72 protein-coding genes (2 of these 72 only partly in view) are annotated in these 115,343 nt (G+C 34.8%); 54 read left to right on the top strand and 18 right to left on the bottom strand.

The window, feature by feature from the left end; genetic code table 11:
* Both RBH94_RS14360 and RBH94_RS14355 read left to right on the top strand, forming a co-directional pair.
* Nucleotides 1-1,585: the 3' portion of a glycoside hydrolase family 127 protein gene (locus RBH94_RS14360; RefSeq protein WP_307881532.1), read on the top strand. 809 nt of this gene lie to the left of the window's left edge; the window shows 1,585 of its 2,394 coding nt (coding positions 810-2,394); its start codon lies beyond the left edge, outside the window; the stop codon is at nt 1,583-1,585.
* Between the two features lie 73 nt (nt 1,586-1,658).
* Entirely contained in the window at nt 1,659-3,224 is a 1,566-nt protein-coding gene (locus RBH94_RS14355) for a M61 family metallopeptidase (RefSeq protein ID WP_307881531.1), read from the top strand.
* A gap of 64 nt (nt 3,225-3,288) precedes the next feature.
* Here RBH94_RS14355 and RBH94_RS14350 read toward each other — a convergent pair whose 3' ends face one another.
* Together RBH94_RS14350 and RBH94_RS14345 are read right to left on the bottom strand one after the other, a co-directional pair.
* Nucleotides 3,289-4,257 (bottom strand): dihydrodipicolinate synthase family protein, encoded by a 969-nt coding sequence (locus RBH94_RS14350; protein ID WP_307881530.1) that lies wholly within the window; start codon nt 4,255-4,257, stop codon nt 3,289-3,291.
* A 590-nt stretch (nt 4,258-4,847) separates the two neighbouring features.
* On the bottom strand, nt 4,848-5,693 hold the full coding sequence (locus tag RBH94_RS14345) for an AraC family transcriptional regulator (RefSeq protein ID WP_307881529.1): 846 nt from the start codon (nt 5,691-5,693) through the stop codon (nt 4,848-4,850).
* 330 nt (nt 5,694-6,023) lie between these two features.
* Between RBH94_RS14345 and RBH94_RS14340 the strand changes: the two genes are divergently transcribed.
* The 22 genes from RBH94_RS14340 to RBH94_RS14235 all read left to right on the top strand — a co-directional run bounded on the left by RBH94_RS14340 (nt 6,024) and on the right by RBH94_RS14235 (nt 52,500).
* Entirely contained in the window at nt 6,024-7,550 is a 1,527-nt protein-coding gene (locus RBH94_RS14340; protein ID WP_307881528.1) for an aldehyde dehydrogenase (NADP(+)), read from the top strand.
* Nucleotides 7,551-7,584: 34 nt separating this feature from the next.
* Nucleotides 7,585-8,592 (top strand): 4-hydroxyproline epimerase, encoded by a 1,008-nt coding sequence (locus RBH94_RS14335; protein WP_307881527.1) that lies wholly within the window; start codon nt 7,585-7,587, stop codon nt 8,590-8,592.
* 89 nt (nt 8,593-8,681) lie between these two features.
* Nucleotides 8,682-9,923: an FAD-binding oxidoreductase gene (locus tag RBH94_RS14330; RefSeq protein WP_307881526.1), complete on the top strand. Its 1,242-nt coding sequence runs from the start codon at nt 8,682-8,684 to the stop codon at nt 9,921-9,923.
* Nucleotides 9,924-9,946: 23 nt separating this feature from the next.
* On the top strand, nt 9,947-11,164 hold the full coding sequence (locus RBH94_RS14325; protein WP_307881525.1) for a Xaa-Pro peptidase family protein: 1,218 nt from the start codon (nt 9,947-9,949) through the stop codon (nt 11,162-11,164).
* Between the two features lie 234 nt (nt 11,165-11,398).
* A complete protein-coding gene (locus RBH94_RS14320) occupies nt 11,399-13,639 on the top strand; it encodes a S9 family peptidase (RefSeq protein ID WP_307881524.1) in 2,241 nt (746 codons plus the stop codon).
* A gap of 32 nt (nt 13,640-13,671) precedes the next feature.
* A complete protein-coding gene (locus RBH94_RS14315; protein WP_307881523.1) occupies nt 13,672-16,707 on the top strand; it encodes a beta-L-arabinofuranosidase domain-containing protein in 3,036 nt (1,011 codons plus the stop codon).
* Between the two features lie 31 nt (nt 16,708-16,738).
* The gene (locus RBH94_RS14310; protein ID WP_307881522.1) at nt 16,739-18,433 is read left to right on the top strand and encodes a DUF885 family protein; all 1,695 of its coding nucleotides are present in this window, start codon (nt 16,739-16,741) and stop codon (nt 18,431-18,433) included.
* A gap of 19 nt (nt 18,434-18,452) precedes the next feature.
* Nucleotides 18,453-21,143 carry a DUF5695 domain-containing protein gene (locus RBH94_RS14305; protein ID WP_307881521.1) on the top strand — a complete coding sequence of 897 codons (2,691 nt, stop codon included), beginning with the start codon at nt 18,453-18,455 and terminating at the stop codon, nt 21,141-21,143.
* Between the two features lie 88 nt (nt 21,144-21,231).
* The gene (locus RBH94_RS14300) at nt 21,232-22,197 is read left to right on the top strand and encodes an ornithine cyclodeaminase family protein (protein WP_307881520.1); all 966 of its coding nucleotides are present in this window, start codon (nt 21,232-21,234) and stop codon (nt 22,195-22,197) included.
* Nucleotides 22,198-22,395: 198 nt separating this feature from the next.
* Nucleotides 22,396-24,516 (top strand): family 43 glycosylhydrolase, encoded by a 2,121-nt coding sequence (locus RBH94_RS14295; protein WP_307881519.1) that lies wholly within the window; start codon nt 22,396-22,398, stop codon nt 24,514-24,516.
* Nucleotides 24,517-24,653: 137 nt separating this feature from the next.
* Nucleotides 24,654-27,263, top strand: a complete 2,610-nt coding sequence (locus RBH94_RS14290) for a T9SS type A sorting domain-containing protein (protein WP_307881518.1) — start codon at nt 24,654-24,656, stop codon at nt 27,261-27,263.
* A gap of 196 nt (nt 27,264-27,459) precedes the next feature.
* On the top strand, nt 27,460-30,183 hold the full coding sequence (locus RBH94_RS14285; RefSeq protein WP_307881517.1) for a DUF5695 domain-containing protein: 2,724 nt from the start codon (nt 27,460-27,462) through the stop codon (nt 30,181-30,183).
* 10 nt (nt 30,184-30,193) lie between these two features.
* Nucleotides 30,194-30,946, top strand: a complete 753-nt coding sequence (locus RBH94_RS14280) for a hypothetical protein (RefSeq protein ID WP_307881516.1) — start codon at nt 30,194-30,196, stop codon at nt 30,944-30,946.
* Nucleotides 30,947-31,036: 90 nt separating this feature from the next.
* A complete protein-coding gene (locus tag RBH94_RS14275) occupies nt 31,037-32,995 on the top strand; it encodes a glycoside hydrolase family 97 protein (RefSeq protein WP_307881515.1) in 1,959 nt (652 codons plus the stop codon).
* A 12-nt stretch (nt 32,996-33,007) separates the two neighbouring features.
* Nucleotides 33,008-34,972, top strand: coding sequence for a glycoside hydrolase family 97 protein (locus tag RBH94_RS14270; protein WP_307881514.1), 1,965 nt, complete (start codon nt 33,008-33,010; stop codon nt 34,970-34,972).
* A 4-nt stretch (nt 34,973-34,976) separates the two neighbouring features.
* The gene (locus RBH94_RS14265; RefSeq protein ID WP_307881513.1) at nt 34,977-36,293 is read left to right on the top strand and encodes a DUF6055 domain-containing protein; all 1,317 of its coding nucleotides are present in this window, start codon (nt 34,977-34,979) and stop codon (nt 36,291-36,293) included.
* Nucleotides 36,294-37,092: 799 nt separating this feature from the next.
* Complete coding sequence (locus RBH94_RS14260) at nt 37,093-40,293, top strand: TonB-dependent receptor (RefSeq protein ID WP_307881512.1); 3,201 nt, start codon at nt 37,093-37,095, stop codon at nt 40,291-40,293.
* 15 nt (nt 40,294-40,308) lie between these two features.
* Nucleotides 40,309-42,090 carry a RagB/SusD family nutrient uptake outer membrane protein gene (locus RBH94_RS14255; protein WP_307881511.1) on the top strand — a complete coding sequence of 594 codons (1,782 nt, stop codon included), beginning with the start codon at nt 40,309-40,311 and terminating at the stop codon, nt 42,088-42,090.
* A gap of 30 nt (nt 42,091-42,120) precedes the next feature.
* On the top strand, nt 42,121-45,144 hold the full coding sequence (locus RBH94_RS14250; RefSeq protein ID WP_307881510.1) for a SusC/RagA family TonB-linked outer membrane protein: 3,024 nt from the start codon (nt 42,121-42,123) through the stop codon (nt 45,142-45,144).
* A gap of 17 nt (nt 45,145-45,161) precedes the next feature.
* Complete coding sequence (locus tag RBH94_RS14245; RefSeq protein ID WP_307881509.1) at nt 45,162-46,844, top strand: RagB/SusD family nutrient uptake outer membrane protein; 1,683 nt, start codon at nt 45,162-45,164, stop codon at nt 46,842-46,844.
* Nucleotides 46,845-46,878: 34 nt separating this feature from the next.
* Nucleotides 46,879-48,333, top strand: a complete 1,455-nt coding sequence (locus RBH94_RS14240) for a DUF1735 domain-containing protein (RefSeq protein ID WP_307881508.1) — start codon at nt 46,879-46,881, stop codon at nt 48,331-48,333.
* Nucleotides 48,334-48,450: 117 nt separating this feature from the next.
* Entirely contained in the window at nt 48,451-52,500 is a 4,050-nt protein-coding gene (locus tag RBH94_RS14235; protein ID WP_307881507.1) for an FG-GAP-like repeat-containing protein, read from the top strand.
* A gap of 52 nt (nt 52,501-52,552) precedes the next feature.
* Here the strand turns inward: RBH94_RS14235 and RBH94_RS14230 are convergent, their stop codons facing one another.
* The 8 genes from RBH94_RS14230 to RBH94_RS14195 all read right to left on the bottom strand — a co-directional run bounded on the left by RBH94_RS14230 (nt 52,553) and on the right by RBH94_RS14195 (nt 64,233).
* Nucleotides 52,553-55,750: a glycoside hydrolase family 2 TIM barrel-domain containing protein gene (locus tag RBH94_RS14230; protein ID WP_307881506.1), complete on the bottom strand. Its 3,198-nt coding sequence runs from the start codon at nt 55,748-55,750 to the stop codon at nt 52,553-52,555.
* A 3-nt stretch (nt 55,751-55,753) separates the two neighbouring features.
* Nucleotides 55,754-57,436, bottom strand: coding sequence for a M1 family metallopeptidase (locus tag RBH94_RS14225; protein WP_307881505.1), 1,683 nt, complete (start codon nt 57,434-57,436; stop codon nt 55,754-55,756).
* A gap of 379 nt (nt 57,437-57,815) precedes the next feature.
* Nucleotides 57,816-58,658 (bottom strand): universal stress protein, encoded by an 843-nt coding sequence (locus RBH94_RS14220; RefSeq protein WP_307881504.1) that lies wholly within the window; start codon nt 58,656-58,658, stop codon nt 57,816-57,818.
* A gap of 92 nt (nt 58,659-58,750) precedes the next feature.
* Entirely contained in the window at nt 58,751-59,599 is an 849-nt protein-coding gene (locus RBH94_RS14215) for a universal stress protein (RefSeq protein ID WP_307881503.1), read from the bottom strand.
* 371 nt (nt 59,600-59,970) lie between these two features.
* Nucleotides 59,971-60,357, bottom strand: coding sequence for a hypothetical protein (locus RBH94_RS14210; RefSeq protein ID WP_307881502.1), 387 nt, complete (start codon nt 60,355-60,357; stop codon nt 59,971-59,973).
* Nucleotides 60,358-60,361: 4 nt separating this feature from the next.
* Nucleotides 60,362-61,210 (bottom strand): universal stress protein, encoded by an 849-nt coding sequence (locus tag RBH94_RS14205; protein ID WP_307881501.1) that lies wholly within the window; start codon nt 61,208-61,210, stop codon nt 60,362-60,364.
* A gap of 87 nt (nt 61,211-61,297) precedes the next feature.
* A complete protein-coding gene (locus RBH94_RS14200) occupies nt 61,298-62,356 on the bottom strand; it encodes a response regulator (protein WP_307881500.1) in 1,059 nt (352 codons plus the stop codon).
* Nucleotides 62,353-64,233 carry a PAS domain S-box protein gene (locus RBH94_RS14195; protein WP_307881499.1) on the bottom strand — a complete coding sequence of 627 codons (1,881 nt, stop codon included), beginning with the start codon at nt 64,231-64,233 and terminating at the stop codon, nt 62,353-62,355. Before RBH94_RS14195 ends, RBH94_RS14200 begins: the two co-directional genes overlap by 4 nt.
* A gap of 131 nt (nt 64,234-64,364) precedes the next feature.
* On the opposite strand from RBH94_RS14195, the gene RBH94_RS14190 reads away from it, so the two are divergent.
* The 8 genes from RBH94_RS14190 (at nt 64,365) to RBH94_RS14155 (ending at nt 70,155) form a co-directional block, all read left to right on the top strand.
* The gene (locus RBH94_RS14190; protein ID WP_307881498.1) at nt 64,365-64,772 is read left to right on the top strand and encodes a hypothetical protein; all 408 of its coding nucleotides are present in this window, start codon (nt 64,365-64,367) and stop codon (nt 64,770-64,772) included.
* 106 nt (nt 64,773-64,878) lie between these two features.
* Nucleotides 64,879-65,766: a J domain-containing protein gene (locus tag RBH94_RS14185; protein WP_307881497.1), complete on the top strand. Its 888-nt coding sequence runs from the start codon at nt 64,879-64,881 to the stop codon at nt 65,764-65,766.
* Complete coding sequence (locus RBH94_RS14180) at nt 65,766-66,062, top strand: chaperone modulator CbpM (RefSeq protein ID WP_307881496.1); 297 nt, start codon at nt 65,766-65,768, stop codon at nt 66,060-66,062. Before RBH94_RS14185 ends, RBH94_RS14180 begins: the two co-directional genes overlap by 1 nt.
* 9 nt (nt 66,063-66,071) lie before the next feature.
* Complete coding sequence (locus RBH94_RS14175; RefSeq protein WP_307881495.1) at nt 66,072-66,992, top strand: mechanosensitive ion channel family protein; 921 nt, start codon at nt 66,072-66,074, stop codon at nt 66,990-66,992.
* Nucleotides 66,979-67,566, top strand: a complete 588-nt coding sequence (locus RBH94_RS14170; protein WP_307881494.1) for a CDP-alcohol phosphatidyltransferase family protein — start codon at nt 66,979-66,981, stop codon at nt 67,564-67,566. Before RBH94_RS14175 ends, RBH94_RS14170 begins: the two co-directional genes overlap by 14 nt.
* Before the next feature lie 15 nt (nt 67,567-67,581).
* Nucleotides 67,582-68,802, top strand: coding sequence for a metallophosphoesterase (locus tag RBH94_RS14165; RefSeq protein ID WP_307881493.1), 1,221 nt, complete (start codon nt 67,582-67,584; stop codon nt 68,800-68,802).
* Between the two features lie 126 nt (nt 68,803-68,928).
* Nucleotides 68,929-69,426, top strand: a complete 498-nt coding sequence (locus RBH94_RS14160; RefSeq protein WP_307881492.1) for a nicotinate-nucleotide adenylyltransferase — start codon at nt 68,929-68,931, stop codon at nt 69,424-69,426.
* 60 nt (nt 69,427-69,486) lie between these two features.
* A complete protein-coding gene (locus RBH94_RS14155) occupies nt 69,487-70,155 on the top strand; it encodes a BON domain-containing protein (protein WP_307881491.1) in 669 nt (222 codons plus the stop codon).
* A gap of 46 nt (nt 70,156-70,201) precedes the next feature.
* Here RBH94_RS14155 and RBH94_RS14150 read toward each other — a convergent pair whose 3' ends face one another.
* Genes RBH94_RS14150 through RBH94_RS14140 form a run of 3 tightly spaced genes read right to left on the bottom strand, consistent with a single transcriptional unit; the run spans nt 70,202 to nt 72,753 of the window.
* Nucleotides 70,202-71,188, bottom strand: a complete 987-nt coding sequence (locus tag RBH94_RS14150) for an MlaD family protein (RefSeq protein WP_307881490.1) — start codon at nt 71,186-71,188, stop codon at nt 70,202-70,204.
* A gap of 12 nt (nt 71,189-71,200) precedes the next feature.
* On the bottom strand, nt 71,201-71,980 hold the full coding sequence (locus RBH94_RS14145; RefSeq protein ID WP_307881489.1) for an ABC transporter ATP-binding protein: 780 nt from the start codon (nt 71,978-71,980) through the stop codon (nt 71,201-71,203).
* 2 nt (nt 71,981-71,982) lie between these two features.
* Nucleotides 71,983-72,753, bottom strand: a complete 771-nt coding sequence (locus tag RBH94_RS14140; RefSeq protein ID WP_188222134.1) for an ABC transporter permease — start codon at nt 72,751-72,753, stop codon at nt 71,983-71,985.
* 220 nt (nt 72,754-72,973) lie between these two features.
* Between RBH94_RS14140 and RBH94_RS14135 the strand changes: the two genes are divergently transcribed.
* Complete coding sequence (locus RBH94_RS14135; RefSeq protein ID WP_307881488.1) at nt 72,974-73,576, top strand: hypothetical protein; 603 nt, start codon at nt 72,974-72,976, stop codon at nt 73,574-73,576.
* Nucleotides 73,577-73,654: 78 nt separating this feature from the next.
* On the opposite strand, the gene RBH94_RS14130 is transcribed toward RBH94_RS14135, so the two are convergent.
* A complete protein-coding gene (locus tag RBH94_RS14130; RefSeq protein WP_307881487.1) occupies nt 73,655-75,358 on the bottom strand; it encodes an AarF/ABC1/UbiB kinase family protein in 1,704 nt (567 codons plus the stop codon).
* Nucleotides 75,359-75,362: 4 nt separating this feature from the next.
* Complete coding sequence (locus RBH94_RS14125) at nt 75,363-75,731, bottom strand: hypothetical protein (protein ID WP_307881486.1); 369 nt, start codon at nt 75,729-75,731, stop codon at nt 75,363-75,365.
* Nucleotides 75,732-75,944: 213 nt separating this feature from the next.
* Between RBH94_RS14125 and RBH94_RS14120 the strand changes: the two genes are divergently transcribed.
* Both RBH94_RS14120 and RBH94_RS14115 read left to right on the top strand, forming a co-directional pair.
* On the top strand, nt 75,945-76,352 hold the full coding sequence (locus tag RBH94_RS14120) for an HPP family protein (RefSeq protein WP_188222130.1): 408 nt from the start codon (nt 75,945-75,947) through the stop codon (nt 76,350-76,352).
* 23 nt (nt 76,353-76,375) lie between these two features.
* Nucleotides 76,376-77,287 (top strand): L,D-transpeptidase, encoded by a 912-nt coding sequence (locus RBH94_RS14115; RefSeq protein WP_307881485.1) that lies wholly within the window; start codon nt 76,376-76,378, stop codon nt 77,285-77,287.
* 39 nt (nt 77,288-77,326) lie between these two features.
* Here RBH94_RS14115 and fucP read toward each other — a convergent pair whose 3' ends face one another.
* Nucleotides 77,327-78,631 carry an L-fucose:H+ symporter permease gene (gene fucP, locus RBH94_RS14110; protein WP_307881484.1) on the bottom strand — a complete coding sequence of 435 codons (1,305 nt, stop codon included), beginning with the start codon at nt 78,629-78,631 and terminating at the stop codon, nt 77,327-77,329.
* A 212-nt stretch (nt 78,632-78,843) separates the two neighbouring features.
* On the opposite strand from fucP, the gene RBH94_RS14105 reads away from it, so the two are divergent.
* From RBH94_RS14105 to nagB, 3 genes are all read left to right on the top strand, one after another.
* On the top strand, nt 78,844-80,742 hold the full coding sequence (locus tag RBH94_RS14105) for a six-hairpin glycosidase (RefSeq protein ID WP_307881483.1): 1,899 nt from the start codon (nt 78,844-78,846) through the stop codon (nt 80,740-80,742).
* Nucleotides 80,743-80,770: 28 nt separating this feature from the next.
* Nucleotides 80,771-82,876: an alpha-L-fucosidase gene (locus RBH94_RS14100; RefSeq protein WP_374047742.1), complete on the top strand. Its 2,106-nt coding sequence runs from the start codon at nt 80,771-80,773 to the stop codon at nt 82,874-82,876.
* A 131-nt stretch (nt 82,877-83,007) separates the two neighbouring features.
* Nucleotides 83,008-84,939, top strand: a complete 1,932-nt coding sequence (gene nagB / locus RBH94_RS14095) for a glucosamine-6-phosphate deaminase (RefSeq protein WP_307881481.1) — start codon at nt 83,008-83,010, stop codon at nt 84,937-84,939.
* 118 nt (nt 84,940-85,057) lie between these two features.
* On the opposite strand, the gene RBH94_RS14090 is transcribed toward nagB, so the two are convergent.
* Both RBH94_RS14090 and RBH94_RS14085 read right to left on the bottom strand, forming a co-directional pair.
* Nucleotides 85,058-85,771 (bottom strand): LytTR family DNA-binding domain-containing protein, encoded by a 714-nt coding sequence (locus RBH94_RS14090; protein ID WP_307881480.1) that lies wholly within the window; start codon nt 85,769-85,771, stop codon nt 85,058-85,060.
* A 38-nt stretch (nt 85,772-85,809) separates the two neighbouring features.
* Entirely contained in the window at nt 85,810-86,868 is a 1,059-nt protein-coding gene (locus tag RBH94_RS14085) for a sensor histidine kinase (protein WP_188222125.1), read from the bottom strand.
* A 115-nt stretch (nt 86,869-86,983) separates the two neighbouring features.
* On the opposite strand from RBH94_RS14085, the gene RBH94_RS14080 reads away from it, so the two are divergent.
* The 16 genes from RBH94_RS14080 to RBH94_RS14005 form a co-directional block, all read left to right on the top strand.
* Nucleotides 86,984-89,227, top strand: coding sequence for a GH92 family glycosyl hydrolase (locus RBH94_RS14080; protein ID WP_307881479.1), 2,244 nt, complete (start codon nt 86,984-86,986; stop codon nt 89,225-89,227).
* Between the two features lie 4 nt (nt 89,228-89,231).
* Nucleotides 89,232-91,106, top strand: coding sequence for a sodium:solute symporter family protein (locus RBH94_RS14075; RefSeq protein ID WP_307881478.1), 1,875 nt, complete (start codon nt 89,232-89,234; stop codon nt 91,104-91,106).
* A gap of 11 nt (nt 91,107-91,117) precedes the next feature.
* A complete protein-coding gene (locus RBH94_RS14070; RefSeq protein WP_307881477.1) occupies nt 91,118-92,083 on the top strand; it encodes a glycoside hydrolase family 130 protein in 966 nt (321 codons plus the stop codon).
* 1 nt (nt 92,084) lies between these two features.
* Nucleotides 92,085-93,164: a carbohydrate-binding family 9-like protein gene (locus tag RBH94_RS14065; RefSeq protein ID WP_307881476.1), complete on the top strand. Its 1,080-nt coding sequence runs from the start codon at nt 92,085-92,087 to the stop codon at nt 93,162-93,164.
* A gap of 92 nt (nt 93,165-93,256) precedes the next feature.
* Nucleotides 93,257-94,417 (top strand): glycoside hydrolase family 18 protein, encoded by a 1,161-nt coding sequence (locus tag RBH94_RS14060; RefSeq protein ID WP_307881475.1) that lies wholly within the window; start codon nt 93,257-93,259, stop codon nt 94,415-94,417.
* Nucleotides 94,418-94,475: 58 nt separating this feature from the next.
* A complete protein-coding gene (locus RBH94_RS14055) occupies nt 94,476-95,591 on the top strand; it encodes a putative glycoside hydrolase (protein ID WP_307881474.1) in 1,116 nt (371 codons plus the stop codon).
* 9 nt (nt 95,592-95,600) lie between these two features.
* Complete coding sequence (locus RBH94_RS14050; protein WP_307881473.1) at nt 95,601-97,841, top strand: GH92 family glycosyl hydrolase; 2,241 nt, start codon at nt 95,601-95,603, stop codon at nt 97,839-97,841.
* 10 nt (nt 97,842-97,851) lie between these two features.
* The gene (locus tag RBH94_RS14045) at nt 97,852-98,868 is read left to right on the top strand and encodes an isoaspartyl peptidase/L-asparaginase family protein (protein WP_307881472.1); all 1,017 of its coding nucleotides are present in this window, start codon (nt 97,852-97,854) and stop codon (nt 98,866-98,868) included.
* A gap of 23 nt (nt 98,869-98,891) precedes the next feature.
* Nucleotides 98,892-101,219: a beta-N-acetylhexosaminidase gene (locus tag RBH94_RS14040; protein ID WP_307881471.1), complete on the top strand. Its 2,328-nt coding sequence runs from the start codon at nt 98,892-98,894 to the stop codon at nt 101,217-101,219.
* Between the two features lie 26 nt (nt 101,220-101,245).
* Nucleotides 101,246-102,574, top strand: coding sequence for an alpha-L-fucosidase (locus RBH94_RS14035; RefSeq protein WP_307881470.1), 1,329 nt, complete (start codon nt 101,246-101,248; stop codon nt 102,572-102,574).
* Between the two features lie 13 nt (nt 102,575-102,587).
* On the top strand, nt 102,588-104,915 hold the full coding sequence (locus tag RBH94_RS14030; protein WP_307881469.1) for a GH92 family glycosyl hydrolase: 2,328 nt from the start codon (nt 102,588-102,590) through the stop codon (nt 104,913-104,915).
* Nucleotides 104,916-104,922: 7 nt separating this feature from the next.
* Complete coding sequence (locus RBH94_RS14025; RefSeq protein WP_307881468.1) at nt 104,923-106,401, top strand: alpha-L-fucosidase; 1,479 nt, start codon at nt 104,923-104,925, stop codon at nt 106,399-106,401.
* Between the two features lie 145 nt (nt 106,402-106,546).
* Nucleotides 106,547-108,970, top strand: coding sequence for a glycoside hydrolase family 3 N-terminal domain-containing protein (locus RBH94_RS14020; protein ID WP_307881467.1), 2,424 nt, complete (start codon nt 106,547-106,549; stop codon nt 108,968-108,970).
* An 11-nt stretch (nt 108,971-108,981) separates the two neighbouring features.
* Nucleotides 108,982-111,243, top strand: a complete 2,262-nt coding sequence (locus RBH94_RS14015) for a GH92 family glycosyl hydrolase (RefSeq protein ID WP_307881466.1) — start codon at nt 108,982-108,984, stop codon at nt 111,241-111,243.
* 216 nt (nt 111,244-111,459) lie between these two features.
* A complete protein-coding gene (locus RBH94_RS14010) occupies nt 111,460-114,774 on the top strand; it encodes a SusC/RagA family TonB-linked outer membrane protein (protein ID WP_307881465.1) in 3,315 nt (1,104 codons plus the stop codon).
* A gap of 37 nt (nt 114,775-114,811) precedes the next feature.
* Nucleotides 114,812-115,343: the start of a SusD/RagB family nutrient-binding outer membrane lipoprotein gene (locus RBH94_RS14005; protein WP_307881464.1), read on the top strand. 1,040 nt of this gene lie beyond the right edge of the window; the window shows 532 of its 1,572 coding nt (coding positions 1-532); the start codon lies at nt 114,812-114,814; the stop codon falls past the right edge of the window.

Here is a 115,343-nt window from a genome sequence, read left to right as displayed (position 1 = left end):
AGCTTATATGTATTCAGGAATGGCCGACGTAGCCGCACTTACAGGTGATGAAGGTTATATTCATGCTGTAGATAAAATTTGGGATAATATTGTTTCTAAAAAATTATATATCACAGGAGGTATTGGAGCGACAGGTCATGGTGAAGCTTTTGGTAAAAACTACGAACTACCAAACATGTCTGCTTATTGTGAAACTTGCGCCGCTATCGGTAATGTGTATTTAAACTATCGTTTGTTCTTATTACATGGTGATGCTAAGTATTACGATGTTCTAGAGCGTACTTTATATAATGGGTTAATCTCAGGGGTTTCATTAGATGGCGGAAGTTTTTTCTACCCGAATCCATTAGAGTCTATTGGTCAGCATCAACGTCAGGAGTGGTTTGGTTGTGCTTGTTGTCCTTCAAATGTTAGTCGATTTATTCCATCGGTACCAGGTTATGTTTACGCTGTAGATGAAAGCGATGTGTACGTAAACTTATTTATGGCAAACGAATCAGACCTTAAAGTAAAAGGAAAATCTTTAAAAGTAACGCAAACTACTAATTACCCATGGGACGGCAATATCACAGTTGATCTTGCTCCAAAAGGTAAACAGAATTTTAATCTTAAAATACGCGTACCAGGATGGTTACAAAATGAAGTTGTTCCATCTAATCTTTACACTTACACCGATAAAAAGGACTTAAAATTTTCAGTAAAAGTTAACGGTAAAGAAGTAACGTCAGAAATCAACAAAGGGTATTTTGATATTAACAGAACATGGAAAAAAGGAGATAAAGTAGAAATCAATTTTGAAATGGAGCCACGCACCGTAAAAGCACATCCTGCTGTAGAAAACGACCGAGGCAAAGTATCTATTGAGCGTGGACCTATAGTGTATTGTGCTGAATGGCCAGATAACGACTTCGATATTTTCAGTTTGATATTAAATAAGAAACCTGAATTTGAAGTTGAATCAAAGAAAGATTTACTTTACGGAGTTAATATGATTCATACAGGAGCTCAAACCTTAAGTTACAGCGAAGATGGTAAAATTGTAGTCAAAGATGTAACTTTAAACATGATTCCTTACTATTCTTGGGCACACCGTGGAAGTGGAGATATGGCGGTTTGGTTACCAATAGAATTAACCGCTACAAAGCCAGCAATGGCACCTACTTTAGCTTCAGAAAGTAAAGTAGAGGCATCACATAATGTAAAACCTATTGTAGCTATTAACGATGGCTTAGTGCCTGCCAATGCCGAAGATCGCTCTATACCTTATTATCATTGGTGGCCAAAAGAAGGTACAACTGAATGGATTTCATATAATTTCGATTCCAAAAAAACAGTAAGCCGCTCAACAGTATACTGGTACGACGACAAACCTTGGGGAGGTTGTCAGGTTCCTGATTACTGGAAAATTTATTATAAAGATTCAAATAACCAATGGCAACCAGTAGAAAACACTACAGCCTATGGCACTGAGAAAGGCCTCCCGAATGAAGTTGTTTTTAAACCTGTTGAAACTACCGCTATTAAAATGGAAATTAAGCTAGCGGAAAAAACTGCAGCCGGTATATTTGAATGGGAAATAGAATAAATAGTTAAGTATAGTTAAAATGAGCAACTTAGTTGCTCATTTTTCTTTTTTAATATTTTAGAATTGATTTTTAATGAAAACTCACTTTTTACACAAATCAGCTTTTAGTCTTTTATTTTTTGTTATGCTTTTTAATCAAGGGGTTTCTCAACCTATCTTGAATTATGAAGCTTTCTTTGAAGATCCAGAACATCACTATGTCGAAGTGAGATTGAATATTGAAAATGTAACATCGAAAAAAACATCTCTTATTTTACCCGTTTGGTCTCCTGGGTATTATGAAATATTAGACTTTCCAAAAAACATTGTAGATTTTAAGGTGGTTAATAACAATCATCAGGAATTAAATTGGTATAAAATAGCTAAAAACAAATGGGTAGTAGACAACCAAGATAGTAAAACCTTTTCTGTAAGTTACAGGTATTTCGCTAATCAAAAGTCGGTAGCGGAATCCAATATTGATAACGAACGCGCTTTTATCATGCCTAATAATATCTTTATGCATGTTGAAAACGAGCTAAACGTTCCTGTAAATTTAAAAATAACACCTTATAAGATTTGGAAAACCATTTCAACAGGACTTCAAAAAACAGGAAACAACACTTTCTTCGCTAAAACTATTGATATTTTATACGACAGTCCAATTTACATAGGTAACCCACATGTTTTTAATTTTGAATACAACAACATTCCGTTTTCGGTAGCAATAGCCAAACCTGAAGGACTTGATGAATCTAAATTTAGAAATGATTTAAAGAAAATTGTAGATGCCACAACAGATTTAATGCATGATATTCCTTTTGAAAATTACAGCTTTATATTGATGGAAGAAGGTGGTGGCGGATTAGAGCATTGGAATTCTCAGGCGGTTTTCACTTCTGGATCTTTTTATTTCGAGCACGAAAGTCATTACACTGATTTTTTAAATTTTATAACCCATGAGTATTTTCATCTTTACAATGTAAAAGCCATAAGACCAGTTGAATTGGGTCCGTTTAATTACAGTAAAGAGAATTATACCAATATGCTTTGGGTGTCTGAAGGTTTAACGGTTTATTATGAATACATCATTATGATGCGCGCAGGTTTATTAGATAAAAAATCGGCTTTTAATTACTTCACTAATTCTATTAAAAGATATGAAAATATTGAAGGTAAAAACCATATGTCGTTAGCAAGATCGAGTTTTGATATTTGGCTGAATTTTTTCAATCATAATGTTAATGCTGAGGAAACAACAATTTCATATTACAACAAGGGGCCTATTATTGGTTTGCTTATGGATTTAGAAATTCGAAATAATACAAACAACAAAAAGTCTTTAGATGATGTGATGCGCTTTCTTTACAACGAATATTATTTAAAACAAAACAGAGGATTTAAAGAAGAGGAATTTTGGGACGTTTGTAAGTCTATTTCAGGAAGTGGTTTTGATGATATAAAAGAATATGTCTACACTGTTAAAGACATAGATTATCAAAAATATTTTGACTACGCCGGTTTAAATATAGATTTAACGCCATTATCTGACGCTTCAGTTAAAGAAGAGTTGGTTAAAAGAGTTTTCACTATAACTGAAAAAGAAAAGATAACACTGCTTCAAAGAGCTATAAGAGATTCTGTGTTTATTAAAGATTAAGGAATTAAAACAAAAAAGCTTCGTTTTAACGAAGCTTTTTTGTTTTAATATTTGAAGTATTGTATTATAATAAATCTAAAGCTTCAAGTCTTTCTTTAGCTAGAATATATCTTGCCTGAACATCATCAATTTGCTGTTGAGTTAGTTTTACGCCATAGGTACGAAGCCCTCCATATATATCATTATGATGAATACCCATAGCCAGCTTAAGATACTCCATAAGCAGTGGCTGAGCATCCAGATACGATAGGGAATTTAAAGCCTGAGAGATTTTATTTGCCTCAGCCCATTCTCCATTTAAAACATGCTCCTGCATAGTAACGCTTGCTTTTGGGAAGATAGCACCCACACCTGTTATGCCTCCACTTGCTCCAGCAAGACCTGCGTGTACAGTAACTGAGTCAACTCCTGCCAAAATTTTTAAATCCTTGTTCTCTAACATCAAAGTTTCAATAATTGAAACATCTATAGTTGATATTTTAAGAGCAGTTACATTAGGTAAAACAGAAATTCTTCGAAGAAGATCAGTTGATATAGCATGATATCCAGCGGCATCAGGATTGTTATAAGGCATAATTGTTACGCCTACATTTCTTGCAGTTGCTTCTGCAAGTTCATAGTAATCATACATTTCATCATCAGATGGAAACGCCTTAGTTTTTGGCGGCATAATCATAACTGTATCCACTCCAACAGCTGCAAGACCTTCAACGATTTTGGCAAGTTCTTCCTTAGTTTCTGCTGCTGCACCACTAATCAAAGGTACTTTATATTCTTTAGCAACGTCAGAAAGTGCTTTAAGTAAAGTAAGGCGCTGTTCAGTGCTTAAGTAGCTATTCTCACCCAGAGTACCAGAACCGACAAGTCCACCCATTCTGCTTCCTCCCTTTCCTTCAATTTTTAAAGCATCTGCGGCGTATTTTATTGTTGTATCTAGGTCAATTTCAAGGTCACCTGATTTCGACTTTTTCAACCATGTAAACACAGCCGGCATAACGCTATGCCTCCAATCTGAACTATTTGTTTCTGTCATATTTCTTATTATCTAAAATTAACCTAAATAAACATTTTTCAATTGATGTCTTAGGCAAAAGTATAAAGTAAAACCTCATCCAATGAAGTCATTGTTAACATAAAGAGATATTATATTATCCTATTTTAAGTATTTTAAAAAAGAACAAGGTAGTTTTAACTCCTTATGAGTAGAATATAGATTTTAAAGTCTAAGACCAGTTTAAATAACTGAACTCAAAATTAGACGGAACATAAACATTAGAGAGTATGTTAGTTAGCTTTCGTTTTAGTAATTATGAAAGGAAAATCTAAAAACACTTTAGAATTTAAACAAAGAGCAGTTGAGTTGAGTTAGACCTAAGGCAAAGTAAAACAAGAATGTTAAAACTTGAATATATTTCTGTCGGAACATTATCTTTAATGTAGGGAGTTAATTGTACTGTTTTATTTATTTGGAAGACGGCGATATAGCGTCGTTTTTTCGTTTTTACAGGTTACATATAGTGGTATTAAAGAACAATTTTAAGTAAAATATAATTATCTAAAAACTGTTAATTGTTGTTGTTTACCTAACTTATTATTTTCATAATAAGTTAGGTGTCCAATGTATTAAAACCTTTGCAGTCTAAAATGTGAAGGTGTTACACCTTTAATTTCTTTAAATTTCCTGTTAAAATTAGCTGTATTCTGAAAACCACAAAGTTCCGAGATGGAAGAAATGGAATGATCGGGGTTGTTGTAAATAAGTTTACAGGCATTCTCAATTCTAATTTCAATTAAAAACTGAAAAAATGTTTTATTGGTTCGCTTTTTAAAATACCTGCAAAATGCGTTTTTACTCATATTGGCCACTTCCGATATTTCTTCCAATGTAATAGGTTCCATATAATTTTCCATGGCATAATTAAATACATCATTCATACGCTTACCTTCGTCGTCTGTATACTTCTTTTTATATACAAATGATGATATTGCAGTTTTTTCGGCCTTGGTTATATGGTCTATAATTCTTAAAAGTGTGCCAATACGCTGAACTTTATTTTGATTTTTTAATTTTAAAAATAGCTTTGTGAGTTTATTTTTTCTGGTTAATATTTTCATTCCGTATTCAGAATCTGTGAAAAAATCATGTATACTTTCTAAATCAGGTAAATCAAAAAAATGTTTTCCAAAACAGTTTCTGTCGAAAAACAACGTGTAAACCACTGTCTCTTCAGAAAAGTTTACATCTGTTCGAAATACATGTGGAACATCACTACCTAATACCAGAATGTCATTTGGCGAAAAATCATTAATTGTATCTCCTACTATAAGGGTGCCAGCTCCCTTTTCTACATAGCTAATTTGTATCTCACTATGTTGGTGTAATTGATCGTATAAAACCCTTAATCGTTCCTCCTGGTATACTAACGCCTCGTTTTCTGGTTTCGGAATTTTAAAAGGAAGTACTTTCATATGGTTATTAATTTTGCTAATATTACTAAAAAATAAAATACAATCCTATTTATAGGGTAATATAGTATTACAATAAGTTAATAATCACTACTGTTGATATATGGACAAAGTCTATTTTTGTTCATATAATATCATATGTTTTGATTAAATGGGAAGGCATTATGCTAGCAATTTGAACTAAATTTGCAAGTGAATATACACTTATTAGAGCTTGATGTTAACCCACAATTGGTGCAAAATATTAAATAAGCAGAAGTTGCTACTGGTATTAGAACAGAACATGTAAGAGCACCAAGATTACATTTTTTAAAAATATTTACGCATAAATACATGATTACAGGGAAAAATTACATCGGAAACAAACTGAGTGCTAAAGGAACAATCAGTCATAAAACGATTAATCCTAAATTAAACCTTCAAAACGAAACAGCTTTTATAGAAGCGACTTCAGAGGAAATTGAAGAAGCTGTACAACTAGCTGCTGCAGCTTTCAAAGCGTTTAGAAAAGTTTCAGGAAAAGACAAAGCTAATTTTTTAAATGCTATAGCAGAAGAAATTTTAGCTTTAGACCAAGAGTTAATCGACGCCTACACCACAGAATCTGGATTACCTGAAGGCCGAGCTATTGGTGAACGAGGCAGAACCATAATGCAACTAAAATCGTTTGCCGATTTAGTAGAAAATGAAGATTGGAAAGGGAATAGGTTCGATGCGGCTATTCCGGATAGACAACCGCTTCCTAAAGATGATTTAAGAAAAACAGTAATTCCTATCGGTCCTGTTGTTGTTTTTGGAGCAAGCAATTTTCCATTTGCCTTTTCAACAGCAGGAGGCGATACTGCCAGTGCTCTAGCAGCAGGTTGCCCTGTTATTGTTAAAGCTCACGAAATGCATTCTGGTACTTCGGAGCTTGTTGCTTCGGCAATTATTAAAGCTGCTGAAAAAACTGGAATGCCTAACGGTGTGTTTTCTCACCTATCAGGTAGAGGTCCTGTTGTTGGAGCTACTTTAGTAAAAAATGCTAAAATAAAAGGCGTTGGTTTTACGGGTAGCATAGGTGCTGGTCGGGCTATTTTCGATATGGCTTCTAAGCGCGAAGAACCCATTCCTGTTTATGCTGAAATGGGTAGTATTAATCCTGTAATCATTACACCAAAAGCTATTGCAACAAGAAGTGAATCTATTGCAAGTACTTATGCTGGATCGATTACTTTAGGTACCGGTCAATTTTGTACAAACCCCGGATTAATATTGACCATAGAAGATGAAAACACCGAAGCTTTTATTAATGATTTAGCGAAGAAAACAGTAGCTATAGAAGCACAGTGTATGTTACACCCTAATATTAAGGCTGGATTCGATAAAAATGGAACTAGTGTAACGTCTCAAGAGGGGGTTGTTTCTGTAAGTAAGATTGAAACCGCTGTTGCAGATAACTATGCTGCTTCACAAGTAGCAACAGTATCGGGAGCAGACTTTTTAGCGAATCCTAAAATTCACCAGGAAGTTTTTGGTCCGTTCTCTTTAGTTGTTAAAAGCAAGAATGAAGAAGAACTTGTTGAAATTATTGAAGCTTTAGAAGGTCAATTAACTGGAACTATTATAGCTGAAGATGATGAAACATCAAATTTAGTAGACATAGTTGACGCATTGGTAAACCGTGTTGGTCGCATTATATTTAATGGTGTTCCTACTGGAGTTGAAGTTTGTCCTTCCATGCAACATGGAGGACCTTATCCTGCTTCATCAGACGCTAAATTTACTTCTGTAGGAACAGATGCCATAAAACGATGGGTTAGACCTATTAGTTATCAATCTTTTCCAATGGAATTGCTTCCGGAAAGCTTGCAAAAATAATTAAAAGTCGATTTTTAGAATATTGAAATAATACATGGCTAGAAAAACCTTTTTTTGTGTAGATGCACATACCTGTGGAAACCCAGTTCGTGTGGTTGCTGGAGGAGGACCAAATCTTATAGGTAATTCTATGAGTGATAAACGACAACATTTCCTAAAAGAATATGATTGGATTCGAAAAGGCTTGATGTTTGAGCCTCGAGGTCACGATATGATGAGTGGCAGTATTCTTTATCCCCCTACAAATCCTGAAAATGATTTTGGCATCCTTTTTATTGAAACCTCTGGTTGTTTACCTATGTGTGGTCATGGTACTATTGGAACCATCACCATTGCCATTGAAGAAGGTTTAATAAGCCCTAAAACACCTGGGGAAATCAAAATGGAAGCCCCGGCAGGTTTAGTGGAAATTGAGTATAAACAAACAGGAAAAAAGGTAGATTGGGTTAAATTAGTTAATGTAAAATCTTATTTAGCAGCTGAAGGTTTAACCGTAGAATGTCCTGAATTAGGAGAATTAACGTTTGATGTGTCTTACGGAGGTAACTTTTACGCTATTGTAGATCCGCAAAAAAACTTTAGTGGTGTTCACGATTTTACAGCTAGTCAAATTGTACAATATTCTCAAGTAGTTCGCAAACGCATCAATGAAAAGTATCCAGATATGTTTATACACCCTGAAAATGATACGATTCGAGATGTAAGTCACATGCTATGGACAGGCAATCCTATAGATCCAAACTCCTCAGGTAGAAACGCAGTTTTTTATGGAGATAAAGCTATAGATCGTTCACCTTGTGGCACAGGAACATCGGCACGTATAGCTCAACTTTATACAAAAGGTAAACTAAAGCTAGGTGAAGCATTTATTCACGAAAGCTTTATTGGTAGTAAATTTATTGGTAAAGTAGAACAGGAAACTACCCTTAATGGAAACGTAGCGATCATCCCTAGCATACAAGGTTGGGCACAAGTAACCGGCTATAACAATATCATTATTGATGATGATGACCCTTATGCTCATGGGTTTCAAGTAATTTAAAAATCTAAATAATATTGATAATAAAATGCGCTCGATAAAATTAAATTCAATTTTTCTGGCGCATTTTATGTATACCTAACAAACTAACAATGAAAAAAGTAATTATAATAGGTGCCGGAATATCAGGATTATCCTGTGCTTACTATTTAACCCAGGCAGGTTATCAGGTAACTGTATTAGATAAAGGAGAAGGCACAACAGGAGCGTCTTTCATCAATGCCGGCTATTTAACCCCTAGTCATTTTATCCCTTTGGCAGCTCCGGGAATTATCACTCAAGGTTTAAAATGGATGTTAGACAGTTCGAGCCCGTTTTATATTAAACCGAGAATAGACTTTGACTTTTTTAAATGGGGGTTGCATTTTAAAAAATCTGCTACAAAAAAAAATGTCGAACACTCCATACCTGTTTTAAAAGATTTAAACTTAAAGAGTCAGGTGCTTTTTGAAGATATGATTGATGCTCTAGATTTCAAATTTCATTATGAGAAAAAGGGAGTTCTTATGGCTTATACAAACCCTAAAAGTGAAGAAGAAGAACATGAAGTTGCTCATCGTGCCATTCAGGAAGGTTTAGATGTAACCTGTTTAAACAAAGAAGACGTACATCAGTTAGAGCCTGTTTTATCTGATAATGTTATTGGGGGTGTCCATTTTAAATGTGATTCGCACATGACACCAAATCATTTTATGGTCGATTTAAAAAAATGGTTGGAAAAAAACGGAGTTACTTTTAAAGTAAATCAGGAAGTTATAGATTTTACAACCCAAGGCAATACAATTACTTCAGTAATAACAAACAAAGCGACTTATGAAGCAAATGACTTTGTATTAGCTAGTGGTAGCTGGACAACCCCATTAGCAAAGAAACTAAATTTAAATATTCCAATACAAGGAGGTAAAGGTTATAGTATGGATGTTTACAGACATACCGGGATTACCATTCCAACCATATTAGTTGAAGCACGGTCTGCAATAACTCCGATGGATGGGTTTACACGGTTTGCGGGAACCATGGAATTTTCTGGAAATAATACTTTGGTAAGAAAAGAACGCGTTGAAGCTTTAGCTAACGCCGTAAAAACATATTACCAAGATATTGAAATTAACGAAGAAGAACGAAATAAGGCAACATCAGGCTTAAGACCAGTATCACCAGACGGGTTGCCATTTATAGGTAAAACAAGTACATTTAAAAACTTAACTATTGCAGCAGGTCATGCCATGATGGGATGGAGTTTAGGACCTATTACGGGAAAACTTGTAACGCAATTGGTTGAAGATAAGAAAACGTCGGTTAATGTTAATCCGTTATCACCTGAACGTTTTTAAGTAAATTTGAAAGATACATTACAATGACGAAATTCGGAATAGGAGGCTCTTCAATTGAAAAGGAATTAAATGCTATAACGCCAATAGCACATACAATAAAGCCCATATCAAATAGAGAATATGAAGAAAGAATAAACAAAGCTTGTTCATTAATGAAAAACCAAAATGTAGAGGCTTTATATTTAAATGCAGGAACTAATTTGCAATACTTCACAGGAACACACTGGCATGCTAGTGAACGTATGGTGGGTGCTGTTTTGTTGAAAAATGGGGACCTGCATTACATTGCTCCAAACTTTGAACGAGGCACAATAAATGATTTCATGGTTATACCTGGTGAAATTCACGGTTGGGAAGAGCATGAAAATCCTTATGAATTATTAATAAAAACACTTCTACACAACAACATAAGTAGCGGAACCATTGCAATAGATGAAAGTACACCTTTTTTTGTTTTTGAAGGTATTAATCAAGCTTCAGCTAATAATTATAATATAAAGAATGCGAAATCCATTATTGCAACATGTAGAATGGTTAAATCGCAAGCAGAAATAGATATTATACAGGCTTTGATGAATATTACATTAGAGGTGCAAAAAGCTGCAGCAAGAATTCTAAGAGTTGGTATCACAGCTCAAGAAGTTACGGATTTTATTCATGAAGCTCATAAACGTTATGGGGTAAGTTCGGGGTCTTATTTTTGTATCGTATTGTTTGGTAAAGATACCTCGTTTCCTCATGGTGTTAAGAACCCGAAGCCATTAGAAGAAAATGATATTGTTTTGGTTGATACGGGATGTTCTGTTCATGACTATATTTCAGACATTACAAGAACATACATTTTTGGAAAACCTACCGATTACCAAAGTAAAATATGGAATATAGAAAAAGGTGCTCAAATCGCGGCCTTTAGAGCTTCTACTATTGGAAATTCATGCAGTTCAGTAGACACTTCAGTAAGAAATAAAATAGAATCCAGCGGTCTTGGTCCCGATTACAATCTACCAGGTCTACCACACAGAACTGGTCACGGAATTGGTCTAGATATTCATGAGTATCCCTATATCCTTAAAGGAAATGAAACCAAGTTACAAGAAGGTTTCTGTTATAGTATTGAACCTATGATTTGTGTACCTAACGAATTTGGTATTCGTTTAGAAGACCATGTTTATATTACAAAAGAAGGACCTAAATGGTTTACTCAACCAGCTATTAGTATAGAAACCCCTTTTGGATTATAATACAGTTTTTTATTTAATAAGAAGCCTACTTTAATTTTAAGTTAAGTAGGCTTTTTTGTTTAGGTACCATTTTATCGTTGTATTGTAATAATAATCTCCTTTTAATATTAAAATCACAAATTTTTAACACATTGTATAATGTTAAGGATAATATAGTATGTATTTCAGGTAACATTACGCAGGAGTGCTTTTTTAATAATATCTAATTTTATACAAAATCAAACAAACTACTAAATGTCTAATAAATTCATAAAAATTATAGCTGTTCTATGTTGTTTTTCATCATATGGGCAAGGAACATTAAAAGAATATAAAAAAGCATTAGCCGTAGATTCTCTTTTTAGAGGTAAAGTTTACAATACACCATCAGAATTCAATTGGATGTCTAACAACAAGATGTGGTATGTTAATAATGCTAAGTTAGGTAAACAATACTATATGGTTAATCCAGACAATAGGGAACAGTATTTGTTTTTCAATCATTCAAAAATGGCTTCTGCTATTAACGAAAAGGCTAATAAACATGTAAGTGAAGATAATTTACAATTAAGAGATTTAGATTTTAATGAAGAAGATAATAGTCTTAAATTTAGTATTGAGAACTTATTGTTACGTTGTAACCTTAAAGATTATTCGGTAACTATTTTAGATACTATAAATAATAGAAACGGAAGAAATCGAGGATATTGGGGTAATCGGTTTGATGAAAATAGTAATAGACCAGTTACTTCGCCCGATAGCAGTAAATCTGCATTTATAAAAAATTTCAATCTTTATATTAAGGATAATAAAAGTGGAGAAGAAACTCAGTTAAGTTACGATGGTACAGGTGGTAACTATTATTCATCGTACATTAAATGGTCTCCCGATGGAAAGAAAATAATGGCTTACAAGGTAAAACCAGGAGAAGATCATAAAATTTATTTTGTAGAATCAAGCCCAGAAGACCAGTTACAGCCTAAATTACAATCTCGGGATTATTTAAAACCGGGTGACGAATTGTCTTTTAAAAGCCCTCAGTTATTTTTAGTTGAGACAAAAAAACATATTGAAATTCCAACTAAAACATTTAACAGTCAATACAGCCTTTCTAACATAAATTGGAGAGAAGACAGCCGTGCCTTTACTTTTGAGTATAACCAAAGAGGCCATCAGGCTTACAAAGTTATCGAAGTAAACGGACAAACAGGAGATGTGAATGTTTTAATTAACGAAACAAGTAAAACATTTATAGACTATAGTAGTAAAAAATATCGTTACGATATTGCCGATGGAAATTCTATTGTTTGGACTTCAGAGCGTGATGGTTGGAATCATATCTATCTGTATAATGGCGATGGAACTTTAAAAAGACAACTGACAAAAGGCGATTGGGTTGTAAGGAAAGTGATTCGTGTTGATGAAGAAAACAAAGAAATATATTTCACAGCAAGTGGGTTGGACAAAGACCAAGATCCTTATTTTATTCATTATTGCAAAGTAGATTTTGAAGGCAAAAACTTTACTCGGTTTACTTCAGAAAATGGAAATCATAAAGTTACATTTTCCAAAGATTATAAATACTATGTTGATCAATATTCACGTGTAGACATGCCTGCTGTATCCTTGTTAAAATCTGCCGAAAAGCAAAAAGCAATAAAGGAACTTCAAAAAGGAGATTTTACCGAACTATTAGCGCAAGGTTGGCAAGTGCCAGAAGTGTTTACCGCCAAAGGAAGAGATAGTAAGACAGATATCTGGGGTGTAATTATTAGGCCAACAACATTCGATCCAAACAAAAGTTACCCGATTATTGAATACATTTATGCAGGTCCTCACGATTCATTTGTGCCAAAAGATTTTCATGCGTATTACTGGTCAATGTCTGCTTTAGCCGAGCTAGGTTTTATTGTTGTCCAAATAGATGGTATGGGTACGTCTAATCGTTCCAAAGCATTTCACGATATCTGTTGGCAAAATTTAAAAGACGGTGGGTTTCCTGATAGAAAATTATGGATGAAGGCAGCAGCTAAAAAATATCCGTATATGAATGTCGATAAGGTTGGAATACATGGAACCTCTGCCGGTGGTCAAAATGCTGGAGCAGCTTTGGTGTTTAATTCTGATTTTTATGATGTTGCTGTAGCTTCCTGTGGATGTCATGATAATAGAATGGATAAAATGTGGTGGAATGAACAGTTCATGGGATACCCCATTGGTCCGCATTACGAAGCTTGCTCTAATGTTACAAATGCGCATCAATTAGAAGGAAACCTTATGCTAATTTTAGGAGAAGTAGACGATAACGTAGACCCTGCATCTACAATGCAATTTGTAAATGCTTTAATTAAAGCTAATAAAGATTTTGAGTTGGTCACGGTTCCCGGAATGGCACATTCCTCAGGGGGTGCCTTTGGGGAACGTAAACGCAAAGACTTTTTTGTAAAGCATTTGTTAGGTGTTAATCCTCCGTCTTGGAAAGAAATTTATAATTAAAAACTGTAGAAGTAAAAAAGAAATATTAAAGTATGAAATTGAAAAAATTATCCATTTATTTAGTTTTAGGTTTAAGCTATTTTGTACAGGCTCAGAGTGGAGACCAGATTTTGGATGGAATTGGAGAAACCGCACTTGTGTCTCGGTATGTTTTTGATGGAAATCTTAAAGATTGGTCAAGGAATAATTTACATGCAAGTGTAGAAGGGTCTGAAGCTGTATTCGTAGATGATAAAAAGTTTAAAAAAGTATTGTCTTTACAAGCCAAGAACAAATTGTATGTGTCAATTCCTGGAGAGACATTAAATAGTTTAGAATCTTTAAGTGTTTCAGGTTGGGTGAATTTGGGTTCCGAGGCTTCTAATCAATATATCTTTGATTTTGGTAAAGCTAATGGTGGTCATTTTTATTTGGTTTCAGAAGTTAAGGACGGAAAAACAAATTATCACGCAGAAATTGTTACCAAGAAAGGAAAGCAGTATGAAGTAGGTTTGTCGGCCTTGCCAACTAACACTTGGGCACACATTACAGTGGTATTTGATATATCTTCAAAAACCTTAATAACGTATACTAACGGAAAGCTATCCGGTGAAGCTAAAAACTTGGATGTAGAGTTAGAAACTCTTTTTGATAGTTCTGAAACTCCAAATAAACTTTACTTAGGAAAATCTTTAAATTCGGAAAGCACATTTTTAAATGGGAATTTGCATGATTTTAGAGTATACCGAGTGGCTTTAAGTAGGAGGCAGGTTGCTCGCATATACTACAGTGCCCTTGGCGGACAAGTTAATGAACGTCATGAAACAGATAATGATCTACCGGAATTTACAGCCGATACACCTCAATTATACATGAAGTACTTAACAGGGGTTTCGGATATTAAAGTAGAAACTACCAAAGGTGTTTTACCAAGACTACCTAGATATATTAATGGGATATACAAAGATGGTGTGATAGGACCTAAAGTACGTGTTATATGGCCGGCTCCGGTAGACAATAGTTCGGTGTTAAATATTGGTCAATATACAGTAACAGGGCATGTGTCAGGATCTGATTTACAGCCTAAAGCATTAGTAACTGTATTGAAGGAGGAAAAAGTAGAAACTCCGGATATAAAGTTAGATGTTTTTCCTTTAAATCAAGTATCATTAGATATTGATGAGCATGGTTCACAAACCAAATTTATTGAAAACCGAGATAAATTTATAAATACTTTAGCAGAAACCAATCCAGATAATTTTTTATACATGTTTAGAAATGCTTTTGGAGAGCCTCAGCCAGAAGGAGCTGAAGCATTGGGGGTTTGGGATACCCAAGAGACTAAATTACGGGGGCACGCTACAGGGCATTACTTAACAGCTATTGCTCAAGCTTATGCGAGTACGCCTTACAATAAGAATTTACAAGATAATTTTAAACAAAAGATGGATTATATGGTAAATGTTCTATATAATTTATCTCAAAAATCAGGGAAACCTGCTAAAGCCGATGGGAAGCATGTATCAAATGCAACGGCTGTACCTTTCGGGCCAGGAAAAAAAGCTTTCGATTCCGATTTAAGTACAGAAGGGATTCGTAACGATTACTGGAATTGGGGTGAAGGATTTATTAGCGCTTATCCACCAGACCAATTTATCATGTTAGAGGAGGGAGCATCTTATGGAGGACAAACAACCCAAATTTGGGCACCTTATTATACTTTACATAAAATCTTAGCTGGTTTAATAGATATTTATGATGTAAGTGGAAATAAAAAAGCTTTAGCTATAGCTGAAGGTATGGGAAGCTGGGTATATAATCGTTTATCTAAATTACCTACCGAAACTTTAATAAGTATGTGGAATAGATATATTGCAGGTGAGTTTGGTGGTATGAATGAATCTATGGCTCGTCTATATAGAATTACTGGAAACAAGGAATTTTTAGAAACGGCAAAATTATTCGACAACATTAAAGTCTTTTTTGGAGATGCTAACCATAGTCACGGATTGGCTAAGAATGTAGACACTTATAGAGGGTTACACGCTAATCAGCATATTCCTCAAATTATGGGAGCATTGGAGATGTATCGCGATTCAGAGATAGCTGACTATTTTCATATTGCCGATAATTTCTGGTATAAGACAACCAATGATTATATGTATAGTATAGGAGGGGTAGCAGGAGCGCGACATCCGGCGAATGCAGAATGTTTTACAAGTCAGCCGGCAACAATTTATGAAAATGGATTGTCTGCGGGTGGACAAAACGAAACTTGCGCAACCTATAACATGCTAAAGCTAAGTAGAAATTTATTTTTGTTTGAGCAACGTGCGGAATTAATGGATTACTATGAACGTGGGTTGTATAATCACATTTTAGCATCGGTCGCCGAAAATAGTCCCGCAAATACATATCATGTGCCACTTCGTGCAGGTTCCATTAAACAGTTTGGGAATCCTCATATGAAAGGTTTTACATGTTGTAACGGAACTGCTATTGAGAGTAGTACTAAATTACAGAACACCATTTATTTTAAAAGTTCAGATAATAAATCATTGTACGTTAACCTTTATATACCGTCAACGTTAAATTGGACCGAACGAGGAGTGACAGTGGTTCAAACTACGGCATTTCCGAAAGAGGAAAATACCCGATTAACAATTAACGGCAAAGGAAAGTTTGATGTTAAGGTACGTGTGCCGCAATGGGCAAAAAAAGGTTTTTCCGTAAAAATAAATGGTAAGACAGAAAAAGTTAATGCTATACCAGGTACCTATTTAACGTTAAATCGCAAATGGAAAAATGGAGATACTATAGATTTGGAAATGCCATTCCAGTTTCATTTAGAATCAGTAATGGATCAGCAAAATATAGCCAGTTTATTCTATGGGCCTGTGTTATTAGCTGCACAGGAGAATGAACCAAGAAAAGAGTGGCGTAAAGTAACGTTTGATGCAAAAGATATAAGTAAAACTATAGAAGGAAATCCAGAAACTTTAGAATTTACTATCGACGGTATAAGCTATAAACCATTTTATGATACTTACGGAAGACATTCCGTGTATTTGGATGTCACTCTAGAATAATGGATTTTAAATTTTAGAAAAACCCTAAACAATGAAAACAAAAATAAGTACCATCCTTTTAATATTATTTTCAATATCTATGATTAATGCAAGCGAACTTATCGATGTTATCAATTCGTATACTGCCGATAAAAGGGCGTTAGAAAAGGCTTATTTGGTGAAAGAATCAGATACCTATTATAACCGTTTATTTGAATTTTATGAAGCCTGGGATAAACAATTAAAGGCGATAAATTTTAGTGAGTTAAGCGAAGAAGGTAAAGTAGATTATATTTTATTAGATAATCTTCTAGAAAAAGAAACGTATAAGCTTACACATAAATATAAAGCTTTTAAAAAAGTGGTTCATGTGTCCGACTTTGCAGAACCATTGTATACCTTTATCAATGAAAGAAAAAGGGGTAAAGAGCCAGAATCTAAAAAATTAGCTGGAGATTTTAATACTGTAAAGCAAAAATTAACGACTAAAACAGAAGCCTTAAAAGACTCTCCTTTTGAAAATTGGATGGAAGCAGAAAAAGCTGCTGGAATAATTTCTTCACTTCAATATGGACTTCATGAGGCTTATGAATTCTATTTTAATTACGATCCAGAATTCACTTGGTGGGTGAAGGATGCTTACGCCGAATTAAACGATGCTCTAAAAACATACCGTGAGTTTTTAATGGAAAACTATAAGAAAGACAGCATTAAAGATGACGGTTCTGGAATTATTGGGCAACCCGTTGGTCGCGAAGCTTTAATTAAAGATTTAGAGTTTGAGTTCATTCCGTATTCACCAGAAGAGCTTATTAGCATGGCAGAAAAGCAATTTAACTGGTGTAAAGACGAAATGATAAAAGCTTCAAAAGAAATGGGCTTTGGAAACGATTGGAAAGCGGCCTTAGAGCACGTAAAAAACACCTACGTAGAACCGGGTAAGCAACCGCAGGCCATTAAAGATTTATACGACTATAGTGTTAATTTTATTGAAGAGCGCGATTTAATTACCATCCCGGAACTGGCTAAAGAAACCTGGGCTATGATTATGATGACGCCAGAACGTCAAAAGGTAAATCCGTTTTTTACCGGAGGATGGGAGATTAGTATTTCTTACCCAACTGTAGATATGTGTTATGAAGATAAAATGATGAGTATGCGTGGTAACAACCCTAACTTTTCATTTCCAACAGTTCAGCATGAATTACACCCAGGCCATAATCTTCAATTTTACATGAATGCGCGCCATAAAAGTTACCGTAGAGCTTTCGATACGCCATTTTGGATGGAAGGTTGGGCACTATATTGGGAAATAGCTTTGTGGAATAAGGGATTTCCTCAAACACCAGAACAAAAAATGGGTATGTTATTCTGGAGAATTCACCGTTGTGCCAGAATTGTATTTTCATTAAAGTACCAATTAGGCGAATGGACACCACAACAATGTATAGATATGTTGGTTAACGAGGTAGGTCATGAATATGCTAACGCAGAAGCCGAAGTGCGTCGTTCTTTCGCAACGAGTTACACACCGCCTTTATATCAAATGGCATATATGACTGGAGGATTACAGTTTTATGCCCTAAAAAAAGAAATGCTAGATAAAGGTTGGACAGAGAAACAATTCCATGATCGAGTGTTAAAAGAAAACTTTGTACCTGTAGAGATCTTAAGAAGTTTACTGCAAGAGAAACCATTAAAAAAAGACTTTAAATCGACTTGGAAATTTTCAACCGAGTTTAATTAAACGAATTAAGAATAAAATTATGAGAACTATAAAATATAAAATTGTCCTCGTGGCCGCCTTGTTTTACGGGGTTTATACTCAGGCTCAAGGATATTGGGATCGCTTAGAGGATAAAGAGCCTACCTTAGGTGTGGCCGATGTATATCAAAAATTTAAAACACCTAATTTTCAATTAAAATTAGTAAAAGCGTCTCAAACCATAGCAGGGCTGAGACCTTTAAAAAATTTAAATTTTGATTTTACGCCAAGTGATAGATTAGAAATTCGTGATAAAGATGGTCTGTATCATTTAGGTGATATTAATTTAAGAATAAAACAAGGAGATAACGATTGGAAAAGTTACTCCACAGCCGCTAAACGAGGAACGGTTGAGCCACTTAAAGTATCAGGAAATGTTTTAGCAGCGGCTGATTTAGCTAATACATTACCATCAGATATACCTGTAACCATAAAACGTTATTACGAGGTAATTGATGATCATCTGGTAATGCGATTCGAAATTTCAAATAAAACTTCCAGTTCTATAGAAATAGGGGCTTTAGGTATTCCTATGATTTTTAATAATATTTTGGAAGGAAAATCATTAAATGAAACACATGCACAAAATGTGTTTTTCGACCCGTACATTGGTTTAGATGCAGGATATTTAGAAGTAAAGCGTTTAAGTGGTCAAGGTCCTGCTCTTTTAGTTTTACCACAGGAGAATTTACCATTTGAAGCCTATCGTCCGTTAAACGACGATCCAACACCAAGAAGTATTGTTTTTGAAGGGTTTCATGAGTGGATGGTTTATAGTAAAGCCTATGCCGAGCAAGAATGGAAAGGTGTAAATCAATGGAATACTCCAACCTCATTAGTATTAGAGCCAGGGAAAAGCAAAAATTTTTCATTAAAATTAGTGCTTTCCGAAGGGATAGAAAGCATTCAAGCAACACTTAAAAAAGAGCAACAACCTGTTGCTACAGGAATTCCAGGCTATGTTATTCCACAAGATATAAAAGCACATTTGTTTCTTGATTATAGCAGTGATATCTCTTCAATTCATGTTGAACCTAAAGGAGCTATAAAATTAAAAGCCGACGGAATTACGGATAAGGGCGTTAAGAAATATACCGTTGAAGGAAAAACATGGGGGCGTTCAATCGTGACAATTACTTATGCAGATGGTAAAAAACAAACCATAAATTACAAGGTTATTAAACCGGAAAGTGAAGTGATTAGGGATTTTGGACATTTTTTAACAACAGAGCAATGGTTTGATGAACCAGATCCTATATTTAAAAGAAATCCTTCGGTTATTAGTTATGATTACGAAACAAAAAAACAATTAACACAAGATAGTAGAGCCTGGGTTGCCGGATTAAGTGACGAAGGTGGTGCCGGAGGTTGGTTGGCGGCTATCATGAAACAGCTTGTTCAACCCGATAAAGAGGAAATAAACAAGCTTCAAATGTTTGTAGATAGTACGCTTTGGGGAAATATTCAGTACAATGATGGAAAGAATAAATATGGCGTAAAAAAGAGTGTTTTTTACTATGAGCCAGATTCATTACCTAAAGGAACTTATAGCGATACTATTAACTATAAAACATGGGCAGCTTGGGATCATAAGCATGCTAACGATCCAGGAAGATCTTATAACTATCCGCATGTGGCAGCAGCATATTGGGTGATGTATAGATTAGCCAGATACAACGAAGGTTTAGTAGATAATCACACGTGGGACTGGTATTTAGAGCAGGCTTACCATACGGTTATTGCTATGGTAGAGCAGGCACCGTATTATGCACAGTTCGGGCAAATGGAAGGCTCTGTGTTTTTATATATTCTTAAAGATTTACAATTAGAGAATTATACAGAAATGGCTTCCGATTTAGAGGCAAGAATGAAAAATAGAGCAGATCATTGGGAAGCTTTAGAATATCCTTTCGGAAGTGAAATGCCATGGGATTCTACAGGTCAGGAAGAAGTCTATATGTGGTCTGATTATTTTGGATACCGTCATAAAGCATGGGTCACTCTTAGAGCTATTTTAGCATATATGCCAACAATGCCACACTGGGCTTATAATGGTAACGCTCGTCGTTATTGGGATTTTTTATACGGAGGAAAACTCTCTAGAGTGGAGCGTCAGATTCATCATTACGGATCATCATTAAATGCAATTCCAGTTTTAGAACAGTACAGAAAACGACCAGAAGATTTATATCTTTTAAAAGTAGGTTATGGAGGGCTTTTAGGAGGTATATCTAATATTACTCAAGACGGATTTGGGCCGGCGGCTTTTCATTCTTACCCGTCAACACTTCGAATAGATTATTTATCTGGAGATTACGGATCAGGGTTCTATGGGTATGCGGTTAATACATCATCTTACCTAACTAAAGATGAAAATCTTGGTTGGTTAGCCTTTGGAGGTAATGTGGAGCAAAAGGGAGATTTAGTAAGTGTTGAGCTCACAACCGCCGCAAAATCTAAAATATACATAGCCCCAAAGAAACTGTGGTTAACCTTAGATGCAGGAACTTTTAATAAGGTAATTTATAACTCAAAAACAGATGAAGTTACGTTGGTTTTAAATCCTAAAACCGAATTTACACCGTACGCTTATTTAAGAGTAAATAACGAAGATATTAAATTGTCTTACAGTAAAGTGAGAGGAGCTTATCAAATTCCTTTGGAAAAGAGGAGCTTAGAAGTTAAATTATAAAAGATCTATTGCTTTGTTTCAATAGAATAGTCCTTTGGTCCCCAAGCCAACCTTGTTGTGTCTTGGGGATTTTATTTAAATACCAATTATGAATAAAACCATACCATACATTTCAGATGAATTTATTGAGGAAAATTGTGATTTTAAAGCGTTAATAGAAGCTTTAAAGCAAGGGTTTTTAAGTGCCGATATTATTGTGCCTATGCGTCATCATCATGATTTTCCGAATCCTAAAGAAAATATTGATTCCACATTGTTATTAATGCCGGCTTTTAATCCGGGAAATGAGTTAGGAGTAAAAATAGCTACGGTAAGTCCTAATAATGGTAAATATAATATGCCTGCTATTCAGGGAATGTATTTATTCTTAGATGGACAAAAAGGTTCTATGAAAGCTATTTTAGAGGCAAAATCCCTCACAGCAAAACGAACAGCTACGGCCTCTGCATTAGCTAGTAGTTTTTTATCAAAAAAAGAAGCATCATCCTTGTTAATGATAGGAACAGGTGCTTTGTCTGTTAACTTAATTAAAGCTCATAGTTCGGTAAGGCCAATTAATGAGGTTTACGTTTGGGGGCGTGATTTTGAAAAGGCACAAGCAATTTGTCAGGCTTTAAATAATGAATCCTTTACCTGTACCCCGATAAAAAATATTGAAGATAAAATATCGGAGGTTGATATTATTTCCTCTGCAACTTTATCGCCAGATCCTTTAGTGTTTGGTAAGTATCTAAAACCTGGACAACATATAGACTTAGTTGGGGCGTATAAAAAAGATACACGAGAGGCAGATGATGAAGCTATTTTAAAATCGAACGTATTTGTAGATACTTATCAAGGAGGTTTGAAGGAAAGTGGAGATATCTTAATTCCTTTAACATCTGGAATATTATCAAGGGAAGATATAAAAGCAGATTTATTTGAATTATGTGGTGGTACCAAATTAGGTAGAGCTAATGATAATGATATTACACTTTTTAAATCTGTAGGTCATGCATTAGAAGATTTAATAGCGGCATCATATTTTTATGAGGTTTATAAAGGTGGTGAGTAAGTTGAATTTTGTTTTAATTTTTATAATATCAGTTGTTATTGGTTAATATTTACAAGGTATTAGCTAATAATAGCTTTAATAAAAGGTATTGGCAATTCTATATTTGTTATGTGCGGTTAGGCACTTCTTCGTTTAATTGAAGATAAATTTTTAAGCTCAGAAATAATTATGGTCAAATCAAAATTAATATATCTACACTTGTTACTAGTTTTATTTGTTGTTTCATGTAATAAAAAGAACTCAGGAAAAAATATTGTGTTAGGGTCTACTACGATTAGCAATCCTGTTTTGCCGGGTTATTATGCAGATCCTACGATTAAGAAGTTTGGTGATATTTATTATATCTATGCTACTACTGATAATGAAATGTTAGCTTCTGGAGCTCCTACTGTTTGGTATAGTAACGACTTACAAAACTGGTATAATTATACCATGGAGATTCCTTCATTAGAATCTGTTAACTTACGCAATTTCTGGGCGCCTGATATTGTTGAAGGTAAAGATGGTAAATATTATTTGTATTTCGGAAATTGTCAAGCAGGTTGTAATATTTACGGTTACGTGTCTGAAACGCCAGTAGGTCCCTGGACAAAACTTAATGAAGATGACACTCCGGTAATAGCTCACAATTATCCAAGACCAGGTTTTCCTTCGTTAGATGCCCAATTTTTCACAGATACCGATGGGAAAGTTTATGCATATTGGGGAACATGGGTGCATTATAATGGTGGATATGCCGTAGGAGAGCTAGATACCAATACAATGAAAGATATTATTAACCCGGAAAACATTCCTTTAGAGCAAACACCAAATCCTTTTGAGGCAGTGTATATGATGAAAAAGGGCGATAAATATATTTTAATGTATTCTGGAGAATCTTGTCATGACGAGACTTATAAAGTCCTTTATTCATACTCTAATTCACCTTATGGGCCATTTACTCCGGGAGAAAATAATCCTATATTAAGTTCGAATGAAGATTTAACAGTGCATGGTCCGGGACATCATTCGGTTTTAGAGGACGGTGAGGATACTTATATCGTTTACCATAAGCATGATTATCCGATGACACGTGGAGGTTTATCAAGACAGGTGTGCATTGATAGGATGATTTTCGAAAACGATTCTACAATAAAAACTGTGGTGCCGTCACTTAAAGGAATTCTACCAATTCTTCAATCTAAAGTGCCAGAGAATATCGCACATAATGCCAAAACTATGGCTTCATCTAGTTATCATTTGCAATCTTTGGATTATGATTATGTTTATGAATCGGATTTTGCTACAGATGATAACAATGCAACGATGTGGAAGGCTGAAAATAATACATCTCCACAGAGCTTAACAATAGATTTGGGAGAAACAAAAGATGTTAAGAGGGTTGCTACTCAATTTGAATTTGCCAGTTATTATTATCAGTATATTATAGAATACTCTAAAGATGGAATGGCTTGGGAAATGTATGCCGATAAGGCTAAAAATTACACCTCAGGAAGCCCAATGATTGATGATAATGATGTGGAAGCACGTTATATAAAGTTAACGATACTAGCAACAGAGAAAGCAGGACTTCTTCCTGCTGTATGGAATATTAAAGTTTATAGTGAGTTATTTGAAATTCCATTACAACTTAAGAATAAGCCTTCAACAACATTACCTGCTTCTAAAAGTGCTTATGAAAAAATTATTGATATTACAGCAGAGTCTGTGGTACAAGAAACGTTAACAAGCGTTAAGAATATGGGAACACTTTCTGGTGTTTTTTCAAAACAAGGCAATGTAGGCGTTATTATAGATAAGGAAACAGGGAAAAAGGCATTCGAATTTACCAAAGGGGCATTGATATTAGATAAAGAAGTTCCGGAAAATTTATCATGGAACGGATCTTTTACTGTAGCAACTTGGGTTAAAAACCCTGAAATTTCTAATCAAGGAGAAATTCTTGCTTCATGGTGTAATCGTTTTAAATATGGTTTGGCTAATAGTTATAACGCTTTAGCATATAATAGTGGTCCTTATGGTGCGGCAGCACATTTAGACGGTCATTTCGATATGGCTTATAAAAATTTACCAACAGAGAATCAATGGCACTATATAGTTCTAACATTTGATGGTGTTGTTGAAAAGATATATGTAGATGGTGTGCTCGATAATTCCCAAAATATGCTATTATCTTCCGCTATTGAAAATGCGAAGTTTATTGTTGGTTCCTCTGATATTGGAGAGCATTTTTCTGGACTGATGACATCGTTTGAAATGTATGACTATGCGATAGATGAAGAAGAAATTTTGAAGCAATTTAAAAGCAGACAATACTAATTGATTTATTATTAGGGTTTTAAATTGGTAATATTTACAAATTAATTGCTAATTAATGTAAATATTACATTTATAAGGATGTTTAACTTGTGGTTATCAAATAACTAACAAATAATCAAACTAAAACATCCTTAATTATGGAACAAAAAGATTTACATGTCATTTTGTTGTTAAAATGGACATTACTAACGACAATTTTAGCTCTTAGTATTAATGCGTTTTCACAAACTAATTTAGCATTATTAAACACAACAAACACCTCAACATCATTCGTTTCGGGATGGGAAAGTCTCGATGCTGTAAATGATAATAATCCAATATTAAGCTCGGAAGACCGCACCTATGCTGTCTATGGTAATTGGAATGGAGAAGGGGACTATGGCAAGTATAATTGGGTTGAATACTCTTGGAATTTTGCTCATACCATTTCTTCGGTATCCGTATATTGGTTTACAGATATGGGAGGTTTATTAATACCAAATGATGCTTATATAGAGTATTGGAATGGATTACAATGGGTAAGTGCAGGGGATTTACCAACTGTAGCAGACACTTTTAATACTTTAGAAAATTTAGATATTAATGCTAGTAAGATTAGGGTTAGTATGAAAAGCGACACCTCTACGGCCATTTTAGAATTTCAGGTTTTTGGAACAGAAACAACAAGTTGTGATCCAATAATGATTACACCTAAAATTAGTGTTAATTCAGAAACAGAAGAGGAAATAAATTATACTGTTATTGAGGGAACAGATACAGTAGAGTTAATCCCTGAATTACCTTTAGGAACCTCTGGAGGAAATATGTTATGGTCAGGACCTGATAATTTTTCGGCAGCATCGCAAACGATAACGTTATCTAGCCTATCAAGGGAAAGTTCAGGAACCTATACTTATACATATGTAAATGGTTGTGGTTCAGTGACAACACAAGATTTTATTATAACAGTTCAAGAAACTACCTCAGCCTTTAATGAGTGGCCAGCTTACGATCATGAGACGCTTTATTATGATTGGAGTGCAGAATATCCCAGTTTTCCGGAACCAACAAAAAATTTGATGATTGATTATCCTGGTTATAGTGGCTGTAATGAAGATTGGAGAGAAAATTATGGAAGTTGGACTTTTGTTGCTGGACCTACTCCTAATCCGGAAATTACACCTTTAGCGGTAACAAATATGTTGGAACGGGTAGATGCTGATTTTAGATTTTTAAGAGATAATATGGGATGGCCTCCTGATAAGTTACACCAGAATGGTTATCGCAGTATGATTTATTTATTGGGCTCAGGTTTATGCAATGATAATATGGGGCAGTATGATCCGGGAGGATGGATGGGAACCATTGGTACTCAAGATGGTGAAGTATGGCATAACGTCATATTGTCTTATGTACCTGTTAAGGCTTTTGATCCTGCTACACCCGATCCATATCAAACAGGTGCTGTAGTTCATGAGGGAATTCATGCCCTTTATGCGGCCCTACCAGGATGTAGAGATGCAGCTTGGTTTCATGAGGGATCCAATGTATGGCTGCAAATGGTTTTAGAAATTGAAAAGGCGGGAGGTCAATTAAGTTCTTATGAAGCTTCGGACTTAGGGTGGCTAAGTTCTCCCAGTGTATTTTCACCGTTTACGCCAATTGAAACCTATGGAGGCTGGCTAACAGACGGTACTTTTGCAGGACCAGCAGCACAAGGTTTGGTTAGATCTGATGGAACTTTAAGAACTAGAAATTTGTTTGGGGGTATGCAATACAGCACAATTTTTCCAACATTTTTAGGAGAAATTGTTAATATTAAAAGTTTACCATGGGTATGGAAATATGCCATAGGTCACGTTTTAGAGGGAATTGCCGAAGGTAGTGATGGAGCTCCAGGGTTAGGAGATTTCAAAACACGTCAACTAATTCAGGAATATAGAGCGCGATTGGCATTGTCCGATTTTAAACGATTTACGAAGCCGCTTAAGAACATGTATAACGATTGGTTTCAAACAAGAATATATGCGGAGCATACAGATACTTCAGTGCCAGAACCAGTTGATGATTGGTACGCAACACCATATGCTGAAATGACCTTAGATAATGAAGGGTATCTAATTCCTAATCCTTTAACACTTCCAGGATGGTCTGGTGCAAACTTTATTCCAATCCATGTAACAGGAAATTCGGCTACAGTCACCTTCGAGCCATTAGGTAGAAATATGTCAATACAACTATGCTACCGTACAAAAGAAGGTGCTACATTTTATAGTCAGCCAGTTTACGCTGGAGATTGCACTATTTCTTTTGATCAAGGTGCACCGGCAAACGGTGTCATTTTTGCTGTAGTTTGTAATACAGATTATGTTTATAGTGAAGAAGCAAGAACTAACAAATTTAATTATAAATTAAAATTAGGCACAGGAGCAATTCAAGCGGCTAGCACTGACTTAAGATGGTTTAACTGGGAGGAAACTATAGTTGATAATTCTTTGTCTACAAACAAAGGTGTGTCAATCCTTTCAAGGTTTGATCTGTATCCAAATCCAACTGAAAAATCAGGTTTTTTCAATATTAAATTTAAAACTGAAACGTCTTCAAATTTTGATGTGCAAATATCAAATATAAATGGACAATCAATTTATGTAAAAGAGAATTGTAACATATCAGAGCAAATATCTACCTCTAATTTATCCAAGGGAATTTACTTTGTAACCATTAAAACGAATGATTATCAGGAAACTAAAAAGTTAATTGTAAAATAGTCTATTTTTTATTTGAATTAATGTTAAGTGCTTGACAATTGTTATTGGTCAAGCACTTTTTTATGAAAGACTGTTAATTTTTACAAATTATAAGATAATTAATAGCATCTGTGTAATTAAAAGGATTGATAAATTAGATGTTTAACAAATTAACCATTTATGTTCGAGTCTGGTTTTATTCTAAATACAATACATTATGATAAAATTTAGGTTATTTCTGTTTTTAATAATTATACTACATATTAGTACAGATATTTTAAATAGCCAAAATAGTGAGTCTCAAATAAGAGTTGAATTTAATGGCTTTGGTATCGTGGAAATTTCTTCTAAAAACGATGTTCATAAAGCGAATGTGGTAAAGCGAGGCTCTGTATTTGGAATGGCTGCAGTTGAATATAAAATCGGGGAAGAAGGTGATTGGTTAGGTATTTATACAGGAGAAACAAAATTTAAAAAAGATCAGAAAAAATATGTTTATACCGATTATATTGAAGGTATGCCCATAAAAATGGCACGAACGTTTACGGTTGATGAAACGGGAATAGACTGGGATATTACGGTTGAGAATAAAAGTAAATATTCAATTGAAATTGGGAATTTTGCTATTCCATTACCTTGGAATAAACCGGTAGGCGAAAATCCTGAGTATGTTTTTGAACAAGGTTTTGTTGAGCATCAACATATCGCAGAAAATGGATCATTTATATATTTTACAAAACCTTCAGGAGAACCACCTTTTCTGGTTTTAATGACTAAGCCTCAAACTAAATTCGAATACTTTAAAACAAGTAATAATACTTATAAAGCCTATGTGCATTCTAAATTAGAAGCTACTCGGGATCAAGAAGGTACCTGGAGGTTAGAAAATACCGGTGCGACATTAAATCCAGAAGGTGAATCTAATGATCAAGTAACGTATAGTTTTAGAATGGAATGGGCAAACAGTTATGATCATTTAAGAGATATTCTTTATAATAATAACATATTAGATACGCGCATTGTTCCGGGGATGACTTTGCCTCAGGGATTGAAAGCTAAAATAGCTTTAAGAAGCAAAAACAGAATAGATTCTATTGTAGCTGAATTCCCTTTAGAAACAGAAATTATTCAGTTAAAATCGGATAAAAAAGACACTAATATTTTTGAGGTTTCTTTCAGTAAATTAGGAGAAAATATGATTTCGGTGTATTATAATAAAACCGAGAAAACCGTACTGGAATTCTTTTCAACTTTACCTATTAAAGATTTAATTAACGAAAGAAGTCGGTTTTTAGTAGACAAACAACAACATAAGGATACAACAAAATGGTATAACGGACTCTATTCGGTTTGGGATATGAAAAACGAAGTGCTTCGTGGTCCTGATAATACAGATGGATTCGACCATTGGTGGGGTTATGTTTTAGCTTCGGATGATCCGGCTTTATGCAAAGCTCCTTTTTTGGCTGCTAAAAATGTATTTTTTCCAAATGATAAGGAAATAGAATCGATAGAGTATTATCTTAAAAATTTTGTTTGGGGTGGTTTACAACGAACCGATAAAGAATTTCCCAACCCTTATGGTATTTACGGAACACCAAATTGGTATGTATGTAGAGATGACAAACTGAGAGCCGGAGTAGGAAGTAGAAATCTTGATAAAATGCATATCTGGAGATCTTACGATTACCCGCATATTTTTATGCTCTATTATCATATGTATCAGATTGCAAAGTTTTACCCTGAAAGGGTGTCTTACCTCGATGCCGATGGCTATTTAGAACGAGCTTTCCAAACGGCCAAAGGGTATTTTAATTATACATATGATATTCTACCTTGGTATGAAACTTATAAGTGGGGGTGTTATAATGAATTAGTGTTAATTCCTCTTATAGATACTTTAGAAGAACATGGCCGTCAAAATGATGCCGATTATTTAAGGAGTGAGTGGGAAAAAAAGGTAAAGTATTTTGTTTATGATGACAAGTATCCTTTTCGTTCGGAATACAGTTTTGATAGAACAGCATTCGAATCCAGTTACGCCTTTGCCAAGTACGGGGCAACAACTAAAATGAAATCGGATACTAATCTTTGGTATGATAAAAAACTAGAAAAATGGTATTCACATCCAAAAGTGAGTACAACCGATAGTCGTGAGTTTATGGAACGTCAATTAATGGCAGGATTGGCAGTTCGAGGTTGGATAAATAATTCTTATTATTTCTTGGGCTCGGATGATACCTTAAGTTATATGGCTCGCATGGGAGGCTGGGGTATTTTAGATTACGCTTTGGAGTTCTCTGAGTCACCATGGGATTGGTTACAATTAGGGTATGCTTCATATCTTAGTTCGTTTGCGTTGTTTAATGTGGGAACCGAAGATTCAAACTTTGGTTATTGGTTTGCAGGAAAGGAAAATAATGGTGCTATGGGATGGGCTTTTAACCCTCAAAAAATCGGTAAAATTTGGCTTCAAGGTAGAGAGAGTCCTAGAGGACCATGGAATTATGATGGCGAGGCTGATTTAGGAAATGGTGCTATTTTTAGAACAGCTGCAACTATTTTGGCTGAGGATCCAACCTTTGGATGGATTACTTATGGTGGAACACATGAGCAAAAAGGGAATACCTTTTCAATAACTCCAAAGGATGGTGTTTTAAATAAGTTTTGGGTTGTTTCAAATGATATTAGAGTAGGTATGGTTTTAAATAGAGATGGCTTTGATTCGTCTGTCCCTATTACGTTTTCAAAATCAAAAAATGAAATTCAGTTAGAGGTTAATAATAAGGTAAAAACAGCTCATAGCACGGTATTTAAGTTGCTCGGTAATATGAATTGCTCGGTTTATTTTAACAATGAAATTGTTAAGCCCATAAAAGGGCAATATGTTTTACCTATTGAAAAATCTAATAATACTCTTAAGATTAAAATTGAGAATTAAAATAATTATTATGATTAAAAGAGGCTTGATTTTGATTTTTTTACTTGGAGGAATATTTGTTTGGTCACAACCTTACTCAGGAACTATTTTTATAGATCCTGATATTATAACTTCAAAGGATTCTTCTGCTTTTAAAAGTATTATTTATAAAGGAAAAGAATTTGTAAAAATGTATGATAGACGGATTGAAAATGTTACAAGTAACAATGCTTTTCAATTTGATATTATTTGGAAGGATGGTTTTAAATCTCTGGCACTGGTTAATTCGGAGTTTAATACGCCAGAAGCGGCTTTAAAGGAAGCTAAAAAATATAGTTATATAGTTGGACAGCTACCTCATTGTTTAAGGTTGTTTATTGATAAAATATTAATTCACAAAGGGGTTAAATTGTTTGGGGGTGGCAATAGATCTATATTAATACATACAGGGCAGGGTGCTTTGTATGAAAGGGATGGTATTTTAGAGGAGACACTTGTGCATGAGGCTTGCCATACGTCTTTAGATGAGGAGGTTTATAATTTGCCAGAATGGGAAACAAAGGCATCATCAGACAGAGAGTTTATCTCGACCTATGCAAAGGACAATCCATTAAGAGAAGATGTAGCCGAGAGTTTTCTGCCTTGGTTGATGGTAAGGTTTCGTTCCGATAGAATAACTAATAAAGATTTTTATAAAATATCAAACACGATTCCTAATAGATTGAAGTTTTTCGATGGGAAAGATTATAATTTATATCCTTTTCAAATTAATTCAGATAATTAAAAAATCACTTTAATTCCAGGGATAACTACTTAAACCTTTGAAATAAAATAACAATACGCTAAGATTACATTTAGAAAATAAACGCAACTAATGAAAAAAAACTTAATTAAATTATTCATCATACTTATTTGTTTGAATAAATCTTTTGCTCAGAAATTCAATTTAAATTCACCAGATAATAACCTTCAAATAAATGTTGAGGTATCTGATGGTATCACTTATAAAATATCATTAAATAATAAAGTAGTTATTGAAGAGGGGATTGCTTCAATGCACTTTTCTAAAGGAACAGATTTTGGTGTTAATCCCAAGGTCAAAAATCATTCAGTATTATTAAAATCTGAAGAGATATACCCAACAGTTCCTCATAAAAATGCAAAAATAAAGGATGAATACTCAGAGTTGAGTCTAAATTTTAAAGGAAACTACACTTTAAAATTTAGAGCCTATAACGACGGTGCAGCTTATCAATTTATCGACCAAAATAATACCGAGAGGCAAGTGATGTCAGAACAAATCGATATTACTTTTCCCGACAAAACAACTTCATTGTTTCCTCAGGAAGAATCCATGTATTCGCATAATGAACGCTTATATTTAGATAAAAGTTTAAATGAAATTTCATCTAATGAATTTTGTAGCTTGCCTGTTCTTTTTACTACAGGAGAAACCCGAGTATTATTTACAGAAACGGCCCTGCACGATTATCCAGGATTATTTTTAAAAGGGTCTAATAGTACTGTTTTAAAAGCGAAATTTCCAAACTTTGTTCTAGAAGCAATTGATAAAGATGGAAGGTCAGATCGTGTTCAGACTATAACAAAAGAAGCTAATTATATTGCGGAAACCACTGGAGGTAGAGACTTTCCCTGGCGTGTATTTATAATAACAAATGATGATAAAAAACTTGTAGAAAGTAATTTAACATATCAATTGTCTAAACCTGCAGCTATTAATAAAACCGATTGGATTAAACCCGGAAAAGTAGCTTGGGACTGGTACAACAACAATAATATTTATGGCGTAGATTTCGAATCTGGACTTAACACAGATACCTACAAGTATTATATAGATTTTGCTTCAAAAAATGGTATTGAATATGTTATACTTGATGAAGGCTGGACAAAATCAACTACAGATATCCTTCATTTCAATCCCGATATGGATATCAAGGAACTTATTCGTTATGGTGATGAAAAAGGAGTTGGTATTATTCTATGGGTACTCTGGAAACCTTTAGATGCGAATCTTAACGAGATTTTAGAAACCTATAAGGGGTGGGGAGCCAAAGGAATAAAGGTTGATTTTATGCAACGAAACGACCAGTATATGGTACATTCTTACGAGGAAATAGCTAAAGTTTGTGCTAAATTGGAGCTTTTAGTAGATTTTCATGGGGCTTTTAAGCCTGCTGGTTTAAGAAGGATGTATCCTAATGTACTAAATTATGAGGGCGTAAAAGGAAGTGAAAATAACAAGTGGAGTGATGAAATTACTCCAGAGCATAATGTAACATTACCTTTTATTAGAATGGTTGCTGGCCCAATGGATTATACGCCAGGAGCCATGATTAATAAACAAGAAATAAATTATTCTATAAGTTTTGATAGACCAATGAGTTTGGGAACTCGAGCTCATCAAGTTGCGATGTATGTGGTTTATGAAGCACCTCTTCAAATGATGTGCGAATCACCATCAAGATATTATGAAGAACAAGAAACAGTAGATTTTATTAAGCAAATTCCAACAATATGGGATGAAACCAAAGTGTTACAAGCTTCTGTTGGAAATTATATTACTGTGGCTAGAAAGAAAGATGAAAAGTGGTTCATTGGATCCATGACCGATTGGGATGAAAGAACTTTGAAAATTGATTTAGGATTTTTGGACACCGGTGAATATACTATTGAAATTTTTAAGGATGGTATGAATGCCAACAAATTTGCGGAAGACTACAAGAAGGAGTCTAAAACTGTAGATAACACCACTAAAATTAACGCTAAATTGGCAAAAGGAGGTGGATGGTCTGCCATAATTACTAAAAAATAAAAGAAATTATAAATGATGAAGTTTATAAAAACTACCAAAGCATTTACTACGTTTTTTTTCCTGACTATAACACAACTAAGTTTGGCGCAAATGCCAATACAAGTTGCAAGTCCAGATGGAGAGACTAAAACAATTATTAGCTTAGATGAAGGAAATTTATTTTATCAGGTTAGCTTAAAAGAAGAAACTTTTTTAGAGCCTTCAGCTTTAGGGGTAAAAACATCTTTAGGTGATTTTTATAAAGAACTTAGCTATGTTTCACATTCTACTAATCAAATTAAAACATCTTATAAGTTTAATAAAGGAAAAGCAAGCCATATAAATTATATCGCTAACGAAGTATCATGTCAATTTACAAACACCAATCAAGATACTCTTTATGTAATATTTAGGGTAAGTGATAATAATGTAGCGTTCTCCTACAGGATTAGGACAAAAGAAAGAAGTACAAATATAAAAGTCTTTGAAGAAATTACAGCTTTCAATATTCCTAATAATGCGACAACTTATATAACACCGCAAGCCCCACCAATGACTGGGTGGGAATTAACAAAGCCATCATATGAAGAGGTTTATACTTTTGGAGAAAGTATAAATAAACCTTCTCTTTATGGGCTAGGTTATACTTTTCCTGCGCTTTTTAAAGTAAACAAAACTGATGGATGGATATTGATTTCAGAAACGGGTGTTGATAGTAATTATCTTGGGGCGCGACTAGGAGAACCTACAAAGGATGGTGTATACAAAATAGAATTCCCACAGGAAGGTGAGAATAACGGTATTGGAGGGACTTTTGCAGTGCAAGCTATGCCTCTGCAAACACCTTGGAGGACTATTACCATGGGCAATACATTAAAACCCATTGTAGAATCAACGATAACATTTGATTTAGTTGAACCACTTTATCCTCCGTCAAAGGAGTATAAGATGGGACGAGCTTCATGGAGCTGGATTGTGTGGCAAGACCAAAGTATAAACTATGAAGACCAGGTAAAATATATTGATTTAGCCTCGGCATTAAAACTGGAATATGTGCTTATCGATAATTGGTGGGATAGAGGCATCGGAAAAGAAAGGATGCCCCAATTAATTGAGTATGCTAACTCTAAAGGTGTTGATGTTTTACTTTGGTATAATTCTAATGGATACTGGAATAATGCACCTCAAACACCTCAAGATAAAATGGATAGTGCTCCCGCCAGGCAAAGAGAAATGGCTTGGTTGGAATCTATAGGAGTTAAAGGTTTAAAAGTTGACTTTTTTGGGGGGGATAAACAAAACACTATAAAGCTATATGAAGATATATTAACCGACGCGAATAAATATGGTTTAGCCATTACATTTCACGGTTGTACATTACCAAGAGGCTGGGAGAAAATGTATCCTAACTACGTTACCTCTGAAGCTGTAAAAGCATCAGAAATGCTTTATTTCGATCAGCTATATGCAGATGATTATGCTAAAAATGCAACGATATTCCCTTTTACAAGAAATGTTGTAGGAGCTATGGATTTTGCTCCGGTGTTTTTTAATAAAAGGCTTGGTAGAGATGAAACCTATGGGACAACCAGAAGAACAACCGATGCTTTTGAAGTTGCTACTTCTGTATTATTTCTATCGCCAATTCAACACTTTGGTATTACCCCTAATAATTTAGAAGAACAGCCCAAGTATGTTTTAGATTTTATTAGTCAAGTTCCAACGGTATGGGACGAAACAATCTATATTGGAGGAGAGCCTGGTGATTATTGTGCTTTAGCCAGAAGAAAGGGGAGTAAATGGTATGTAGCTGTTGTAAATGGTAAAAAAGAAGCTCGCAAAATAGAATTAGATTTACCAATGCTAAATAATAGCAAAGCATCTATGATTTACGATAATGAAGATAGAACTGCTGGGTATAAAAATGTTGAAATCTCAAAAACAGGTAAAATGACTATTCAAGTTTTATCAGAGGGCGGAGTCGTTATATTTAATTAAAAAAATGAAACTAAGAACTATTATTTTAATTGTGTTTTGTTGGTTTAGCAAAGTAATTTATTCACAAAACAATCAACAGAAAAAGGAACTTTATTTACCCGAAAAAATATGGAAAATTCCAGAAAGAAATAATTTTCAAGAAGCAAGTAGTGAATATAGCTTTAATCGAATGATAGAATCCGAAAATATAGCTATGTTTTGGCATAAAGAATATGGGGCTAACCCAATGGATAATACGGATGAAACTAGAAGATTCAATCCTAAAAAAGCCATTTTGGAATGTGAACGTTTTTATAATTTCTATGTAGATAGTTTAAAACTTGTTCTTAAAGGTAAGTCTCTAACAGATAAGTATAAATTGCTAATTTTTGTTATTGGAGGAGAGGAAGGTACTGCATTTGGTGGAGGATCAGAGGATGTGGGAGTGTTGTGGACCCCGGCTGTAAGAATAAACAAAAGTCCTTATGGAGCATTGGCTCATGAAATAGGTCATTCTTTTCAATACCTTAGTAGAAGAGACAGCAAATCTGGTCCGAATGGCCCAGTTATGGAAATGTCTGCCCAATATATGTTATGGCAAGTATATCCTGATTGGCTTACTTTCGAAAATTATCATTTAAAAGGATTTTTAGAAGGTACTCATTACGCGTTTTTGCATCCAAAAAATATGTATCATTCGCCTTTTGTTTTGGAGTATTGGTCATATAAACGTGGAATTGATTTTTGGGGAGAATTGAGTAGAAATACCCAAGAAGGAGAAGATGTTGTAGAGACCTATAAAAAATTGTATAAGCTTAATCAGGACGAATTTAATGATGAAATGTTTGATGCTTCTAGAAGGTTTATAACATGGGATTTACCTAGAATAGATAGTTTGGCAGGACCTTATAGAAATATGCATAAAACTAAACTAACTGAAACAGGGGATGGATGGTATAAGGTAGACTCTACCAACTGTCCACAAAATTATGGCTATAATGCTATTAAATTAAAGGTTCCGAAGTACGGACAAACAATTAGGTTAGATTTTAAGGGCATAGTTAGGTCTAAGGAGTATAAAAATAGGAATGCTGAATTTGCAGGTTGGCGTTATGGTTTTGTCGCATATTTAAACAATGGGAATAGGGTTTATAGTAAAATATATAAAGACCCGCAAGGTAGGGTTAAATTCAAAATCCCTGAAAATACAGAATACTTATGGTTCACCGTTACAGGTGCACCTAGAAAACATATTTCTTTAGTTTTAAAAAGAGGAATTGAACCTTTAGTGGAGCAGTGGCCCTATAAGTTTCGTTTAAGTGGGACTTTTGTAGGTAATTAGATGGTTTCGAATTTCTTAGGAATTAAAATCTCTTATCAATTCTGATAGGAGATTTTTTTTAAGGTTTATACATGTTTTAGCTTTTAAGTCTTAGAATTGTATGTTATTTCTTTAAAATCAAACCTATTTTGTTCTACTTTTTAATATTATTAAAAAAAGGGGTTAAGATAGTATTAGTTTCTGCTAATTATAATACAGGTATAAATAAATAAGATTCTAATTTTACAAAAGAACATAAAGTTTATTTGATGGGCTTAATTTCATGTCAATTTTATGTTATTAAAAAAACAACAAACAACAAACAACAAACAACAAACAACAAACAACAAACAACAAACAACAAACTATAATCAATTAATAACTATTAAATCAAAATTATGAAAGACCTCTACGTAAATAATTTGGCATTGCTCTTTTTAAGTTGTAATGTTTTGAATCTGTATCAGGCTAATTTTAGGTAATTTATTCTTAAGTAGCTAATCCTTCTTAATCTTCATCGGAGTTAAGATCTGTTCCTAATGGATATATTCTTTTATCTAACGGGCTTGTCCCGGTATACTTTCTTTTGTTTTGCTTTAGTGTAATAGTATTACCTATTTGTAAATATATTATGATTATATGTATTATTATCTTTTTTTGAGATAATATAAAATTAGTATGATGTAAATTTCATAATTAACAAAAAATTCAAAAAAATATGAAATTTTATAAAAAATGTTAAAAAAAATATGACAAAACGAACTCTACATAACAATTGTTTCAAATTTAAATTGGAAGTAAACCTAGAAAATCAAAATTTATGAAAAATATGAACTATTTCCTCTTAAGAGGAGTTCCAAAACAAGAGAATTTATTCTTTAAGAGAATAATGTTTCTTTTTGTCCTTGTTTTTGGATTGGTTGTTCATGCGCAATCAAAAATAATAACAGGAAAGGTGGTTGATTCAGAAGGCATTCCTTCTCCTGGGGCGACAATAATGGTAAAAGGTACCGATCGTGGTGTTTCAACGGATTTTGATGGTAATTATTCTATTGAAGCATCGGCCAATGAAACTTTAGTAATTTCTTTTATGGGGTTTAAAACTCAGGAAATTCAAATAAAATCAAAAACAGAGATAAATATTACCCTTGAACCTAATCAGGAAACTTTAGAAGATGTTGTTATTGTTGCTTTCGGAAAGGCTCAAAAGCAAGAGTCTGTGGTAGGTGCTGTCTCCAAGATTGGAGGGGATAAATTAATGTCTGTTAGGATGGGGAGTAGTATAGAGAATAGTTTGCAGGGACGATTACCTGGTTTAACGGTTATTCAAACGGATCCAACTCCAGGGGAAGAGGCTATTGGAGGCTACTATGCGGCTTCACCAATTCAAATGTCTATTCGTGGTAATTCCTCAATGGGAAATAATACCCCGTTATTTATTGTTGATGGAGTTGAAAGAACATTTTCTAATTTAGACCCAAATGATATTGAATCCATCTCGATTCTTAAAGATGCATCAGCAACAGCTGTTTATGGTGTTAAAGGTGCTAATGGTGTAATTATTGTTACTACTAAACGCGGTAGAAAGGGATCTATTGAACTTGATTTTTCGAGTAGTTTCTCTATGAAGGAGGCTGCTATTCTTCCTGAGTATATGAATGCTTATGAAACCATGTCTTTAAGAAATGAAGCTTATGCAAATGATGGAATGTGGAATTTAATGATTCCGGATGATATTCTAGAGCATTATAGAACTCAAGATTTACCGTATTTGTATTCAGATTTTGATTGGATGGATTATTATTTTAAGCCAGCTTTCGATCAAACATATAATTTAAATGCCAGAGGCGGTAATAGCTTTGTACAGTACTATGCATCAATCGGGTTTTTAAAGGAGGGTGATATTTGGAGTGTAGGAGATAAATTTCCATATGATTACGATAGTCAAAACGCACACTATGGTAGTACCCGTTATAACTTTAAAAATAACTTAGATTTTAATATTTCGAAAACGTCGAAGTTTACGGTTAATCTCGGAGGAAATGTTAAAGCATGGGGTAAACCGGAAGATACTTTTACTCAGCCTATTTGGTATGAACCAGTTACTTCAATGCCTTTTTATCCAGAAGAAGCTTTGGAATTATACCCCGATAATACAATTCCTTATAATCAAACAGGAAGCAGACCATACATAAATCCAACACAAGGAGAGGTTGAGATGAACTGGTTGGGAGCTCAAGGGTTTAATAGATTTAAAGCAAATGAGTTAAATGTTGACTTAAAGTTTGATCAAAAACTAGATTTTATTACTGAAGGCTTGTCAACTAATTTGTTATACTCTTATAATTCTAATGTAATTTATCGAAAAAATTATTGGTTACCTCAATATTTTGGATACTATTTAGATCCTAATACGCAGGAATGGTCGAGATATGATAATGGAGGAGGAGAAGATTTAGATACACCGCAACCGGTACTTCAGGTAAATGCTGCAGAAAATATTTTTCAAGGAACAAAAAGTCATTATTTACAATACACCCTAGGTTACAATAGAACCTTTGGTAAACATAGTGTTTCTGGTTTAGGACTTTTTAGTCGAAGACAAGCAAAATATTTCTTAGCAGAATTTCCACATTACGAAGAAAACTGGGTAGGAAGTGGTAGTTATAGTTATGACGACCGTTATTTTTTCGAGGCGAGCGTAGCTCATACGGGATCGGAAAAATTTGCACCAGGGTTAAGATTTGGTACTTTCCCTGCAGGAGGTGTTGGCTGGGTTTTATCTAACGAAAAATTCTTTGGCAATCTTAAGGAATCTATCAACATGTTAAAAGTTAAATACTCTTACGGGGTTGTTGGTAGTGATGCAGGAATTGATAGATGGTTATACTTATCTGAATATAACCAAGAAGGTGGAACGGCTTTTGGTTACCCTTTACAAGGTTACGGATATATCAATGAAGGTGCGTTACCAATTACCGATGCTACATGGGAGAAAGCTTATAAGCAAAATTTAGGTTTTGAATTAGGGTTCTTTAATAGTTTAATTACGCTTAACGTTGATCTGTTTGATGAAAGACGTGAAGATATGCTACAATCCAGACAACGTGTACCTTCTTGGGCAGGTGTTCCAGCAATTCAGGCTAATATTGGATCATCTAAAAGTCATGGGGTTGAAATAGAATTAGGATTGAACAAATTTTTTGATGATGGCTCTTACATTACATTTAAAGGTAATTTATCAGCTTCAGAAAACAGAATGGTTTATTACGATGAGTCTGATAATATTCCTTTTAATTTAAAAGCAGAAGGCAAACCAGTTGATATTGCTAGACGTATGGGATCTTATACACCAGCAACAGGGATTGTAACTCAAGGGTTTTATCAGAATTTTGATGAATTATTCTTGTATCCAACAGTTGGAGGAGGAAACCCAATAGTAGGAGATTTTAAATTCTTGGATTTTAATGGAGATGGTATTGTCGATTCTCAGGATAGAGTTGTAGCGGAAAGCCCTTCTATACCTAATGTAACCTGGAATGGTGTTATAGGTGGAGCCTATAGAAATTTATCTTTAGAATTAAATTTTTATGGAATTAGTAGTGTGCAGACGCCTATGAGACAAGGTGGAATGTTCTTCTTGTATCCTTTCACAGAAAATAAAGATAATGCTTATACAGCTCACGCCAATCACTGGACACCTACCAATACTAATCCAGAATTTCCAGCAGTACATGCGCAGGCAACAAGCCAGTACAACTACCAAATTAGTGACTTCTCAATGGTTGAAGGCCAATATATTCGTTTGCGTAGTGCAAACCTTAGATATGCAATTCAATCAGAAGCGCTTAAAAAGTCACTTGGGATTAAAAACCTTGAGGTAGGTCTAATAGGAACTAACCTTTGGACGTGGAGAAAACGTAAGTGGGGAGGAGATCCAGAAGGAGGAAATTATGGAGTAGATTTTGGAGCTTACCCTCAAATGAAACGATACACTTTAGAACTACGCGCAAGATTCTAACAAAAAATGAGAAACATGAAAAAAGCTTTAAATTTTTTATCAATAATATTAGGTCTGTCTACTGCGATTAGTTTTACTAGTTGTGAAGATTACTTAGATAAAGTTCAAGATTCTTCTGGTCTAACCGAGCAAGATATATTAGAAGATTATTTTAAGTTCAGACAATATGAAGATGGAGTATACCAACATTTGCAGAATTATATAGGAGCAGGGGATTATAGTTATATAGCTGCTTTAGGAGATGAAGGTTATGTAAATTCTATAAACTGGGAAACGATGCCAATAGCTCAAAGTGGAGATTGGCTTAGAGCCTATGATACAGGGCAGGCACTACAGTTTTATGGAGTGTGGAATGCATGGTCTAGTATTCGTCGAGCAAATCGAGTAATTGAATTGTTACCCCAGTTGCAAAATGCAACTCAGGAGGAGATGGATGAATTAAAAGGGCAGGCTCATTTTATGAGAGCTTGGTATTATTATGAGTTTTTAAAACGTCAAGGAGGAATGCCATATATAACAGAGTCTTTTGACGCCTCAGATAATTTTGCAATACCAAGGTTAACCTATGAAGAAACGGCACTTAAGATTGCTGCAGATTGTGATTCAGCAGCGGTATTGTTGCCAACTAGATGGGATATTCAAAATTTAGGACGTCCAGAGAAAGGTGCTGCAATGGCACTTAAGGCTTCTGCTTTATTGTTTAATGCGAGTCCATCAAATAATTCAAATAACGATACATCTAAATGGGAATTGGCAGCACAGGCATCATGGGATTTGTTATCAGAATTAGGGCCGTTTGGAAATGGCAGATATAGATTAATGCAATCAAATGGAACAGATCAGGTGACTTATAAAATACCAACTGCAGATTCAGAGCGATATGAGACTATAGAGTATGCTAGTGGCTTTGATAGTATTTTTATGTATCGTCCATATCATGATGAAATTATCTGGGAAAATTATGCGTCCGTTGGAGATGGCGGAGGTGCTTACCGCGTTTTAACAACACGAAGTATAGAAGGGAATAATGTTACTCAAGGGTTTACACCTTCTGCAACCTTTGTAGATAGATTCGAAACTTTAAATGGTTTAGATATATCTGATGATCCAGATTTTGATGAGCAAAATCCATTTGTTAATAGAGATCCAAGGTTTTACCATTCCATTCTTTTTAATGGAGAACGATGGACAAGTCAATCTGGAAAATATCTAGAACTTTTTGAAGGAGGAGCGGAAAGAAATAGTCAACCAGGGGATGCTCATTTGGGATACATGGCTAGAAAGTTTTGGGGGAAAAACGTAGATCAATGGTCAGGGACAGCTGCGCCTCAAACACATGTTATATATTTCAGGTTAGCTGACATTCTTTTACAATATGCTGAAGCAGCAAATGAAATAGGAGGACCAAATCATTCTATAGCAGGTGCTAATTTAACTTCGGTAGAAGCAGTAAATATGGTTAGAGCCCGAGTTAATATGCCGCCTGTTAATGCGACATATTTAACAAATAGAGAAACTTTTAGAGAACGAATTAAAAATGAACGAGCAGTAGAACTGTTTTTAGAAGGTAAACGTTTATTTGACCTTTCAAGATGGGGAGATGCTCATAAGGCTGAATTTAGAGAGTTTATAGCAGATGATTTTACTTTAGACCCATCGTACCCTACTGGTTATAGAATCAATAGAAGTGCAGAGCCTTATTTTACGCGTTCGTTTACACAAAGACATTATAAGTGGCCAGTACCATTAACAGATGCCTTAATGTTTGATGAGTTTGAACAAAATCCAGGATGGTAATTTATTAATAACACGAAAAGAAGAACAATTATGTATAGAAAAATAACCGACATATTGATGTTTTTTACAGCCATTGGGATATTCTGTTCAACAACATTTTTATATGCCCAAGAGACAGAATCTTCTACAGCTGTTATATCAGGTACTGTAGTAAATAGTAACGGAGAACCTGTTTCAAATGTTTTTGTAAAATCGTTTGAGGCTAAAGGTAAAAGTATAACCAACAAAGAAGGAGGGTTTTCTCTAGAAGTTACATCTTTAGATATAGATAAAATAGTAATTGAAGAAGATGGATACCTTTTAAGTATTACAGAAACCAATTTTGGGGTTTTAGAAAATCCGACAATAGTTTTAACTAGTAGTAATTTTATGGAAAACGGAGTGGTGAGTTTACCTTACCAAAAGTTTTCAAATAATAGAAGTGTTTCGGCAACTTATACCATAACTGGAGATGAGCTGGCAACTTACCCTTCAGGTACTTTTCTGGAAACTCTTTCAGGCAGAATACCAGGTATGCAAGTTAATACTTTTAGTAATAATCCTGTAAATGAGTCGGTATTCGCAACCATTAGAGGTGAGGGAGTATCGTTTTACATTGATGGTATTTTAAGAGATCCTTCAGATTTAACTATATATGAAGTTGAGAGTGTTCAAGTCATTAAAGATTATGCGGGAAGATCGGCATTAGGGTTATCAGGTTTAGGACCGGTTGTGTGGATTACTACTAAAACAGGAACCAAGTATAAAAGAGATATTTCGATATCAACCGAGAGTGGTTTTAGTTCTCCAACAGCTAAACCAGAGTATTTAAATTCCTATAATTACGCAACATTATATAATGAAGCATTGGTTAACGACGGGTTAACTCCTCTTTATTCTTCTACAGCTCTTGCAGCCTACAGGGACAATACCGATCCATTGTATTATCCAAATGTAGATTACATGAATGATTATATTAGAAAATCGGGTGTTTACAGGAGAGCTAATATCAATTTTAGTGGAGGTGATGATAAAGTAAACTATTTTTCATTACTCGATTATGTAAGAACAACAGGTTTAGAAAAAATAGGAGAAGACACTTCTTCAGATCGTTACAAGGTTAGAGGTGGTGTTAATATTAAGTTAACCGATAAAATACAATTTAATGTAAATTTATCAGGAACGTATCAGGAGTTAGCATTTCCTAATCAAAATGGAGGAGCATCTCAGTTCAATATTTTTAACTATATCTCAAGTACCCCTCCAAATGCTCACGCTATAGCTTATGAAGGAAATTATATAGTAAGTAATGATTTCCCAACAAATATTGAAAATATTCTTTTCAGCGGATATGCAGAAGGATATAATCTTAACTCCCAGAACAATGCAACCTTAATGTTGGACTTAGGTGGAATTACTAAAGGTTTAACCTTTACAGGTACAGCAGCTTTCGATATTTACAGTAATGTAATAAACAATAAAGGGGGCACGGCAGCATTATATACTTTACTTCCTAATAATGTTTTACAATTGTATACAGATGAAGTTGTAGACCCTAATTTAACTACAGGTAACGATAGCTTTACAAGAAGTACTACAGCTTTACTTTCTTTAAACTATGACAGAATGTTTGGAAATCATGCGCTGACTTTAAACACATCATTTTATAATGGTTTAGTAGAGACTCGTAGGTTTGCAAATTATCAACCAGCAAAGAGAAAAGATTTAAGTTTTAGAGCTAATTATGCTTATAACGATAAATATGTTCTGCAAGTTGATCTTGCTTACTCGGGAAGTATGAAATTACCAGATGGTGACCGCTATAATGTATATCCAACTGCTGGCGCTGCATGGGTGTTAAGTAATGAGTCTTTTTTAAGTTCTAGTAAAACGGTCAATTATTTGAAACTTTTCACTTCTTATGGAGTTATGGGGAATGATAATTTTAGAACTGGGTTTAATACGTCTTACAACCCATATTACTTAGGAACAACACTTTGGCAAAACGTTGGTTCTTGGGCATCTGGAATTGAAGGAAATCAAGGAGCTTTTGTTAATGTTTATAATATTCAGCAAGAAGGAAGTACAGATTACGAATTGCCAAAAATAAGTAATTTAAATATTGGTTTACAAGGAGAATTATTTGATAAAGCATTGTCTTTCGAAGCTAATTATTATGCAAGAAGAAACTACAATCAAATATCTCAAAGAAGTTCATTAACACCTTCATTATTTGGAACAGGAGGTTTTTTACCATTAACCAATTATGGAGAAACCAAATACTGGGGTATAGATGGTTATTTACAATACCAAAATAGTGTTGGTGACTTTAACTATAGTCTAGGAGGAAATATTATGTACAACAGATCCAAATATATTGATGTTGATGAACCTGCCGCTTTAGAAGATTATCGAAAATTAGCAGGAACCGATACCGATATGTTTAGAGGATATGCCTCGGAAGGTTTGTATCAATCCGAAGACGAAATAACATCAAGAAATGTAACGCAAAGCTGGGGAGCTGTTCAACCTGGAGATATTCGTTATCAGGATTACAATAACGATGGGATTGTAGATGAAAAGGATATTCACGTTACAGGAGCACATGCACCAAGAATATACTATGGTTTAAATTTAAACTTAAAATATAAAGGTTTTGGTCTTTTTGTAGTAGGACAAGGTTTGGCTAATGGAGTTGCTAATTTAGGAGGTAATTATTTTATGGGAAGTAACCCCAGAGCTAATTATTCAGAAGTTATGTTAGACCGATACCCAGAAACCAATAGCATACCAAGATTAACAACACAATCTCAAAATAATTATCAAAATTCAACTTTTTGGTTGAGAGATGGGGCTTACTTTAGTATAAAGAATATTGAATTAAGTTATACGATGCCGAAAGCAATAGCCACTAATTTTATGTTACCAAATTTAAAGTTTTTTGCAAGGGCTAAAAATGTTGCTTCATTCTCTAAGTTTTCAAAATATGATATAGATCCGGAGAATACAAGTGCAGGGGTTAGTACATTCCCTATTTACAGAACATTTACACTAGGGGTATCATGCAAATTTTAATTAATAACATCAAGATTATGAAACATAAAATATTTTATTATTTAATATTCGGTATCTTCTTAACAGCCTGTGATATTGATCCATTACCAATACAGGATCAAACGACTGAAGATTTGTGGAGTCATTCAACATATGGAGAGGGAATTTTAGCCAATGCGTATGCAAATTTAAATGGAAGTTATCCTGTTAATATGGATTATTATACAGATAATGCGGTGCCTAATCAACCAGGAACAAATGCCTTAGCACTTGGTACTTGGGGGGTAGAGAACAGTCCTATAGGGAACTGGGAAACTAACTATAACATGATTAAGTACCTTAATCTCTATATAGAAAATGGAGAAGATTTAATTTATAGTGTATCCGATAAAGAGAGAGATTCCATTCTTAAATCAAATAGAATGGGAGAAGCATATTTCCTTAGAGCTTGGTACCAGGCCGATTTACTTAAAACTTATGGAGGTCAGGCAGAAGGTGAAAATGAATTTTTAGGTTTTCCAATCGTTACCACTGTTTTAAAGCAAGGAGATGATTTAGATTTACCTAGAGATACCTACGAAGCTTGTGCTCTGCAAATTGCTGCAGATTGCGATGTAGCTATTTCGCTTTTGCCTATGACATATAGTAATGGAACAGACCCTTACACGGGCTTAAATAATAGAGGAAGGGCTTCTGCTTTAGCTGCACATGCTTTAAAAGCTCGCGTATTTTTAAATGCGGCAAGTCCAGCTTATAGTAATTCTACTCAAGCGCAATGGGAAAGAGCTGCTACTGCAGCTTTTGAAGCTATTGAGGCGGCAGGCGGTTTAGCAGATTTAGAACCTTTCAACAATTTTAATGATGCTAATAGTTTCGATAATATTTGGATACAACCAACATTTAATGGTAATGGATTAGAGTCTTTATATTATCCGCCAACCTTATATGGATCAGGAACATGTAATCCATCTCAAAATTTGGTTGATATTTTCCCTACAGCAGATGGTTATCCATTGGAAGCAAGTAGTATTTATGATGAAGCAAACCCTTATAATAATAGAGACGAAAGGTTTTATAGATTTATATTTTACAATGGAGATAACTATAACGGAAGTATAATAAAAAGTTATGTTGGAGGAGATGATGCCCCTGGAGGGTTAACCCAACAGGGAACTAGAACAGGGTATTATATGAAAAAATTATTAAGTAGAAATGTTAGACTTAACCCTAATGATGCCACATCAGATATTAAGTTTTATGTTTACTTAGGTAAAACCGAGCTTTATCTTAATTTTGCTGAGGCAGCTAATGAAGCCTATGGTCCAACAGGGTCAGATTTAGGGTATTCAGCTTCAGATGTTATGGCAAGAATACGTTTAAGAGCTGGTATAGATTCAGATTTAGCAACGGCAGGAATTCAAGATCAATATTTGTTAGATCAGGCAAATGCAGGTACAGATGCATTTAGAGAGCTTATAAAGAACGACAGAAGAATAGAACTTTGTTTTGAAGGGTTTAGATTTTGGGATATTCGTAGATGGGAAGAGTCTTTAAATCATGTAGTTGAAGGAGTAAGAATAAATCGCGATTTAGTTAATGGAGATACGTATGACTATGTAACAGTGGAATCTCATACTTATCAAGATTATATGAAATATGCGCCGTTACCATTTTCACAAACATTGATAATGACTAATTTGAAACAAAATGCAGGCTGGTAACTTTTATTATAAAAGGATTTTAAAAATGAAACATATGAAAAAACTATTAATATTTTTAGTGCTAATTTCAGTATTAACAAGTTGTTATGATGATTTTAGGCTTGATAATGAGTTTTCTTCTGTAGCTTTCGCAAGCGCAGACGGAGGATCTGATGAACCAGGAGTATTATGGAGAACGGTTGTAAAAGGTGAAGGACTAAAACTGAATGCAGGTATTTATTTAGCAGGTATTTTGGACAATGGAAAGGAACGTTGGGCTGATTTTGAATTAGATCCTACACTTTTAGATGGTACAGGTTATACACTTCTTCCAAGTGATTATTACTCATTAAGTAATGCTAGTCGTTTCGTAATCCCAAAGGGAGAAATGGTTGGAACTGTAGAGGTAACCTTAGATTCAATAAACTTTTTAGAAGATCCATTAACATCACAAAGAACTTATGCTCTTCCTTTCAGACTGATGGAAACTTCTGAGGATAGTATTTTAAGTACACAAAGCACACAAATTTTGGTTGTTAAATACATGAATCAATATGAAGGGTTTTATAATCAAACCGGATCATTTCAAACATTATCTGCTGATGAGTCAGAGCTATTAAATTCAGGAGATATAGAAAATGTAATAACAGCTAGTACTATTGTTTTAGACTCTGTAGAGATGAATGGTTCAATGAATTTAGTCGGACCGGATTATAAAATTAAGATGCGCGTAAATGCTGATAATACAGTGTCTTTACAATACAGTCCAAATTTAAACGCCGATAATTCACCAAAGAATATTGCTTTAGATGCTACTGTAACTGCTCCTAATGCCTCTCCATGGGAAAACAAAGACGGTATAAAAGAAGGAGTAGATCCTACAGCATCAAATGATCGTGGTTCAAGTGGTTTGGCATTTGGTAACTGGCCTTTGTTTGATACTTGGGACTATGTTGAATATGATTTTGGAGGTGATTATTTAATAACAGAATCTAATATTTATTGGTTTGCAGATAGTGATCCAGGAGTTGGAGGGGTATCAAAACCGTATAATACGTATTTGCAGTATTGGGATTCGGAAAGTGAATCTTGGAATGTTTTATACAATAACAATGTTGTTAACGGTACTGAAGTTTCAGAAGCAAATTATTTTTTAGACGATGGAACATATACTTCAGAAAATCCAGCACCGGGGACTTTATTAAATCAATACAATACCACAACTTTTGATCCTGTTACAACAAGTAAAGTTAGAGTTTATTTTAAATCTGTTGACGCTTCGGGTATTTTAGAATGGAAAGTATGGGGTATTCAAGCTCCAAGTGGTTATGAATCTTCTCCAATTGGTTCTATTGTTGAAAATGGAGAAAACACGTATAATCCCGAAACCGGTGTTTTTACATTGAATTATTCGGTATATTATGCCTTAGAAGACTATCATACCAATGTAACAACTATTTTAGAATGGCGTAATAGAATTAGAGATGGTGTAAACGAATGGAGACGTTAGTGAATTTTGTAAATATGTATTCAACATATTAATTTGTAGAATAAAAATCCCAATGCAGGTCAATTTTGATAATGTATTGGGATTTTTTAGTAGTAAGACTTTTGAAAACTTTTGTTTATGAAGAATGATATGATTAGGGTAACCTTTACTGGTTTTATGCTTTGCTGTTTTATAATTTTTAATAATTATTTAAGTGCTCAAAACTTCAATAGAATAGAAACGGTTGCTGGTCTGCAAGGTTTAGAAGAAAATAATGCTGTTGCTATAGCTGATTATAATAAAGATGGGTTTTTAGATGTCTTTGTTGTTGCTGCTGGAAAGGATGAAGATGGAGTTGAAAAAAGTCGAAGTAGATTATACAAAAATAATAACGATGGTACTTTTACAGATGTTACCGTTGTTTCTGGTTTATTAAAGGAATTTTATCCAATTACTCAAGCTGGAGAAGCTCCTGAAGAAGCTTTAAAAGGCGTTAAATTCGGTGCGTTTTGGGGTGATTACGATAATGATGGATATCCAGATTTATTTTTAACCACAATGTTTAAGGTGTTTCTATTTCATAATAGAGGAAACGGCTCTTTCGATGATGTAACATTGCAAGCAGGTTTTCCTGAAAGTTCTACATGCGTTTATACAGATGCCACCTGGTTTGATTATAATAAAGACGGTTTACTTGATTTATATATATCCGATTGGGCGGGGTGTAATGGTAATAGTTTTTATGTTAATAATGGGGATGGTACCTTTGTAAATAAAATGGAACTATTTCCAGATACAGATAATAAGTACTCCTTTATGAGTATACCTTTCGATGTAAATAATGATGGATGGCAGGATTTATATGTAGCTAACGATGTTCCTGGTCAAGTAAATGATTTATTTATTAACCAAAAAGGACAAGGTTTTACAGAAGAAACAGAAGCTTATGGTCTTCATTTTAATCAGAATGCCATGGGGATTGCTTTAGGAGATTATAATCTTGATGGTTTTTTCGATTTGTATGTGACAAATATTGAGAAAAATGTTTTGTTTGAAAATAATGGCCAGAATACTTATTACAATGAAACTTCAATAGAACAAGGTGTAAAGTATACAGAATGGGCGTGGGATGCTGTTTTTGCAGATTTCGATTTAGATAGTGATGAGGATTTATTTGTAGTTAATGGGTTTGATTATCTTAAAACAAATGCGCAGAAAAATATTTATTTTCAAAATCTTCATGCCAATGGGCAGTCTAAATTCATTAATAAATCTGAAGATTCCCAATTGGGTGATTTAACAATAAGCGTGAGTGCGGGCGTTTTTGATTTCGATAACGATGGCGATTTAGATATTCTGGTAACCAATAGCGACAGGCCATCTTATTTTTACGAAAACAACACAACAAATTTTACATACAACACACCAAATTTACATTGGTTAAAAATAGGTTTACAAGGAACAAATTCTAACCGAGATGCGATTGGAACTAAAATTCAGGTTAAAACAGATAAAGGAATATTGGTAAGATATTTTACAGGTAAAGGATTTTTGTCACAAAATAAAGTACCTGTACATTTGGGGTTAGCAAATGCAACAAAAATCGAGGAACTAAAAATTACCTGGCCTAAAGGTTTAGTTGAAATTTATAATAATTTACCGCTCGATAAGACTATCAATTTTAAGGAAGGTGATTTTTATCAAGTTTCCGATTTAGAGCCGAGTAAGAAGATATATGGCTGCACCGACCCTAATTCATGTAATTATAATCCGGAAGCAACTATTAGTTCGGGGACATGTGTTTATTTAAAAACGTCGTCCTTAATTTACGGAAACAGTAATGTGTTAGTTTCAAGTATAGAACAATATTCGTATCCTCAACAAGAAGGTAATACCGTTGCTTGGAGTATTTCAGGAGGAACTATTTTAGAAGGTGAAAATGCCAATACCGTTAAAGTGGAATGGGGCACAGGGGGAGAAGGAGTTATAAGTGTGATTGAAACCAATGCCTATTGCTCCAGTCAGCCTGTTAGTTTAAAAGTAGTACTTAGAAATGAATCAGATCCGTTGCCGGAAGAAGAACAATCCATCGCACGTTTATGGAATGAAACGTTGCTATCACTAATACGAAAAGACTATGCACGTCCTACGGTTCATGCGCGAAATCTGTTTCATACCAGTGTGGTGCTGTATGATGCCTGGGCAGTATATGATGATAAAGCGTCGCCCTATTTACTAGGAAATACGCTTCATGGGTTTAATAGTGATTTTGAAGGCTTTACAACGACAGACAATGTAATCGAAGCCAGAAAGAAAACCATTAGTTATGCGGCGTATAGGTTGCTGAGTGAACGTTTTGCACATGCGCCAAATCCAACCTTGTCACAAAGCATTTTAGATGAAGTGATGGCTGGACTGGGTTACGATATATCCATTACCGATGAAGATTACACCACAGGTAACCCGATTGCTTTAGGAAATTACATAGCCAGCCAGATGATAGTCTATGGGTTACAGGATGGCTCTAATGAAATCAACCAGTATGCCAACCAGTATTACCAGCCGGTTAATGCACCGTTAAGCTTAACCTATCCTGAAGGTGTGGCAGATATTAATCCAGATCGCTGGCAACCACTAAGCTTTAATAATTTTATCGATCAGAGTGGCAATGTTATTGGTGGTGTAACCCCAGGTTTTTTAAGTCCGGAGTGGGGAAGTGTACAGCCGTTTTCCATGGAAGAAGAAGATAAAACCACGTATACCAGAGATGGACATGACTATCAGGTGTATTACGATCCGGGAGCCCCACCAATGAGTACGTCAGAAGATTACAAATGGTGTTTTTCACTAGTCTCTAAATGGAGTTCACACTTAGACCCTCACGATGGAGTACTGTGGGATGTCTCCCCAAAATCTATAGGTAATATAACGGAGGATCACTTTCCACTCGAGTATGCCGATTACAAGAACTTTTATAAAGAATTGGAAGGAGGCGATATAGGCGTTGGTCGCTCGAGAAACCCGGTAACGCAATTACCTTATCAGGAACAAATCGTTCCGAGAGGAGACTACACGCGTGTACTGGCCGAATTCTGGGCTGACGGACCAGACTCAGAAACACCACCGGGACATTGGTTTACGATTTTAAATTACGTAAACGACCATGAGATGTTTACCAAACAATTTGAAGGTGAAGGCAATATATTAAGCGATTTAGAGTGGGATGTAAAAGCGTATTTTTTAATGGGAGGCGCTATGCACGATGCTGCCATTGCTGCCTGGGGCGTTAAAGGCTGGTACGATTATATCCGCCCTATTTCGGCCATTCGTTATATGTGTGAGATCGGACAATGCACAGATACCAGTCAATCCAATTACAATCCAGATGGGATTCATTTACAGGACGGACTCATTGAAATCGTAAAAGAAGGGGATCCGCTGGCAGGAACCAATAACGAACACGTTGGCAAAATAAAACTCTACGCCTGGAAGGGGCATGACTTTATAGAAGACCCAAAGGTAGATGAAGCCGGCGTGGGATGGATTTTGGCTGAAACGTGGTGGCCTTACCAACGCCCAACATTTGTAACCCCACCATTTGCAGGCTTTGTTTCGGGACATTCAACGTATTCCAGAGCGGCAGCCGAGGTGATGACCCTACTCACCGGTGATGAATACTTCCCAGGAGGTATGGGTGAGTTTTTAGCCAGGAAGAATGAATTTTTAGTCTTTGAAGAAGGCCCTTCGGTAGATGTAACACTGCAATGGGCCACCTACAGAGATGCATCCGATCAATGTAGTTTATCACGTATCTGGGGTGGTATTCACCCACCAGCCGATGATATTCCGGGGCGATTTATGGGAATTAAAATCGGTCAGAAAGCCTTTAGTTATGGTAAGCAGTATTTTGAAGGATCAGAACCATCAATAGATGAGCTAACCACCGAACTAAAAGTTTATCCCAACCCTATAAGCACATCATCAAACAGCATAAAGGTATCTAATACACAAGCCTCTGATGTATTTCAATTGTTTGATATTAACGGTCGATTTTTACAAAATTTGAGTAACACCTTTAATGAAGCTACCAAAGTATCAGAACTTCACTTTACAAACACCCTGTCAACAGGAGTGTATGTGTTGAAAATAAATAACTTATCGCGGAAAATTGTGGTGTTGAGCAGGTAAAACGGTTTTATATAAAAAATGCATCCAAAATTTGGATGCATTTTTTTATGGTTTACTCTGTGTATTTTAAAATGTTGGTTCTTTCTAAGTCTTTACTTTTCTCAATGGGTTCAATCAGAAAACTATAGTTATAGTGTTTTGCAGGTAGCCTAAATTGTTTATGAGGCAAAGCTTTTCTTGACCAGCTATCGTCGCCACCAACTCCCATTTGCTTATGGTCTATGTTAACAGTAATAAAATCCCGAGGTTTTAAATCGTAAGGATGCAAAGCCTCATCAATATCTTCGGTGGTATATGGCCATGTACTTATATTTAGATTACCTGAAATGGCGGTCACTTTTAAACCTACGCTATTCTTATTGGTTAAAGAAAACCATCTCACATCGCTTTTATTCCCGCTTTCCTGAGGTCTGATATAAGCGTAATAATCATTTAAAACAGACTCATGGTATACATTTATATCAGCAGCTAGTTTTCTATCCCAATACGTTTCGTAAGGGCCTTTTCCTAACCAGGTTAAATCATCAAATTCTGAATTTATTTGTAATTGTAATCCAATTTTAGGTAACATAGTTAGGTTTTCATCTGCATTAAAATCAACTTTAACAAGTATTCGTCTGTCATCAAAAATGGCATAATTAATAGTCATGTTTGCTTTAGACTGAATAAATTCGAATTGACTTGAAACTAAAACTGTATTGTTTTCTTTGTTAATAGTGAAAGATTTTAGAGTTCTGTTGTTTGAAGCTTCTTTCCATTCAGCTAAGGTTTTAGGAGTATTACCACCAAGTCGATCGTTGTCTGTTATTGGACGCCAGAAATTAGGTGTTAACCCCGATATAATCAGGTTTTTACCATTTACATTATGACTATTTATTAACCCTGTGTTTGCATCAAAACCAATTTCAAAATCTTCACCTTTTATGGTGTTATTTTCAACTGTAATGGATTTAATTTTATATTTTTCCGATTGAAATGGCTTATAATTATCCAGTTTTATTTGTTCCCAGGCCACTTCATGACCCTTTTCTGCCCAGTTCTTGTTTTCCTTTAAAACAAAGGCTATTCTTAGAAAATATTCAGCACCTGCTTTCGGTTTAAACGATTTAAGCGGTATTTGAAGTCGAGTAGTTGTTTCCGGGTTTAACGAAATCGGTTTTATAGCACCATTTTGAATGGTTTTTCCATCTTCCTGTAGTTGCCAGATGATATCATATTCCGACAGATTGGTAACACTGTGGCGATTCAGAATTTGAATCGATTTATCTTCTTTATTATAATCTGAAATTTCTATTGGTTGAAACACTTTTTTGCATTCCCAAAGTGCTGGTTTCGGGTTTATGTTAGGGTCTACAATACCGTTAATGCAAAAGTTTGAAGAGTTTGGGAGGTTGGCATCTCCCATATCGCCGCCGTAGGCAAAATAAGGTACACCATCTTTGTTTTTTTGTAAAAGCCCCTGGTCTACCCAATCCCAGATAAAACCTCCAATCATGTTTTTGTGTGTTCGGATAGCGTCCCAAAACTCAAATAAATTACCTGTAGAATTTCCCATTGAATGCGCATATTCACACCATAAAATAGGTCTGGTTTCTTCTTTGTAATTGGCCACTTTCACCATATAATCTATGGAATTATACATTCGGCTTACCATGTCTACATAATCTGGATCTTTTAAAATATCACCGTTTTTTGTTTGTCCGTTGGTTTGTGCGCCTTCATAGTGAATGTATCTTGTTTCGTCGTAATTTTTAATCCATTTCGCCATGGTAGCGTGATTAAAACCAGAACCCGATTCGTTACCCAAAGACCAGAAAATAATAGAAGGGTGATTTTTGTCTCGTTCTACCATTCTAACCGCACGCTGCAAAAAGGCACTTGCCCAGTCGCTATCATTACTCAGCCTTCCACCAATACCATGCGTTTCCAAGTTAGCTTCGTCAATAAGATAAATACCATATTCGTCACATAGTTCGTACCATTTTTCATTGTTCGGGTAATGCGATGTTCTAACGGCATTGAAATTAAAACGTTTCATAGTTAGAATATCTTTAAGCATCGTAGAGTCGCTAACTACTTTTCCATTAACGGGGTCATGGTCGTGCCTGTTAACACCGTAAAGTAGGGTTGATTTCCCATTAATAAGTAGTTCCCCATCTTTAAATTCAATTTCTCTGAAACCAATTTTAACAGAACGCGTTTCAATAATATGATCCTTTGCATCTTTTAAATAAAATACAAGTGTGTATAAATTTGGTGTTTCGGCGGTCCACTTTTTTGGATTTTCTATGAAAGATTCCATCAGGGCAAAATCGTTTTCTCCACGCTGCGGATAGTTTTCATATAATATTTTACCAGCTTTTATAGACGCGGAATCTTTAAGGATATTAATATTTTTTTCATCGAAAAGTTTGTATTCCAATGTATATCCTTTTATAGATTCGTTATTAAATACTTTAAGTTTTGGTCTTACCTTTAAAAGGGCATTGGTATAAGTTGAATCTAAATCGGTTTGAACAAAAAAGTCGTATAACTGCACTTTAGGTGCCGCCGAAAGGTAAACATCGCGATGAATACCACTTAATCGCCAGTGATCTTGATCTTCTAGATAGGCGCCGTCACTCCACCTGAAAACTTTAAGAGTCATCTGGTTTTCACCTTCTTTAAGAAAAGGTGTAATATTGAAATGGGTTGGTAACATGCTGTCTTCGCTATAGCCCACTAGTTTGCCGTTTAAGTATAAATAATACGCCGAACTTACCCCTGAAAAGGTGAGTGTGATTTGCATATCATCCCATGTTTTAGGAATTTCGAATGTCGTTCGGTAGATACCAGTTGGGTTATCGTTTTTAGGAGTAAGAGGAGGGTTGATAGGAGTGAAAGTGTAACCAGCACTGGTGTAAAGCGCCGTACCATACCCTTGAAGTTCCCAATTGGCTGGCACAGGAATAGTAGTCCAATTGGAATCATTAAAATTTAATGCTTGGAAGTTTTCAGGAACACCTTCAGGAGTTTGACTCCAATGGAATTTCCAATCGCCGTTAAGTAATTTAAAGCGTCCTGAATCTTCTTTTATATTTTCAAGTGCCGATAGTTCATCGGGAAACGAAAATGAGGTCGCTCTTGAAGGCATTCGGTTTATGCCTGAAACCTGAGGATCTTCCCAAGGTTTTATATTGCTATTAATTTGAGCAAATGTAAATGTTGAAAATAAGCTTGCAACCAGAGTTACTTTTATAAAATGCTTCATGTTTTATTTTTCCATGGTTTTTACCAATTCAACATTTAAATAATACATGTATTCAATTCGCCATGGACTGAATAAAAACTGATTGGTATGTTTAATGTCTACACTTTGCCATTCCAACGACGGTATAATTTTAATATACTGGTTTTGTTCTTTAAGTACTAATGGCAGATTAAAGCCTTCTATACAGTTGGTATATCGGTAATGAATTTTGCTGTTTTTACCATCGACATACAATTGTAATTTTGGAATTTGTGTGGTTGTTAAGTATTGTTTAAAAACGTGAGTATAGTCATAACCCCCTTTATCTGAGATGTATTTTTGAATTTCCGAGCCATCAACTGTTTTATTGTGGAAAGCCATGTTTAACCCTGTGAGGATGTTTTTAAATAGTTTATCGTTATCGATACTGTGTCGAATGGTATGCAGCATATTGCCTCCTTTGACATACATATCGCCACTTCCCTGAGCATTAACGCCATAAGCAGGAATAATAGGTTTATCATTCTGAATGCCTTTTCTTAATCCGAAATTATAATCGTTTGCAGCCTCCTTTCCGTATATATAATCTAAAAACAGGGTTTCACTGTAATTGGTGAAACTTTCATGAATATACATGTCGGCCAAATCGTTACTTGTAATGTTGTTGCCAAACCATTCATGACCGCTTTCGTGAATAATTATAAAATCCCAGGTAAGACCTAAACCTGTTCCGGAACCATCCCGACCGCGATAGCCTCCAGCATAATGATTTCCGTAAGATACATTAGACTGATGTTCCATACCGGTGTGTTCCGTTTCTACCAGTTTATAACCATCTTCATAAAATGGATAAGGGCCAAACCAGTATTCAAAAGCATCAAGCATATTATGAACTTCGGTTGGCATATAGTTTTTAGCCTTTTCAATATTATAATCTAAAATCCAATAATCTAAATCGAGAGAACCTCTTATACCCGTGTATTGTTCAGAAAACTTTTTGTAATGTCCTATATATGGAATAATACAATAGTTGCTAATTGGGTTATTTACGTTCCATTTATAGGATATGGTTCCATCATTATGTTTTGTTTCATCTACTAATCTTCCGTTTGCTACTGCCATAAGGTCTTTGGGAACACGCATAGTTAAAGAAGCTCCAAAGTCAGGTTCATCACTTTGATGATCTTTATTAGGATACCATATTGACGCCCCTAAGCCCTGACAGGTAACTGTCATCCACGGACGGCCTTTTTCATCTTTAGTAAACGTCCAGCCGCCATCCCAAGGCGCCCGAATGGCCTCATGAGGTTTTCCGCTGAAATAGATTTTAACCTTGTGTTCAGAATTTAATTCCTGTTTTGGTGTTTCAACATGGTAAACAAACCCTTCTCGATTAAATTTTAAAGCTTTCGAATTATCCAAAATTATACTGTCAATTTCTAAAGGTTTTTGAAGATCGATTTGCATCGTATTTACATGTTGGTCCTGAATAACTTTATAGGTAATAACATTATAGCCAGAGGTATACTTTTTATTAAAATCCGGCTTAACTGAAATATCATAACGCAGCACGTCCCACCAAGCACGTTCTGGAGTAATGCTTCCTCTAAGCGTGTCGGCACGAGTAAATTTTATATCTGACTCTTGAGCTTGTATTTGAATAGTAAATAGAATAAAACCTATGGCACTAAAAATGATTTTTTTCATAAATAAATTGGTGTTTAAAAGCAATGGATTGATATAGATAATCAAATTTGTAGAAATTAATTCTATTTTCAAAGTTAAGAAGGTTGTAAGGGTAATATAGTATTGCAGTTGGTTAATTTATACTGTGAAATATAAAAATTTGTAATGTGGTGTTTATGAATTAATCTTTAAGTTCAATTTCAGCTATAATTTACTGTAAGTGAAAATTTCATTTTAAATTTTTCATGTAATCAAAATAATATTTTGTTAGTTTTTATGGTTTTGCTTCTAATTAAAAACAGAAGTTAATTGGTATTTCAGGTCTTCCTGCCACCCCGACAAAAAAGCCTGATGAATTTCATCAGGCTTTTTTATTTCTTTGTGATTTAATCTATTTAAATCAAAGTTTAGCAGGTATTACCAAAAATGGAACGTTTAAGTGAAATCCTATTTGGTTTATAGTAGATTTGAAGAAGACATTTGTAAAAAACGAGTGTTTGTTATTTATCATTACTAATAAATTTATTCTTGTTGTTAGTTGGAAATTGGAGATGCCTTCTTCAACAGTTTGCTTATCTACTTCATGAATTAAATAGGTGGCATCTTTAAAATAGTTTTTTAAGGTTTCTTTGTTTGCTTTTTGATAGCCTGCAAGGCCATATCCGTCTAAAACATGAAGAATGTTAACACGAGTATGTTCGAGTGAAATTAAGTCGAAAATGGGTATAAAATGTCGATCTTCAAATTTTACACCATAATCTGTCGGGAATAGTACTTCATGAAGCTCTTCAAATTCAAATCCACTTGGTACAGCAAGAACCGGACATTTTACATGTTTTAAGACATGCACAGTGTTAGAACCAAATAAAATACCTTCAGCCCCTGTGGCTCCTTTTGTCCCCATAATAACATAATCTATATGCTTTTCACTTATAATGTCATTAATTTCAGAAATCAGGGTATTAAAAGCAGCAATAATTTCAATAGTATGTTTTGGGTTTTTAAACTCTTTTTTTACACGTTCTTTAAAATGCTCAAGACCTTTAACTGAATTGTCTCTAACAGCATCATACATACCAAATTGGGCTGGTTGTACCAAAACATACTCCACATGATAAATGGCAGGAGTGTATATATTTAGTAAATAGAAGGTGCACGTTTCGTCTTCAAAAAGTTTCAAGGCGTACTTTATAGCATTCCAGGAATTCTCGGAAAAATCGGTGGGAAGAAGTATTGTTTTCATGACTTTGGTATTATTTTGTTTAGTTATTGCTTGTCAGGTCTTCTTCGTATAGATATTCAGAATGTTTTTATAATAGATGATTTCATTTGCATTTAATAGCGTTTAATATTTTGCAATGCTAAAAATGGAATGTCCAGGTTTAAACCGAATTCATCTATGGTTGACTGATATATCATATCTTCCAAAAACGAGTGTCTTGTGTTTACCATTACTAACATATCTATGTTATTTTCTTTTATGTATTGATATATAGAATTAATGATGTGTTTACTATTTACCAGTTTAAAGTTCAAAGTGTTTTTATGTAATTCTTCTTTTATAAATTTTTGATTGTCTTTTTGTCTTAAGGATAGCTTATCACTTGTAGAAATATATAATACATCTACTATAGCGCGATAGGTTGAGGCCATTTCACAGAATAATTTTAACTCTCTTCTTTTATACGGTATTAAGTAGTTGGTAGGGAATAGTATGTGTTTTGGTTGTGTGTATTTATAGTTTTCGGGAATCGCCATAACCGGGCATTGCACATATTTTATAACCTGCAAGGTGTGACTTCCGAAAGTTATTTTTTTATCATTGGTTTTGCCTTTAGTTCCCATAATAATGATATCAATGTTTTTACCATCAACTATGGTGTCCATTTCGTCAATGAGTAAATTTTTAGCTGAAATGATATTATAAGTATGTTTTGGGTTTGGAGAAATGGCTTTTATAGCTTCTAAAGTGTTTTTTAAGGATGTTTTAGAGGCGTTGCTTACCGTTTCAGAAACTTTTTCTAAATCGTTTTCTTCAACAAGATCTTCATGATTGTAAATTTCATCGAGGTAAGCATGCATAATATAAAATTCACTAATCTCATATTTAAACAAGTCGATTGCGAATTTTATAGCATTAAATGCATTTTCTGAAAAATCGGTTGGAACTAATATCTTTCTCATCACTTTAGTATTTAAATTAAAGATACTTTAAGTAAGGTTTTGATACAATGATATTTATCAGATGATTGTATAAAAAAAGGGAATGCGTTTAAAAAAAATCATTCCCTTTTTTCATCGCAAATTTACAAGTAAGCGAACTGATTAATAGCCTATTTGAAGTTAAAAGAAACAGGATGTTAAAACGTCCTGTTTCTTTTAATAGTTTAATGCTAAGCCTTGATTTGGCTTTCAACAATATGTTTTAGATTTTATAACTGAAAAGCATTAAACGGTTTGTTAGTTTAGTTTATCATTAAGTAAATGATCGTTAATTGGTATCGAATATATTTTAACTTTTCTTGTTTTAAAATGATATATATCAGTTTGGTTTATTATATCGGGACAATATTGTAAGCCATATTTAAAAGAAACAACCCGATTAAGAAGAGCAGCGTGTAAATTAGTTGAACAAGCTTAATATTTATAAGTTCTAAGGCTGAGACGGTTTGTTTTGGAAATATGAAAAGAGACAACCCGATAAAAATAGAAAACCACCCCATAAGCGTGATGATTAATGTCCATTCTGGTTCCCAAATATTATGAAATAGGGTGTTTAATAGTCCGACGAGAATTGCTATAAACGACGAGGTAATAAGAAATTTTATATCTTTAAGATCAGAGAAAATTTGTTTAATCCGTTTGGGATTGAAACTTAATATCAGGAAAAAGATGATAAGATACCATCCCCAGAATTTTGCTAATAAAATTGAAGTTTCCATAAGGTTACGGTATTTCGTGTAATACTAAAAACGGTATTTTTAAATGATAGCTTAATTCTTCAATTTGAGAATGAAATAAGATTTGCTGAAAATAGTTTAGATTTTTGGCAACCATACAAATAATATTAATATCTCTGCTATCTATAAAGCATTGTACGGCATCTTCCAATTTTCTGTTAGTTAGGTAATGAAAACTAGATTCAATATTGCTAAAATAATCTTGTAATAATTCGCGGTTCTTTAGCTGTTCAGAATTTAAACTGGTTTTGTTTTTACTTATGTGTAATACACGTAGCGATGCTTTGTTGTGTTCTAAAATATCTAGTAGAGGTTGAAGGATTTGAAAATTATAGGTCAGGGAAAAATCAGAAGGAAAGGCAATTTCTTTAATATTGGTTAAGGTCGCTTTTTCAGGGACTGTTAGTGTATTACATTTTACTTTTTTTATAACATCTCCGGTATTACTTCCCATTATAATTTTTCTTAAACCATCAGAGCCTTTGGTACCCATAACTATAAGGTCTATGTGTTTTTCTTCAACATGTTTTCTAATAGAGTCTATAAAAAAATTATATTCAAAAAGGGTATGGAATTTATGATTAATATTAGGAGCAAGTTCGGTTGCGATACGTTTTAAAATACTACGCAATTTGTGTTTGCTGGGCTTTACGTAAACATCTTCCAAAACTTCATCGGAAACGATATAAGGAGAGCCGTTCATGTAATTGTCGCTCACGCGATTAATGTGCAGTAGATAAAAATGACAGGTATCATCTTCAAAAAACTTAACCGCATATTTTATAGCATTCCATGAGTTTTCAGAAAAATCCGTTGGTAGCAGTATATTCTTCATTGTACAAACGTCTTAGTATGCCTAAATTACAATGAAGATGTTATTGCTAAAATGATATTCATCATTTTAACAGAGTGTATAAAATTTTTAGGTAATGCTTTTTAGTTTGTTGATATCTAGTATTTTAATGTTTCTGCCTTCAGCTGTTATTATTCCTGATTTTTTAAATTCTGTTAAAGCTCGAATTAAAGTTTCGGTGGCAATACCCGCGACACTGGCTAAGTCGTTTCTCGATATTTTTATAGGGTCTTCAGGTCTGCGATTTATTTTTTCAGCAAACTTTAAAATGGTTGAAGCGGTTTTTTTATTAACTGTTCCATAGGCCATTTGAAGCAGTAAACCCTTTGCTGACGAGAGATCGTCGGTTAATAGTTCTATAAGAGCCAAGGCTATTTTTTGATTCTTGTCAAGAAGTTCTTTGAAATCTAAAAGTGAAATGCCGAGTAATTTTGTATCTGAAATTGCCGAGGCTGTTTCCTTGTGTGGCGCATTGGTTTTAAGGGAGGTGTACCCAAACAAATCGTCTTCTTTGTACAGCGCAGTTACTAGCTCTTTGCCTTTTTCATCGATTCTGAAACATTTTACAGTACCATAGCTGATAAGGTAAATGTAATTGGAGTGATCGCCTTCATAATAAATGATGTCTTCTTCGCTGTATTTGAATTCTTTACCATGATCGTCGAAGAAATTCTTTAAATCATTCAATGATTTTATTTCGTTTTCTTCGGGAGGGTGTATTTCAATTTTTTGATTCTGCTGTTTTAAATCCTCTAAAATAGACACTTTCGCTAATCGACTTTCAATGGCACTTACAATATCGTCTTCCGTAAATGGTTTTGTAATATAATCGTCGGCACCCAGATTCATACCTTTTCTAATATCCTGACGCTCCGTTTTCGCAGATAAAAATATAAATGGAATGTGTTTTGTAGCCTCTTTTTTAGATAACGTTTGTAAAGTTTCGTAACCGTCCATAACCGGCATCATTATATCGCAAATAATAATGTTTGGTATATGTTTTCTAGCCAGTTCAACACCTAATTTACCATTAGAAGCCGTTAAAACCTTATAATTAGATAATTCTAAAAGTTCGGCTGTATTTTCTCTTAAAACAGTATCGTCTTCTATTAATAATATGGTTTTCATAGTGTAGCTGTATTTGGAAAAGTAATGATAAATGTTGAGCCGATATGTTCTTTAGTTTCAAAACAAATAGAACCTCCTAAGTTTTCTAGGTGATTTTTAACGATGTTTAAACCAATACCGGTGCCTTGGGTGTTAAGGACGTTTTCGGCTCTAAAATAACGTTCAAATATATGTTTTTGATCCTTTTCTGGGATGCCAATACCCTGATCGATTACCTTAAGCACAGTGGTCTCGTTATTTTGTTTTACAATGAGTTGAATATTGGTGCCTTCCGGAGAATACTTTATGGCATTGTAAAGTAAGTTGGATAGTATGAGCTGAATAATTTTTTCATCCTGGTATAATGATAAATCATCTATATTTTCTGGATAGCTTATTTGCTGCCCTTCTTTTAAATGCATATTGGCATCGTATACCGCTTCGTTAATAATCTTGCTGAGTTTAAACTGACTGAAGCGATAGTTAACTTTGCCTGTTTCAAGTTTTTCAACCGATAGAAAGTCATTAAGAATGTTATTTAAAAAGTGAACCTTATCGACCACCGTCTTTATGTGTTTAGTACGTTTGTCTTGGTGTTCCTCCAGTTGATATTTGTTTAATAATTCACAGGAGGTTAATATGGCACTTAATGGAGTTTTAAACTCATGTGATACTAATGATAAAAAGCTTGTTTTTAATTCGTTGAGTTCTTTTTCTTTATTCAGTGCTTTTTCTAACTGTTTGGTACGCTCTTCTACCTGGTTTTCTAGATTGGTGGTATAATTTTTACGTTCGGTAATGTCCAGAATAATAGCTACAAATACCTCGTTTTCGTTTAACCGTGAAGACTGCAGATGCACCTCAATTGGGTATTCGCTGCCATCTTTTCGTTTATGTACACTTTCAAATTCTATTTTTTCTAAATCATTTTGTATTAAGGACTGTATGGTTGTTCTAAAGTTGGCTTTAGTATCATTCGAGGTAATATCCAATGGTGTCATTGTTTTTAGCTCCTCTATGTTGTAACCAATATTCTTTTGTGCGCCATAATTTGCGTTTACAAATTTTAAGGTTTGGGCATCAAAAACATAAATTTCGTTTAATGATTCATCGAAAATAGTGGCGAGATGCAGGCGTTCTTCTTCTGCTATTTTTTTTGTCGTAACATCGTTTTGTATCCCAATAAAATTAGAGACAAGACCTCTTGAATTGGTGATAGGGAATATATAAAGGTCATTCCAGAACATAGAACCATCTTTTCTATAGTTGCGTATGGTAGTTTGACAACTTTCTCCTTTTTGCAAGGCTTCGTTTAATTGGTTAATGGGCTCCTGTTTAGTGTCTGCTCCTAAAAGAAATTTAAAATTATGATTGAGAATTTCTTCATCAAGATAGCCTGTTAATTGCTGAAAACTGGAATTAAAATAAATTATAGGGTTGTCGGGTTTTAATGCGTCAGTAATGAAAATTCCACTTTTTGCAGACTCTAAAGCTTGTGTACGAAGCATCAGGTTTTTTTCAACTTCCTTTTTTTTAGAAATATCATTAATTAAAGCAATGACGAAGCTTTTGTTATAACTTGTAAATGGGTTTAATTCAATATCGATAGGAAAGATGGTGCCGTCTTTTTTTACTCCATAAATATCAGCAGCCTCTGTCATTTTTCGACGTTTACCATCTGCTATAAATTTTTTAAAATAGTTATGGTGGTTATGATGATAATTTGAAGGAATAAGTATATTGAGAGGTTTCCCAATCAGTTCATCTTTTGTATACCCAAAAATGGTTTCAGTGGCAGCGTTAACTTCTCTTAAAATTTGCTCACTATCAACAATCACAACGCCCTCGGATACCGTTTCTAAAAGGATGTTAAATATTTCTTGGTCTTGATGAAACATAAATGATCAGAAGTTAGGAATGGTCATTTAAAAATACGAAAAAATCACCGCTTAGTCTTAATATAACTGATGAATATCATTACAAAAAATATCATATACCTGTATTTTTAGTATTATAAAAACGAGTCGTCATGGAAACTAAAAAGAAACTTACACATACCTTTTATCAAAATCTAGGTAAATTATTTTATGCTATTGCCGCATCAGATAATAAGGTTCGAAAAGCAGAGTTTGACAAGCTGAAACAACTGGTTAAAAGTCAGTGGTTAGATATGGACCCCATTGTAGATGATTTTGGTACAGATGCTGCTTATGAAATTGAGATTGTATTCGATTGGCTAAATACTCAAAACACACTAGATGTTGATGCTTGTTTTGATGATTTTGTAGCATATAAAAACGAGCAACCACATTTATTTACGACGGAAGGACGAGCCTTAATTCTAAAAACAGCACATGCTATAGCTGATGCATTTTCTGGAATTAACAAGTCTGAATTAATAATACTGGCTAAGCTGGATATTGAGTTGAAAAAATAAACTTTTCACTGTATAGTAGTGGTGGGCCAACAGGTTACACCATGATATATATCATTTTATTATCGTGGTAAACACTTTAATTTAGATACACATTAACTAGAAAATAATGGCATTTATTGATTATTATAAGGTACTAGGAATTCCTAAAACAGCTACTGAAAATGATATAAAAAAAGCATACAGGAAGTTGGCAAGGAAATATCATCCAGATTTAAATCCTGATAATGCTGAGGCAGAAAAAAAATTCAAGGACATTAACGAAGCCAATGAGGTATTAAGTAATCCAGAAAATCGTAAAAAATACGATCAATATGGAGAGCACTGGCAACATGCTGAAGAATATGAAAAAGCAAGACAACAGGAACAATATCATCGTCAGCATCAAAGTGATGGAGGTCGGTATTCGGAGGAAGATTTTTCAGAGTTTTTTGAACACATGTTTGGTGGATCGAGTAGAGGCACTGGCGGACGACAAGTTAGGTTTAGAGGGCAAGATTTTAACGCGACCCTTCAACTGGATTTAAAAGATGTTTTTGCCACCCATAAACGAACCTTAACGGTAAACGATAGAAACATTAGAATTACTATCCCTGCAGGTGTTGAAAATGGTCAGGTTATTAAAATTAAAGGCCATGGGGGAAAAGGTATTAACGGTGGTCCTAATGGCGATTTATATATTCAATTTTCCATAGAAAGCCATTCTAAGTTTAAACGGGATAAAAGCGATCTTTACGTTACAGTTGATTTAGACCTATATAAAGCCCTGCTAGGTGGAGACATTACAGTTGACACCTTTAATGGAAAAGTGAAACTTAACGTTAAACCAGAAACACAAAATGGGACAAAAGTTAAACTGAAAGGAAAAGGCTTTCCTAAATATAAAAAAGAAGGGCAGTTTGGTGATTTAATTATTACTTATAACATAAAATTACCCACTAAACTCTCAGAAAAAGAAAAAGTATTAATTCAACAATTACAAACCTTAAGAGCCTAATGGAAACAACAGATTTAATATCGGTACAACTTATTTGCAAGTACTATAAAATTCCAGAGGATTTTATAAACAGGTTACAGGAATTTGAATTAATAGAACTTAGGGCAGATGCTAATGAAGTTTTTATTCATAAAACGCAATTAAAAAAAGTGGAAAAAATGGCAAGATTACATTACGATCTTGAAATTAATATGGAAGGTATAGACGCTATTTCAAACTTGTTAGATCAAGTGAGCAGTCTGAGAAAGGAAATAACAAGTTTACATAATAGATTGCGTTTGTATGAGGATTTTTAATAAACACTAATGGAACAATTAAAACAATGGGCGGCAGACAATCCAACGCTTTACAGTGTTGCAAAATATGTTTTGCTTGTTGTTTTTGTATTTATGATAATACAGTTTGTTAGAAGATTACTCCGAAAGCAAGTTATAGATGCCACGGCAAGATATAAGTCTCAAAAGGGGATTGAGATTATTGGGTATGTTATTTTAATTTTTTTAACCGTTTCCTATTTCACAGGAAATATTAGGGACTTTACTCTGGCCATCGGATTGTTTTCAGCAGGGATAGCTATCACGCTGCAAGAGCTTATTTTAAGCATAGCCGGATCACTTTATATTTTTGTTGTTAAGGTCTATAAGCCTGGAGATCGAATTGAAATAAATGGTATAAAAGGCGATGTTATTGATGTAGACAGTATTTATACCACCATGATGGAAATAGGAGAGTGGGTAACCAGCGATAATTACAGTGGTCGTATTGTTAAGTTGAGCAATTCTTTTGTGTTTAAAGGACCGATTTATAATTATTCAAGTGATTTCCCTTTTATATGGGATGAATTTAATTTACCTATTAAATATGGAAGCGATATAGAATTAGCCAAATCTATTGTTGTAGAGATAGCCTCGAAAATGCTTTCAGAATATACGGCCAATTCTAAATCGCAATGGAAAGCCGTTGTTAGCAAATATTATATTGAAGACGCTCAACTCGACCCGACACTGGCTATTACGTTAAATGATAACTGGATTCAGTTTAATCTGAGGTATATTGTAGATTATAAAAAGCGACGTTCAGTAAAACATATGTTTAATGAGGAAATTCACAAAGCTATAGAGAAAACTCAAGGCGAAATTAATTTAGCATCAACCACTTTAGAACTTATAAAAATACCAGAATTAAGTGTAGAACTTAAAAATAAACATACCCATGCTAACCTTTAAAAACTTTAATATTGCCGATTGGTTATCCTTCTACAGAATAGCAGCAGCACCATTATTACTCTTATTAATTGGTTTAGATTACAGGTTATTATTTGCATCATTTTTATTAGTTAGTTACTTAACTGATGCGTTAGACGGTTTTTTGGCGAGAAAACTAAAAATAACGAGTCCAAGAGGGTCGCAACTCGATTCATTTGGCGACCAAATTACACTTATAGTGGGGCTTGTTGGATTGTTTTATTTTGAAATGGCCTTCATTAAAATTCATTTGGAATTAATTTTTCTGGCTTTTATTCCTTATATCGCTCAAATGGTAATCGCCTATTACAAGTATGGTAAAGCCACTGCTTTCCATACCTATTTAGCAAAACTATCCGCGATACTTCAAAGTATATTTATATTATTTTCTTTGTTTTTCTTTCCTGAGAAACATTTGTTTTATATCATGATTATTATAGGAGTTCTGGAAACTATAGAAGAGATTACTTTGATATTTATGTACGATAACTGGGCTTCTGATGTTAAAGGTATTTATTGGGCGTTAAGAGATAAACGACGATTGAAAGGGAAATAATTAAATTTAAAACTCATGCGCAGCTACTCGATATTTATCATTTTATTGTTGTGCGCCGCTATTTTATTAGTCGATGTGTTGTCGTTTTACTGGTTACAACGTATTACTCGCTTGATAAATGCTTCATTTCTTAAAAATAGTATTCATATTTTATTTTGGATCTTCTCTGTAGGGCTAATAACCGTAATTATTATATTAAAAATTACTTTAGATGATATCAATCCACGAAGAAAACACCTTTTAGTATCTTCTTTATACGGACTTACGGTTTCATCATTTATTCCGAAAATTCTTTTTGTGATTATTATATCTGTTTTGTTTTACGGGAATTATGTGTTTTCTGAAAACCAATCATTAGTAGTTATTCCCTTGGTTGGGTTATTATCCGGCGTTTTACCTTTTTTAGCCATTTCTTATGCCATTTTCAGAGCCGTTTATCATTTTAAAATTTATAGGCATAAATTGTATTTTAATCATTTACCAGAGTCCTTCGCCGGTTTAAAAATAGTGCATATTTCAGATTTACATTTGGGAGGATTTAACAAACGATATAAAGTTTTAAAAAAAGCTGTCGGACTGATTAACGCCTTACATACAGACTATATTTTTTTTACAGGCGATTTAGTAAATAATTATGCATGGGAGCTTGTTGGTTGGGATAAAGTATTTAATCAGTTATTAGCTAAAAAAGGCAAATATGCTGTTTTGGGTAATCACGACTATGGCGACTATTCAAGATGGGAAACTAAGGCTGATAAAATTGAAAATCTAAATGAAATTAAACGGTTTTATAACGACGTCGGTTTTAAACTATTGCTTAATTCATCTGAAATTGTAAAAAGAGACCAGGAAGCCATAGCAATTGTTGGGGTAGAAAACTGGGGTAGACCTCCATTCAAACAATATGGAGATTTACAAAAAGCTTTAAGTTCTGTATCACATATTCCATTTAAAATTCTGTTATCTCATGATCCGACACATTGGAATGAAGAAGTGATACATGATACAGACATTGCCTTAACACTTTCGGGGCATACCCATGGTATGCAATTAGGGCTTAACTACAAAAATATGGCCTGGAGTCCTATTAAATACAAATACAAGCACTGGGCAGGTTTATACGAACATAATAAGCAGTATTTGTATGTAAACAGAGGATTGGGGTGGATTGGTTTCCCTGGCAGATTAGGAATGCGTCCGGAGATTACTTATTTAGAACTTCATTCCAATAAATAAGTCATTTATGGTTTCTGTTTTCAAGTTTAGTCTTTGGGTTTAAAATATAAAAAACTGATGCCTATCATTTTACATGTTCTATTATCTAAATAGATTTAGTTGTATTAACCCGTAAAGATTAGAATCATGAAAAAGTTTATTATTGGTTTGTTTATTATGGGATTAACCATCCCGATGCACGCGCAAGATCCCATCCAACTACCAACAGTGGTTTTAGTGCATAATTATAAATATTTGGATGCTTCAGGCTCAAAAGATTTAGCAATAGATGTTGAACAGTTAGAATTAAAAGTGAGTGATTTTAACGTTAAGGAATTAGACGTTTATTCTGAAGATAATGAGTACTACGATGTGTTTTTTATTATTCCAAAAGGCAAAATATTAGCGACTTACGATGATAAAAGCAACCTTTTAAGAACAGCTGAGCGATTTAAAGATATCGATTTACCAATGCATGTAAAACAATCTGTTGCCAGAAGATTTCCACAATGGAATATTTCAAAAAATGTGTATTTAGTAAATTATTACGAGCCTGATAATATTAAAAAAATGTACAAACTTACATTACAAAATGGAGACAAACGTATTAGAGTGAAAGTTGATGATCATGGAGATTTCATGTAAAACTTAATGACGCTAATAGCTGAAAACTTATAACTAGTTAAAACCTTAATCTTAACAATTATGAAAACAGATTCTCAAATAAAACAAGATGTGCTTGACGAATTAGCCTGGCAATCTAGTATAGACGAAACTCAAATAGGAGTTATCGTAAAGGATGGTATTGTTACCTTAAATGGCGTTGTAGATTCTTATGCTAAAAAAATGGCAGCAGAACGTGCAGCAAAAAGTGTATTTGGGGTAAAAGCAGTAGCAGAAGATATTGAAGTTAATTTTAAGTTGGGACAAGGTAAGTCTGATGCAGATATTGCTAAAGTAGTGGTAGATGCTATCAAATGGAATTCCTCTCTTCCAGAAGATAAAATTAATATAAAAGTAGAAAATGCCTGGGTTTATTTAACAGGAGAAGTAGAGTGGTCTTTCCAGAAAACAGCAGCTAAGGTTGCTGTCGAAAATTTACATGGGGTAAAAGGTGTTGTAAATAATATTATCATTAAACAACGCGTAGAACCTGTGGAAGTTAAAGATAGAATTACCAAAGCTTTCGAAAGATCGGCCGATCTTGAAGCTAAAAATATTCAAGTCGACATTAATGGAGGTGTGGTAACCTTAAGTGGAACCGTGCATTCTATTACAGAAAAAGAAGAAGCTCGTAGAGCAACATTTTTTGCACCTGGTGTAACCAAAGTTATTAATAACCTAAAAGTTAAATTCTATCCAGAATACGCCTAAGTATTTTTATAGGACAACTAAAAGTATAATGTTCAATTTTATACTTTTAGTTGTTTTGTTTTTCAGCCTTTCTTTGTTGTCGTTCCAGTTTTCTAAAATAACCACGTGTTAAAAAGTTATGCTTTAAAGCTTCCATGTTTTGATTAAAATTATCGGTGCCTTCGTTGATGTTTTTTATGGATTGCTCTACGTTTTTCACAAACTCTTCATCATTAAAAAGGTAGTTTACAGCACCATTTCCGTTTTTATAATCAGTAATGGTTTCATTTAAATTATTGATAACAGTCTTAATCTCTTTTGTAGAGGTTTCTAAATTGGTTAAAACAGCGCTTACTTTTTGGGCTTCAATAGAATCATTAAGCAATTTACCAGCAACACTTTCATCAAAATTAACCGTGTTTATAATAGTATTTAATTCTCTCATGGCTTTATTAGCCTCAATACTCATAATTCGTAGTTGATTAACCGTTTGTTTCAAGTTAGAGGCAACGATGGTATCATTAATAAGCATTCCTAAAGTACCTTTGTCATCAGACATGGCATCAGCAACATTCAGTAATTTGGCGGTTAATAAAGCGGCATTTTCATTGGTAACGTTTAGTGTGTTGAGCATTTCGCTGGTTCCTATTTTAGTATAGGTTTTAATGACATCTCCTGATGAAATCATTTCGGCATCACCTTTACCTGGAATAATATTTACAATCATATTTCCCACCAGTCCATCGGTACTTATGGTGGCAATGGCATCTTTTTTAATGTGCTGAACCATTTTTTCTTCAATAACCATATTAACATTTATGGTAGAATCGTTAATCATGGAAATACTTTTTACTGTTCCAATATTTATTCCAGAATAACGAACATTATTACCCTGCATTAAACCGTTCACATTAGTGAAATTAGCACTGATTGTAAAGGTTTTTACAAACATGTTTTGTCGGTTACCAATTAAATACACCGCGATAATAAACAATATTAAACCAGTGACGACAAAGATGCCTAACCTCAGTTTTTGATTATTTGTTTTTCTCATGATCTTAAATATTTATTTAAAGAATGCTTTTACTTTATCATCTTCGGAAGCTCTTAAAGCTTCAAAAGTTCCTTCTGCGTAATTTACGCCATCAACTAATAAAATCATGCGCTCTGAAACCACACGGGCACAATCCACATCATGCGTGATGATGAGTGATGAGGTTTTATATTGTTTTTGAACACGCCGCATGAGTTCTATGATTTCTTTGGATGTTATAGGGTCCAGACCACTGGTAGGCTCGTCGTATAAGATTATTTTGGGTTTTAGTATTAAGGCTCTGGCTAAAGCTACGCGTCTTTGCATTCCACCAGAAAGTTCATTAGGCATGAGATCGATGGTATTAACAAGTCCAACACTTTCTAAAGCTTCCAAAACCAAAGGCTCAGTATCGGTAATGTTACCAAATTTATGTTTGTGGCGTCGTAAGGGGAATTCTAAATTTTCTCGAACCGTCATTGAATCATACAAGGCACTCCCTTGAAATAAGAAACCAATTTCGGTGCGTAGTTTATCTAAATCCATACGATTTAGAGCATTTATGTCCTGACCCATAACATTGATGCTACCAGAATCGGGAAGCATTAAACCGACCAAACATTTTACCATTACCGATTTTCCGGCGCCCGATCTTCCCATAATTACCAAATTTTCACCTTCATAAAGTTTTAGATTGAATCCGTTTAAAACCGCTTTATTACCAAATGATTTTTTCAAACCCTTGATTTCTAAAATAGGTTGATGAGTATCCGAACTAATCGATGATTTTGATATGTTGAGGGCTTCTTTCATAATTATATTTCAAAAAATATATCGGTTACAAATACAGCAATAAAGTCGATTATAAATAATAACATCGATGAAAATACCACAGCCGAATTAGCGGCTAAACCAACCCCAACGGTGCCTTTTTCACAATAATACCCTTTAAAACACCCAACGAGTCCAATAGCAAAACCAAAAAAATAGGTTTTAATAGTGGCTGGGATGAGGTCGCCAAATTCCAGCGCATTAAACACCTTGTTAAAGTAGAGTAGGAAGGACACATCACCTTTTAAGTTTTCAATAATATAGGAGCCGTAAAGAGCTATAGCATCGCCTAAAACAACCAAAATGGGCAGCATTATGGTAGATGCCAGTATACGGGTAACCACGAGAAATTTAAACGGATTTGTACCGGAAACCTCCATCGCATCAATCTGCTCGGTAACACGCATAGAGCCTAATTCGGCACCAATGCCAGAGGCTATTCGTCCGGCAAAGGTTAACGCAATAATAACGGGACCTATTTCTCGAATTATAGAAATACTAACCATTGAGGGCATCCACGATTCAGCCCCAAACTCTTCTAATGTTGGTCGAGTTTGTAATGTTATAACTAATCCAATAATAAACCCAGTGACACCAACTAATAATAAAGATCGGTTACCAATACTGTAACATTGTTTTAGTAACTCATTAAACTCAAAAGGTTTGTGAAAAAGCTCTTTAAAGAACCTTTTTGTAAAATAAGTGAGCTCACCAATTTCGATAAAAAAGGATTTTATTTTAGTTGGTTTTAGCATGACATGTGTTTCTATATTTAAAGTTATAATAGCATTAACACATATAAAATGATTAAAATCATTTAGTTAATATGGTTAAGTTACTAAAATTTAGTGTAAAATAAATAGTACGAAAGTTTAAATTGATTAAAGAACTTTATAAGTCATTAAAAACTGATATTCCTCATTGTAAAACACTTAGTTTGTTATGATATTTAATAGAATCTAAAATATAATAGTCATGAAAAACAAGGATATTCATTTTGTCGATCGGGTAATAGATGCTCTTAAAAAATCGGCTACGGAACTTGAGGAATTTCAGGTACAGGCTGCTTTAGGGAAAGCAGAGGCTCAAGATAAATATGAAGAGGTTAAAAAGAAATTTAATCAATTCATTCATGATAACGAACATAGAATTAAAGATGTAAAAGAACAAATTGAAGAATTACATACTAAATTCGATCAGCTTCGTGTACAATTAGCGTTAGGTAAAGCAGAAACTAAAGATATGTTTAAAAAACAAAAAAAACAGTTGCTTATTATTATTCATGATATAGAAACAAAAATAAAAACTAACGAAACATTAAATAGATTATATGCCTTAACGCTTATTGAAATAGAACAATTTAAGATACAACTTGAGATTTTAGAACAAAAATTTAATAAGGAAAAACCAGAGGCTAAAGCATCTTTCGAACAAGGTAAAAAGGACTTCAATGCCTTTATTGATAAGTTTAGAAGTAAATACACAAAAAAGAAAGAAGAAACCAAATTAGAGCATTTTCAAAATGAAATATCTGCAGCCTATGACCATTTTAAAAAAGCATTCTCAATGCCTAACTAATTATAAACTCTTCAAAAAAAGAAAGCACAATGTATATTGTGCTTTCTCTGTTTAGGAAGACTAATGTGTGAAACGTCTTCAATAATCGTAATCTCCTTTTCTAATATTGGATAGCATTCCAAAACCTAAAAGCAAGGCGATAACAAAGCATATAATTCCAAGTACAGATATCCCTTTCCAAAGCGGAACAATTTTAAAGGCAATAAACAAAGAAGCCCCAACGATTAAAGCGACCATAATAAAGGTGGTAATTAACTGCTTGGTTATTCTTTGTAAGGTGTGCACCATAGGATCAATACCTTTGTGCGTAATGTCTACTTTAATTTGCCCGGAATTTATTTTTCGAATGGCATTTTTTAAGTCCATTGGAAAATCTTCAATGTAGTCGGTCAGTTCTACTATGGAATTAATCACCTTTTTGCCCATTTTTATAGGATTGTATTTTTTAATGGCACTGGCTGTTAAATAAGGTTTAGCCATTTCAAATTGTTCTAGATTCGGATCTAATTTTTCAATAACCCCCTCAATGGTTACTAACGAACGCGCAAAAAGGAAAAAGTACGTTGGCACTTTTAAACCGTGTGCAATAATGATATCCTTAAGTTCTAATAAAACCGTACTCATTTCGTTGTCATGAATATCACGTACATAATACTTCTCAACAAATTCATTGATATCGAATTCTAAATCTCTACGGTTTGCGATAGGTGCATTATTTGAAAGTAGTTGTAAAGCCTTAATTATTTTCTTAACATCTTTATCGGTAATGGCAATAAACAGTTTTCCGAAAATTGCAATATCTCTGGGCAACATGCTACCCATCATACCGAAATCTAAATAGCAAATATGATTATTAGGAAGCACCAGTAAATTCCCTGGATGTGGATCGGCATGGAAAAAGCCGTATTCAAAAATTTGTTTGTAGAAACTTATACTTAAGCGTCTGGCAATAATTTTGGTGTCTATGTTTTTCGCTCTAAGGGTTTCAATTTTATCGATTTTGATGCCGTTGACAAATTCTAAAGCCAGAACTTTTGAAGTGGTAAATTCTTGGTACACTTTTGGTGCCTGAGCGAATTGTTCGAGGGAATGGTCTTTTTGTAGATTATTATAAAAGCGTTGCACATTTATAGACTCATGAATAAAGTCGAGTTCTTTTAAGATTGAGGCTTCGAAGTTTTTTACCAAGCCAATAGGATCAAAACTTTTTAAAGAGGGTATTCTATGCTCTAAAATTCGGGCAATTTTATACATCACTTTAATATCTTCAATGATTACATCGTGAATACCGGCACGCTGAATTTTTAATGCAATACGTTTGCCAGAATGTAGCGTTACTTTGTGAACTTGCGCCATAGATGCTGAAGCAAAAGGGGAGGGTTCAAACCAGGCGAACAGATGGTCTACAGAATTTTTTAATTCGGTTTCAACCACTTGTTTGGCTAGTTCCTCAGACATAGGAGGCACATTATCCTGAAGTTTTTCAAGCTCGAAGGTTAATTCCAGCGGCACCAAATCAGGTCGGTTACTTAAAATCTGTCCGAATTTTACAAACGTGGGCCCTAACTCTTCACAAACCAATCGCATTTTTGCCCATTTGCTGTATTGTTCAACCTGTTTTTTTGTGCTGTTAGGGATGAATTTCTGAATGAAGACATAACGTCTGTTTTCCTGTAAATAATGAACTAAATCCTCAAAGCCATATTTCATTAAGACTTTAAGAATTTGATTGTATCTCGAAAAAGATCTGAAACGTTTTACTATGTCGGTTACAATTCCCATGGTGTCAAGTTTGCACTTTATTTAATCTGGCTTCCAGAAGGGCAACGGTTTTGTCTAGTTTTTCAATTTTTTCATTGAGGGCTTTAATTTCATCTAAATGAGCTACGTTTATTTTTTTATAAAATTTCACGATGAGTTCCTCAATTTTGGCGTCTAGTTCCTCTTTAAGTTCATGTGTTTTTAAAAATATTTTATCCATAAACTCCAGTTCGTTTCCGTTTTCATCTAACTGCGATTCAGCCATCGCTTTATTGATGTTTTCTTTTCCTTTTTCGGAATACTCATTTAATTTTTCTAAAAATTTAGTGTCTCTAGCTAAAACATAAAGGCTAGAACTTAAGGTGAGTAATTCTATGATGGTTTTAGTTTTCATTACTATATTTTTTATTAGTCATATTCCAAATTGAAGACCGTATATTTTGGTGCTGTTTTACAAACTATGAAATGTCTTGTTTGTTCGATTTTACATAGCTTATACTAGTATTAAATGTATTGACAATTTCCATGATTTAACATGATATATATCATGTCGAAAAAGGCGTTTAAAGGTTAACTTTAAGTGTTATATAAACTAAATAATTGCGCCATGAAACCTAATTCAATCATATTAGTAATGACTAAAGATGTCGTGACCGTTTCACCACACCAAAAGCTTTTAGATGTAAAGCATATTTACGAGAAAGAGCAATGGCATCATCACATTCCTGTTTTAGAAAACGATAAGTTAGTAGGAATGGTTAGCTTGGTAGACTTTATGTATAATATTGCAGGAGCAGGATTGAAGGATAATCATGAGGTTTACAAAACACTTGAAGTGAAAGATATTATGACTGCCAAACCATTTTATTTAACAACTAGTGCGAGTGTTGAGGATGCTGCAAAAGTATTTTCTAATGAATATTATCATGCATTACCCGTTTTAGAAGATGATAAGTTGGTTGGTATTGTTTCAACTGCCGATATCATCAATTATTATCTTAAGAAAGCTGTTTGAAAAACTTTAAAACATAAGAGACAATGAATTCTTTTAAAGTACTTCTCAAGTTTACCTTGATGTCTTTTGTATGGCTTTATCCGAATTTGATATTAAGTCAAAATAAAGAAATTCATATTGGTGATGGTTCACACGTTTTTCCTAAGACCACTAAAATAAATCAGAACATACGCGTTGAGACGTATTTTCAGTTTTTGGATTCGTTGGTTCAAGTCTATGATTCTATAACACCTTATAAGCTCACTGAGCATCTTTTGGTAAGAAGTAACCCATGGATTATTGATACGCTTCAAAACACCGATTACTACCGAAAAAAAGCAAGGGATTCTTTTGTTTATAATCAGAAAAAAATGATTGTTATCCCCAAAGGGAATGCTTTAGTAATTCCTGGTTTAAAACAGGTCGATTCGCTCCAAAAAGCATTTAAAAACACATGGATAGATATTAATATCCCTGAATTTAAACTTCGTATTTTTCAGGATTCGGTTAAGCTGTTTGAATTTCCTGTTCGTGTTGGACGGCATGAAACGAAATACCTGGAAATGTCAGGTAGAGAAGAGGACCTAAGAACCAAAACCGGTACTGGTATTATTGTGGGATACAATAAAAACCCCAGATATGCGAACCCGGCAAATAATCATGATTACAAGGTGACGAGACGAGATGATGGAAAAGTGACTTTAGTGCCTCAAATTCCATTTATAGAAACTGAATTAAACGGCACGAGGTACGGACAAATGATTCACCCGACCACAAATCCTGAAACTTTAGGAAAAGCCTATTCTAATGGCTGTATCGGTACAAAAGAAGCTGATGCTTGGGTTATTTATTATTATGCACCTATCAACACTAAGGTAGATATTCGATACAATTTAAAAGTTATTAATGAAGACGGGAGCGTAGTTATAATGAAAGATATATATGCCTATCAATAAAAAAGCCTGATATTCGTATCAGGCTTTTTTAAGAATATGTTATTCATGTTTTTTATATACATGATTTCCGTACCAAGCTATAAAGCAAAAGCAAATAAATGGTAATATAAATGAAAAGTTAATTTCAGAAACCCATAAAATAGTTGTGTCGGCAACACCATGTCCGCCTATATCAATAATATCGCCTTGAAGTTTTGGTAATAAAGCCCCACCAACAATAGCCATAACTAAACCTGCTGAGCCTATTTTTGATTCCTCTTCGGTTAAATCACCTAGGGCAATACCGTAAATGGTTGGGAACATTAAAGACATGAAAAACGAAATCATAACAAGGAAGTATAGACCTATAGTACCTTTTATAACAATGGTCCCTAAAACACATAACCCTGCGAGTAAAGCAAAAGACATTAACAGTTTTCCAGAGCTAATAAAGCGTAGCATATAAGTTCCTACCGCTCTTCCTATAGTAAATAAAATAAATGCGGCCATTTGGTAATACCCTGCTGTTACACTATCAACACCAATAGCTTCCGCATATTGATAGATATAGGTCCAGCACATAATCTGTCCGCCTACATATAAAATTTGAGCTAAGACTCCTAAAACATATTTTCTGTTTTTAGCTAATACAGAAAACGTTTCTCCAATTTTAGGAATACCACCTTCATCTTTCGATTGTGGCATTTTGCTAACCAAAAACAAGACGAACACACCGGTAATTACCAAACCTAAAATAACATAAGGGTTACGAATTACCATTAAATCAGACGTTCTTACCAATAGTTTCGAGGCTTCATCTAAAACACTAAAATCCGCAATGTCATCCGATTGTAGATTCTTTAATACAAATTGCTGAGCAACAACTAACCCGACAATTAACCCTAATGGATTGAATGCCTGCGCTAAATTTAAACGTTGTGTAGCGGTTTCTTTAGCGCCCATGGCTAGGGCATAAGGGTTGGCAGCAGTTTCTAAAAAGGCTAGTCCGAATGTTAAGATGTAAAGTCCTAAGCAGAAAAACCAGAACTTTTCGGTAATGGCTGCAGGATAAAACAATAAAGCACCAGTAGCATACAGTGCCAATCCTATTAAAATACCCACCTTATAAGAGTATTTCCTCATAAAAATTGCCGCAGGAAGTGCCATACAAAAATATCCGCCGTAAAAAGCCATTTGTACCCAGGCAGCTTGGGAGTTTGATAATTCTAATACCTTTTTAAACGCCTGTACCATTGGATCGGTTACTGCATTTGCAAAACCCCATAAAGCAAAAAGGGAGGTTACCAAAATGAAAGGAATGAGCATTTTTTTCTCAACAACAGGAACCTTTTTAATATCACTCATATTTAATAATTAGTTTAGTTTAATTTGAATGAAAAATAATTTTTTTGACTGCAATAATATGTATTTTTTCGACGAGTACCACTTTTGGTTACCTGAATGAATGTTTAAAAAATATTTTCCAACGGGACTTCTAGAGATGCATTCGTCGAAAAAAGTACAGTACCAGAGCTTTTTATGTTAAACTTGTTTTTCAATAGCAATAGATAAAAAAAATGAATTTCAATATCCTATTCGATAATCAAGCAAAACTTTATAAGTTTATCTCTAAAGTTTTGGTCGTGGGATGTAGTGTTGGAAATTTATTAAGTGTGGCGGGACAAACAGGAAGTATTCACGAACCTGTTCGTTACATTGGAGGAACTCATATCAACCGTTTTACACATGAAGGAGGGTTACGCTATGCTATTGGTGTGGAAAATATTCAAACGATGAGAGCCAATAGGTCTTACCCAGAGCATAGTGATGGTTTTGGTTGGACCTATAACCATGCGTCGAATTTAGCATTTTGGAACGGGCAATTTTTTCAGCAATACATTAGTGGAGAATCCGATGAACACGTTCCTCCAGTGCAAACCTTATTAATCACTTCAAAGGATGGGAAAGAATGGAGCTTCCCTAAGGTTGTGTTTCCGCCTTATCAGGCACCTGAAGGTGTTAAAATTCCTGAAGGATCAACGGGGTATATGATGCATCAGCGCATGGGATTTTATGTGGCGCCTAATGGTAGATTTTTAACATTAGCATTTTATGGACATACCGAAAACCCTTTTAGGGAAAATGGTATTGGTCGGGTAGTTAGAGAAATTTACAAAGACGGCACGTTTGGTCCTATTTATTTTATTCGCTATGATAGTCAGACAAATTGGGATGAAAGCAACACGTCGTATCCGTTTTACAAAACATCAAAAGATAAGGGTTTTATAAAGGCTTGTGAAGCACTTTTAAAAGATAAGAAACAAACATTACAATGGTTTGAGGAAGATAATGGAGACGATGGTTTTTACACCTTTAATAAGGGAGAGCAAGCATTTTCATGGTATCATAGAAACGATGGAAAGGTTGTCGGACTTTGGAAAAAGTCTTATGCTGCATTGTCTGATGATGAAGGAGAAACGTTTTCAGATCCTGTAAAAGCTCAAACCTTAATTATGTCTGGCGGTAAAATGTGGGGACAACAAACAGAAGATGGTAAATATGCGATTTCATATAATCCGATTGATCAAACGCAATACCGATTCCCAATGGCTTTAGTAACCAGTACTGATGGTATTGTCTACGATAATTTATTGTTGGTTCAAGGCGAAGTACCACCGAGACGCTTTTTTGGAAGGTGGAAAGATTTTGGACCTTGCTATATGCGGGGTATTACAGAAGGTAATGGAAATCCTCCTGGAGATGATATGTGGATGACCTATAGCATGAATAAGGAAGATATCTGGATGTGTCGTATTCCGGTACCCATAAAATATGCTGTAACGGAAGATGTGAATGATGATTTTGAAAACATGAGAGAGGGTGGTAATATTATTGACTGGAACACCTATTCGCCAAAATGGGCTAAAGTAAACTTAATAAAGGAGCCTAATGGCAATAGATGTTTGCAACTAACAGATGAGGACCATTACGACTATAGTCGGGCTATTAGGGTTTTTGAAGAAGGGACTAATGTAAAGGCTCATTTTAAAATTAAACTTGAAAGTATAGATACAACGCAGTTTGATATCGATATCACGGATCGTTATGGTAATAGGCCAGTTCAAATTACAGTAAATAAAGAAGGAATGTTATTTGCTTCAAACAGATCAGTAATGAAGTCTGTGATGAAATTAAGATTAGATGAATGGTACGATATAAAAATAGAAATGAACACTTCTGGTTTAGGTAGCTATTCATTGTTTCTTAATGAAGAGCAGGTTATAAAAGAAGCTTCAACAGTAATGGCAGTTAAATCTGTGGAGCGGTTGTCCTTTAGAACCGGAGCCTATCGCGATTTACCTAATCGTGAGACACCTAACGAAGAAAAATATCCCCCTCTTTTAAATGCGGATGAAAAACAAAATAAATCCAGTTATTTAATTGACGATGTTTTCATTTCAACTAAAATCCAATAACTAAAAATAAAACAACAAAACTTAAATGATGAAGTACAGAGGTTTAATAATAATCATGTTGGTTATAGCTCAATTGTATAGTTGCAAAGCTCAGGTAGACCCACCAGAAGCATTTGGTCCAACGCCTTCCGAGAAGCAGTTAAACTGGCACAACATGGAGTTTTATGCCTTTGTTCATTTTTCATTAAATACGTTTACAAATAAAGAATGGGGCTACGGAGATGAATCTCCTGAATTGTTTAACCCTACAGAATTAGACGCAAGACAGTGGGCGAGAGTGGCGAAGGAAGCCGGAATGAAAGGGATCATTATAACCGCCAAACATCACGATGGATTTTGCTTGTGGCCCTCAAAATACACAGAACGTTCAGTTAAAAATTCGCCATGGAAAGATGGTAAGGGCGACGTGGTTAAAGAATTAGCCGAAGCTTGTAAAGAATATGATTTAAAATTAGGAATATACTTGTCGCCTTGGGATAGAAATCATCCTGGCTACGGAAAGCCGGAATACATTACCTATTTCAGAAATCAGTTAAAGGAATTGCTAACTAATTATGGCGATGTATTTGAGATGTGGTTTGATGGCGCTAATGGAGGTGATGGATATTACGGAGGCGCTAACGAAACAAGGAAAATAAACACTTTAGAGTATTACGATTGGGATGCCACCTATAAAATGATTTATGATATTTCACCAAATACTTTGGTTTGGGGTATAGGGCCATCAGAAGCACGTTGGATTGGTAATGAAAGAGGTAGAGCAGGGAAAACCAATTGGTGCCTGTTGCGACAAAAGGATGAATTGGCAGGTAAAGTACATTACTCAGAATTTATGAACGGTCATGAAGACGGTGAAAAATGGGTGCCAGGTGAAGCCGATGTATCTATTCGTCCGGGATGGTTTTACCATGAATCTGAAGATGATAAAGTAAGACCTTTGGAAGAAATGGTAGATATTTACTACGAGTCGATTGGTAGAAATGCCAATTTGTTACTAAACCTTCCGGTCGATAAGCGTGGACTTGTTAATGAAAATGATATTGCTAGATTAAAAGAACTTACCGCTGTAATTAAAGCAGATTTTAAAGAAGAATTATTAGCAAAGAGTAAAATTTCAGCAGATAATACCCGAGGTGAGAGTAAACAATATTCGGCTGCAAACTTAATTGATAACAATACAGAAACTTATTGGGCTACCGATGATAGTATTCATACAGGTTCTGTGTCTTTTGAATTTGAAAAACCTATTAATATAAATCGAGTAGAGTTACAAGAGTATATTAGGTTAGGGCAACGTGTAAAGGCGTTTAATGTGGAAGCTAAAGTTGATGGAGCATGGCAGACTATAGCTAATGAAACGACTATTGGATATAAACGAATTCTAAGAGTGGATAGAGTAAAAGCAGAAGCGCTTCGAGTTAATTTTACCGATTCTAAATCAAGTTTAGTAATTTCAACTATAAAAGCATACAATGCCCCAACTTTAGTTACGATGCCAAAAATTAGCCGTGATAAGCGTGGTTTAGTGACTATGGAAGCGGATAACGGAAATGAGATTTATTACACTATTGACGAAACAGATCCAACAACTCAAAGTCAGCGTTATAAAGAAACAATTCAACTTCCTCAAGCCGTCATGGTAAAAGCTATAGCTCATAATGCAGAGGAAAAGGTTAGCAGCAAGGTTAAAGTGATTAATTATGGGAAGTCTAAAGAAAAATGGAAAGTATTATCCAGTTCAGCTCATGATTTTAAATCTGCAGACAGAACTATTGATGGAAACTTGAGTACCTTTTGGACATTTGGAGAAAACAACTCAAAATCACCTCAGAATATTGTGATTGATATGGGGGAAACCATAACTATTAATGGGTTTTCATATTTTCCTAAGCAATTAGGGCATGATCTAAATTTAGTGTCACAGTATGAATTTTATACAAGTTCAGACAATAAACATTGGGTTAAACAGTCTGAAGGAGAGTTTTCCAATATTAAAAATAACCCCGTAAAACAGATAAAAACATTTCATTCAATTACCGCGCGTTACATAAAATTTGTTGCAAAATCCGGGATTGATGATAAAAATATGTTCTCAATAGCAGAATTAGATATTCTGGAAACATCAGAAAATTAAATTGATCTATTAGGTCTATAAAATTAATTCCTTTGGAGTTGTTCCGTTGTTATTAGTCGAAATTATAAAGTAGAAACTATCTTAAATAGGTAACTTAGATAACCATCAGTTAATTAGTAATCTACACGTTTATGATTAATACGGTAATAAATAAAACCAAAGAAATAAGCTACAGAGAAGCTGGGAAATTTGAAGAAACACGATTTGAAAAAATTCATAATGTCATTTTCGAATCGTCTACAGAGGCGTCCATACTTGTAGCACACGAAATTGCTAACTTAATTCGTCGTAAGGAAGAATTAGGTGAAGTATGCGTACTAGGTTTAGCAACAGGATCTTCACCAGTTAAGGTGTATGAAGAGTTGGTAAGAATGCATCGCGAGGAAGGATTAAGTTTTAAAAACGTAGTTACTTTCAATTTAGATGAATATTACCCTATTGATGTCGATAATATTCAGAGTTATTATTACTTCATGCATGATCACTTATTTAATCATGTCGATATTTTGCATGAAAACATCAATATCCCTGATGGAACGGTTAGCGATCAAGACCTGCATCAGTACTGTATTGATTATGAGATGAAAATCCAGTCTTATGGAGGGATAGATTTTCAGTTGCTTGGTATTGGAAGAACAGGGCATATCGGGTTTAATGAACCTGGTTCTCATATTAATTCAGGGACTAGAGCAATAACTTTAGATTATATTACCCGCGTAGATGCAGCCCCTGCATTTTTAGGATTGAAAAATGTGCCTAGAAAGGCCATTACTATGGGGGTTGGAACTGTTAGGAAAGCAAAACGGATTGTACTGTTAGCATGGGGAATTAATAAAGCTGATATTGTAAAGCAGGCTATTGAAGGGGAAATGTCTTCTCAAGTACCGGCTACCTATTTACAAGAGCATGATAATACAACTTTTGTTCTTGATATTGAAGCTTCATCAGAATTAACCCGTGTAAAAACCCCTTGGTTAGTAAAATCTTGTCGTTGGAATGATGAATTAAAATGTAAGGCGGTTATCTGGTTAAGCGAACTTACAAAAAAGCCGTTTTTAAAGTTAACCGATAAGGATTATAACGATAATGGCATGTCGAGCATATTAACAGAAGAAGGTGCTGCTTATGATTTAAACATAAAGATGTTTAATAAAATGCAGCATACTATTACCGGTTGGCCGGGTGGTAAACCTAATGTAGATGACAGTAATAGACCAGAGCGATCCGAGCCTGCAAAAAAGCGTGTGATTATTTTTAGTCCGCACCCGGATGATGATGTGATTTCTATGGGAGGTACTTTTGCCAGACTTGTAGAACAAGGCCATGAGGTTCATGTTGCTTATCAGACTTCAGGAAATATAGCAGTGTCTAATGAAGAGGCTTTAAAATTCGTTGAAGTTTCAAAAGTGTTGAATTCAAATTCAACCGAAGTAGATAGCATTATTCATTTTTTAAAGAATAAATCTAAGAATGATATTGATACACTTGAGGTTAGAAAATTAAAAACCACAATAAGAAAAAGTGAATCTTTAGCGGCAACAAGATATGTAGGCTTACCCGATGAAAATGTTCATTTTTTAGAGTTGCCTTTTTACGAAACAGGAACGATTAAAAAAGGGAAGCTTACCGAAGCCGATATAAGAATAATGTGCGAATTAATAGACGATATTAAGCCACATCAAATTTATGCAGCAGGCGATTTAGCGGATCCGCATGGGACCCATAAAGTGTGTTTAGACGCTTTGTTTGAGGCTTTAAAAATATTGAAGCCCGAAAGTTATATGAAAGATTGTTGGGTGTGGTTATATCGTGGCGCTTGGCACGAATGGGAGACCTATCAAATTGATATGGCGGTGCCCATGAGTCCAGACCAGGTACTTAAGAAGAGACAATCTATATTCTATCACCAATCACAAAAAGATGGGGTCATGTTTCAGGGTGATGACAACAGAGAGTTCTGGGTGCGAGCTGAAGACAGAAATCGTGCAACAGCCAAAAAATATAAAGACCTTGGTCTGGCAGACTATGAGGCAATAGAAGCTTTTAAACGCTACTATTTTTAAAATTTAAGAACGAACTCATTATAGTTTTTTATTGTTTAGTTTATGTTATTTGAGTTTGGTTAATAAGATGGTTATTTCTATTCAATTAGGGGTGACCATCTTCCTTTTTAAAAGAACACTAAACCGAAGCATCAAGTATTTTTTGCTTCACTTCATCTAAATATGAACGGCCAATTACATAACGTAAACCTTCTATTTCAACACTATTACCTTCTAAAGCATCAATCTTATCGATAGCCACCGTATACGAGCGGTGAATTCTAATAAAATCAGCAGGAGGTAAAAGATTAGTAAAGTCTTTTAATGTATAGTGAACGATGTAAGACCCCGAAAAAGTTTTAATTTTTAAATAATCCTTTAAGCTTTCAATAATTAAAATTTCATTGAGGAAAATTTTCTTCATTTTCTTTTTATCAATCTTGATAAAAATGAAGGGTGTGTCTTTCGTTGTACTTGAAGGAATTTTGTTTGTAGATTCTAGACGTTTCGAGATTTTATTTAAGGTTTTCATGAACCTTGGCATTTCTATTGGTTTAACCAAGTAGTCCAGAACATCTAATTCGTAGGTTTCTAAAGCATATTCATCATATGCACTTGTTATTATAATCAAAGGTGGGTTTTCCAAACTTTTAATGAAATTTATACCATCTAAAACAGGCATATTTATATCAAGGAAAACGACATCAATATCATTGCTTTTTAGGAAATTTAATCCATCAATAGCATTATTAAAAGTGTTTATAATTTCAAAATCATCTATTTGTTCAAGATAATTTTTTATGACATTTACAGCTAATGGCTCGTCATCAATTATCAAGCATTTAATTTTCATAGTTTGTTTGGTCGTAGTTTTAGTTCTGTAATAGTTTGTTAAGCGACTTTAATTTTCAGTTTAACAACAAATTTGTTCTTTTTTTGTTTAATTGAGAGTTTGTAGTCGTTTTTATTATAACCTAATTCCAATCGTTTTTTGGCATTTACCAAACCAATTCCTCCGGCTTTTTTATTAGGCTTTTGGAGCTCGCTAATCTGTGGCATCGGGTTAGTGACGGTAAAGTAAAGAAAATTTTCTATAATCTTAAAGTTGATATTAATTTTCACTTTGCCAATATTCTTGTCGGCCCCATGTTTAAAGGCGTTTTCGATAAATGTTAATAATAGAATAGGTGCGATTTCCTTGTCATGAATGTCGCCGGATATGTACATATTAACTTCTAAATTCTCGTCATACCTTACCCGTTCTAAATCGATGTAGTTTTGTATGTAAATAATCTCTTTCTCTAAAGTTTGACGTCTTTCTCGTGTTTCATACAATAAGTACCGCATCAATTCAGAGAGTTTTAAAATCATTTTTGGGGTTTTATTAGATTTTTCTACCGATAATGAATAGATGTTATTTAAGGTATTAAAAAAGAAATGTGGAGACACTTGAGTTTTTAAAAAGCGTAATTCTGTTTCTAATTGCGTTTTTTCTAGAAGTGCTACGCGTTTGTGTTCTTTTAAGTAGTCTAAAGTTATTTTTATTGCTGTTACAAAGGTGATTACATACAGCTCACCAATCATCATGTCTACTGTGTAATTCAGGTTTAATTTTTCAATAGCTTCCGGACCTTCAGGCCATACGTTATGGCTAACCAGCCAATATGTTAAATTGTATTTTACCAGTACCATTACAAAAATAGATCCTAATACAGAAATAACATATAGCACATACTTTTTATTATAAACCAGAAAGGGCATCAATATGAAAATATTTAGGTAGCATAAAATCATATGAATAGGAAACCCTATCAAGTTGGTTTTTAAAGAATATTCATAGTCGTCAAAATAACTTCCCCAACGAAATGTATTAAACAGGAAATAAATTGACCAAAAAACAAGGTGATAAACCAATGGAATTTTAAAGAGTTTGTTTTGATTTGCGTCCATTTAAAAGCAATTTTTATTTTTTGGTGTTTAGGTCTTAAAATGTGTCATCCGTCTAAAATAATTTCAAAGTTTAAAAAAAACTAGAAACTTTAGACTTCAATATTAAAAATATAATATGAAAAACGTATCGGTAATTGTTTTGTTAGTGAGTCTTTTCGTGAGTTGTGGAGACAATGTTACTAATAAAACTGTGACTAACAAAATTTTAAGTGATGAAGTAGATCCTTTTATTGGAACAGGAGGACACGGGCATACTTATCCGGGGGCGACAGTGCCTTTTGGTATGTTACAAGTGAGCCCTATTAATGGTATTAGTTCATGGGACTGGTGTTCCGGATACCATTATTCCGATTCTATCGCTGTTGGATTTAGTCACCTAAGTTTAAGTGGAACGGGTATTGGTGATTTAGCCGATATATTATTCATGCCGATAAATAAAGAAGTGGATTTGTCTGTTTACCCAAAATCAAGAGACAGTATCACTTACAGGTCTAAATACAGTCATGATAATGAGACTGCAAAACCAGGTTATTACCAATTGTTTTTAGAGGATCATGATGTTAATGTTGAGCTTACCACAGCAAAGCGCACAGCGTATCATAAATATACGTTTAAAGAAGGCGATGAGCAGTCGGTAGTAGTTGATTTAGGTTTTAGCTTAAATTGGGATAAGACCATTGAAACCATTCTGGAAGTAGAAGATGAATATACAATAACTGGTTACCGCTATAGTAAAGGCTGGGCGCCAAATCAAAAAGTATTTTTTGTAGCAAAATTTTCTAAACCAATTACTGGTAAAAATGTATTTAGCGATGGTGTAGAAATAGAAGGTAACCTTGCCAAAGGAGCAAAAACAGCTTTACAGCTATTCTTTAATGATTCAGATTCTACCGAATTATTAGCAAAAGTAGCATTGTCATCAGTTAGTATTGAAAATGCCAAGGGTAATTTAGAAGCCGGTGGCTTTGAGTTTGAAACGGTTAAAACTGCTGCCAATGATACTTGGAACAACGCTTTAAAATCTATTGAAGTTGAAAGTTCAGTAGATTCTTTAGAGACTATTTTTTACACAGCTATGTATCATGCACAAGTAGCGCCAGTAACGTTTAGTGATGCTAATGGCGAGTTTAGAATGGAGAATGATAGCATTGCAACGGCTAAAGATTTCACAGCCTATTCAACATTATCACTGTGGGATACCTTTAGAGCAGAGCAGCCTTTATTAACTTTAATTGCTCCTGATAACGTTTCAGATATCATCAATTCTATGTTGACGTATTATGAAACAAAGAAAATTTTACCGGTGTGGACACTTTATGCGAATGAAACCAATACCATGACCGGATACCATTCAATTCCTGTAATTGTTGAAGCTTACTTAAAAGGTATAAGAGGGTTTGATGCAGAGAAAGCTTTTGAAGCTATGAAAAACACAATGATGCAGGATGAGCGTGGATTAAAATATTATAAAGAGTTCGGATATATTCCTTATACATCAATTGATGAATCGGTAACCATTACTTTAGAATATGCTTACGACGATTGGTGTGTAGCTCAAATGGCAAAAGCACTTGGCAAAACTGAAGACTATAAGTTTTTCATGAATCGTTCAAAAGCCTTTGAGCATGTGTTCGACAATCAAACCGGATTTATGCGCGGGAAATCTGAAGACGGAAAATCTTGGAATGAACCATTCGATCCGAAATACTCGAACCACAGAGTTCAAACAGATTACACTGAAGGGAATGCCTGGCAACACAGTTGGTTTGTGCCTCATGCGGTTAAAGAATTAGCTGAACTACACGGAGGAGAAGATGTGTTTACCTCTCGATTGGAGCAATTATTTACCGAAAGTTCAGAGATTACAGGAACGCATACTTCGGCAGATATCTCAGGTTTAATTGGTCAATATGCCCATGGTAATGAGCCGAGTCATCATATTGCCTATATGTTTAACGATGCGAACAAACCGTGGAGAACACTGTATTGGGTGCGCCACATTTTAGATACGCAATACAATACTACACCAAACGGATTAAGTGGAAATGAAGATTGCGGACAAATGTCGGCTTGGTATGTGTTCAGTTCTATAGGGCTTTACCCAATGAATCCCGCTTCCGCAGAGTACGAAATAGGAAGTCCGATTTTTGATAAAACAACATTGAATTTACCGAATGGTAAAACATTTACTATAAAAGCAGAACATGTTTCCGATAAAAACATTTATATACAATCGGCGACTTTAAATGGAGAAGATTTCAATCAAACATCAATTTCGCATCAGGCGATTTTAGAAGGCGGTACATTACATTTTGTAATGGGACCAAATCCAAATAAAAACTGGGGAATTAAAAAATAGTAGGATGGATATAATAGATATTAGTATTATTGTTTCCTACGTTTTAATAACAGTAGGAGTGGGAGTCTGGATATCAAAAAAGGCTTCGCAAGGTTTAGATCATTATTTTCTTGGAGGAAAATCAATCAAATGGTATTACTTAGGTTTAAGTAATGGCTCTGGAATGTTTGATGTTTCAGGAACGGCCTGGATGGTTGGAATTTTATTTCTGTATGGTGTAAAGAGCTTTATGTTTATGTGGCTTTGGCCTATCTGGAATCAGATTTTCGTTATGATGTTCCTGGCGGTTTGGATTCGTCGTTCAAAAGTGATGACAGGATCGGAATGGATTTTAACACGTTTTGGAAATGATAAAGCCGGAAAAGCTTCGCATATCATAGTGGCTATCTTTGCTATTGTGTCTGCCATTGGGTTTATAGCCTATTTCTTTGAAGGTGTTGGGAAGTTTCTAACCATTATTTTGCCTTGGGATTTAACAGCGCAAATAGGAGAGACTGTAATTTTCACCTCCACGCAATCTTACGCATTAATCATTATTCTTTTAACAACTATCTATACAATTAAAGGTGGTATGTTTTCAGTTGTAGCAACCGAAGTACTTCAGTATTTAATTATGGTTGTTGCCGGTGTTTTGGTGGCAGGTTATACAATGATTTCATTTACAGATATAGAAATTACATCTCTAATTTCTGAAGAATGGAAAAATATCTTTTTTGGTTGGGAATTAGGACCACATTGGAGTGATAAATATGCAGCGTTTAATAATTTAATTGATACAGAAGGTTATAAAATGTTCGGTGCTTTTATTGGTATGTCTTTATTTAAAGGCTTTTTCGCTAGTATTGCAGGACCAACACCAAGCTACGATTTACAGCGTATATTATCTACAAAAACCGTAAAAGAGGCGGCTTATATGTCAGGTTTCACAAATTTGATTTTATTCATCCCTAGATATTTATTAATCGGAGGTATTGTCGTGATCGCATTAATGGTGTTAGCACCGGGCATGAATACGGCCGATTTAACAGGAGGGGATTTAGAAGTTATTTTACCCAAAGTGATTAATTTTCATGTACCTGTTGGAATTAAAGGATTACTATTGGCAGGGTTGCTAGCGGCGTTTATGTCAACGTTCTCGGCATTTGTAAATGCAGGGCCGGCTTATATTGTAAACGATATTTATAAAAAGTATTTTAAACCGGAGGCTGATAGCTCTCATTATATTAAAGTTAGTCACTTAGCATCCTTTGTAATTGTGTTGCTTGGGGTTTTAATGGGCTTTTTTGCCGATTCAATTAACTCGTTAACCTTATGGATTACAAGCTCTCTATTTGGTGGTTATGTGGCTGCAAATTTCCTGAAATGGGTATGGTGGCGTTTTAATGGTTGGGGCTATTTCTGGGGTATGTTGGCAGGATTAATTATTGCTTCATTTCAATTTGTGTTAGATCAGAACAAAATGAATTTTGATGTTGGGGGGCTATGGTACCAATTAGCAACCATGCCATCAATATATTTATTCCCCATTATTTTTGGTTTTTCATTAATTGGAAGTTTATTAGGGACCTGTTTTTCTAAGCCTACAGATGAAGCTGTTCTGAAATCATTTTACACTAATGTAAGACCTTGGGGATGGTGGAAACCGGTTTATAAAAAATTAAAGGAGGAAGATGCATCCTTTGAAAAGAATAATGACTTTTTAAGAGACATGTTGAATTGTATAATAGGTATCATATGGCAATCAAGTATGATTGTGTTACCAATTTACCTTTTAATACGAGATTACCCGAAAACTTTAATCTCTTTAGTTGTATTTTTAGTAACAACATGGATTTTAAAATATACATGGTTAAATAAAGTAAATAAAATAACAGATTAAATTATATAAAAGTGGCAAATATACCTTGGCAAGATAGACCGGAGAATAGTAATGAGGTGATGTGGAGATATTCTCAAAACCCTATTATAGATCGATATGCAATTCCATCGTCAAACAGTATTTTTAATAGTGCGGTAGTACCTTTTGAAGATGGGTTTGCTGGAGTTTTCAGATGTGATAACAGAGCGGTGCAGATGAATATTTTCGCAGGCTTTAGTAAAGATGGTATCAACTGGGATATAAATCATGATCCTATTGTGATGCAAGCCGGGAATACCGAAATGATTGATTCCGATTATAAATACGACCCGCGTGTGGTGTTCATTGAAGACCGATATTGGATCACCTGGTGTAATGGGTATCACGGACCAACTATTGGTATCGCATATACTTACGATTTTAAAGAGTTTTTTCAATGTGAAAATGCCTTTTTACCCTTCAACAGAAACGGGGTGTTATTCCCTAAAAAAATCAACGGTAAATATGCAATGTTAAGTCGACCAAGTGATAATGGGCATACTCCTTTTGGAGATATTTACATTAGTTACAGTCCCGATATGAAATATTGGGGTGAACACCGTTGTGTAATGAAAGCTGCGCCTTTTGAAGAGAGCGCTTGGCAGTGTACCAAAATTGGAGCAGGGCCAATTCCGATTTTAACCGATGATGGATGGTTAATGTTGTATCATGGAGTGATTAACACCTGTAACGGATTCCGTTACGCTATGGGGGCTGCACTTTTAGATGAAAACGAGCCAGATAAAGTTAAGTACCGTACACAACCCTATTTATTAGGACCTGCGGTTTCTTACGAACAGAATGGAGATGTGCCTAATGTGGTGTTCCCATGTGCAGCATTGCATGATTACGAAGAGGATAAATTAGCGGTGTATTATGGTGCGGCAGATACTGTTGTAGCCATGGCATTCGGTAAATTAAGTGAAGTGGTAGAGTTTACAAAGAATAACAGTTTATAATTTGAAGGTACAAAGGAAAATAAAGGCTTTGGTTGGTACGGCGTGGTGTTTTTGTGCACTGGGTTGTGCGCAACCTAAGCAGGATTTAGAACCTAGACAATATATCGCATACAAAACTTCAGAGTCTATTTCTATTGATGGAAAAGGATCTGAAGTTTCTTGGGATAAAGCAGAATGGACAGATTTATTCATAGATATTGAAGGAGATAAGAAGCCAAAATACGACACCAGGGTTAAGATGCTTTGGGATGATGAGTATTATTACATTCTGGCCAAAATGGAAGAACCACATGTGTGGGCCGATTTAAAACAGAGAGACACTATTATTTTTTATAATAATGACTTTGAGGTTTTTATAGATCCGGATAGTGATGCGTATAACTATTATGAGTTGGAAATTAATGCATTAAATACGGTATGGGATTTGTTTTTAACCAAGCCTTATCGCGATAATCCTAAAATTTTAAATGATTGGGACATTAACGGATTAAAGTCAGCTGTTACCGTTCAGGGCACTTTGAACAATTCGAGCGATACTGATGAAGGCTGGACATTAGAAATAGCCATTCCTTTTGCTGCTTATAAAACGTCTTATTTTCATAAAAATGTACCGGTGGATAGTTTTTGGCGTGTAAATTTTTCGCGTGTTAATTGGCAGCATGATTTAAATAACGGAAAATACAGCCGTAAAAAAGGGAAAGACGATAAATTTTTACCAGAGTATAACTGGGTATGGTCACCAATGGGTGTGATTAATATGCACGAGCCTGAAAAGTGGGGTTATGTTTATTTTTCATCTAAGGAAATAGGAGGAAAGGATGCTTTTGAAATTCCGCAGGACGAAAAAATAAAATGGGAAATGTTCAGTTTGTACCGTGCTCAGAAAAGTTATCGAAATAAGAAAAAAGTTTGGGCATCATCCATATCCCAACTTGTTGATAAAGATATTACAGTTGATGGCAAGGTATTAAAACCGGTATTAGAGAACCACTCAACTGGGTATAATATTTCTGTAAAAAGTCCATTTTCAAATAAAACATTGATAATTAAGGAGAACGGAGAGTTTTCAGAAATAAAATAGAAATACGTTAAATATAATAGCAGGGTTCAATAAAAATCACAAGTATAATTATATAAGAACCTTAATGTTGAAGTAAGGAAATTAAGTAATAGATGTTTCAATTAAGCTTAGTAAATATAAAATCTAGAATTCTAAAAATAGGAGTATGTCTTTTGGTAGGTGCTACTATTATTGGTTGTGAAAATAAGAAGGAATCAATAGCAACACCAGTTGGTGACTTGAAATTAATAGGTTACGTTGCGGGGTACGAAGATTTCAATCCAGCAAAAGTTGATGCATCAAAGTTAACACATATAAATTACGCCTTTGCAAATATAGTAGGTGGTAAGCCGAGGTTTGAGTTAGAGGTCGATTCCAGTAAAATAGCCAGTTTAATAGCGCTTAAGTCTAAAAATAAAGATTTAAAAGTGTTGTATTCTGTTGGTGGTTGGGTTTGGTCTAATGAGTTTTCGCATGTGGCTGCCTTTGAAGCATCCAGAAATAAGTTTGCAGAAGCTTGTGTGAAGCTAATGAAAAAGCACGATTTTGATGGTGTGGATTTAGATTGGGAATACCCTGGACAGCGTGGGGAAGACAATGCGTTTCGTCCAGAAGACAAACAGAATTTTACGTTGCTTCTTAAAGCCATTCGTACGGCATTAGAAGCGCAGGGGAAAAAAGATCAGACGCATTATTTATTAACTATTGCCAGTGGATCGAACCAGGCTTATATAGACCATACCGAGTTAGGTAAAGCTCAGGAATACCTTGATTTTATTAACGTGATGTGTTACGATTATTATCATGGGTGGTTTTACCAAACAGGGCATCATGCCAATTTGTATCCAACAAAGAAAGACGAATATGAAGGTAATAGTGGATTACAGGCCATTGAAAGACATTTAAATGCCGGTGTTCCTGCAAATAAATTAATTATGGGGATTCCATTTTATGGAAGAATGTGGGAGAAAGTAAACCCTGAAAATAACGGGTATTATCAATCAGCCATGTCTACTGGAGTTATTGTTCCATATTGGGATATTGTTGAAAAAATGAAATCAGGAGATTTCGAAAAGTTGTATGATGAATCTGCTAAAGCGTCCTTTTTATGGAATGCAAAAGACAGCATTTTTATTTCATGGGAAACCCCTAAAGAAATAGATGCTAAAACAAAGTTTATAAAAGAAAAAGGTCTTGGTGGCGCTATGTTTTGGGAATATAGCTTAGATAAAAATCAAGAATTATTAAACGCATTGTTTAAGGGTATGGAATAACAACAAACGTCTAGAGATAGACAAAAGGCAACAAACAAAAAACGACTAACAACAACTTATGAAAACAAAATACTTACTAATAACGGCTTTGGTGTTACTCTTCATATCCTGTGGAGATCAAAAAAAAGAGGGTACTATTGCTGAAGTTGATTCTCCTGAATCTAAAAAAGAAGCTTTTGAATTTGGGGTTTGGACAACCGCAAACGGCAAAAAATCGGATGAAGAATACCTTAAAGAATTTGAGAAATACAGTAATGGTGGTATAGATGAAGTTCTAATCAACACCGGAACTGATCCTAAGTTATTAGAGCGATTAGTGCCTTTAGCTAAGGAAAAAGGGTTACGGGTGCATGCCTGGATTATGGCAGTAAACCGTCCGGGAGATACTATTGCTCTACAACATCCGGAATGGTATCAGGTAAGTAGAGAAGGTAAATCATGCTTTGATACGCGTCCTTATGTAGGGTATTATCAGTGGTTATGTCCGACAAGAAAAGAATCACGAAACCATATTTTAGGTTTAGTGGAAGGTTTGGCAAAAGTTGAAGGTGTTGAGAGTGTGCACTTAGATTATATTCGTTTTCCGGATATCTTTTTACCAATCGGACTATTACCAAAATACAATTTAATTCAGGATGAAGAATTGCCGGAATACGACTTTTGTTATTGCGATGTTTGTATTAGCGAGTTTGAAAAAATCCATCATAAAAATCCTTTAGAAAGTAAAAATACAGCGATTGATATGGAGTGGAAAAACTTCAGACTAAACGCTATTAAATCGGTTGTTGATGATGCTTATAAAATCGCTCACAATAACAATAAGATTTTAACAGCTGCGGTATTTCCTTACCCTGAAATGGCAGATCATATGGTACGTCAACGTTGGGATAAATGGGATATTGATGAAGTTTACCCAATGATTTACCATGGATTTTACAACGAAGAAGTAGACTGGATTGGGTATGCTACCAAGCAAGGTGTAACAGATACTGAAAGCGAAGGGATATCATTGAATACAGGAATTTATATTCCTGATTTTAAAACCACTGAAGATTTAAAACAGGCTATTTTATACGCTAAAGAAAATGGAGCAAAAGGGGTTTCTTTTTTCGATGGTAATGCGATTTCAGACGAATTTTTTGAAACTATAAAAACGACAAAAGCTAATTTATAATCGTACCTGATGAAGTTTGGAGTTTACATATTTTCAGTTTGTGCATTGCTTTTAGTGAATTGCAAACAGACTGATGATGTAATTCATAAAAAACTCACACAGTACGTGAACCCGTTTATAGGTACAGATGGTCCTGGTAATACGTATCCAGGAGCTACTGTGCCTTTCGGAATGGTGCAATTGAGTCCAGATATAGGTATTCCGGGTTGGGACAGAATTGCGGGGTATTTTTATCAGGATTCCATTATTTCTGGTTTTTCACATACCCACTTATCAGGAACAGGTGCTGGCGATTTATATGATATTTTAGTCATGCCTACCAATAGCCGTTTTAATAAACGAATCGAGGTAAATAACTTTAAACCTTTTTCAGGCTATAATCATGAGCAGGAATCGGCTGGACCAGGATATTATCAAGTTGATTTATTAGATTATGGAATTAAAGCTGAATTATCAGCTACTCAAAGAACAGGAATTCATAAATATACCTTTCCAAAAGATACATTGTCGCAAATTCATATCGATTTAGGTTATGCGCTTAATTGGGATGCTCCTATAGATACATACATAAAAGTTTTAAACGACAGCACACTTCAAGGTTATCGAAAATCTACAGGATGGGCTAAAGATCAGCGTGTTTATTTTGAAATTCAGGTGTCTAAACCATTTCAGTCCTATCAGTTTTTTTCAAACGATTCTTTAGTTACGGGAGAAGCTTTAGGAAAGAATACAAAAATCATTCTGACTTATAATACTGAGGACAATGATGTCATCATTTTAAAAACAGGATTATCTACAGCAAGTCTGGATGGTGCTAATAAATCTTTGGAAAACGAAGCGCCTCATTTCAATTTTGAGGACTATAAAGAGCAAGCGAATCAGCTTTGGGAACATCAACTAGAAAAAGTTGAAGTATGTACTACCGATGAAACAAAGAAGCATATTTTTTACACAATGTTGTATCAATCTATGTTAGCACCGACTTTGTTAAGTGATTACAATAACGAATACAAAGGAGCTAATGATAGTGTTATGACAACTACAGGGTTTAAACGTTACGACACGTTTTCACTCTGGGATACGTATCGTGCAGCACATCCTTTATATACCATAATACATTCTGATAGGGTTTCGGATATGATTAATTCCTTGTTGGCGCATTATAAAGAAACAGGATTGTTACCGGTTTGGTCTATGCAAGGGAATGAAACCAATATGATGATCGGTAATCATGCGATTCCTGTTATTGTGGATGCCTATTTTAAAGGCATTAACGGGTTTGATGAAAATTTAGCCTACGAAGCCTGTAAATTAAGTTCTATGGTCGATGCTCGTCAGTTGTATGAATATAAAACATTAGGCTATATTCCAGTTGATGAGCATCATGAAAACTGGTCAGTTTCAAAAACTCTGGAATATGCATATAACGATTGGTGTGTCGCACAATTTGCGAAAGCTTTAAATAAAACAGAAGATTACGAGTATTTCTTAAATCGTTCTGAAAACTGGAGAAATTTATACGATTCAAAAAGTACTTTTTTACGCCCAAAAAGTGAAGATGGGACTTTTATAGAAAACTTCATTCCTAAAGAATATACACCCTATTATTGCGAGAGTAATGCCTGGCAATATATGTGGTCAGTGCCCCAAAATATTGAAGGTTTGATAAAAGAAGTTGGTACTGAGCGATTTGAAAAAAAACTGGATTCTATGTTTAGTTTTTACCCTTTAGCTACCGACAAATTGCCTATTTTTAACACGGGTATGATAGGTCAATATGCCCATGGAAATGAGCCGAGTCATCATGTGGGCTACTTGTATAATTACATCGGTAAGCCTGAAAAAACACAAGAAATTATCAGAACCATTTTAGAAACACAATATAAAAATACACCAGATGGCCATTGCGGAAATGAAGACTGCGGACAAATGTCGTCTTGGTATGTATTTAGTGCTTTAGGGTTTTATCCGGTAAATCCTGCTCAGGGTGTTTACGCTTTTGGTTCACCTATTTTCGATAAAGCCATTATTCACTTAGAATCGGGAAAAGATTTTACAGTTGAAACTGAAAATAATTCCTCGGAAAACAAATACATTCAATCTATAACTTTAAACGGAAAGGAAATTTCAAAAAGTTATATAGAACACAAAGACCTTATACATGGGGGAACCTTGCAATTTGTTATGGGGCCTCAACCAAATAAAAACCAAACGTACACTATGGCAATATCGTCACAGGTATATAAATAATATTGAGAACATGGGAGACAGAAGACATTTTATTAAAAACGCAGCATTAGGAACATTAGGAGTGAGTGCACTTTTAAGCTGTAAAGATGAAACAAAATCAGCGGTTTCGGCTGCTGTTTCTGACGATAAAAAAGGAACTAAACCTTTAATTATATCCACCTGGAATCATGGATTACCAGCTAACGAAGAAGCGTGGAAATTACTAAAATCTGGTAAATCTGGATTAGATGCTATTGTTGCTGGGGTTGGAATTCCAGAAGGGGATCCAAAAGTGAGAAGCGTTGGTTATGGTGGTTATCCGGATAGAGAAGGTAAAGTGACTTTAGATGCTTGTATAATGGATTCTAATAGCGATTGTGGTTCGGTATCTTTTCTTCAAAATATAAAACACCCGATTGCAGTTGCACAAAAAGTATTAGAAAATACGCCTCATGTTATGTTAACTGGCGCTGGCGCCTTACAGTTTGCTAAGGAGCAAGGTTTTAAAGAAGAAAATTTGTTAACAGAAGCTTCTGAAAAAGACTGGAAAAACTGGTTAGAAAAATCGAAATATCAACCAGTCATTAATATTGAAAATCACGATACCATAAGCATGTTGGTGATTGATGAAAATGGCGAAATTACGGGTGGTTGTACAACCAGTGGTGCGGCTTGGAAAATGCACGGACGCGTAGGAGATTCTCCTATAATTGGTGCAGGATTATTTTTAGATAATGAAGTCGGAGCTGCCGCTGCTACAGGACTTGGTGAAGCAGTTATAAGAACGGCAGGAAGTGCTATGGTTGTTGAGTTAATGCGTCAGGGGAAATCACCTGATGAAGCTTGTAAAGAGATTGTAGAACGTATTTACGACAAACATAAGAACCATCAGGATATGGAATATTTGCAGGTAGGATTTATAGCCGTAAATAAGGCCGGTGAATATGGTGGTTATAGTTTAAGGTCTGGGTTTAATTATGCAGTTTACGATGAAGCTAACGGTAATAGAATGGAAGATTCTAAATTCAAAATGACCTGGGATAAATAAAAGAAGACACAAACTAACTTAAGATGATAAAATTTAGTCACTCAAAAATATTGCTTTTAGGACTTGGACTGATGTTGGCATCGTGCCAGTCGAAACAGGTAAATTTCACAGAAGCCGATATTCAAATCATTCCAAAACCGGTTGAATTAACCTTGAACCAAGGTGGATTTGAGATAAATGAAAACACGCAATTTGTTATTGAAGATGAAAGTCAGAAAGTGGCTTTAGAGGTTTTAATTAGTAAATTAAAAACGGCTGCAGGATTTACTCCTGAAATTGTAAATGAAGCGCCTTCAAAAAATTATATCCAATTCGTAACAGATGCTAATTTGAAATCCGAAGCTTATGAGTTAGATTCAGATTCAAAAGGGGTAATCATAAAATCCAACGGGGTTGCTGGTTTTGTGTACGGTATTGAAACACTTAGACAATTACTGCCAACAACAATCGAGAATACTTCTTTAGTAGCAAATCAAGATTGGATTGTTCCTAATGTTTCTATTAAAGATGAACCACGTTTTCAATATCGTGGATTAATGCTTGATTTATCGCGCCATTTTTTCGACAGTGATTATATTAAGCAAACCATCGATCGTTTAGCGATGCATAAAATGAATGTTTTGCATTTGCATTTGGTTGATGATCAAGGGTGGCGAATAGAAATCAAGAAATATCCAAAATTAACCGAAGTTGGCGCATGGCGCGTCGATCAGGAAGATAAATTTTGGCACAACCGAGACAAAAACCCACATGGTGTTAAAGGAACTTATGGTGGGTTTTTAACTCAGGAAGAATTAAAAGACATCGTTGCTTATGCCGCGTCTAAAAATATAGAGGTGATTCCTGAAATTGAAATGCCGGCTCACGTGTCGAGTGCAATAGCCTCTTACCCAGAATTAGCGTGTTTTAATCAGGAAATAGGTGTGCCTTCAGGCGGGCTTTGGCCAATTACAGATATTTATTGTGCAGGAAAGGACAGTACGTTCCTATTTTTAGAGAATGTTTTGGATGAAGTCATGACCATTTTCCCATCAAAATATATTCATATTGGAGGCGACGAAGCCACTAAAACCAATTGGAAAATCTGTCCGCATTGTCAAAAACGTGTTAAAGAGGAAGGTTTAAAAGATGTTGATGAATTACAAAGTTATTTTGTAAAACGTATGGAAAAATACATCAACTCGAAAGGTAAACAATTAATAGGTTGGGATGAAATTATTGAAGGAGGTCTTGCTCCTGAAGCGACGGTGATGAGCTGGAGAGGTAACAAACCAGGTATTGAAGCTGCAAAGCAAGGACATGACGTGATTATGACACCAACATCTCATTGTTATTTTGATTACTATCAAGGGCCTCAGGAATACGAACCAACTGCATTTACGGCTTATACACCTTTAAGTAAAGTATACCAATTCGATCCGGTAGCAGATGAAATGACTCCGGAAGAAGCGAAGCATGTTTTAGGTGGTCAGGCAAATTTATGGGCGGAATATTTACCAACCACAGATCAGTCTGAATACATGATATTCCCAAGACTAGCAGCCATGTCTGAAGCTTTATGGAGTACCAAAGAATCTCGTAACTGGGAAGATTTTTCACGCCGTATGGAAATGATGTTTGAGCGTTATAAGGATTTAGATATCAATTATGCGAGAAGTGCTTATACTCTAAGGCCTGCATATTCTTTCGATTCTATTAATCAAGCAGTCAATTTTTCACTTAAAAATGAATTTCCAAGTCCAGATATTCGTTATGTGTCAGGAAATGCGGACTTAAATGAAAGTGCACAGAAGTACACTGATACGTTTCAGATTAAAGAAACTACAATTTTAAAGGCGTCTTTATTCAAAGATGAAAAACCTGTAGGAATCACTTATGTAGACACGATTAAATTTCATAAAGCTATAGGAAAAAAAGTTACCTACAATACGCAGTATAGCAATGCTTATAAAGGTACTGGAGCAACCACGCTGGATAATGCATTACGTGGCTCGCAAAATTTCCATGACGGACAATGGCAAGGTTGGTTAACCGATATGGAAGTGATTATCGATTTAGAAAATGAAACCGAAATAAGTAATGTAGCCGTTGGAACTTTAGAAAGTCAAAAGGCAGGTATTTATTTCCCTGTTGCTGTTGAAGTATCGTTGTCTAATGATGGTAAGGTTTTCGAAAAAATTGGAGAAGCAACAAGACCATATGCGCAAGCTTCAAAAGTCACAAAAAAAGATTTTACGGTTAATTTCCCTGAACAATCTGCAAGATTTGTAAAAGTGAAAGCAAAAGCTTTAGAAAAAAATCCAAGAGGTGGCGGGGTTTGGCTATTTGTTGATGAAATATTGGTAAACTAATTAGACTTTAAAAGATATACTTAAAAATGAAGAAACGTTATATAGCCGCAGCTTTACTGATGGCATTATTCAGTTTTCAAACTAAAGCGCAGGAAACAGAGCAAAGTAAAGAAGAGCGCATGGCGTGGTTTAAAGATGCCAAGCTTGGTATTTTTATCCACTGGGGTATCTATGCCGTAAACGGAATCGACGAATCCTGGTCGTTTCACAACGGATACATCACCTATGAGGATTATATGAAGCAATTAAATGGCTTTACAGCTAAGAACTATGATCCTGAATACTGGGCAAAATTAATTAAAGAAAGTGGCGCTAAATACACGGTAATCACTACAAAACATCATGATGGTGTAGCTTTATGGAATACCAAACAAGGTGATTTAAATGTTATTGATAAAACCCCGGCGAAAAAAGATTTAATTACACCTTTTGCAAAAGCAGTTCGTAAAGAAGGATTAAAATTAGGTCTATATTATTCATTGTTAGATTGGTCTTATCCTGATTATCCAAACTTCTTAAGAAATGAAAAACGTTATAAAGATGATGATAAACGTTGGGATAAATTCACCAAATTTAATTTCGGTCAATTAAAAGAATTAACAACTTACGATCCGGATTTATATTGGTTTGATGGCGATTGGGAACAGAAAGCAGAAAAGTGGAAAGCTAAAGAAATTCGTGAGCTTTTATTCAAAGAAACCCCTTCAACCATCATCAATTCAAGACTACAAGGTTACGGAGATTATGCAACGCCAGAGCAAGGTGTGCCTGTAAACAAACCAAAAGATAAATATTGGGAATTATGCATGACTATGAACAATTCCTGGGGCTATCAACCAAACGACACCAAATACAAGAGCTTGAATCAAATCATTCGCATTTTTGTGGACTGTATTAATATGGGAGGTAATCTACTTTTAGATATCGGACCTAAAGCGGATGGAACTATTCCAGAGGAGCAAGTTGAAATCTTGAAAGGATTAGGAAAATGGACGAAAAAGCATGCTGCTGCCATTTATGGAACACGTGCAGGAATTCCATTCGGACATTTTAATGGTTATACGGCATTGTCGAAAGATAAAACCATTTTATATCTGTACGTAGACAACAAACCAAACGGTCCGTTATTAATTAAAGGACTTAAAAATAAAGTAAACCGCGCTTGGGTAGTTGGTAACGGCACCAAATTAAAAACCGATGTGGTTGGGAAATTATACTGGAGTAAAGTTCCTGGGTTATTATATATCGATTTGCCAGAACACGTACAGGATGAAAACGTAACAGTAATTGCACTTCAGTTAGATGGCGAGGTTGATTTATATGGAGACGCTGGTCAGGTAATAGAAAGTAATTAGTAGAATTAAGGATATGAGTCGGTTAACTATATATTTAGGGGTATTACTATTAAGCTTTGTTTCGTGCAATCAGGAGACCAAACAAGCTGAAAATACCAAATCGGTTAAAAATGATAATTTAGTCGATTTGGTAAACCCGTTAATGGGAACGGACTCCGATTATAGTTTATCTAACGGGAATACGTATCCAGCAATCGCCACACCGTGGGCGATGAATTTCTGGACTCCGCAAACGGCAAAAATGGGAGATGGCTGGACCTATGCTTATGATGCCAAGAAAATAAGAGGGATCAAGCAAACACATCAACCAAGTCCGTGGATTAATGATTATGCCGCCTTTTCTTTAATGGCAGTTACTGGCGATTTAAAATTTCAGGAGGATGAGCGTGCTTCATGGTTCTCACATAAAGCGGAAACTGTAAAACCGTACCATTATTCGGTGTATTTAGCTGATTACGATGTTAAAGCTGAAGTCGCTCCAACCGAAAGAGCTGCGCATTTTAAATTTACGTTTCCTGAAGCCGAACAGTCTTATATTTTATTAGATGCCTTTTTTAAAGGATCCATGGTGAAAATTATTCCTGAAGAACGAAAAATCATTGGCTATTGTAGAAATAACAGTGGCGGCGTTCCCGAGAATTTTAATAACTATTTTGTTGCGGAATTCGATCATGATTTTGAAATAACAAACACCTGGCATGACGATTGGAAATTACAGAAAAACGTTAAAAACAGTGAAGGAAATCATGTCGGCGCCATTATCGGATTTAAAACCAATCGAGGCGATGTGGTACATGTAAAAGTAGCGTCGTCTTTTATAAGCCCTGAGCAAGCGCAGTTAAATCTTGATAGAGAAATTGGAGAAGATTCTTTTGAAGACACTAAAGACAAAGCAAAACAGGCATGGAATAAAGAGTTAAACAGAATAGAAATTGAAGATGATAATAGCGATCATATTCGCACTTTTTATTCGTGTTTATATCGCGTGCTATTATTCCCAAGAAAATTTTATGAATTTGATGTAAATAACAACATCGTTCATTACAGTCCGTACAACGGAAAAGTGTTATCGGGCTATATGTTTACCGATAACGGATTTTGGGATACGTTTAGAGCCGTTTTTCCATTTTTTAATATGATGTATCCGGAATTAAATAGTCACATCATGGAAGGGCTTGCAAATACGTATAAAGAATCAGGATGGTTGCCGGAATGGGCAAGTCCCGGGCATCGCGATTGTATGATTGGTTCTAATTCAGCGCCAATAATTGTTGATGCATTTCTTAAAGGAAATGTAAAAGAGAAAGATGTTGATGTCCTTTTTGAAGCGATTCTAAAAAATGCTACCGTTGAAGACGGTCGCCCAGTAAATTCTGTAGGTCGTGCAGGGTTAGACTATTATAATACCTTAGGATACGTGCCTAATAATGTCGATATAAAAGAAAATGCAGCTAGAACTTTAGAATATGCGTATGCCGATTTTACAATTTCTGAAATGGCTAAGAAACTTGGTAAACAAGAATTAGCAGAAAAGTTTGAAAAGCAGTCGTTGAATTATAATCATTTATTCGATCCGTCAACGGGGTTAATGCGTGGTAAAAATGAAGACGGTTCGTTTCAATATCCATTTAACCCGTTAAAATGGGGTGATGCATTTACCGAAGGCAATAGTTTACATTATACCTGGTCGGTATTTCATGATGTACAGGGATTAGTCAATTTAATGGGAGGTAATGATGCCTTTATTTCAAAATTAGATGGTGTTTTTACGATGCCTCCAAAATTTGACGATTCGTATTACGGGCACACTATCCATGAAATTCGAGAAATGCAAGTGGTAAATATGGGGAATTATGCGCATGGGAATCAACCTATTCAACACATGATTTACCTGTACAATTTTGCAGGAGCTCCATACAAAACTCAAGAACGTATTAGAGAAGTTTTAACTAAACTATATTCAGCAAAGCCAGATGGCTATTGTGGTGATGAGGATAACGGCCAAACTTCGGCTTGGTATGTGTTCAGCTCTTTAGGATTTTATCCGGTAACCCCTGGAATAAATCAGTATGTCATCGGTAGTCCGCTATTCAAAAAGGCAACACTTCATTTAGAAAACGGAAATACTTTCGAAATACATTCAGAAAATAACTCAAGAGGCAACTTTTATATTCAATCAGTAGATCTGAATGAAGCAGTTTACAACAATACCTATTTGAATTATGAAACCGTCCAGAACGGTGGTGTTTTAAAATTCAATTTAACAAACACAGCAAATACGGAGTGGGGCAGCAAATTAGAAAATGCACCTTACTCACTTAATAACTCAATTAAAAAATAATTAAAGTATGAAAAAGACGCTTATTGCTATTACGGCATTGCTTTCGATGCATTCGTTTTCGCAGGCCATTTATGAAGATGAACGTTATGTGCCGGAAACAGATCCGTTAGTATTAGAGAAATTAGACCAATGGCAAGACCTTAAATTCGGTTTATTAATGCACTGGGGAACATATAGTCAATGGGGAATTGTGGAATCATGGTCCTTATCACCAGAAGAGTACGGATGGTGTGAACGTAAAAAAGGAAGCAATCCAGACGATTATTTTGCATATAAAAAGGAATATGAAGCGCTTCAAACCACATTCAATCCAACAAAATTCGACCCAGATAAATGGGCAAAAGCGGCGAAACATGCCGGGATGAAATATGTGGTATTTACCACAAAGCACCATGACGGATTTAGTATGTTCGATTCGAAATACACTGATTATAAAATTACATCGCCAAAAACACCTTTCTCGTCAAATCCTAAGGCGAATATTGCTAAAGAAGTATTCAATTCATTTAGAAATGAAGGACTTTGGGCAGGAGCGTATTTCTCTAAGCCAGATTGGAATGTAGATAGTTACTGGTGGCCAAAATACCCACCAAAAGATAGAAACGTAAACTATTCGCCATTAGAAAACCCTGAAAAATGGCAAGAGTATGTCGATTTCACGCATAACCAGATTATGGAACTTTTAACCGATTATGGTAAAATAGATATTCTTTGGTTAGATGGTGGCTGGGTGGCTAAAACGCCTAAAGCTGAAATTACGGAGTGGTATGGAAGAACTATTGATAAAGCTGAAGACGGGTATTTAAAACACCGTATCATCAATCAGGATATTAAAATGGATGATTTAGTGGTTAAGGCTCGTAAACAGCAACCAGGTTTAATTGTGGTTGATCGTGCTGTTCACGGGAAAAACCAAAACTACTTAACACCTGAAAATCGTGTGCCAGAGAAGACATTGCCATATCCATGGGAGTCTTGCATAATTTCAGGAGGTGGCTGGTCTTACACACCAAATGCGAAATACATGAGCCCTCGCGAAGGTATTCACACGCTTATCGATGTGGTTGCTAAAGGTGGTAATTTATTGTTAAACATTGCGCCAAGTCCAGAGGGTGAGTGGCAGCAAGGTGCATACGATTTATTACAAGCTTATGGCGATTGGATGGATGTAAACAGTACAGCGATTTACGCAACAAAACCTATCGCTCCATTTAAAGAGAACAATATTTGTATGACTCAGAATGAAAAAGGTAATGTGTTTTTATTCTATATGGCAGAAGAAAATGAAAACAAAATTCCCGCTGAAGTAGTTGTAAAATCAATCACGCCTAAAAAAGGTACTAAAATTACTATGCTTGGTTCGAGAACACGTTTAAAATGGGAAAAACAAGCGGAAGGATTTAAAGTAATTATTCCTCAGAAATTAAGAAATAGTTTACCTTCAAAATACGCATGGACATTAAAAATTGATGCTGTAAATCAATAGATTTAAGTTCAATAAACAGATAGGTGTTTGCGTAATTTATAATTACGTAAGCGCCTATTTTTGATTAAAATACATATCAAAATTTAACCTTAAGCTTTAACTAGTTGAAATTACGGTTGATGTCTAAAATAGAATAATATAGTTTATGAAATTAAAACAATTAATTCCAGTATTAGCGATAACTACTGTGTCTTTCAGCATGGTGTCTGCTCAGGAATTTATTTCAAAGAAAAAGAAAGCTAAAATATATCACGATACCTGGATTGATTTTAATAAAAACAAGAAAAAGGACATTTATGAAGATGCTTCACAGCCTCTAAACGATAGAATTGACGATTTAATACATCAGATGTCTTTAGATGAAAAAACCTGTCAGATGGCAACGCTATATGGATTTGGTCGCGTGCTAAAAGATGAATTACCAAACGCCGATTGGAAAAATCGAGTTTATAAAGATGGAATTGGTAACATCGATGAACATTTAAACGGTTTAGCCTATCATAAAAGTGCCGAAACCCAGTATTCGTGGCCTCCGTCTAATCACGCGAAAGCTATTAATGAGGTGCAACGCTTTTTTGTTGAAGATACCCGTTTAGGTATTCCGGTAGATTTTACAAATGAAGGTATTCGTGGGTTATGTCACGACGGTGCAACAAGTTTTCCAGCTCAAATAGGCATCGGTAGTACATGGGATAAAGACCTAGTGTCTGAAATTGGAGCCATTACAGGAAAGGAAGCCCGAGTTTTGGGTTATACCAATGTGTATTCTCCAATTTTAGATTTAGCCAGAGACCCAAGATGGGGTAGAACTGTCGAGTGTTATGGTGAAGACCCGTATTTAGTGTCGCAATTAGGTTTAAATATGGTAAAGTCATTACAGGCTCAGAATATTGTGTCTACAGCAAAGCATTTTGCCATGTACAGTGCTCCAAAAGGTGGACGTGATGGCGATGCCAGAACCGATCCGCATGTTACAGAACGCGAAATGCATGAAATTTACTTAGAACCTTTCCGTACCGTTGTTCAGGAAGGAGGTTTAAAAGGCATTATGTCTTCGTACAACGATTATAACGGAATTCCGGTAACCGGAAGTCATTATTTTTTAACCGAATTGCTAAGAGAACAATGGGGCTTTAATGGTTATGTGGTTTCAGATAGCTGGGCTGTTGGTGGTTTAAAAGGCCGTCATCATATTGCTGAAGATTTTAAAGAAACTGTCTATTTATCGGTTATGGCTGGTTTAAATGTGCGCACTAATTTTTCACCTGCCGAAGATTTTATTTTACCTTTAAGAGAACTGGTTGAGGAGGGCAGAATTCCAATGGAAATTATAGATGAGCGTGTTAAAGATGTTTTGAGAGTTAAATTTGAATTGGGATTATTTGATAGTCCTTACGTTAATGATGCAAAAGAAGCTGACGCTATTGTTCACGGCTCTGAAAGTGAAAGCATTGCATTAAAAGCATCAAGAGAGTCTTTAGTGTTATTGAAGAATTCAGAAAGCCTGTTGCCTGTGAAATTAAATACCTTGAAAAATATTTTGGTTACAGGCCCAAATGCAAAGGCTATAAATCATTCCATTAGTCGTTATGGACCTTCTAATATAAAAGTGCAATCCGTTTACGATGGTATTAAAACATTTGTTGGCGATAAAGCGAATGTGAATTTTACCCAAGGTTGTGACTTTTATGATGCTAACTGGCCGAAAAGTGAACTTTATAGTGTAGCTCCAGATGATATTCAGCAAAACTATATTGATGAAGCTGTTAAGGCTGCAGAAAAATCCGATTTAATTGTGGTTGCTGTTGGTGATAATGAAGATACGGTTGGTGAATCAAAATCCAGAACATCCTTAGATTTACCGGGAAATCAGTTAGATTTAATAAAAGCCCTTTATGCAACCGGAAAACCAATTGTAGTTGTTTTAATTAACGGCCGTCCAATGAGTATTAACTGGGTAGACGATCATGTTTCATCAATTATTGAAGCTTGGTTTCCTGGAGAATATGGCGGACAAGCAATTGCTGAAGCTATTTTTGGAGCCTACAATCCTGGTGGAAAATTACCAATAACATTCCCTAGAACGGTTGGACAAATTCCTTTTAATTTTCCTTACAAAAGAAGTTCTCAAAAAGGGCAGGGTAAGGGTGATATTGGGCAAACCAGAATTAATACAGCGTTATATCCGTTTGGTTATGGGTTAAGTTATACAACATTTGAGTATAGTGGTTTAAAAGTAACGCCAGAAACAGACTCAAAGGACTTTAAGTCGGTTTCAGTATCATTTAAAATTAAAAATACTGGGAATTATGAAGGTGATGAAGTGCCTCAATTGTATATTCAGGATGAATTTGCATCGGTAGTAACTTATACTAAAGTGCTTAGAGGTTTCGATCGTGTTACTTTAAAACCTGGAGAAGAAAAAGAAATAACTATGACCTTAAAACCAAAGGCTTTATCTTTATTGAATACAGATATGGAACGTGTCGTAGAACCTGGAGTTTTTAAAATCATTATCGGGTCGTCTTCTGAAGAAGAGCGATTAACAGGGCAATTAATTATAAAATAAAAGTCAACGATATGAATACGATTAATAAAACATCATCTGTTTTTAATCAACTTAAAAAAGGGATTGTTCTTGGTTTATGTGGTTTTGTATTTCAAAATATACAGGCCCAAGAGCAACCAGCAGATTATGTGAATCCTTTTATTGGAACTTCAAATTATGGTGCGACCTATCCTGGGCCTATTGCACCACGAGGAATGGCAAGTGTGAGCCCATTTAATGTGGCGGGACCTCAAAATCCTTTAGAAAAAGATAGTCAGTGGTTATCTAACCCTTACGTGAATGAAAACAAATTTCTAACAGGGTTTTCACATGTGAATCTAAGCGGTGTTGGTTGTCCTGATTTAGGGGTGTTATTGTTAATGCCTACTACAGGAGATTTAAAAACCAATCATTTGGAATATGGTACCACCTATAAAAACGAAGTTGCCAAAGCAGGCTATTACAGTGTTGATTTAGATAAATACAATACAAAAGTAGAATTAACAGCTTCAGAACATGTGGGCGTTAGTCGAATTTCATTTCCTAAAGGAGAGTCTAACCTGTTGCTTAATCTTGGTTTAGGACTTACCAATGAACAAGGAGCCATGGTAAAAATAGTATCTCCAACGGAGATTGAAGGTATGCGAACCGTTGGTTCTTTTTGCTACAATAGCCCTGAAGATGCATATCCAGTGTATTTTGTAGCCAAGTTTTCTAAACCTGCCGAAACTTTTGGTGTTTGGAATACACCAGCTAAATACGACGGAGTAGAAGCACAGTGGATGGGGTATAACGGTAAAACTCGAATTATGAAGAATGCAACCAAAACGGTGGTTGGCGATAGTATTGGTACCTATTTCTCTTATAAGTTTGAAAAACCAGAAACGGTAGAAGTTAAGATTGGTGTATCGTACGTTAGTATTGAAAATGCAAGAGAGAACTTAGAAAAAGAAACTCAAGCAAAATCTTTTGAAGATATTTATCAAGAAACCTACACTAAGTGGAATACACTATTATCCAGAATACAAGTGGAAGGCGGTTCAAAGGATGATAAAACCATTTTTTATACGGCGTTATATCATACCTTAATTCACCCGAATATGCTTAACGATGTTAATGGGGAGTATCCTGAAATTAAAACAGGAAAAATAGGGAAGACCGCTGGAACAAGATATACAGTGTTTTCATTGTGGGATACCTACAGAAATTTACATCAGTTGATGTCGTTGGTTTATCCGGAACAACAGGTTGATATGGTTAATAGCATGATTGATATGTATGATGAAAATGGCTGGCTACCCAAATGGGAATTAAATTCTACAGAAACCTTTACTATGGTTGGTGATCCTGCGAGTATTGTTATTACAGACACCTATTTAAAAGGAATCAAGGATTTTGATATAGAGAAGGCTTATGAAGCCATGCTGAAAAGTGCCAATCAGATTGAAAACAATCCGTTACGACCTGCTTTGAAAGATTATATTGAGAAAGGCTATTTAACAACAGAAAGCAAAGGTCCTGTTTCAACAACGCAGGAATATAATATTGCCGATTATTCAATTGCGCTTTTAGCAAAAGAATTAGGAAATAAAGATGATTATAAACGTTTTATGAAGCGTTCCTTGTCTTACAGAAAATTGTTTGATAAGGATTGGAATTTACTAAGACCCAGAAATGCAGATGGTACTTGGTACGAACCGTTCGATCCTGATGCTGGTGCTAATTTTACCGAGAATGTTGGTTTTATAGAAGGGAATGCCTGGCAATATGCTTTTATGGAACCTCATGATATAAAAGGGTTAAAAAAGTTAATGGGAGGAGATAAACCATTTACAGCTCAACTTCAAAAGATTTTTGATACAGATAAATTTGATATGGCTAACGAACCTGATATTGCGTATCCTTATTTATTTAATTACGTAAAAGGCGAAGAATATCGTGCTCAGAAGTTAGTTAAGGAGTTGGTGAGAAAGCATTTTAAAAATTCGCCTGATGGTTTACCAGGAAATGACGATACCGGAACCATGTCGGCTTGGTTGGTATATTCCATGATGGGATTTTACCCTGTAGTTCCTGGCGAACCAATGTATACTATAACGACACCAATGTTTGATAAAGTTAGAATTCAATTGAATGGTAAATATTATGAACAAAACGAGTTGGTTATAGAGCGTAATACTGAGAGTGACGGAATTGTTAAAGAAATCAAAATAAACGACAAGAAAAGTAACAGTTATTTTATCAGTCATGACGACCTAACAACCGCTAAAACCATAAAAATTATTCAGAAATAATACATTTTTAAATAAATAAGTGTAATTCTGCCTCTTCAAAAAGCTTATAAATACTAGGTTTACCCATTATTTGTAGGCTTTTTACTATTATAAAACATCAATTATTTAATTTGTTTTTCATTCACTACCCTAGATGAGTTGTTGGTCGAAAAAAGAATACTTATCAGGTTAAATAATTGTTAATTTAATTCATATTAACTCAAAACTAAAAAATTTATGAACCAAAAATTATTCAAACTACTGTTTGTATTTTGTTTCTTCGGTGTGTTATATGCCGGAGCGCAAACTACAGTTTCAGGGGTTGTTTCTGATGCTACTAGCGGGATTCCTCTTCCAGGAGCGAACGTTATTGTAAAGGGAACATCAAAAGGAGTTGCAACAGATTTCGATGGACGTTATGTTATCGAACTTGCCGGCGATGAAATATTGGTGTTTTCCAGCATTGGATATACAACCAAAGAAATTTCTGTTGCAGGGCAAACATCAATTGATGTGCAACTTGCTGAAAGTACTGAAAGTTTAGAAGAGGTTGTCGTTACCTCTTTCGGTATGACCAAAGAAAAACGAGCTATTGGTTATGCAACGGCGGTTGTAGAGGCCGAAGAATTAACAAAAACCGGTACACCTAACTTTGCAACAGCATTGTATGGTAAGGCGCCTGGTGTTCAAATTGCTGCAACTACAGGTGGTTCTACCAGTGGTGTTAATATGCAAATTCGTGGATTAGGGTCTATTACAGGGAATACGCAGCCACTTTATGTTGTAGATGGTATTCCTATTCGTAATGACAATGTAGATAACACAAGTTATTGGAATGATCAACGTATTCAGGGTAATGGTATTTTAGATATTAACCCAGAGGATATCGAGAATATTTCGATTTTAAAAGGAGCTTCTGCAGCAGCAAAGTATGGTAATGAAGCGATGAATGGAGTTGTATTAATTACAACAAAGAGTGGAAAAGGCATGAAAAAAGGCCTTGGAGTGTCTGTAAACTCTACTTATACTGTTGACAAGGTGGCTTACTTACCGCGTTTTCAAAATGTTAGAGGGCCAGGTTACCCTACGTATCTTAATGATGCTGGACAAGATGAAGACATGTGGTTGTTTAACTCTGAATATGGGGTTAGAACACCAATTGCTACTAACGTAAATTTTGGACCTAAATTTGACGGTCAGCCAACATTGGCATGGACAGGAGAAGTTATTCCTTACAAGGCTCAAAATGGAGTAGAAGGATTATATCAGGATGCTCATAACTTCATGAACAACATTTCGATTGTGAATGCTACGGATAAGGCTAATATCCGTTTCTCTTACACACGTCAGGATAATGAAGGGCTAAGTAGAGAAGCTGAGAATGATAAAAACATCTTCAATTTAAACACTAGTTTTAATTGGAATGATGACTTAAAAACGGATGTATTAGTAAATTATATCAATGCTAAAGTTTTAAACAGACCTTATAAAATTGACCGTTTAACTAATAACTTTGGTGGTATGATGACTCGCTTTGATAGTGGTGATTGGTACTATAAATACGCGCAAACCAGTTTAGGGTATCGTTATGTAACTGGTTCTGGTGCTAGTTTAACGCCGGATGAAAATTTAACTATCCCTGGATACAGAGGTGATGTTTTAGAATATGCTTGGCGTATAAACAATTATCAGTTTGAGGAAAATACAGACCGTGTAATTGCAAGTATTACGCAACACTGGGATATTACTGATGGGTTATCTTTAAGAGGAAGAATGTCTACAGATTTCACTGCTTTCGAATCTGAAGATAAAAGACCTAACGTAAGACCTTTAGCTTTAGGAAACCCGAGTGGACTTTACCGTGTTACTAATAGACTTGATAAAATAGTATACGGTGATTTATTCTTAACTTATAATAAGGATTTAACTGAAGACTTAAACATGGAGTTATTAGCAGGGTATAATGCTACAAAATCTATGTATAAATGGACGCAAAGAGCTACAAGTGGTGGTTTAAGTGTTGAGAATTGGTACTCTATAAATGCTTCAACAAATACACCTAACTCTAATAACGACATGCAAAGTTATGTTAAGGATGCATTAATAGGAACAGCGAGCTTTAGTTTTAAAAACTATTTATTCTTAGAAGGAACTATTCGTCAAGATCGTACTTCAACAATGAACCCTGATGATAATTCATTTACCTATCCTTCGGTGAATTCAAGTTTTGTATTCTCTGATGCTTTCGATATGCCTGATTTCATCAACTTTGGTAAAGTTCGTGCGTCTTGGGGTAAAGTGGGTAACTTCCCAACACCTTACAGAGCTAATATAGCTTATAATCAAAGTTCTTTAGGAGATCAAGGTGCAGGTTCTGTTATTTATACAACTTTACCATTAGCTGCAGGAAATGACGGAATTAAATCAGAAACACAGCGTGATGTGGAATTTGGTTTAGAGATGAAAATGTTTCAAGGTCGTTTAGGTGTTGATTTAACATATTACGATTCTCGATTAGAAGACCAAATTTTACCTTTAACATTACCTAACTCAGCTGGAGCTAGTAACGTATTAACGAATATCGGTACAATGCGCAATAAAGGTTGGGAGCTTGGTTTCAATGCAACACCTGTTGCAGGAAACGATTTTACTTGGGATACTAATATTAATTTCGCATTCAACAAAAATACTGTAGAATCTTTAGCGCCAGGATTAGAAGAATTAGTTCATGCTAATTATGATGGTAGTGCTGCCAAATTAGTGTCTGAGCCAGGAGAGCCTGTAGGTGTATTCTATACGCACCCAGTAGCTACTGATGCTAATGGAGATAAAATTGTTGATCCAAACGGATTATATAAAGTAGATCCAGACCAATGGATTAAAGTTGGTAGCGCACAACCTAAGTTTGTAGGTGGTTTTGCTAACTTTTTTACTTATAAAAACTTTAGCTTAAGTGCATTAGTTGATTTTAGAGTAGGTGGTTATGTAATGCCAACAGCATTAAACTGGATGATTAGTAGAGGTTTAACAGAAGAGAGTTTAAAATACATGGATGCTGAACATGGCGGTTTAACATGGTATGAAAACTCTGTGACTGGAGAAAGAGAATTAATCGCACAAGGAACAGCTGCAGGACCAAATGGAGAGCAAGTTTACGATAATGGTATTATTTTAGATGGTGTTAAAGCTGATGGAACTGAGAATGATTACATTACATCAAATCCAGAATATTACAATACTGTTTATAACTGGGGTGGACCTCAATATAGTCCAAACACACGTTATGAATTATATATTCAAGAGAATACATATTTCAAAATGCGTGAATTATCTTTAGCATACCAATTGCCTTCAGATATTGTTAAGAAAATTGGTTTCCAAGATTTACAATTATCTGTGTTTGGTAGAAACTTATTCTATTTCTATAGAACAATTAAGGATATGGATGCAGAGCAACTTACAGCAGGATCTAAGTGGTTTCAGAACGTTAATACAGCGGGTATGAACCCTTCTAGTAGAACATTTGGATTAAGTTTAAGAGCTAAACTTTAATATGATGGTGAGAATGAATAAAAATAAAAGATACAACATGAAAAAACATATATTCATAGCGTTAGTGGCATTAGGACTGGTAAGTACCGGATGTTCAGATGCAGATCTTAGCGATAATTATAGCGATCCTAATAAGATTGGAGAAACGACAGTTCCTAAGCATTTTACAGGAATGTTATTTGCCAATGCAAATTATGTTTTACCTAATTATGGGAATTATTTTATCATATTAAGACCTACATTATTGCCATGGACTCAAGCTGCTGGTTGGTTAAACAGCTTAGGTCAATATAAGGTTGGAGCTGCCACTGTAGATGAACAATGGAATCAATACTACAGTATGTTAACGCAATACAGAGAGCTTCAAAAGATTTATAACGGATTGTCAGATGAAGAGCAAGCTGCTAACAAAATTTTTATGCAAGCAGCTACTATATATCTTTACGATCATACTCAAGAAATGGTAGATTTATTTGGATATATTCCATTTAGTGAAGCTGGGATGTTGAGTACAAACGGTGGGGATTATATTTCATCTTTACCTGCATACGATGCTTCAAATGATTTAT

This window comes from Aestuariibaculum sp. YM273, assembly GCF_030908365.1.
GTDB classification, from domain to species: domain Bacteria; phylum Bacteroidota; class Bacteroidia; order Flavobacteriales; family Flavobacteriaceae; genus Aestuariibaculum; species Aestuariibaculum marinum.
Note: the sequence above shows the minus strand (reverse complement) of the source record. Positions and strands in the feature narration are given on the sequence as shown.

Coding starts and splice junctions, on each gene's coding strand:
- RBH94_RS14355 (WP_307881531.1), top strand. CDS start 1,659: ATGAAAACTCACTTTTTACACAAATCAGCTTTTAGTCTTTTATTTTTT.
- RBH94_RS14350 (WP_307881530.1), bottom strand. CDS start 4,257: ATGACAGAAACAAATAGTTCAGATTGGAGGCATAGCGTTATGCCGGCT.
- RBH94_RS14345 (WP_307881529.1), bottom strand. CDS start 5,693: ATGAAAGTACTTCCTTTTAAAATTCCGAAACCAGAAAACGAGGCGTTA.
- RBH94_RS14340 (WP_307881528.1), top strand. CDS start 6,024: ATGATTACAGGGAAAAATTACATCGGAAACAAACTGAGTGCTAAAGGA.
- RBH94_RS14335 (WP_307881527.1), top strand. CDS start 7,585: ATGGCTAGAAAAACCTTTTTTTGTGTAGATGCACATACCTGTGGAAAC.
- RBH94_RS14330 (WP_307881526.1), top strand. CDS start 8,682: ATGAAAAAAGTAATTATAATAGGTGCCGGAATATCAGGATTATCCTGT.
- RBH94_RS14325 (WP_307881525.1), top strand. CDS start 9,947: ATGACGAAATTCGGAATAGGAGGCTCTTCAATTGAAAAGGAATTAAAT.
- RBH94_RS14320 (WP_307881524.1), top strand. CDS start 11,399: ATGTCTAATAAATTCATAAAAATTATAGCTGTTCTATGTTGTTTTTCA.
- RBH94_RS14315 (WP_307881523.1), top strand. CDS start 13,672: ATGAAATTGAAAAAATTATCCATTTATTTAGTTTTAGGTTTAAGCTAT.
- RBH94_RS14310 (WP_307881522.1), top strand. CDS start 16,739: ATGAAAACAAAAATAAGTACCATCCTTTTAATATTATTTTCAATATCT.
- RBH94_RS14305 (WP_307881521.1), top strand. CDS start 18,453: ATGAGAACTATAAAATATAAAATTGTCCTCGTGGCCGCCTTGTTTTAC.
- RBH94_RS14300 (WP_307881520.1), top strand. CDS start 21,232: ATGAATAAAACCATACCATACATTTCAGATGAATTTATTGAGGAAAAT.
- RBH94_RS14290 (WP_307881518.1), top strand. CDS start 24,654: ATGGAACAAAAAGATTTACATGTCATTTTGTTGTTAAAATGGACATTA.
- RBH94_RS14285 (WP_307881517.1), top strand. CDS start 27,460: ATGATAAAATTTAGGTTATTTCTGTTTTTAATAATTATACTACATATT.
- RBH94_RS14280 (WP_307881516.1), top strand. CDS start 30,194: ATGATTAAAAGAGGCTTGATTTTGATTTTTTTACTTGGAGGAATATTT.
- RBH94_RS14275 (WP_307881515.1), top strand. CDS start 31,037: ATGAAAAAAAACTTAATTAAATTATTCATCATACTTATTTGTTTGAAT.
- RBH94_RS14270 (WP_307881514.1), top strand. CDS start 33,008: ATGATGAAGTTTATAAAAACTACCAAAGCATTTACTACGTTTTTTTTC.
- RBH94_RS14265 (WP_307881513.1), top strand. CDS start 34,977: ATGAAACTAAGAACTATTATTTTAATTGTGTTTTGTTGGTTTAGCAAA.
- RBH94_RS14260 (WP_307881512.1), top strand. CDS start 37,093: ATGAAAAATATGAACTATTTCCTCTTAAGAGGAGTTCCAAAACAAGAG.
- RBH94_RS14255 (WP_307881511.1), top strand. CDS start 40,309: ATGAAAAAAGCTTTAAATTTTTTATCAATAATATTAGGTCTGTCTACT.
- RBH94_RS14250 (WP_307881510.1), top strand. CDS start 42,121: ATGTATAGAAAAATAACCGACATATTGATGTTTTTTACAGCCATTGGG.
- RBH94_RS14245 (WP_307881509.1), top strand. CDS start 45,162: ATGAAACATAAAATATTTTATTATTTAATATTCGGTATCTTCTTAACA.
- RBH94_RS14240 (WP_307881508.1), top strand. CDS start 46,879: ATGAAAAAACTATTAATATTTTTAGTGCTAATTTCAGTATTAACAAGT.
- RBH94_RS14235 (WP_307881507.1), top strand. CDS start 48,451: ATGAAGAATGATATGATTAGGGTAACCTTTACTGGTTTTATGCTTTGC.
- RBH94_RS14230 (WP_307881506.1), bottom strand. CDS start 55,750: ATGAAGCATTTTATAAAAGTAACTCTGGTTGCAAGCTTATTTTCAACA.
- RBH94_RS14225 (WP_307881505.1), bottom strand. CDS start 57,436: ATGAAAAAAATCATTTTTAGTGCCATAGGTTTTATTCTATTTACTATT.
- RBH94_RS14220 (WP_307881504.1), bottom strand. CDS start 58,658: ATGAAAACAATACTTCTTCCCACCGATTTTTCCGAGAATTCCTGGAAT.
- RBH94_RS14215 (WP_307881503.1), bottom strand. CDS start 59,599: ATGAGAAAGATATTAGTTCCAACCGATTTTTCAGAAAATGCATTTAAT.
- RBH94_RS14210 (WP_307881502.1), bottom strand. CDS start 60,357: ATGGAAACTTCAATTTTATTAGCAAAATTCTGGGGATGGTATCTTATC.
- RBH94_RS14205 (WP_307881501.1), bottom strand. CDS start 61,210: ATGAAGAATATACTGCTACCAACGGATTTTTCTGAAAACTCATGGAAT.
- RBH94_RS14200 (WP_307881500.1), bottom strand. CDS start 62,356: ATGAAAACCATATTATTAATAGAAGACGATACTGTTTTAAGAGAAAAT.
- RBH94_RS14195 (WP_307881499.1), bottom strand. CDS start 64,233: ATGTTTCATCAAGACCAAGAAATATTTAACATCCTTTTAGAAACGGTA.
- RBH94_RS14190 (WP_307881498.1), top strand. CDS start 64,365: ATGGAAACTAAAAAGAAACTTACACATACCTTTTATCAAAATCTAGGT.
- RBH94_RS14185 (WP_307881497.1), top strand. CDS start 64,879: ATGGCATTTATTGATTATTATAAGGTACTAGGAATTCCTAAAACAGCT.
- RBH94_RS14180 (WP_307881496.1), top strand. CDS start 65,766: ATGGAAACAACAGATTTAATATCGGTACAACTTATTTGCAAGTACTAT.
- RBH94_RS14175 (WP_307881495.1), top strand. CDS start 66,072: ATGGAACAATTAAAACAATGGGCGGCAGACAATCCAACGCTTTACAGT.
- RBH94_RS14170 (WP_307881494.1), top strand. CDS start 66,979: ATGCTAACCTTTAAAAACTTTAATATTGCCGATTGGTTATCCTTCTAC.
- RBH94_RS14165 (WP_307881493.1), top strand. CDS start 67,582: ATGCGCAGCTACTCGATATTTATCATTTTATTGTTGTGCGCCGCTATT.
- RBH94_RS14160 (WP_307881492.1), top strand. CDS start 68,929: ATGAAAAAGTTTATTATTGGTTTGTTTATTATGGGATTAACCATCCCG.
- RBH94_RS14155 (WP_307881491.1), top strand. CDS start 69,487: ATGAAAACAGATTCTCAAATAAAACAAGATGTGCTTGACGAATTAGCC.
- RBH94_RS14150 (WP_307881490.1), bottom strand. CDS start 71,188: ATGAGAAAAACAAATAATCAAAAACTGAGGTTAGGCATCTTTGTCGTC.
- RBH94_RS14145 (WP_307881489.1), bottom strand. CDS start 71,980: ATGAAAGAAGCCCTCAACATATCAAAATCATCGATTAGTTCGGATACT.
- RBH94_RS14140 (WP_188222134.1), bottom strand. CDS start 72,753: ATGCTAAAACCAACTAAAATAAAATCCTTTTTTATCGAAATTGGTGAG.
- RBH94_RS14135 (WP_307881488.1), top strand. CDS start 72,974: ATGAAAAACAAGGATATTCATTTTGTCGATCGGGTAATAGATGCTCTT.
- RBH94_RS14130 (WP_307881487.1), bottom strand. CDS start 75,358: ATGGGAATTGTAACCGACATAGTAAAACGTTTCAGATCTTTTTCGAGA.
- RBH94_RS14125 (WP_307881486.1), bottom strand. CDS start 75,731: ATGAAAACTAAAACCATCATAGAATTACTCACCTTAAGTTCTAGCCTT.
- RBH94_RS14120 (WP_188222130.1), top strand. CDS start 75,945: ATGAAACCTAATTCAATCATATTAGTAATGACTAAAGATGTCGTGACC.
- RBH94_RS14115 (WP_307881485.1), top strand. CDS start 76,376: ATGAATTCTTTTAAAGTACTTCTCAAGTTTACCTTGATGTCTTTTGTA.
- fucP (WP_307881484.1), bottom strand. CDS start 78,631: ATGAGTGATATTAAAAAGGTTCCTGTTGTTGAGAAAAAAATGCTCATT.
- RBH94_RS14105 (WP_307881483.1), top strand. CDS start 78,844: ATGAATTTCAATATCCTATTCGATAATCAAGCAAAACTTTATAAGTTT.
- RBH94_RS14100 (WP_374047742.1), top strand. CDS start 80,771: ATGAAGTACAGAGGTTTAATAATAATCATGTTGGTTATAGCTCAATTG.
- nagB (WP_307881481.1), top strand. CDS start 83,008: ATGATTAATACGGTAATAAATAAAACCAAAGAAATAAGCTACAGAGAA.
- RBH94_RS14090 (WP_307881480.1), bottom strand. CDS start 85,771: ATGAAAATTAAATGCTTGATAATTGATGACGAGCCATTAGCTGTAAAT.
- RBH94_RS14085 (WP_188222125.1), bottom strand. CDS start 86,868: ATGGACGCAAATCAAAACAAACTCTTTAAAATTCCATTGGTTTATCAC.
- RBH94_RS14080 (WP_307881479.1), top strand. CDS start 86,984: ATGAAAAACGTATCGGTAATTGTTTTGTTAGTGAGTCTTTTCGTGAGT.
- RBH94_RS14075 (WP_307881478.1), top strand. CDS start 89,232: ATGGATATAATAGATATTAGTATTATTGTTTCCTACGTTTTAATAACA.
- RBH94_RS14060 (WP_307881475.1), top strand. CDS start 93,257: ATGTTTCAATTAAGCTTAGTAAATATAAAATCTAGAATTCTAAAAATA.
- RBH94_RS14055 (WP_307881474.1), top strand. CDS start 94,476: ATGAAAACAAAATACTTACTAATAACGGCTTTGGTGTTACTCTTCATA.
- RBH94_RS14050 (WP_307881473.1), top strand. CDS start 95,601: ATGAAGTTTGGAGTTTACATATTTTCAGTTTGTGCATTGCTTTTAGTG.
- RBH94_RS14045 (WP_307881472.1), top strand. CDS start 97,852: ATGGGAGACAGAAGACATTTTATTAAAAACGCAGCATTAGGAACATTA.
- RBH94_RS14040 (WP_307881471.1), top strand. CDS start 98,892: ATGATAAAATTTAGTCACTCAAAAATATTGCTTTTAGGACTTGGACTG.
- RBH94_RS14035 (WP_307881470.1), top strand. CDS start 101,246: ATGAAGAAACGTTATATAGCCGCAGCTTTACTGATGGCATTATTCAGT.
- RBH94_RS14030 (WP_307881469.1), top strand. CDS start 102,588: ATGAGTCGGTTAACTATATATTTAGGGGTATTACTATTAAGCTTTGTT.
- RBH94_RS14025 (WP_307881468.1), top strand. CDS start 104,923: ATGAAAAAGACGCTTATTGCTATTACGGCATTGCTTTCGATGCATTCG.
- RBH94_RS14020 (WP_307881467.1), top strand. CDS start 106,547: ATGAAATTAAAACAATTAATTCCAGTATTAGCGATAACTACTGTGTCT.
- RBH94_RS14015 (WP_307881466.1), top strand. CDS start 108,982: ATGAATACGATTAATAAAACATCATCTGTTTTTAATCAACTTAAAAAA.
- RBH94_RS14010 (WP_307881465.1), top strand. CDS start 111,460: ATGAACCAAAAATTATTCAAACTACTGTTTGTATTTTGTTTCTTCGGT.